At 37.8% G+C, this 101,839-nt stretch carries 86 protein-coding genes and 2 riboswitches (1 of these 88 only partly in view); of the genes, 70 read left to right on the forward strand and 16 right to left on the reverse strand.

Translation table 11 applies throughout. From position 1 onward, the window contains the following. The 16 genes from JN080_RS10085 to JN080_RS10160 all read left to right on the forward strand — a co-directional run. A protein-coding gene (locus tag JN080_RS10085) for a (Fe-S)-binding protein (RefSeq protein ID WP_256235851.1) crosses the window boundary here: on the forward strand, nucleotides 1-1,331 show its 3' portion. 751 nt of this gene lie to the left of the window's left edge; the window shows 1,331 of its 2,082 coding nt (coding positions 752-2,082); its start codon lies off the left edge, out of view; it ends in the stop codon at nucleotides 1,329-1,331. A 150-nt stretch (nucleotides 1,332-1,481) separates the two neighbouring features. Next, the gene (locus JN080_RS10090) at nucleotides 1,482-2,321 is read left to right on the forward strand and encodes an FAD synthetase family protein (protein ID WP_256235852.1); all 840 of its coding nucleotides are present in this window, start codon (nucleotides 1,482-1,484) and stop codon (nucleotides 2,319-2,321) included. Between the two features lie 381 nt (nucleotides 2,322-2,702). Then, nucleotides 2,703-3,932, forward strand: coding sequence for an acyl-CoA dehydrogenase family protein (locus JN080_RS10095; protein WP_256235853.1), 1,230 nt, complete (start codon nucleotides 2,703-2,705; stop codon nucleotides 3,930-3,932). Nucleotides 3,933-4,047: 115 nt separating this feature from the next. Then, a complete protein-coding gene (locus tag JN080_RS10100; protein ID WP_256235854.1) occupies nucleotides 4,048-6,201 on the forward strand; it encodes an acetate--CoA ligase family protein in 2,154 nt (717 codons plus the stop codon). Nucleotides 6,202-6,242: 41 nt separating this feature from the next. Further along, a complete protein-coding gene (locus tag JN080_RS10105; protein ID WP_256235855.1) occupies nucleotides 6,243-7,010 on the forward strand; it encodes an electron transfer flavoprotein subunit beta/FixA family protein in 768 nt (255 codons plus the stop codon). Between the two features lie 20 nt (nucleotides 7,011-7,030). Next, nucleotides 7,031-8,017, forward strand: a complete 987-nt coding sequence (locus tag JN080_RS10110) for an electron transfer flavoprotein subunit alpha/FixB family protein (RefSeq protein ID WP_256235856.1) — start codon at nucleotides 7,031-7,033, stop codon at nucleotides 8,015-8,017. Between the two features lie 623 nt (nucleotides 8,018-8,640). Next, nucleotides 8,641-8,832 carry a hypothetical protein gene (locus JN080_RS10115; protein ID WP_256235857.1) on the forward strand — a complete coding sequence of 64 codons (192 nt, stop codon included), beginning with the start codon at nucleotides 8,641-8,643 and terminating at the stop codon, nucleotides 8,830-8,832. A gap of 302 nt (nucleotides 8,833-9,134) precedes the next feature. Then, nucleotides 9,135-10,349, forward strand: coding sequence for a CaiB/BaiF CoA transferase family protein (locus JN080_RS10120; RefSeq protein WP_256235858.1), 1,215 nt, complete (start codon nucleotides 9,135-9,137; stop codon nucleotides 10,347-10,349). Between the two features lie 234 nt (nucleotides 10,350-10,583). Next, nucleotides 10,584-10,847, forward strand: coding sequence for an MmgE/PrpD family protein (locus JN080_RS10125; RefSeq protein ID WP_256235859.1), 264 nt, complete (start codon nucleotides 10,584-10,586; stop codon nucleotides 10,845-10,847). 171 nt (nucleotides 10,848-11,018) lie between these two features. Continuing rightward, nucleotides 11,019-11,663, forward strand: coding sequence for an NUDIX hydrolase (locus JN080_RS10130; protein WP_256235860.1), 645 nt, complete (start codon nucleotides 11,019-11,021; stop codon nucleotides 11,661-11,663). 340 nt (nucleotides 11,664-12,003) lie between these two features. Further along, nucleotides 12,004-12,876 (forward strand): R2-like ligand-binding oxidase, encoded by an 873-nt coding sequence (locus tag JN080_RS10135; RefSeq protein WP_256235861.1) that lies wholly within the window; start codon nucleotides 12,004-12,006, stop codon nucleotides 12,874-12,876. Nucleotides 12,877-13,192: 316 nt separating this feature from the next. After that, nucleotides 13,193-14,698, forward strand: a complete 1,506-nt coding sequence (locus JN080_RS10140; RefSeq protein ID WP_256235863.1) for an aldehyde dehydrogenase family protein — start codon at nucleotides 13,193-13,195, stop codon at nucleotides 14,696-14,698. 35 nt (nucleotides 14,699-14,733) lie between these two features. Continuing rightward, a complete protein-coding gene (locus tag JN080_RS10145; protein WP_256235864.1) occupies nucleotides 14,734-15,927 on the forward strand; it encodes an iron-containing alcohol dehydrogenase in 1,194 nt (397 codons plus the stop codon). Between the two features lie 878 nt (nucleotides 15,928-16,805). Then, a complete protein-coding gene (locus JN080_RS10150) occupies nucleotides 16,806-17,669 on the forward strand; it encodes a R2-like ligand-binding oxidase (RefSeq protein WP_256235865.1) in 864 nt (287 codons plus the stop codon). A gap of 295 nt (nucleotides 17,670-17,964) precedes the next feature. Then, nucleotides 17,965-18,831: a R2-like ligand-binding oxidase gene (locus tag JN080_RS10155; RefSeq protein WP_256235866.1), complete on the forward strand. Its 867-nt coding sequence runs from the start codon at nucleotides 17,965-17,967 to the stop codon at nucleotides 18,829-18,831. A gap of 185 nt (nucleotides 18,832-19,016) precedes the next feature. Continuing rightward, nucleotides 19,017-19,166 (forward strand): hypothetical protein, encoded by a 150-nt coding sequence (locus tag JN080_RS10160; RefSeq protein ID WP_256235867.1) that lies wholly within the window; start codon nucleotides 19,017-19,019, stop codon nucleotides 19,164-19,166. A 376-nt stretch (nucleotides 19,167-19,542) separates the two neighbouring features. Here the strand turns inward: JN080_RS10160 and JN080_RS10165 are convergent, their stop codons facing one another. Further along, nucleotides 19,543-20,307 (reverse strand): SPFH domain-containing protein, encoded by a 765-nt coding sequence (locus JN080_RS10165; RefSeq protein ID WP_256235868.1) that lies wholly within the window; start codon nucleotides 20,305-20,307, stop codon nucleotides 19,543-19,545. A 370-nt stretch (nucleotides 20,308-20,677) separates the two neighbouring features. Between JN080_RS10165 and JN080_RS10170 the strand changes: the two genes are divergently transcribed. From JN080_RS10170 to JN080_RS10220, 11 genes are all read left to right on the forward strand, one after another. Continuing rightward, the gene (locus JN080_RS10170) at nucleotides 20,678-21,901 is read left to right on the forward strand and encodes a Zn-dependent hydrolase (RefSeq protein ID WP_256235869.1); all 1,224 of its coding nucleotides are present in this window, start codon (nucleotides 20,678-20,680) and stop codon (nucleotides 21,899-21,901) included. A gap of 69 nt (nucleotides 21,902-21,970) precedes the next feature. Next, nucleotides 21,971-23,344 (forward strand): NAD(P)-dependent oxidoreductase, encoded by a 1,374-nt coding sequence (locus JN080_RS10175; protein WP_256235870.1) that lies wholly within the window; start codon nucleotides 21,971-21,973, stop codon nucleotides 23,342-23,344. Nucleotides 23,345-23,389: 45 nt separating this feature from the next. After that, nucleotides 23,390-24,676 (forward strand): NAD-dependent dihydropyrimidine dehydrogenase subunit PreA, encoded by a 1,287-nt coding sequence (preA, locus tag JN080_RS10180; RefSeq protein ID WP_256235871.1) that lies wholly within the window; start codon nucleotides 23,390-23,392, stop codon nucleotides 24,674-24,676. A 38-nt stretch (nucleotides 24,677-24,714) separates the two neighbouring features. Continuing rightward, nucleotides 24,715-26,133: a dihydropyrimidinase gene (gene hydA / locus JN080_RS10185; protein WP_256235872.1), complete on the forward strand. Its 1,419-nt coding sequence runs from the start codon at nucleotides 24,715-24,717 to the stop codon at nucleotides 26,131-26,133. Nucleotides 26,134-26,302: 169 nt separating this feature from the next. Further along, on the forward strand, nucleotides 26,303-26,512 hold the full coding sequence (locus JN080_RS10190; protein ID WP_256235873.1) for a hypothetical protein: 210 nt from the start codon (nucleotides 26,303-26,305) through the stop codon (nucleotides 26,510-26,512). 77 nt (nucleotides 26,513-26,589) lie between these two features. Next, nucleotides 26,590-26,808, forward strand: a complete 219-nt coding sequence (locus JN080_RS10195) for a hypothetical protein (RefSeq protein ID WP_256235874.1) — start codon at nucleotides 26,590-26,592, stop codon at nucleotides 26,806-26,808. Nucleotides 26,809-26,839: 31 nt separating this feature from the next. Next, nucleotides 26,840-28,306 (forward strand): CoA-acylating methylmalonate-semialdehyde dehydrogenase, encoded by a 1,467-nt coding sequence (locus JN080_RS10200; protein WP_256235875.1) that lies wholly within the window; start codon nucleotides 26,840-26,842, stop codon nucleotides 28,304-28,306. A gap of 144 nt (nucleotides 28,307-28,450) precedes the next feature. Beyond that, nucleotides 28,451-29,803 carry an aspartate aminotransferase family protein gene (locus JN080_RS10205; protein WP_256235941.1) on the forward strand — a complete coding sequence of 451 codons (1,353 nt, stop codon included), beginning with the start codon at nucleotides 28,451-28,453 and terminating at the stop codon, nucleotides 29,801-29,803. 650 nt (nucleotides 29,804-30,453) lie between these two features. Continuing rightward, the gene (cidR, locus tag JN080_RS10210; protein ID WP_256235876.1) at nucleotides 30,454-31,335 is read left to right on the forward strand and encodes a cidABC operon transcriptional activator CidR; all 882 of its coding nucleotides are present in this window, start codon (nucleotides 30,454-30,456) and stop codon (nucleotides 31,333-31,335) included. A 219-nt stretch (nucleotides 31,336-31,554) separates the two neighbouring features. Further along, nucleotides 31,555-32,073, forward strand: a complete 519-nt coding sequence (locus tag JN080_RS10215; protein ID WP_256235877.1) for an acyl-CoA thioesterase — start codon at nucleotides 31,555-31,557, stop codon at nucleotides 32,071-32,073. Between the two features lie 17 nt (nucleotides 32,074-32,090). After that, nucleotides 32,091-32,465 carry a hypothetical protein gene (locus JN080_RS10220; RefSeq protein ID WP_256235878.1) on the forward strand — a complete coding sequence of 125 codons (375 nt, stop codon included), beginning with the start codon at nucleotides 32,091-32,093 and terminating at the stop codon, nucleotides 32,463-32,465. A gap of 336 nt (nucleotides 32,466-32,801) precedes the next feature. On the opposite strand, the gene JN080_RS10225 is transcribed toward JN080_RS10220, so the two are convergent. Next, on the reverse strand, nucleotides 32,802-34,142 hold the full coding sequence (locus tag JN080_RS10225) for an Nramp family divalent metal transporter (protein WP_256235942.1): 1,341 nt from the start codon (nucleotides 34,140-34,142) through the stop codon (nucleotides 32,802-32,804). A 567-nt stretch (nucleotides 34,143-34,709) separates the two neighbouring features. Here JN080_RS10225 and JN080_RS10230 point away from each other — a divergent pair. The 5 genes from JN080_RS10230 (at nucleotide 34,710) to JN080_RS10250 (ending at nucleotide 39,692) form a co-directional block, all read left to right on the forward strand. After that, on the forward strand, nucleotides 34,710-35,036 hold the full coding sequence (locus tag JN080_RS10230; protein ID WP_256235879.1) for a hypothetical protein: 327 nt from the start codon (nucleotides 34,710-34,712) through the stop codon (nucleotides 35,034-35,036). A gap of 18 nt (nucleotides 35,037-35,054) precedes the next feature. Further along, nucleotides 35,055-35,432 (forward strand): PLP-dependent aminotransferase family protein, encoded by a 378-nt coding sequence (locus JN080_RS10235; protein WP_256235880.1) that lies wholly within the window; start codon nucleotides 35,055-35,057, stop codon nucleotides 35,430-35,432. 459 nt (nucleotides 35,433-35,891) lie between these two features. Beyond that, a riboswitch (glycine riboswitch) is annotated at nucleotides 35,892-35,971 on the forward strand. A gap of 221 nt (nucleotides 35,972-36,192) precedes the next feature. Next, on the forward strand, nucleotides 36,193-37,578 hold the full coding sequence (locus tag JN080_RS10240; RefSeq protein ID WP_256235882.1) for an amino acid permease: 1,386 nt from the start codon (nucleotides 36,193-36,195) through the stop codon (nucleotides 37,576-37,578). Nucleotides 37,579-37,629: 51 nt separating this feature from the next. Then, nucleotides 37,630-38,403 (forward strand): HAD family hydrolase, encoded by a 774-nt coding sequence (locus JN080_RS10245; RefSeq protein WP_256235883.1) that lies wholly within the window; start codon nucleotides 37,630-37,632, stop codon nucleotides 38,401-38,403. A 278-nt stretch (nucleotides 38,404-38,681) separates the two neighbouring features. Further along, nucleotides 38,682-39,692 (forward strand): DUF3231 family protein, encoded by a 1,011-nt coding sequence (locus tag JN080_RS10250; RefSeq protein WP_256235884.1) that lies wholly within the window; start codon nucleotides 38,682-38,684, stop codon nucleotides 39,690-39,692. Between the two features lie 101 nt (nucleotides 39,693-39,793). Here JN080_RS10250 and yppF read toward each other — a convergent pair whose 3' ends face one another. The 4 genes from yppF to JN080_RS10270 form a co-directional block, all read right to left on the reverse strand. Then, complete coding sequence (gene yppF / locus JN080_RS10255; RefSeq protein WP_256235885.1) at nucleotides 39,794-40,021, reverse strand: YppF family protein; 228 nt, start codon at nucleotides 40,019-40,021, stop codon at nucleotides 39,794-39,796. A 289-nt stretch (nucleotides 40,022-40,310) separates the two neighbouring features. Beyond that, nucleotides 40,311-40,616 carry a hypothetical protein gene (locus tag JN080_RS10260; protein ID WP_256235886.1) on the reverse strand — a complete coding sequence of 102 codons (306 nt, stop codon included), beginning with the start codon at nucleotides 40,614-40,616 and terminating at the stop codon, nucleotides 40,311-40,313. A 268-nt stretch (nucleotides 40,617-40,884) separates the two neighbouring features. After that, nucleotides 40,885-41,682, reverse strand: coding sequence for an HAD family hydrolase (locus JN080_RS10265; protein ID WP_256235887.1), 798 nt, complete (start codon nucleotides 41,680-41,682; stop codon nucleotides 40,885-40,887). 200 nt (nucleotides 41,683-41,882) lie between these two features. Further along, nucleotides 41,883-43,259, reverse strand: coding sequence for an MFS transporter (locus tag JN080_RS10270; protein ID WP_256235888.1), 1,377 nt, complete (start codon nucleotides 43,257-43,259; stop codon nucleotides 41,883-41,885). Nucleotides 43,260-43,877: 618 nt separating this feature from the next. Here JN080_RS10270 and JN080_RS10275 point away from each other — a divergent pair. The 13 genes from JN080_RS10275 to JN080_RS10335 all read left to right on the forward strand — a co-directional run bounded on the left by JN080_RS10275 (nucleotide 43,878) and on the right by JN080_RS10335 (nucleotide 59,470). Then, nucleotides 43,878-44,324, forward strand: a complete 447-nt coding sequence (locus JN080_RS10275) for a flavodoxin (protein WP_256235889.1) — start codon at nucleotides 43,878-43,880, stop codon at nucleotides 44,322-44,324. 234 nt (nucleotides 44,325-44,558) lie between these two features. Beyond that, nucleotides 44,559-46,148: a bifunctional metallophosphatase/5'-nucleotidase gene (locus tag JN080_RS10280; RefSeq protein ID WP_256235890.1), complete on the forward strand. Its 1,590-nt coding sequence runs from the start codon at nucleotides 44,559-44,561 to the stop codon at nucleotides 46,146-46,148. Nucleotides 46,149-46,367: 219 nt separating this feature from the next. Beyond that, nucleotides 46,368-46,871, forward strand: coding sequence for a GNAT family N-acetyltransferase (locus JN080_RS10285; RefSeq protein ID WP_256235891.1), 504 nt, complete (start codon nucleotides 46,368-46,370; stop codon nucleotides 46,869-46,871). Between the two features lie 106 nt (nucleotides 46,872-46,977). Further along, nucleotides 46,978-48,144 carry a M20 peptidase aminoacylase family protein gene (locus tag JN080_RS10290; protein WP_375141631.1) on the forward strand — a complete coding sequence of 389 codons (1,167 nt, stop codon included), beginning with the start codon at nucleotides 46,978-46,980 and terminating at the stop codon, nucleotides 48,142-48,144. Nucleotides 48,145-48,206: 62 nt separating this feature from the next. Then, nucleotides 48,207-49,856: a sigma-54 interaction domain-containing protein gene (locus JN080_RS10295; protein WP_256235893.1), complete on the forward strand. Its 1,650-nt coding sequence runs from the start codon at nucleotides 48,207-48,209 to the stop codon at nucleotides 49,854-49,856. Between the two features lie 529 nt (nucleotides 49,857-50,385). After that, on the forward strand, nucleotides 50,386-51,525 hold the full coding sequence (locus JN080_RS10300) for an acyl-CoA dehydrogenase (protein ID WP_256235894.1): 1,140 nt from the start codon (nucleotides 50,386-50,388) through the stop codon (nucleotides 51,523-51,525). 170 nt (nucleotides 51,526-51,695) lie between these two features. Continuing rightward, entirely contained in the window at nucleotides 51,696-52,466 is a 771-nt protein-coding gene (locus tag JN080_RS10305; RefSeq protein ID WP_256235895.1) for an electron transfer flavoprotein subunit beta/FixA family protein, read from the forward strand. A gap of 15 nt (nucleotides 52,467-52,481) precedes the next feature. Continuing rightward, entirely contained in the window at nucleotides 52,482-53,456 is a 975-nt protein-coding gene (locus JN080_RS10310) for an electron transfer flavoprotein subunit alpha/FixB family protein (RefSeq protein WP_256235896.1), read from the forward strand. Between the two features lie 74 nt (nucleotides 53,457-53,530). Continuing rightward, nucleotides 53,531-55,612, forward strand: coding sequence for a (Fe-S)-binding protein (locus tag JN080_RS10315; RefSeq protein ID WP_256235898.1), 2,082 nt, complete (start codon nucleotides 53,531-53,533; stop codon nucleotides 55,610-55,612). A gap of 169 nt (nucleotides 55,613-55,781) precedes the next feature. Further along, entirely contained in the window at nucleotides 55,782-56,633 is an 852-nt protein-coding gene (locus JN080_RS10320) for a 3-hydroxybutyryl-CoA dehydrogenase (RefSeq protein WP_256235900.1), read from the forward strand. 12 nt (nucleotides 56,634-56,645) lie between these two features. Continuing rightward, entirely contained in the window at nucleotides 56,646-57,431 is a 786-nt protein-coding gene (locus JN080_RS10325) for an enoyl-CoA hydratase-related protein (protein ID WP_256235901.1), read from the forward strand. Between the two features lie 147 nt (nucleotides 57,432-57,578). Continuing rightward, complete coding sequence (locus tag JN080_RS10330) at nucleotides 57,579-58,892, forward strand: acetyl-CoA hydrolase/transferase family protein (RefSeq protein ID WP_256235902.1); 1,314 nt, start codon at nucleotides 57,579-57,581, stop codon at nucleotides 58,890-58,892. Nucleotides 58,893-59,092: 200 nt separating this feature from the next. Further along, a complete protein-coding gene (locus JN080_RS10335) occupies nucleotides 59,093-59,470 on the forward strand; it encodes a hypothetical protein (protein WP_256235903.1) in 378 nt (125 codons plus the stop codon). Between the two features lie 155 nt (nucleotides 59,471-59,625). Here JN080_RS10335 and JN080_RS10340 read toward each other — a convergent pair whose 3' ends face one another. Further along, nucleotides 59,626-60,906: an MFS transporter gene (locus tag JN080_RS10340; protein ID WP_256235904.1), complete on the reverse strand. Its 1,281-nt coding sequence runs from the start codon at nucleotides 60,904-60,906 to the stop codon at nucleotides 59,626-59,628. A 55-nt stretch (nucleotides 60,907-60,961) separates the two neighbouring features. Continuing rightward, the gene (locus JN080_RS10345; RefSeq protein ID WP_256235944.1) at nucleotides 60,962-61,102 is read right to left on the reverse strand and encodes a hypothetical protein; all 141 of its coding nucleotides are present in this window, start codon (nucleotides 61,100-61,102) and stop codon (nucleotides 60,962-60,964) included. A 289-nt stretch (nucleotides 61,103-61,391) separates the two neighbouring features. On the opposite strand from JN080_RS10345, the gene JN080_RS10350 reads away from it, so the two are divergent. From JN080_RS10350 to JN080_RS10385, 8 genes are all read left to right on the forward strand, one after another. Next, a complete protein-coding gene (locus JN080_RS10350; RefSeq protein WP_256235905.1) occupies nucleotides 61,392-62,240 on the forward strand; it encodes a DODA-type extradiol aromatic ring-opening family dioxygenase in 849 nt (282 codons plus the stop codon). A gap of 617 nt (nucleotides 62,241-62,857) precedes the next feature. Next, complete coding sequence (gene glgB / locus JN080_RS10355; RefSeq protein ID WP_256235906.1) at nucleotides 62,858-64,786, forward strand: 1,4-alpha-glucan branching enzyme; 1,929 nt, start codon at nucleotides 62,858-62,860, stop codon at nucleotides 64,784-64,786. Next, complete coding sequence (locus JN080_RS10360) at nucleotides 64,734-65,879, forward strand: glucose-1-phosphate adenylyltransferase (RefSeq protein ID WP_305473902.1); 1,146 nt, start codon at nucleotides 64,734-64,736, stop codon at nucleotides 65,877-65,879. The genes glgB and JN080_RS10360 overlap by 53 nt, the downstream gene beginning before the upstream one ends. A gap of 26 nt (nucleotides 65,880-65,905) precedes the next feature. Then, nucleotides 65,906-66,934: a GlgC family sugar phosphate nucleotidyltransferase gene (locus JN080_RS10365; RefSeq protein ID WP_256235908.1), complete on the forward strand. Its 1,029-nt coding sequence runs from the start codon at nucleotides 65,906-65,908 to the stop codon at nucleotides 66,932-66,934. Next, on the forward strand, nucleotides 66,931-68,397 hold the full coding sequence (glgA, locus tag JN080_RS10370) for a glycogen synthase GlgA (protein WP_256235909.1): 1,467 nt from the start codon (nucleotides 66,931-66,933) through the stop codon (nucleotides 68,395-68,397). The genes JN080_RS10365 and glgA overlap by 4 nt, the downstream gene beginning before the upstream one ends. Beyond that, nucleotides 68,372-70,801 (forward strand): glycogen/starch/alpha-glucan phosphorylase, encoded by a 2,430-nt coding sequence (locus tag JN080_RS10375; RefSeq protein ID WP_256235910.1) that lies wholly within the window; start codon nucleotides 68,372-68,374, stop codon nucleotides 70,799-70,801. The genes glgA and JN080_RS10375 overlap by 26 nt, the downstream gene beginning before the upstream one ends. 193 nt (nucleotides 70,802-70,994) lie before the next feature. Further along, complete coding sequence (locus JN080_RS10380; protein ID WP_256235911.1) at nucleotides 70,995-71,858, forward strand: nitroreductase family protein; 864 nt, start codon at nucleotides 70,995-70,997, stop codon at nucleotides 71,856-71,858. 313 nt (nucleotides 71,859-72,171) lie between these two features. Further along, entirely contained in the window at nucleotides 72,172-72,552 is a 381-nt protein-coding gene (locus JN080_RS10385) for a ribosomal maturation YjgA family protein (protein WP_256235943.1), read from the forward strand. 212 nt (nucleotides 72,553-72,764) lie between these two features. Here JN080_RS10385 and JN080_RS10390 read toward each other — a convergent pair whose 3' ends face one another. Next, nucleotides 72,765-73,127, reverse strand: a complete 363-nt coding sequence (locus JN080_RS10390) for a group I truncated hemoglobin (protein WP_256235912.1) — start codon at nucleotides 73,125-73,127, stop codon at nucleotides 72,765-72,767. Between the two features lie 326 nt (nucleotides 73,128-73,453). Here JN080_RS10390 and JN080_RS10395 point away from each other — a divergent pair, with 326 nt between their 5' ends. Beyond that, the gene (locus JN080_RS10395) at nucleotides 73,454-74,578 is read left to right on the forward strand and encodes a lipase/acyltransferase domain-containing protein (protein WP_256235913.1); all 1,125 of its coding nucleotides are present in this window, start codon (nucleotides 73,454-73,456) and stop codon (nucleotides 74,576-74,578) included. 241 nt (nucleotides 74,579-74,819) lie between these two features. On the opposite strand, the gene JN080_RS10400 is transcribed toward JN080_RS10395, so the two are convergent. Beyond that, complete coding sequence (locus tag JN080_RS10400; RefSeq protein ID WP_256235914.1) at nucleotides 74,820-75,200, reverse strand: VOC family protein; 381 nt, start codon at nucleotides 75,198-75,200, stop codon at nucleotides 74,820-74,822. A 409-nt stretch (nucleotides 75,201-75,609) separates the two neighbouring features. Here JN080_RS10400 and JN080_RS10405 point away from each other — a divergent pair, with 409 nt between their 5' ends. Beyond that, the gene (locus JN080_RS10405) at nucleotides 75,610-76,143 is read left to right on the forward strand and encodes a methylated-DNA--[protein]-cysteine S-methyltransferase (RefSeq protein WP_256235915.1); all 534 of its coding nucleotides are present in this window, start codon (nucleotides 75,610-75,612) and stop codon (nucleotides 76,141-76,143) included. 122 nt (nucleotides 76,144-76,265) lie between these two features. On the opposite strand, the gene JN080_RS10410 is transcribed toward JN080_RS10405, so the two are convergent. Then, entirely contained in the window at nucleotides 76,266-78,485 is a 2,220-nt protein-coding gene (locus tag JN080_RS10410; RefSeq protein WP_256235916.1) for an arylsulfatase, read from the reverse strand. 213 nt (nucleotides 78,486-78,698) lie between these two features. Between JN080_RS10410 and JN080_RS10415 the strand changes: the two genes are divergently transcribed. The 4 genes from JN080_RS10415 (at nucleotide 78,699) to JN080_RS10430 (ending at nucleotide 82,455) form a co-directional block, all read left to right on the forward strand. Beyond that, nucleotides 78,699-78,947, forward strand: coding sequence for a hypothetical protein (locus tag JN080_RS10415; RefSeq protein ID WP_256235918.1), 249 nt, complete (start codon nucleotides 78,699-78,701; stop codon nucleotides 78,945-78,947). A gap of 230 nt (nucleotides 78,948-79,177) precedes the next feature. Next, nucleotides 79,178-80,455: a hypothetical protein gene (locus JN080_RS10420; protein WP_256235920.1), complete on the forward strand. Its 1,278-nt coding sequence runs from the start codon at nucleotides 79,178-79,180 to the stop codon at nucleotides 80,453-80,455. A gap of 12 nt (nucleotides 80,456-80,467) precedes the next feature. Then, nucleotides 80,468-81,613 carry an acyl-CoA dehydrogenase family protein gene (locus JN080_RS10425; protein WP_256235922.1) on the forward strand — a complete coding sequence of 382 codons (1,146 nt, stop codon included), beginning with the start codon at nucleotides 80,468-80,470 and terminating at the stop codon, nucleotides 81,611-81,613. A gap of 11 nt (nucleotides 81,614-81,624) precedes the next feature. Then, a complete protein-coding gene (locus JN080_RS10430; RefSeq protein WP_256235923.1) occupies nucleotides 81,625-82,455 on the forward strand; it encodes a phosphate/phosphite/phosphonate ABC transporter substrate-binding protein in 831 nt (276 codons plus the stop codon). 165 nt (nucleotides 82,456-82,620) lie between these two features. Here JN080_RS10430 and JN080_RS10435 read toward each other — a convergent pair whose 3' ends face one another. Then, nucleotides 82,621-83,403: a Cof-type HAD-IIB family hydrolase gene (locus JN080_RS10435; protein ID WP_256235924.1), complete on the reverse strand. Its 783-nt coding sequence runs from the start codon at nucleotides 83,401-83,403 to the stop codon at nucleotides 82,621-82,623. A gap of 661 nt (nucleotides 83,404-84,064) precedes the next feature. Here JN080_RS10435 and JN080_RS10440 point away from each other — a divergent pair. After that, the gene (locus JN080_RS10440; RefSeq protein WP_256235925.1) at nucleotides 84,065-84,511 is read left to right on the forward strand and encodes a YfmQ family protein; all 447 of its coding nucleotides are present in this window, start codon (nucleotides 84,065-84,067) and stop codon (nucleotides 84,509-84,511) included. Between the two features lie 93 nt (nucleotides 84,512-84,604). Here JN080_RS10440 and pdxR read toward each other — a convergent pair whose 3' ends face one another. After that, nucleotides 84,605-86,044: a MocR-like pyridoxine biosynthesis transcription factor PdxR gene (gene pdxR / locus JN080_RS10445; protein ID WP_256235926.1), complete on the reverse strand. Its 1,440-nt coding sequence runs from the start codon at nucleotides 86,042-86,044 to the stop codon at nucleotides 84,605-84,607. Between the two features lie 92 nt (nucleotides 86,045-86,136). Between pdxR and JN080_RS30140 the strand changes: the two genes are divergently transcribed. The 8 genes from JN080_RS30140 to JN080_RS10480 all read left to right on the forward strand — a co-directional run bounded on the left by JN080_RS30140 (nucleotide 86,137) and on the right by JN080_RS10480 (nucleotide 96,005). Further along, a complete protein-coding gene (locus JN080_RS30140) occupies nucleotides 86,137-86,373 on the forward strand; it encodes a DUF6198 family protein (RefSeq protein WP_483861542.1) in 237 nt (78 codons plus the stop codon). Between the two features lie 570 nt (nucleotides 86,374-86,943). Next, nucleotides 86,944-88,134, forward strand: coding sequence for an exonuclease SbcCD subunit D (locus tag JN080_RS10450; RefSeq protein WP_256235927.1), 1,191 nt, complete (start codon nucleotides 86,944-86,946; stop codon nucleotides 88,132-88,134). A gap of 27 nt (nucleotides 88,135-88,161) precedes the next feature. Further along, nucleotides 88,162-91,254, forward strand: coding sequence for an AAA family ATPase (locus JN080_RS10455; RefSeq protein WP_256235928.1), 3,093 nt, complete (start codon nucleotides 88,162-88,164; stop codon nucleotides 91,252-91,254). 238 nt (nucleotides 91,255-91,492) lie between these two features. Next, complete coding sequence (locus tag JN080_RS10460) at nucleotides 91,493-92,035, forward strand: hypothetical protein (RefSeq protein WP_256235929.1); 543 nt, start codon at nucleotides 91,493-91,495, stop codon at nucleotides 92,033-92,035. Nucleotides 92,036-92,669: 634 nt separating this feature from the next. Beyond that, the gene (locus JN080_RS10465) at nucleotides 92,670-92,951 is read left to right on the forward strand and encodes a hypothetical protein (RefSeq protein WP_256235930.1); all 282 of its coding nucleotides are present in this window, start codon (nucleotides 92,670-92,672) and stop codon (nucleotides 92,949-92,951) included. A gap of 307 nt (nucleotides 92,952-93,258) precedes the next feature. Beyond that, nucleotides 93,259-93,657 (forward strand): DnaB-like helicase C-terminal domain-containing protein, encoded by a 399-nt coding sequence (locus tag JN080_RS10470; protein WP_256235931.1) that lies wholly within the window; start codon nucleotides 93,259-93,261, stop codon nucleotides 93,655-93,657. 460 nt (nucleotides 93,658-94,117) lie between these two features. Continuing rightward, the gene (locus JN080_RS10475; RefSeq protein WP_256235932.1) at nucleotides 94,118-95,383 is read left to right on the forward strand and encodes a WD40/YVTN/BNR-like repeat-containing protein; all 1,266 of its coding nucleotides are present in this window, start codon (nucleotides 94,118-94,120) and stop codon (nucleotides 95,381-95,383) included. 102 nt (nucleotides 95,384-95,485) lie between these two features. Beyond that, a riboswitch (SAM riboswitch) is annotated at nucleotides 95,486-95,589 on the forward strand. 92 nt (nucleotides 95,590-95,681) lie between these two features. Continuing rightward, a complete protein-coding gene (locus tag JN080_RS10480) occupies nucleotides 95,682-96,005 on the forward strand; it encodes a hypothetical protein (RefSeq protein WP_256235933.1) in 324 nt (107 codons plus the stop codon). 166 nt (nucleotides 96,006-96,171) lie between these two features. Here the strand turns inward: JN080_RS10480 and JN080_RS10485 are convergent, their stop codons facing one another. After that, nucleotides 96,172-96,720, reverse strand: a complete 549-nt coding sequence (locus JN080_RS10485; protein WP_256235934.1) for a hypothetical protein — start codon at nucleotides 96,718-96,720, stop codon at nucleotides 96,172-96,174. 587 nt (nucleotides 96,721-97,307) lie between these two features. Here JN080_RS10485 and JN080_RS10490 point away from each other — a divergent pair. Beyond that, on the forward strand, nucleotides 97,308-97,631 hold the full coding sequence (locus JN080_RS10490) for a hypothetical protein (RefSeq protein ID WP_256235935.1): 324 nt from the start codon (nucleotides 97,308-97,310) through the stop codon (nucleotides 97,629-97,631). Between the two features lie 281 nt (nucleotides 97,632-97,912). Continuing rightward, on the forward strand, nucleotides 97,913-98,680 hold the full coding sequence (locus tag JN080_RS10495) for a TSUP family transporter (RefSeq protein WP_256235936.1): 768 nt from the start codon (nucleotides 97,913-97,915) through the stop codon (nucleotides 98,678-98,680). A gap of 292 nt (nucleotides 98,681-98,972) precedes the next feature. Here the strand turns inward: JN080_RS10495 and sigH are convergent, their stop codons facing one another. Continuing rightward, on the reverse strand, nucleotides 98,973-99,656 hold the full coding sequence (gene sigH, locus JN080_RS10500; protein WP_256235937.1) for an RNA polymerase sporulation sigma factor SigH: 684 nt from the start codon (nucleotides 99,654-99,656) through the stop codon (nucleotides 98,973-98,975). 718 nt (nucleotides 99,657-100,374) lie between these two features. Continuing rightward, nucleotides 100,375-100,905 (reverse strand): hypothetical protein, encoded by a 531-nt coding sequence (locus JN080_RS10505; RefSeq protein ID WP_256235938.1) that lies wholly within the window; start codon nucleotides 100,903-100,905, stop codon nucleotides 100,375-100,377. Nucleotides 100,906-101,839 lie beyond the last annotated feature (934 nt).

Consider the following 101,839-nt stretch of genomic DNA (forward strand, 5'->3'; position numbering starts at 1 on the left):
TCGAGGATGAAGATGCCGAGGAATTCGGTGTCGGGAAAATAGAGAATTTTACTCAGCAGCAGTTGATCGATCTGTATGCATGCGCGGAATGCGGACGATGCACGAATATGTGCCCCGCTTCAGGAACAGGGAAGACGTTATCTCCAATGAATTTAATCGTTAAAATGAGGGATCATTTGACAGAAAAAGGAGCAGCCATTACATCCCGTAGTCCATGGATGCCTGGTTTTGCTTTTGGTTCTTCTGCATTATCCCCTTCATTATCGATTGGATTGGCTGCTCAGGAAAGTGCGTCAACTGTTGAAATGCCCAATCTAATTGGTGATGTGATTACCGAGGAGGAAATATGGGCATGTACAACATGCCGTAACTGCGAAGACCAATGTCCTGTTATGAATGAGCATGTGGATAAAATCATTGATTTACGCCGTTACCTCGTCCTAACTGAAGGAAAATTAAATCCAGATGCACAGCGTGCAATTTCCAATATCGAACGTCAAGGAAATCCATGGGGGATCAACCGTAAGGAACGGGCTAATTGGAGGGATTCTTTAGAAGATGTTACGGTCCCTACTGTAAAAGAATTGAAAAAAGCAGGAGAAGAGTTTGAATACCTTTTCTTTGTTGGATCTATGGGTTCATATGACAACCGAAGTCAAAAAATTGCTCAATCCTTTGCCCGGGTAATGAACCATGCTGGAGTGAAGATCGCTATACTTGGTAATGAAGAAAAGAACTCCGGTGATACACCGCGCCGAATCGGAAATGAGTTTTTATTCCAAGAATTAGCCAATGCAAATATTGAAACATTTAAAAAGTATGATGTTAAGAAAATTGTAACGATCGATCCGCATGCTTTTAACACACTAAAAAATGAGTATCCTGAGTTTGGTTTAGAGGCAGAAGTTTATCATCATACTGAATTGCTGGCAAAATTAATTAGAGAGGGAAAATTAACGCCAAAGAATCATGTGGATGAAACCATTACCTACCATGACTCTTGCTATTTAGGGCGTTACAACAATGTGTATGATGCTCCTCGTGAAATCTTAAAATCCATTCCTGGAGTCAAGGTTGCAGAGCCTGAACGGAAACGTGAGACATCCATGTGCTGTGGTGCCGGCGGAGGACGTATGTGGATGGAGGAAAATGCGGGAACCCGCATCAATGTTGCGAGAACAGAGCAGCTTCTGGAAACGAATCCAACTGTCATCAGTACAGGATGCCCATACTGCTTGACCATGATCGGCGATGGGACGAAGGCAAAGGAAGTTAACGATAAGGTACAAACCTTAGATGTAGTCGAAATTCTGGAAAAATCGTTACGATAATGGTGCAAGGAGGATGACCATTTGGTTATCCTCTCCTTTATTTAATCTTTTGAAAATAACCATTTTCGTCATTTTGGCAGTTAACTGGACTTCAATTGAAAACAATATAAGAGCAACCCGTCACCTTATAGGTGACTGAAAGGAGACTGTATGGAAACGGTCTATTTGAACCGTGATAACTTAGCGACCTGGCAGGAAAAAGCAAAACCGAATGTAATGGCACTTGGCTGTTTTGATGGTCTCCACAATGGGCATTGTAAAGTGATCAACACGGCTTACGAAGAAGCCGTAAAAAGAGATGTGAAACTGGCAGTGATGAGCTTTTTTCCACATCCCAAAACTGTGATCACAAACGGTAAAGAACATGTTCGTTATTTAATGCCGTTATCTGAAAAAATAGCAAGACTTGAAAGCATGGGTGTTGATACATTTTATATTGTTGAATTCAATCAAAAATTTGCTACTCATCCACCAGAAAAGTTTGTTGTTAACTATTTAATTCAACTCGGTGTTGTCCATGCAGTCGCTGGTTTTGATTTTTGTTATGGATGTCGGGGGGCAGGAAATATGGACCGGTTAATCAATGATTCAGGAGGACTTATTAATGTTACAAAAGTGGAAAAAGTGGAGTACAAGGGCAAGAAAATAAGTTCTTCTTGTATTCGGGAACGGTTGTTAACGGGAACGGTTGAGGATCTTCCCCCATTTCTTGGTAACTTTTATGAAGTCAAATGTAATTGGGATGGGGAGGATTTAATACCGCAACCGTACTATACACTCCCTGCGCCCGGGCGTTATGCTGTTACGCTGAAAAATCAAATGGGTTCCATGAAAGTAGAAGTGATGGTACTCGAAACTCAGGGTGATCCGTCACTAAAATGTCTAACAGATATTCCACCCTTCTTAAAGGGCAGATTATCCATTGTCTGGAAGCGCCACATCGTGATAGACAATGTCCAAACTTATGACAAGAAGATACTAATTTCATAATTTTAAGTGTTTCATTCTCCGCAGATTATATAATGCAATTTAATAGAGGATATCATTTGAGATATCCTCTATTTTTATTTTTTTATACCCATTTTCTATTTGTTGCCTTTCAAATTAATAAAAAGATTGACTAATAGTAGAGACATATACATGGCTGTTATTGGCAACAGTAAGGGAATCAGTATTCGCAATCTCAACCATATATTCTATTTGTTCTATTTTCATTTTTTACCTCTATCTTTCGGAAAAAATGAAATAATATTTAGAAAAAACTAATTTACTTAAAATATTCTGAATAATATAATAAGTCCATAGAGTTGTCGACGACCTTTTTAAAAAAACTTTTACCAGTCGACAATCAACAAAAAGGAGGAAAAATAAATGGATTTTAGTTTAACAGAAGAACAAAGAATGGTACAAAAAACGATAAGAGATTTCGTTAATAAGGAGTTAATTCCCTTAGAAAATGACGTCCTTAAAAATGAGCGTGAAGGGAGACCGGGAATTTCCAGAGAACAATTAAAGGAGCTTCAATTAAAAGCAAAAAAAGCTGGGTTCTGGGGAATCAATACACCTGAAGAATATGGAGGTGCTAACTTAGATCCAATTACCAGTGCCATCGTTACAATGGAGCAATACAGAACGTTTGTCCCGTTTGAATTTGGGGGTCATGCTCACAATATTCTTTATGCGTGTAACGAGGAACAAAAACAAAGATATCTTGTACCTGTAGTAAATGGGGAAAAGATCCCATGCTTTGCTTTAACTGAACCAAGCGGTGGATCTGATCCGCAAATGAATACAACAGCTGTTAGAGATGGTGACGAATATATCCTTAACGGTGAAAAAGTTTTCATCACTCGTGGTATGGAAGCTGATTTTGCAGTCGTTTTTGCTTCAACTGATAAATCGAAAGGAAGAAGCGGTGGTGTTACAGCATTCCTGGTAGATCGTGAAATGGGTTGGAGATCTGAACCAATTCAAACAATGGGTGGAACTTGGGAGCCTGCACAATTAATTTTTGATAATGTTCGCGTCCCTAAAGAAAATATCATCGGTGAAGAAGGAAAAGGATTTAAATATGCGATGATGTTCATCAATCATAACCGTGGGTGGGTTATTCCGGCACGAAGCATTGGTGCTGCTGAAAGACTATTAGAAATGTCTATTGATTACGCTAATACTCGTGTAACTTTCGGAAAACCAATTGGTACCAACCAAGCGATCCAATGGATGATTGCTGACTCCGCAACTGAAATTGAAGCAGCAAAATGGATTATGTTCCGGGCAGCATGGATGGCTGATCAAGAAGGTTCTTGGAACTCTGATAAAAATGACAGCATTAAATTTAGACATCAAGCTTCAATGTCAAAACTTTATGGCACTAACATGGTTAACCGTGTTGTTGACAGAGCTATCCAAATCCATGGCGGTATGGGCTTCACAAAAGAATTCCCTATTGAGCGCTGGTACCGTAACCTACGTGTTTGGAGAGTATATGAAGGTTCTGATGAAATGCTTCGCAGAACCATTTCAAAACATTTACTTGATGAACAAATTAAGCCTGGCGAGTTAATGCCTAGCATAAAAGATAGCTTAGTTTTAAAATAATCGTTAACAAAAATAAGGCTTTACAATATGTATGAAACAAATTGTAAAGCCTTACAATTTTCAAATAATTCTGGATAGGAATGAAATGGATTCTTTTAAAAAGGGTAGGTGAACCATGGAATTAGAAGTAGATACGCTAAAACCCTTACTAGATCCAAGAAACATTGCCATTATAGGAGCATCCTCTGATTTAACCAGAATCGGAGGACTTCCTATTAAGAGTTTAGTAGATTTTAACTTTCAGGGGAAGATTTTCCCTGTAAATCCTAAGTATGTTGAAATTGCCGGGTTAAAATGTTATTCAACTATCAGTCAAGTTCCTTGTGTTGTTGATTTAGCGATTATTGTACTGCCAAGTTACTTGGTTTTACATGCTGTTCGTGATTGTGGTGAACAGGGGGTAAAGTCGATTATCGTCATGAGTGCAGGTTTTTCTGAAATTGGGGAACAAGGGAAACGAAATCAAGATGAACTAACTAAAATAGCTAAAAACTATCAAATGAGAGTGTTAGGACCAAACACAGTTGGCATGTTTAACTTGCAAAAGGGGGCAATTGCAAATTTTGCATTAACACCATCATTAGGTAGCGTTCCTAAAGGGAGAATCGGGATTGTAAGTCAGAGTGGGGCATTTTGCGGATACATTTATACACTGGCAGCGCAAAAACAAATAGGACTCAATTATTTTATTGGCACCGGTAATGAAGCGGATATTGATGTAGCAGACTGTATTGCCTACTTAGCTCAAGATGAAAATACAGACGTCATCGCTGTCTATCTGGAAGGCTGTAAAGATGGGAAAAAGTTTATAGCATCATTAGAAATGGCAAAGAGAAATAAAAAGCCAGTCATTATCCTAAAGGTTGGCAAATCAGAGATTGGTAGTAAAGCCGCATTATCTCATACAGCTTCATTAGTTGGTGAGGATGCTTCTTATGATGCGGTCTTCAAACAAACTGGTGCGTATCGGGTTGAAAGTATTCAAGAATTGTTGGATGTATCCTATGCATGTTCTTTTGGACGTCTTCCACAAGGAAAAAACATCGCTATCTTTACAGTGTCGGGTGGAGCTGGTGTAATGATGGCTGATTATCTAGCATTTCAAGATCTAAATTTACCTCAACCTGATGAAAGCGTAAGAAAAAAACTACTACAGTTAGTTCCATTTGCTTCTGTACAAAACCCGATTGATTTTACAGGTCATCTAGTCAATAATCCAAAACTTTTGGGGGAATTTTTGAGAGAGGTACTAGATAATAGAACCTATGATATGATTGTTACTTTTACAGGCATTCAAGGATATAAAGAAGAAGCTTTTGCAGAACTTTTATCTGCCATGAATGACATCAGTAATGAATTCCCGCATATCCCACAGTTGCTGACCACTTTGTTTACACAAGAAACCAAAAAGAAGATTCATAAAATAGGAATTCCTGTTTTTGATGATCCAATCACAATGGTTAATGTAGCAAAAGCCTTGTGTTATTTGGGCAATCATTTCTATCAATCTACTAAAAGTGAGACGCATTGGGAAAAGAAGAAACTTGATTTATCTCTATTTACTTCCAGTGCTTTGACAGAAGGATACAGTAAACAATTACTGCAAAATTACGATATTCCAGTCACAAATGAAAAGGTTGTGAAAACGGAAGAAGAGGCCGTTCAAATAGCTAATGAAATTGGGTACCCTGTCGCATTAAAGGGAATGTCACCGCAGATCTTACACAAAACAGAAGCAAATCTTGTCCAACTAAATGTTAACAATGATATTGATGTATTTGGGTTATTTAGTTACATTCGTGAAACTATTTTGCAGATGAAGGATGCAGAATTTGAAGGAGTATTAGTTCAAGAGATGCTGGATCCTCCTGTTGCCGAAATCATTGTAGGGTCAAAAACCGATCAGCTATTTGGGCCAATGATTATGGTAGGGTTAGGGGGGATTTTTCTAGAAGCATTCAAAGATGTTTCTATCAGGAAAGCACCTGTGGATAAAAATGAAGCATTAAAAATGATTCAAGAGTTAAGAGGCTTTTCTATCTTAAATGGGCTAAGAGGTCAATCCCCGGGTGATATCGAAGCGCTTTGTGATTTAATCACTTCACTAAGTCATCTGGTCACAGATTATGCTGATGAAATTGAAGAAGTAGATATAAACCCAGTAATGGTTTATCCGTTAGAGAATGGGGTTATGGCAGCAGATGCTCTAATCAAACTTAAACAGCAACATTGGAAAAAATCAATTAAATTAGCTGAAAATCTGAATTAATAAAGTCGATATAAAAGATTTTTCTGAAAGGAGAAAACAAAATGAATATTTTAGTGCTACTTAAACAGACCTTTGATACAGAAGAAAAAATAGTCATCCAAGATGGGTTAATTAAAGAAGATGGGGTTGAATTCATCATTAACCCTTACGATGAATTTGCGATTGAAGAAGCAGTGAAGTTAAAAGAGACTCATGGTGGGGAAGTTACAGTGCTTACAGTAGGTCCGGATCGCGCAGAGGATGCATTAAGAAAAGCACTGGCAATGGGTGCCGACAAAGCCATTATTGTCGATGATGAAGATCTATTTGGAGACGAGAATAAAATTTCTAAAGTTATTGCTGCTGTAGTAAATAGAGATTCTTATGACATTATTATTTGTGGGTATATGGCCGTCGATGATGGTGCAGCCCAAGTAGGACCAAGACTAGCAGAGCTATTAGATATTCCGCATATCATTACGGTTACTGGCTTAGAAATTGCTGGAACAACTGTGAAGGTACAAAAAGATGTTGAAGGTGAAACAGAATTTATTGAAACTTCATTACCAGTTCTAATTACTGCTCAACAAGGATTAAATGAGCCACGTTATCCTTCTCTTCCAGGGATTATGAAAGCAAAGAAAAAACCACTTGAAAGACTTTCAGCTGATGATTTAGAAATTGAAGCTGATGAAATTCCTTCAAAAACCCTTATTACCGATCAATATCTGCCTCCTAAAAAAGAAGCCGGTATGGTATTAAGTGGTGAATTATCTGACCAAGTCAATGAATTGGTGCAATTACTATATAAAGAAGCAAAAGTAATTTAAGAAGAAAGGGATTGAACATAATGAGTAAAAATGTATTAGTTTTTGCCGAATCTCGAGAAGGAAATATTCGTAATGTTTCTATAGAAGCTCTTGCCGCTGCAAAACAAGTGTCAAACGGAGGGAAAGTGATTGCAATTGTATTTGGCAGTGACTCCCAAACCTATGTAAATCAGCTTGCCCATCAAGGAGCAAATGAAGTTTATGTCGTACAAAACAGTCAATTAGACTCTTATTCTACTGATGCCTATTCACAAGCATTCACTCAAATAATTAAGGAAATCCAGCCGGATGCTATCATCTTAGGTCACACAGCGATTGGAAAAGATTTAGCTCCAAGAATAGCTGCGCGATTAGATCTAGGTCTCATTTCAGATTGTACTGGTCTTGAGATCAATGATTCTGAAATTCAATTTATCCGCCCAATTTATGCAGGTAAAGCATTTCAAAAGAAAAAAGTGTCAGAAGGGACTATTTTTGCCACTATTCGTCCAAATAACATCGTACCAAATGAAGCAAATACAAGCCTTACAGCAAATGTTGTTCACTTTGATGTTGAAATCACAAATATCCGTACCGTTATTAAAGATGTACTTCGCAGAGCAACTAAAGGTGTAGATTTAACTGAAGCCAAGATTGTCGTATCTGGAGGCCGCGGTGTTAAAAACAAGGAAGGATTCGAACCATTATATGAATTAGCAAATGTGTTAGGTGCCGCTGTTGGGGCTTCCAGGGGGGCATGCGATGCAAAATATTGCGATTACTCTATGCAAGTTGGCCAAACAGGTAAAGTTGTAACACCTGACCTATATATTGCCTGCGGAATTTCAGGAGCGATTCAGCATGTTGCAGGTATGAGTAATTCAAAAATCATCGTCGCTATAAACAAGGATCCAGAAGCGCCGATTTTCCAGGTTGCAGATTACGGAATTGTTGGTGATTTGTTTGAAGTGGTTCCAATGCTAACAGAAGAGTTTAAAAATCTGCTTGCAGAAGTACAAGTAGGTTAATTGTTTTGAGAATATCGAACAACAGTGGATTGGCAATGATCATCTTTGATATTGCCAATTTTCTGATTGTATAAGCGATTTATCTAAGGAAGAAGGGGCAATTGGTTGTATAAAAAAATTAGTACGGTTTGCTTTCTTCTTACTTTCTTATTTTATTTGCTAAGCATTCCGTTTTGATCTAAATGGATTTCTGTTATTTTAACGATCCTTTCATTCCTATGTATAATATATACTCTCCAAACATTGAAAGGTGTTATGCTTTCCATTTCGCTTCTATTTATATTACTGGGAGCCATAACATTTATTGACAAAAAGAATATCATTCACCAATTGGTTTATTTTTCCAATACAGTTGATGTCATCACTCTAATTGGTTTAGTCCCGTTACTAACACTACCTGTGAAGGTATCAGGATATGCTAATTCCATTGAACAATTGTCGAGGAAAAAAATTAAAAAATCCAGTCAGTTTTTTTCTTTTACACAAGTTTTAACTTTTATTACAGGAACCGTTATGCACATGGCTTCGATGAACATCACACATACCTTAGTGAAAAATACATTATAGACGGACTCATTTGGTTATCTAATAATCTTCATCCTAGCTTACTGGTAAGTGTGTTTATGCTCATTGTTATCCTGTTTTCAATCATGGGAATGCATCCGCTAGTTGCTTATATCATTGTGCTACATATTGTGGATCCTTCAACCATTGGTATTCATCCAGTAATATGGGGTGGCTCTTTAATGGCATCAATGGTAATCGGGATTATGGTATGTCCTTTTAATGGTACAACATCTATTATATCAGTTTAGTAGGCTCTACTTCCCTTCAGGTTGCTAAATGGAATTCTGTTTTTGGCGTCTATTATTTTCTTTTGGTGAGTTTGATTGTTTTTGTTACAGTCAATTTATTTTAGGGTATCCAAATAATTGGCTTTTATAGATTTTAGGTAAAAGTTATATCAATTGGCTATCTTTTTAAAAATAAATATTCTGAGTCTTATGCGTATTCATTTACTTAAATGATTCAGAATTGTATAATAATTTAATAGTAGATTGTCGACAATCTACTATTACAAATAGAAATCAAGCAATATTTAAAGGGAGGAACAATAATGGGAGCACTTGACGGACTAAAAATAATTGACTTATCGCAAATTATGGCAGGCCCATACTGTACGATGGTATTAGCTGACCTTGGTGCAGAAATTATAAAAGTTGAAAAAGTAAACGGTGGGGATGATACACGTCTCACAGGGCCATTTGTTAATGGGGAATCCATCAGTTTCTTTCAAATAAATCGAAATAAAAAGAGTATCGCTTTAAATCTAAAAACAGAGGAAGGCAAGAAAATCTTTTATCTATTAGCCGAGGAGGCAGATGTCATTGTTGAAAATTTTCGTCCTGGTGTAACCGCTTCACTCGGAATTGATTATCAAGCGATTAAAAATATAAACGATGGAATTATTTATTGCTCCATTTCTGGTTTTGGTCAAACAGGGCCATATTCTCATAAAGGTGGGTTTGACTTAGTTGCCCAAGGGATGACAGGACTTATGAGCATGACAGGGGAAAAAGGAAAGAGACCGTTTAAATCAGGGGTTGCGGTTTATGATATTGGCGCTGGAATTACGGCTGTATATTCTATTTTAGCAGCGTATGTTCATAAAATGAAAACAGGGAAAGGGCAACAAATCGATCTTTCTTTAGCTGAAATTGGTCTCCCTTGGTTTGCATGGGAAGCAGCTGCTTATTTTACGAATGGAAAAGTGCCTGAAGCAACTGGCCATCGTCACCGATCCTTAGCACCTTATCAAGCATTTAAAACAAAGGACTCCTATCTCATGTTAGGTTGTGCAAACCAACGAAATTGGGAGAAATTCTGTATAGATGTCATCGAAAAACCGGAATGGATCAAAAATCCGCTATTCATTGACAATGCAAAGAGAATGGAAAATATCGAGGTTTTGGAAAGTGAGATTGAAAGTGTCTTAGTTCTTCAAGATAACAATTATTGGTTGACTCGCTGTGAAAAGGCTGGTGTACCTGCTGGACCTATCAATACTTTTGATGAAGCCATGAAGGATCCACATTATTTAGAAAGAGGCATGATCCAAGAAATAGAGCATCCGGTTATTGGAAAAATGAAAACAGTCGGCATTCCTACCTTCTTTTCAGAAACACCAGGAGAAATACGTACACCTGCACCTCTATTAGGACAGCATACCGATCAAATTCTGTCAGCCTTGAATTTTTCAGATGCGGAAATAGAGCAATTTGAGAAAAAAGGGGTTACAAAGTCTTCATCGCATAAGATTTCAGCAACGTAAAAATGGAGTAGCACTTCACGAGGCATCAGAAATCATTGTAGAGTTACCAGAATACATTATCCCTGCAGTCTCAAAAACAAGTCCACCAATTACTTCAAATGATGCTCGTTTTCACATCCAATACATTCTTTTGCTTGCTATTAATGGAGTGGATATCATTAAACCAGAGCACAGCCTTGACTTTGCTCACCATTGGATGGATTCAATATACAAAGAAATTAAAATAAAATCAAAGTGAAAATTGCTTCTGACTTAACACATTACCATCAGTGCAGGCTTAACTTTATAAATGAATATGGTGAAGTAAAATTACAACGAGAAGGAAGAGGACCAAAAGGTACACCGCAAAACCCAATGAGTATTGAAGAAGTTGGGGACAAATTTCGCAGTCTTGTTAAATTTAAATTAGATCAAGGTAAAATTCAGGAATATCTTTCAAGGATCGATAACCTCGAAGAGGAAAAGGATATTCGTTGGCTGGTAGATTCCTTTGATTAAGGTTAGTTAATGAATACTCAATAAATATTGAAAAAGCAATAACATTCATTAGAATGTTATTAATTAGAATTCATTTCAAATTAAGAATAAATAAAGAATATTATTTTGTTCTGGCTTAGAAACATGAAATGAATTCAATCTATTATTCTAATCTGAAAAGAGGAGGCTAAAATGAGTGTAATCCCAAGACCTGCTTCAACTGTCGTTTTAATGGATGAATTGTCAAGAGTCTACATGACACGTCGACCTAAAACGATGAAATTTTTGAGCGGATTTTATGTTTTCCCTGGCGGTTCCGTAGAAGAAGATGATTTTCTCTTAGCCGACAATTTATTGAGCCATTGGCAGCCTACTACTAACTTTTGCCCCTCCCATTATATAGCTGCTGCCAGAGAGCTTTATGAGGAGGTTGGTGTTTTATTAGGCCATCAACAAGGAAGAGAAACGATTCAACTGGAAAAGAAAAATAGTGAGGAATATCGGCGTTTACTCATTGCCGGAAAAATCTCTTTTTCACAACTATTAAAACAAGAAAGAATCGAACTTAACCTTGATAAATTAAGCTATTTTGGACACAGAATTACACCAAAAGATAGACCGCACCGCTTCGATGTTCGTTTTTTCATTGCTGAATTGCCTGCAGGGCAGATCCCAATTCCAGACGAAAATGAAATTGACGAGGCATTTTGGATTAACCCAGCTGAGGCCATACAATTATTTCAAAAAGGGGAATTATCCATGGTTCCACCAACGATTCTTTCACTCCAAACAATTATCAATTATCAGAATGGAGGGGAATTAAGAATGTTGAATTAAAAAATATGAATATATTATTTCCTTCTATTAAAAATTTACCTTAAATGATTGACAAATAAATATAAACTATTTAATATAGAATTACCGGAATATTAATTATTTTCAGTTAAATCTTCTAACTTTATAAAATATTCTCCTTCAAAAGTATAACAATATATGTTTATTATTATTTTTTACGAATAACTCTTTCAATAAATAAATTTGAAAGCGTTTTATTTTTTAAATAAGAGAGGGGATTATTTGTTCCTGAAATTGTCGACCATCGACAATTGGAAGAATGAAAAAATTTAATTTTGTATTTTGTTCTATTATTAAAAACCTAGAGGGGATTGATTGTATTATGAGAGAAAAGATTTATTCATTATCAAAAGGACTTGATGTAAAATCTTTTGCATACCAATTATTCCAGAAAGCAAAACAATTTGGAATTTGGAATCCAAGTGACATTGATTTTTCACAAGATAAAGAGGATTGGAAGAAACTCACTACTGAACAACAAGAAACAATTAGATTACGAGTTTCAAGATATTTAGTTGGGGAAGAATCAGTAACAATGGATATTTTACCAATGATTATGGCTGTTGCTAAAAAAGGTTGGCTCGAGGAAGAGATGTATTTAACGACATTTATCTTTGAAGAAGCCAAGCATGTTGAGATGTTTAGACTCTATATGAATGCAATTGGAGAACCAGGAGATCTCAATTATTCTAATGGATTACATCGAGAAACTTGGTTTGAAACGTTGCCAACGACCATGAACCGTTTAATCGATGAGCCATCACCAATTCAGATGGCCGAAGCTTCCGCATTATATAATATTTTCCAAGAAGGAATCCAAGCAGAAACAGGTTACTGGACTTTCTATGAGGGGTTAAAGAAAAACAATATTATGCCTGGTTTAATTGAAGGCATTCGTAATTTACAACATGATGAGTCACGACATATTTCATTTGGTCACCACATTCTAAACCGTTTAATTTCGGAAGAGGATCCAGAAATTTATCATTTTGTTGAAAACAAAGTACGAAATGAATGGTGGCCGATTGCGGAAGACGTCTGGAAATCCAATGCCCAGGGCGGGTCGGAAACGGATGGGTTTGGCATTAAAATAGAAGATATGTTGGCATTTGCCAGAAAACAATTAGAAGTACGCTTAAATGTTTTGAAAAAATCTTATGATGCTAGTCTTTTAAGAGAAAAAGCACCTCAATAATGGATTGATAATGTGGATTTCTTAAAATAATGTTTAAGAATATTTAATAAACAAGTTGTTTTAGAAGCGAATAAGAGGAATTGCTTAGTCATAACTGAATTATTACCCTCCAAATAAATTAGTTTAGATTAGATAATTCACTTTCTCTTATCCGCTACTATAAATGAAAAAGAATATATTAGATTTTTATTTACATAGGAAGGATCAAACACAAAACTGTAAGATAACTACTTGGTCAGCCATCTTTCAAAATATAAAGCTCTTCTTCCTAGGTATTGTTCGATAAATAAATAAATTCAAGAAAAGAGGAATGTTCATGCCAAATGAAACAAAGCAGTTACTAGACTTTTCACTTTTTATCAATGGAAAATGGCAGCCTGCTGAAAATAATAAAACATTTCATGTTTATAATCCAGCTGATGGAAAAATTATTGCCAGGGTGGCAAAAGCAAGTAAACGTGATACGGAACAGGCTATTGAATCAGCCCGAAAAACATTTGATTCTGGTATTTGGTCTAGAAAATCCTATCAAGAAAGAGCAGATATTCTCTCTAAATTTGCCAATATTATCAGAAAAAATATTAATGAGATTGCCCAATTAGATATTATTAGTTCAGGTGCCACAAGACGAAAAGCATATTCAGACCCAGCGAGAGCAGCCGATCTAATCGATCAAACCGTGAAAAAACTACACGAATTTTCTCATGTGGAGTTCCTTCCAGCGGCTGGGTCCAATCATAATGAGGTATGGAGAGAACCGATTGGTGTAGTTTCAGCTATTACACCATGGAATGTACCTTTAATGTTAGCGATGTTGAAGATTGTTCCAGCACTGGCAATGGGAAATTCAATTGTGGTGAAGCCAGCTTCCAATACACCTCTTTCTACATTAAAAATAGCTGAATTAGCCTCACAAGCTGGTGTTCCGGATGGTGTATTAAATGTTGTTCCAGGTCCAGGCTCAGAGGTGGGCGATGTTCTCTCAACGCATCCCAGCGTTAATAAGGTCGCTTTTACTGGATCAACAGAAATTGGAAAAAACATTATGCAACAAGCTTCTGATACGATAAAAAAAGTGACACTTGAATTGGGTGGAAAATCACCTGGAATTGTTCTTCCAGATGCTGATTTAGACATCGCGATACCAGGAATTATGAATGGTTTTTGTTTCCATTCCGGACAAATATGTATGTCAGGTACTCGGTTATTAGTTCATGATTCCATTTACGAGGAAGTACTAGAGCGTTTAGCAAAATGTGCAGAAACAATTAAAGTCGGGGACCCTCAAAGTCCTGACACCGGAATGGGACCTGTTATTTCAAAAGGCCAGCTTGAATCCATTTTATCTTATATAGAGATTGGCATTCAAGAGGGTGCTAGATTAGTATACGGCGGACAGCGTGTCATTGTGGAAGGATTAAAAGAGGGATATTACGTTCAGCCGACCATTTTTGCTGATGTTCAAAATGATATGCGTATTGCCCAAGAAGAAATTTTTGGACCCGTACTTGCAGTAATCCGGTACTCAACACTTGAAGAAGCGATTGAGATTGCTAATGATTCGATTTATGGTTTAGCTGCTGGTGTTTGGACAAAAGATGTCATTAAGGCCAAACAAATCGTTAAAGAATTAAGGGCAGGAACTGTTTGGATTAACGATTGGCATGCCATGAGATTTGATGCCCCGTTTGGTGGTTATAAGCAAAGCGGAATAGGTCGTGAACTTGGAGAGGACGTTTTATACGAATATACTCAAACAAAACATGTTCATACGTCTCTTGCACGTGAACTAGACCAAAGACCAGCCTATATCATTTTTTAATAGAATTTTATCTAAAAATAAAGGAAGGTGACCTTATGCTACTATCAAACTTTCAATATTCTGTAAGGACGGCTATTCATAGTGGTGCTGGAGTGCGAACAACTTTACCTAGTCTTGTTCATGGACTTAGAGGTAAAAGAATTATTCTATTTACCGATAAGGGTCTGAATCAAGCAGGAGTTACTAGTCAAATCACTGAGGTATTTCTTGGTCTGTCAGGTCAAATCCAGCTTGTAGGTACATTTGATGACATTGAACAAGATGCAAGAGCTCGAAACATTAATGCTGCTATTCAATTTGTAAGAGAACGAAATGGAGATACATTGATTGCACTTGGTGGTGGGAGTGTCCTTGATACCGTAAAAAGTGTGAGATGGGCTCTTCACAAAGGATATTCTGATATTCATGAGGGGCTAAACGTCATGGTCAGAGAACAGTGGCCTGAAGCGAAGCCGATTAACATTCCATTTATCGCTATACCGACTACTGCCGGAACAGGATCGGAGGTTTCTATCTCAGCTGTTATTTATAATGAAAAACTGAAGATAAAAGCGACTTTGTCTAATCCATATCTATCACCGGATATCGCTCTTCTTGACCCTGAGCTATCAACGGGTTTACCACCTAGAATTACGGCGTTTACAGGTATGGATGCCCTAACCCATGCAGTTGAAGGATATTTTTCATCAAGAGCGAACCCACTGACAGATGCTTATGCCTTGCAAGCCATGAAATTAATCTTAGAAAATTTACCGATAGCTGTTAAAGATGGAAGAAATGTTCAGGCTCGTGCCAATATGCTGTTAGCGAGTTCAATGGCTATCTTGGCTTTTACTCAGACTTCGAGTGGTATTCCTGTGCATAATATGGCCCATGTATTTGGTGCTAAATTTGGCGTGCCTCATGGCTTAGCCAATGCAGTACTTTTACCGGAGGTAATCGAATCTCTACCGAATTTATATCTGCCAAGGATTCACAACTTTGCTAGAGTAATAGGTATAGAGAATCCATCTGAAAATGATCAACAATGTTTAGCAGCGGTTGTAGATTTTATTCGTCAATTCCTTGTGGAAATTGAATTGCCTAATACATTTGCAGACTTCAACATTGATCGTTTAGATGGTTTTGTAGAAGCAGTTCATAGTGACCCTACTGCTCGTTATAAAATTCCAGCAGAAGTTGTATTAAAGGTTTCTCATAAAGTCTCTGGATTAACTGTTAACGCTTAATAAATTTCTATTTATTCCACTCTTTGATTAATGATGAGAGTGGAACTTTCTTTAAGTTATTCTGAATATTCAAATATTTAATTTTTGCTTTCCAGTAGTAATGCACAATAGAGAACAAATAATTTCTATAAAAGATCGGGAGATAAATATGAATATTATTAATTTTAGGACTATATTATTTTCTCAAACAATTTAGGCCCCTTCAAGAGCATGGCAATATGTGACTATTATTATTTTTTCTCAGTGTTAAATACGCTTTCAAAAAAATAATTTTGAAGGCGTTTAAAAAATTAATCATTTTACAAAATGTCAATAAGAGAGGAGGAGAATAAAAAGGCTTTTTAAAGTCAGCATGCTATATACAAAAATAGATTTTTAGTGTTGAAAAAAGGGGGGAATTAATGGCTAAGAAGTTATACTGTTCATTTTGGTATTAGGATCATTTATTGCTGCATGTGGTAATCAAGATACAACATCAGTAGTAAAGAAAGCTCTACTGGTAGCGCCAAATCATCTGATGACCCTACCACAATCCAGTTAGCAGGCGAAAAAAGGTGTTGACAAAGAAGAAGTTACAAAAGTTTTTGAAGAGTTTAAAAGGATTACAGATGAAGTTGTTAATAATTAATTTATAGCGTGCTGACGTAGTCATTTTCACAATGTTTTGTGCATAGTACATTCAGTTTTAGCAATTGATCTACTAGCTACTAATTAGTGAAATTGGGAGGGGAGTTTTATCAGAAAGGAAATATCTAGGGGGAATAATGAAGAATCATTTTTGTACCAGCAGTAGCTGATATAAATAGTCTACAATCGGCATTTTGTGTTTTCCAAGATTAAAATGAAAAAATAATTTAGAACGAAAGGGAGTAAGTAAATTGAGATCAGAAATTATGTCTTTATCAAAGGGAATCGATACAAATTCATTTCCTTACCAATTATTCCAAAAAGCAAAGCAATTTGGAATTTGGAATCCAAGTGACATTGATTTTTCAAAGGATAGAGAAGATTGGAAAAACCTCACTCCTGAACAAAAACATAGTATAAAGCTTCGCGTTTCAAGATTTATTGTCGGGGAAGAATCAGTCACAATGGATATCCTCCCAATGATTATGACAGTGGCTAAAAAAGGATGGCTGGAAGAAGAGTTATTTTTAACCTCCTTTATTTTTGAAGAAGCCAAGCATGTTGAGTTTTTTAATATTTTCTTAAAGGAAATTGGTGAAACTGGTGATCTTTCGTTTTCAAATGGGGATCACAAGAATATTTGGTTTAACATTCTGCCAAGTACTATGAACCGTCTGTTAGTTGATCCATCACCACAAAATATTGCTGAGGCAGCAGCCATGTATAATCTTTTCCTTGAAGGGGTTCAAGCCGAAACCTCCTATTATATGATGTATGAGGGTGCCAGGAAAATGAATATTATGCCTGGATTAATGGAAGGGATTGATCATTTAAAGCATGATGAATCGCGCCACATCTCGTTTGGGATCTATATTTTACAACGACTGATTAAAGAGGATCCATCATTATTCGAATTTGTTGAAAATAAAGTTCGAAATGAATGGTGGCCATATGCAGAAGGAGCATGGAGCTCGAATGCACTCGATGGCAGTGCTACAGATGGTTTCGGGATGAAAATCTCCGATATTTTGGAATATGCAAGAAAACAAATGAATGTCCGATTAAATATATTGAAAAAAGCGACAGAAACAGAACTTTTAAATATGACAAAGTAATTTCCATCAAATAATTAGAACAGTGAACTTAATCTTATGAAAAGACTGATATTCTAATATAGTCTCCAGTAGTCGACTATTGACATTAATAATTGAGAGAAATTTATGTTAATAATGAGGAGTTTTTTAACGAAATTCAGAATTTTCTGTCAATTTGTCTTATTAGAAGCGAAAGAGAAATTGCTTGGACATAGTTAAATTATTACCCTCCAAATAAATAATTTTAGATGTGATATTGCTCTTTCTCTTATTCGTTACTATATAAAAAAACAATGGGAAAGAAGGAATGTAACTTATGAATACTGAAAAAATTGTGACTTTAACAAGAGGAATTAACGAAAATTCTTTTACGTATCAATTGTTCCAAAAGGCCAAAAAATTTGGGATCTGGAATCCTAGCGACATCGATTTTACTCAGGATAAAGAAGATTGGAAAAAACTTACTCCTGAGCAGCAAGAAACTTTAAGGATACGACTTTCAAAGTTTCTTGTTGGTGAAGAATCGGTAACACATGAAATTATTCCAATGATTGTAGCCGTCGGAAAAAAAGGTTGGATAGAAGATGAAATCTTTTTGACCTCTTTCTTATGGGAAGAAGCAAAACACGTAGAACTTTTTACTATCGTATTAAAAGAGCTTGGGGAGAAAGGGAATATCGCATATTCAAGTGAAGAACATTTAGACTTGTGGTTAAATGTGCTGCCAAATATTATGAATAAATTGTACGACAAACCAACCAATAAAGAAATAGCCGAAGCTTCAGCACTTTATAATATGTTTCAAGAAGGCGTCCAGGCCGAAACTGCCTACTTCTTAATGTACGAAGGCGTAAATCGTCTTGGGTTGATGCCTGGTTTAATGCAAGGTATTGAGAATCTTAAGAGAGATGAAGCAAGACATATTTCCTTCGGAACTTATCTTCTGCAGAAATTAATTCGTGAGGAACCGGAAATATACCAATTTGTGGAAGACAAAATGAATGAATGGTGGCCAATTGCCGAGAAGTTAATGTTTAATAATAACGTGAATAGTACCGCAGAGGATGCATTTGGAATTAAAATAAGTGAAGTTTACGAATTTGCGAGAAAACAATTTGATGTCAGAATTGAAATGTTAAGGAGAGCAGTAGATTCAGATAATGGTCAATTTGTTATAAAATAAACAGACTTGCTTTTCATAGGGGATGTTTCTAATACCAGTTTTGAGATAACCTATTAGTCATCCCCTTCCTAATAAACAATAATGTAGAATTTCTTCCAACAGTTGGTTCGAATCATAACGAGGTATGGAGAGAACCGATTGGTGTAGTTACAGCTATCACTCAGTAATTCCTTGTAGAACTTGGATTGCCTAATACATTTGCGGATTTCAACATTGATAGTTTAGAAGGTTTTGTTGAAGCAGTTCATAATGACCCAACCGCTCGTTATAAAATTCCAACAGAAGTAATAGTAAAGGTTGCCCATAAAGTTTCTGGATTAACGGTTAACGCTTAAATTAATCAATTTATATTTCCACCACTCTCTCCTATATCTATGGGGGTGGTTTCCATCTATTATTTTAAATTTTCAATCGTTCCGAAAACTATCCGATCTCCCTCCGAAGAATTTTGAAGCTATTCTGCATCACCTTGTTGAACAAATCCATATGGTTCAAACCATTCCTCGATAATATGTGTAAAAGTAAGGGGAAATACACAAATAAATCCTGGTTATTGATTTCTGCCCTGATTAAAAAGCCTATTACTTATGGCGGGTAGGGCTGATTAAGCAATTGGGTAGCAAGAATGGATCTTAAAGAGCTATAAAAAAGGAGAGATATGGATGAACATGATCATCTTTATCTCTCCTTATTATTTACTCTAAATTTCAATTACCCTTTATCTTTTGCAAATAAACTGGCTAGTCCAGAGGTGGCATCATAGGGAAACAAAATCGTACTGTTTTTTTCTGCAGCAATCTCTGTCATTGTTTGCAGCATGCGTAATTGCATTGCCGCCGGCTGTTTGCTAATCACTTCGGCCGCTTCGGCTAGCTTTTCAGCAGCTTCAAATTCCCCTTTTGAGGCAATAACCTTTGCAACCCTTTCACGTTCAGCTTCAGCCTCTTTAGCCATTGCACGGCGAAGACCTTCGGGGAGGTCCATTGAACGAATTTCGACCCCAGTAACTTTAATTCCCCATGGTTCTGTTGCTTGGTCAAGCTCTTTGCGCAACAAATCATCTAATTTTTTTTGCTCGGTGAGCATTTCCGACATGGTGTGAGCACCCAAGTTGGAACGAAGGATGGTTTGAGCTAAGGTCTGAGTGGCTTTACGATAATTCTCAACATCAAGAAGGGCTTTTTGGGCATTAACGACTTGATAATATACGACTGCATTTAAGGTTACAGGAACACTGTCTTTTGTAATAATATCTTGATTTTCAACATTTTCTACTCTAACACGCATATCAATTTTTTGGACACTTTCGACAATTGGGATAACAAAATGAATGCCAGGTTCAAGCGAACGAGTATAACGGCCTAAGCGAAGCACAACTGCCTGCTGATACTGCTGAACAATTCGAATCGTGCTGAAAAAAATAACAAGTAATAAAAAGATTAAAATAATAATTGGTACAAACGAAGGCACTGTCATAAAGAGCCATCTCCTTAGAAAATATAAGATTTCTTGATATGCTACTGTCTCTAGTTTAGCAGATTTAAAGCATAAAAAGTTAACTTTAGGTTATTCGACCACGAAAAAAGAAGAACATTTAGCAGCAGAATGTAGCATCTGGAAATGGCTAGGAGTGGTCCTTTAGTCGATTTTCATTTGAACTTGTTCAACTGACAGACTCTAAACCTATAATGAGGGAATCTCAAAACGGGATTGGAATCATGCCTGAAGGTGCAGCATACAATTCAAAATATGTCCTGAATTTTCAACCAAATAGGAGGAAAGTGTTTCCTACTAGGAAGCTGGAATAAAAATAAGGATTCAATCATATAAAAGGAGGACGCATTAAATGGAACAGCAAAAAATGATAATTGATGGTAATCGATTAAAGGAAACGCTTGAAAAATTTGCTGATTTTGGACGAACCGAGAACAATGGAGTGACTCGCTTGTCGTTATCGGAAGAGGATCGTTTAGCCAGAGATTATTTTTGTTCATGCTGTGAAGAATTAGGGATGTTTGTAGAGATTGATGATATGGGAACGATTTATGCTACTTTGGAAGGCCTTGAAACCAAGCAGCCCATTGTCATTGGTTCACATTTGGATACAGTCAAAAAAGGCGGACGGTTTGATGGGGTGTTAGGAGTCGTAGCGGGGTTAGAAGTGGCGCGTACTTTAGTAGAAAATAACATAAAACCACGCATCCCGCTCATGATTGTTAATTTTACAAATGAAGAGGGTGCTAGATTTGAACCTTCCATGATGGCATCAGGAGTTTTGTCAGGTAAGTTCAGTAAAGCGACAATGCTTAAGAAGACAGATGGTAATGGAATCACGTTTGAGGAGGCGCTACATTCGATTGGATATGCAGGTAAAGAAGAGTCAAGATTAAAAGAAGCTACAGCCCTCTTAGAATTACATATTGAACAAGGACCTATTCTTGAACGAGAATCTTTATCCATCGGCGTTGTGGAATGTGTCCTTGGAATGGTTTGTTATGAGATTGAAGTGATTGGAGAGTCTGACCATGCTGGAACAACTCCAATGGATATGAGAAAAGATGCTCTCTTTGCTGCAACTAACATCATCTCGGAAGCACGTACAAAACTAAGCGCTCTTGATTCGGAATTAGTTTTCACGATGGGAAGAATGAATGTGCTGCCTAATGTTCACACTGTTATTCCAAATAAAGTCGTCTTTTCATTGGAAGCAAGGCATAAGGACCCAGCTGTCATTAGGCAAGTGGAGGATATTATTCAAGGACTTACTGTAATCCCGTCAAATGAAGGCTGCACAATTAAAACAACGAAGTTATGGGATCGCTCCACAGTTTGGTTTAACCCACAAATATGCACCCTGCTAGAAAATTCTACAAAAACATTAGGCTATTCGTATAAAAGAATGGTCAGCGGGGCCGGTCATGACGCTCAATTCATAGCCAGTTATGTACCCACTGCAATGATTTTTGTTCCTAGTATAAAGGGAAAGAGCCATTGTGAAGAGGAGCTTACTACCTGGGAAGATTGTGAGAAGGGGGTAAATGTACTACTCGAAACAGTTTTAGTCATGTAACCGATTTGCAATAGAATTACCGTAAAATAACCAAAAAATTTTTTTCTCTTCCTGGAAGGGGGTATCGTGTTGAAGCCTACAAATCAGTCAAGAATTTCATATGAGGATTTGAGTCTGAATTTTCAGGAAAATAGTCTAGGATTAACAAAGGCAAAAGCACTGGAGGAGGCCAATCGTTGTTTATATTGTTACGATGCGCCCTGTATCAAAGCATGTCCAACGGGGATCGATATACCTGCTTTTATTAAGAAAATCGCCTCAGGTAATGTAAAAGGATCTGCCAAAACAATTTTGACAGCTAATCCAATTGGAGCAAGCTGTGCTCGTGTCTGTCCGACTGAGGAATTATGTGAAGGAGCGTGTGTGCTCAATCATTCGACAAAGCCGATTATGATTGGAAATCTTCAGCGATATGCAACCGACTGGGCGATCAAGAATGAGCAGGGCTTATTCGAACCTGGGAAGAAAAATGGGAAAGCTGTTGCGATTGTCGGCGGGGGCCCATCAGGGTTGTCTGCTGCTAGAGAACTGGCGCGATTGGGCTATAGTGCCACCATTTTTGAAGCAGAGGAAAAGGCTGGAGGGTTAAATACATTTGGAATTGTTCCATTCCGGCTTCCTCAAGAAATTTCAGACTGGGAAGTGAAGCAGATTGAAAAATTGGGTGTTGAAATTCGCACCCATTCGAGAGTGGGCAAGGATAAATCAGTAGATGAATTGCTGAAGGAATATGACTCTATTATTCTTGCTATCGGTATGTCGAAGGTAACCGATTTAGGGATAAACGGGGAGAATTTAGAGGGAGTATACGACGCGATTGAATTTGTGCGGGAAACGAAAACAAAACCGATATCGAATCATCTCCTTGGAAAAACAGTAGCCGTTATCGGGGCAGGGAATACAGCAATTGATGCGGCGACAAGTTCCGTACGCTTAGGTGCCCAAAATGTTAAAATTCTCTACCGACGAACTATCGAAGAAATGACAGCCTACGAGTTTGAATATGAATTCGCTAAGCAGGATGGGGTGGAGTTCAGATTTCTGACAGGTCCCATACGGATCATCGGAGATGAACAAGGCAGTGTAAAGGGACTTGAATGCACCAAAATGAAATTAGGTGACCCAGGAGAAGATGGCCGCCGCCGTCCTGTTCCAATGGAAGCGTCCGAATTTACACTTGAAGTGGATGCAGTCATAAAAGCAAATGGCCAATCAAGATACATCGACCTCATCGAACAATTTAAGCTAGAACACGATGGCGGGACCGCAAAAATTGATCCAAACACGTATCAAACATCAAATAAAAAAGTGTTTGCCTGCGGAGATGTCATTTTTGGAAAAGGGCAAGGAGAAGCAATGGTTGTATCCGCTGTACAGCAAGGGAAAGAGACAGCATACGCCATCCACCGACTATTGTCTCCATCTGTTGTTGAGTCGGTATAGGCAGGAATGAAAGAATCAGTGAAATGGAAAAAGGGAGGCAGGACCATGGCAGATCTACGGATTAATTTAGCAGGAATTCAATCACCAAACCCTTTTTGGTTATCCTCTGCTCCTCCAACAAATTCAGGGTATCAAGTCCAGCGTGCTTTCGAAGCAGGGTGGGGAGGAGCTGTTTGGAAAACGTTAGGTGACCCAATCGTAAATACCTCATCCCGATTTGCAGCAGTTAGCTTTAACGGCCAAAGAGTAGCGGGATTTAACAATATCGAATTAATAACGGATCGTCCCCTGGATGTGAATTTGAAGGAGATTTATGAAACAAAAAAACGGTTCCCCCATCATGCGATCATTGCTTCATTGATGGTTGAGCCAAAACAGGCAAAATGGCACGAGATTGTCAAAAAGGTAGAAGACGTAGGTGTAGACGGCCTTGAACTTAACTTTGGCTGTCCACATGGAATGGCAGAAAGAGGTATGGGATCTGCCTCAGGTCAAGTTCCAGTACTTGTAGAAAAACAAACGTATTGGGTAAAGGAGGTAGCGAAAACACCGGTCATTGTAAAGCTAACTCCTAATATAACAGATATTACCTCTACGGCAGAGGCAGCTGAAAAGGGCGGGGCTGATGCCATCAGTTTGATTAATACAATTAATAGTCTAGCAGGGGTAGACCTTGATACGTGGAATACGATTCCACATGTAGCAGGGAAAGGTGCTCACGGAGGTTACTGTGGTCCAGCTGTAAAACCAATTGCTTTACATATGGTGGGAGAGTGTGCGAGAAATCCTAAAATTACGATCCCGATCTCAGGAATTGGCGGAATCTCATACTGGCAAGATGCAGTGGAGTTCCTGTTGATGGGTGCAACGGGTGTTCAGGTCTGCACAGCAGTTATGCACCATGGTTTTAGAATTGTCGAAGATTTGATCGAGGGTATAACGAACTATTTAGATGAAAAAGGGCTAACTTCAGTAATGGAACTAGTTGGAAAGATTGTTCCAAAGTATTCCGATTGGGGCAATCTTGATCTAAACTACAACATCGTGGCGAGAATTAACAATGATATTTGTATTCATTGCAACAAATGCCATATTGCTTGTGAAGACACAGCACATCAGTGCATCGACCGATTAAAAGATGAAAGTGGAAAAAGTATCCTCAAGGTTAGAGAAGAGGATTGTGTTGGCTGTAATTTATGCTCCATTGTCTGCCCAGTTGACGGAGCGATTGACATGGTCGAAGTACCAAGTGAACTTCCGCCGATGACATGGAATGAACGCCAGGCAGCACTTGAAGCCTTAGCTGGTGCGGCTGAAACGTCGAATAAATAAAAATTTAACTATATATCCAAAACAGGAGGAGGAACTAGATGAAAAAAATTATTAAAAATGGAACGATTGTGACCGCAGCTGATACTTTTAAAGCGGATTTGTTAATTGAAAATGAGGTTATCAGCCAAATTGGACAAAGCCTTTCGGCAGTGGATGCAGAAGTGATCGACGCGAATGGGTGTTATGTGTTTCCAGGTGGGATTGATCCACACACACATTTGGATATGCCATTTGGCGGGACCGTAACAAAGGATGATTACGAAACAGGTACCATTGCGGCAGCCTTTGGAGGCACGACGACCATCATTGATTTTTGTTTAACAAACAAAGGCAAATCATTGCAAAGTGCAATCGATACATGGCATGCGAAATCAAAGGACAAAGCTGTGATTGATTACGGATTCCACCTTCAGATTGTGGAAATGAATGAAAAAGTATTAAGTGAACTTCCAAAAGTAATAGAGAAAGAGGGAATAACTTCTTTTAAAGTATTTATGGCCTATAAAAATCAGTTCCAGGCCGATGACGAAACACTTTTTCGGACACTTATTGCCGCTAAAGAGCTTGGAGCACTCGTTATGGTTCACGCGGAAAATGGCGATGTCATTGATTATCTAGTGAAAAGAGCATTAAAAGAAGGAAAGACTGATCCGATCTACCATGCTATAACACGGCCGCCTGAAGCAGAAGGAGAAGCGACCGGAAGAGCGATTACCCTAACAGGGCTGGCAAATTCACAGCTTTATGTTGTCCATGTATCCTGTGCAGAGTCAGCTAGAAAAATTGCGGAAGCACGGGATAAGGGCATTGATATTTGGGGAGAGACATGTCCGCAGTATTTAGTACTAGATCAATCCTATTTAGAAAAACCAAATTTTGAAGGAGCCAAATATGTATGGTCACCACCATTGCGTGAGAAATGGAATCAGGATGTACTTTGGAATGCACTAAAAACCAGCCAGCTGCAAACATTAGGCTCAGACCAATGCTCGTTTGATTTTATTGGTCAAAAAGAACTAGGTAAAGGTGATTTTTCAAAAATTCCGAACGGTGGTCCGATCATAGAGGATCGAGTTAGTATCCTGTTCTCGGAAGGGGTAAAGAAGGGTAGAATCACACTCAATCAGTTTGTTGACCTTACATCAACAAGAGCAGCTAAATTGTTTGGGCTCTATCCAAAGAAAGGAACCATTGCCGTTGGTGTAGATGCCGATCTTGTGATTTTTGATCCTGCAGTGGAACGAGTGATTTCAGCGGAAACTCACCATATGGCAGTAGATTACAATGCGTTTGAAGGGTTGAAGGTCACAGGAGAGCCAGTTTCCGTATTATCCCGCGGGGAATACGTCATTCGCGATAAAAAGTTTGTAGGCAAATTAGGTGCTGGACACTATTTAAAACGTGCTAAGTATGGAGAAAACCAACAAAGTGTAGGAATAGAGACTGTTTCGAAGTAAGTGGTTAGCGTTCTACAAATAGCTATTTGATATTCCGTACTCCATTTGGTATGTAACTTTTTCCATAAAAGTTAATTTAATCCAAATGAAGAACAAAAGCTGGCTATAAGAGAAAAAAATGTCCTTCATTAAAGCCATGAAGGACAAAAACAGCTAGAAAATGAGAAAAATGTCCTTCATCAAGGCGGTGAAGGACAAAAAGCAGCTAGGAAATGAGAAAAATGTCCTTCATCAAGGCGGTGAAGGACAAAAAGCAGTTAAGAAATGTGAAATTGTCCTTCATCAAGGCGATGAAAGACTAAAAGCAGCTAAGAAATGTGAAATTGTCCTTCATCAAATTGAAGGACAAAAAGTAACCGAAAATAAAGGGAGTAAGTAATGAAAAAGCCTTAATTGTCCTTTGGACGTGGCGGACCAGATTCTATGAAGAAGCAAGTGTAAAAAGGGAGCTAAAAAATGTCTGAATACCAACAGTTTTTGCAGGAGCGAGATCGGATTGATTTTTTACTTCAAAAAGGATATAGGATTAAAAAAGTGACTGAACATTTGAACGGTGACACTGTCGAATTTGAAAAGTGTGAGAGTAATATGGAAGAAACTGAAGTGGAAACCTTACACATTTCAACCCCAAATGGCCGCAAGTATTTTTCTGTGAAACTAATTCAGCAACAATAAACCATTCAAGCCTTAGGAAAGGAGACTTTAGATGACAGCTTCCACACAAAAAATAAAAAGGTTAAAAAATTATATTGGAGGTGAATGGGTGGATTCCACTTCAACAAAAACGGAAATTGTCTTGAATCCTGCAACAGGGCAAGCCATTGCCGAAATCCCTCTTTCTACAAAGGAAGATGTGGATCGTGCCGTCCAAGCAGCGAATGAAACATTTAAAACGTGGTCACAGACAGCTGTTCCGAAACGGGCTCGGATTTTATTTAAGTTTCAGCAGCTACTTGTTGATAAACGGGAATATCTAGCAAAATTGATTACAATTGAAAATGGGAAAAGCCTTTCTGAAGCGAGGGGAGAGGTACAGCGCGGGATTGAATGTGTAGAATTCGCAGCCGGAGCACCTTCTTTCATGATGGGCAAGCAGCTGCCAGATATTGCTACCAACCTTGAATCTGGTATGTATCGATATCCGCTTGGTGTAGTCGGAGGCATAACGCCTTTTAACTTCCCAATGATGGTTCCATGCTGGATGCTCCCCATTGCCATCGCCTGCGGAAATACATTTGTATTAAAGCCGTCCGAACGTACTCCGCTCCTTGCCGTACTCCTTGTTGAATTAATAGAAGCAGCAGGTCTTCCAAAAGGGGTTGTAAATATCGTTAACGGTGCACATGATGTCGTGAACGGACTGCTCGAGCATAAAGATGTTAAAGCGATCTCATTTGTCGGTTCGCAGCCAGTTGCAGAATATGTATACAAAAAAGGAACGATGAACCTAAAGCGTGTCCAAGCCCTTTCCGGTGCAAAAAATCATTCCATCGTCTTAAAGGATGCAAACCTTGACCTAGCAGCAAGAGAAATTACGAATGCAGCTTTTGGTTCAGCGGGCGAACGCTGTATGGCAGCCGCTGTTGTTGCTGTCGAAGAAAACATTGCAGATGAATTGATCACAAGATTAGTAGAACTAGCTGGTGAGATGAAAATTGGCAATGGTCTTGATGACGGGGTTTTCCTGGGACCTGTTATTCGTGAGGAACATAAAAAACGGACAATCGATTATATTGAGTCGGGCGTTGCTCAAGGTGCAAAACTTGTTCGTGATGGACGTAAGGATGATGCCGTTGCGGGAAACGGCTATTTTGTCGGACCGACTATTTTTGACCAGGTAACACAGAAAATGAAAATCTGGCAGGATGAGATCTTTGCTCCTGTTCTCTCGATCATAAGAGTAAAGGATTTAACAGAAGCGATTGACACGGCAAATGCTTCAAAATTAGCAAATGGTGCCTGCTTATATACCGACAGTGCCGCCGCAATCAGACAGTTCCGTGAAACAATTGATGCCGGAATGCTGGGTGTAAATGTTGGCGTACCAGCTCCAATGGCTTTCTTTCCATTCTCCGGTTACAAAGATTCATTTTATGGTGATTTACATGTTAACGGGACAGATGGATTTGAATTTTATACGAGAAAAAAAGTGCTGACAGCACGCTACTCATAGGCGATTAAACCATACATATCTGGTGTTCTCCACGATTTCGATCTAATAAATCGGAAACGGACGAATGGACACCAGATTTCATTTTGCTGAAGATTTTTACCTTGAACGAGAGACACATTAATAAAGGAGGACATGGCCATGTCCATGAATAGGAATAAAACTGAAGTTACAATTGTGAAAGATCGCCAATATTTATGGCACCATATGACTCCATATAAAGACCAGATGGTACCAACCGTTGCTGTTGAAGGAAAAGGATCTTGGATTACCGATATAAATGGTCAAAAGTACTTAGATGCCATGTCTGGCTTATGGTGTGTGAATGTTGGTTATGGACGAGAGGAACTGGCCCAGGCGGCATATGATCAATTAAAAACAATGCCGTATTTCCCTCTGTCACAAAGTCATCTTCCAGCGATTCAATTAGCTGAAAAATTAAATGAATGGTTAGAAGGAGATTATGTCATTTTCTTTTCGAATAGTGGCTCAGAGGCGAATGAAACAGCTTTTAAAATCGTCCGTCAGTATCATCAGCAAAATGGTGAGCCAAGCCGCTATAAATTCATTTCCCGATACCGGGCCTATCATGGTAATTCAATGGGGGCTTTAGCTGCAACCGGACAGGCCGTTCGAAAGTTTAAATATGAGCCACTTGCTCCAGGATTCATTCATGTGAGTCCTCCTGATTCTTACCGCCGCCCAGCAGGGCAATCTGTTGAAGAATTTAATCTGCAATGTGCAGTAGAGATTGAAAAGACCATCATCTGGGAAGGAGTGGAAACGATTGCGGCCATCATTATGGAACCAGCCATTACCGGAGGAGGAGTTCTTGTTCCTCATCCCATCTATATGGAAAAAGTGCAAGAAATTTGTCGAAAACATGGTATCCTCCTCATTATCGACGAAGTGATTTGTGGATTTGGCCGGGCCGGAAAAAAATTTGGGCATATGCACTTCCCTATCAAACCAGATATTGTCACAATGGCAAAAGGATTAACAAGCGGTTATCTGCCACTTTCGGCTACTGCGGTGAGACGGGATATCTATGAAACATTTAAAAGCTCTGAGGAGTACAGTTATTTCCGTCACGTCAATACATTTGGCGGGAACCCGGCTGCTTGTGCACTAGCTCTGAAAAATCTAGAAATCTACGAGAAAGAAGACCTTGTTGAACGTGCTCGGATTCTAGGTGAACGATTAAGGGAAGAAATGAGGGAAATGGAAGACCATCCATTTGTTGGTGATATCCGCAGTTTTGGTTTTCTCCTCGGAATTGAACTAGTAGAAGATAAAGCAACGAAAGTGCCTTTAGACGTAAGGAAAATAGATCAAATGATTGCCGAATGCAAATCAAATGGTTTGATCATTGGCAAAAATGGTGCAACTGTAGCTGGCTATAATAATATTCTTACCTTATCTCCGCCATTATCCTCTACAGATGAGGATTTAGAATTCATAGTAAAAATATTGAAAGCAGCAATCCACAGAGCAGTTTAAAATTAGGATTGAAAGCTGATTTCTTCGAAACGTGGAGAAATCAGCTTTTCTATTTACAATAACTTAACAGTAGATTACTTGAATTTAACTGTGCATGGGTCTATTATATAAGCAAATGGTTATATATTGATGTAATTCGTCTATACTCTGTTGCTGGTTCTGCGGACCACAATTTGCATTATCTTTAGACGCGCCAAAGGAAGCTGATAAAATTGAAACCATCAACGGTATTAAAGTAGCATTTGATTCACAAATTACAGAAACAGGAGAATTAACTTTAGACGAAGAGGAAAACCAAGAGGTTCCGGGATTAGTTTTATTGGGTGCTAGCAGCTGTTGTTAAATAAAGGTCTAGTGCAGAGACAAACGATAAAAAGTAGATCTATCCATATTCTTGGATAGGTCTATTTCTTTTGCTTGATATTAAGATTACTTTTTTCATTAAACTACTAAAAAGATTAAAAGTTAAAGAGAGTAACAGACCAGAACCAACCATTTTCAACCATTAGCTGGTGCCGCGGCATGGATGTTTACCATGAAAATAAACTTTTGCAACTCAGAAAAAAAGGCAATACTAAAGAAGACTCAGCTCATTCATTTTTTTAAAGGTGGCAGCGCCTAATTCTATTATTCAAAGTCAGGTGAAGATATTGGATATCAAACATTTACAATATTTTATTGAAGTGGCCAATGCTAATAGTTTTTCACGCGCGGCTGAAAACTTGTTTATCACACAGCCAACGATAAGTAAAATGATAAAAAATCTTGAAGAAGAGTTAGGAGTTTCACTTTTTGACCGGTCGAAGAAGCAATTAATCCTAACTGACGCAGGAAGATTGATTCTGGAGCAATCAAAGCTCATTGACCAAGCATTTCATAACTTAGAAGCAGAATTGGATAATCTCTTAGGATTAAAAAAAGGACATATCCGTATTGGACTGCCACCCATTTTTGATGCCCATATGTTCCTCAAAATCTTAAGCAACTTTCACGAAAAATATCCTGGAATTACTTTTCAACTAGTGGAGGATGGTTCCAGAAAAATAGAAGACGATGTGGAAAATAATCTTCTTGATGTAGGGATTATCGTTCTGCCGACGAAAAACGAACTCTTTGAACATTTCTTTTTTATGGAAGAAGATCTTAGACTCATTCTTCACGCCGCGCATCCATTGGCAGAACGACAGGAGGTAGACTTAGCAGAATTGAAGAATGAATCTTTTATCTTATTTAATAAAGACTTTGTGTTAAACGATCGAATTATTAATTCGTGTAAAAGTGTGGGATTTCATCCAAATATTATATCAGAAGGTTCACAACGGTCTTTTATAGAAGATATGGTTGCCTGGAAACTTGGAGTTGCACTGATCCCAGAAAGCATCTGCAAAAATTTAAATAAAAATATCAAGTTTGTAAAAGTCGTAAATCCTTCTATCATATGGAAACTCGGCATTATCTGGAGCAAGAATCAGTACCTTTCCTTTGCTGCAAAAGAATGGCTGCATTTTACAAAAGAAAGGCTTACGAAATAAATAATAAAAAGACGGTTTTTAATTAGAAACTTTTTTTAATTATTAGACTATTATGCGTTTTTGGAAACATTAACATAGATAAAAGCTATAGTTAAGATGAAATTTAACCATTTTACTTAGGAAACTATGAGTCGTACAATTCACATGTGCTAAAAAATCTATTATTAACGTGGAAATGAGGTTTATCATCTGGGATGCAAACATGAAAGGATGTAGCAAATGGAAACAAAAAAATCAAATGAAAGCCGCATTGTTAATACAGCTCAAGTTTTATCTTGCGACTTAAATAACTATAATACACTTTTTGGCGGAGTTCTAATGAAAAAACTGGACGATGCTGCAACTTTATCTGCACGCAGACATTCAAGAGTAAAAGAGTGCGTAACGGCCTCGACCGATTCGATCGACTTCCTACAGCCCATTCATCAGACCGATTCTGTCTGCGTCGAATCGTTTGTAACATACACTGGGAGAACATCCATGGAGATATTTTGTAAAGTTATCGCAGAAGATATAATAACAGGCGAACGAAGAATGGCTGCTACAGCATTTTTGACTTTTGTTGCTCTCGATGAAAACAAACAGCCGGTCCATGTTCCAGGAGTCATTCCTGAAACCGAAGAAGAAAAATTTCTCTATCAAACCGGTAAAGAAAGAGCAGAGATGCGAAAGTTAAGAAGACAAAAAAGTAAAGCACTAGCCGAGTATATTTCACTTAAAAAACCTTGGGACAAATAAGAGGAGGATAAAAACGAATGCTTACTTTATCAAATATTCATGAGTTATACACAGCAAAAATAGCGATGGAAAATATGAGGAGGGAATATCCTGCCCTCTTTGAAAAACTATTGGATTTAATTAATCTGACACGTGCCTTGCAATTTAAATATTATTACATGGGATGTTTAATCATGGAAAAAGATCCTGGCGAATATAAACCAAATTTTGTGTACGGCTCTGTTCATCGATTATATAAAAAAGAATTACAAAAATTGAAAGAAGACCAAGATTTCCAAGTACTGAAACAAATTTTTTCAGATTTGAGCAGCAGTGCCGATTACTCAAAAATATGCCTTTTAGTGCGTGGTATGGCGCCGGAGTCCTTAATAGGTTTATCATCTATTAGATAGAGTTTTATAAAATTTTTAACATCATTGATCATAAAGCTGTAATAAGCTGCAGCCTTCCACGTAACTTAAAACCCCCCTTTTCTTTATAAAGAAAAGAAGCAGAGACCAAATATAGGGTTTCTGCTTCTTTATTTTAGAGGGTGAATACGATGGCACTATATATCGATTCAATGTTAAACAAAAGAATTTTGTTAGAGGCTGTATTAAATGGGAAATATAAACAAAATAAAAGCAGCGACAAATTTTGCTATCGCATATTTTAGTCGCTGCCTTGTTTCATTTCATACCTCGATAAAATTTACAAAACATTAGGAGTACCTAACTGGTGCCTGCCTTTTAGAAAAATGTGCCCCAGAGTAAATACACATTTAATACAACAATAATGGATGTGACAAACCAGGCTAACCATTTCACCCATTTCTTATTTACAAATTCACCCATTTTATTTTTGTCACTTGTAAACATCACCAGTGGGATAACAGCAAAGGATAATTGAAGTGATAAGATGACCTGACTTAGTATAAGTAATTCTCCGGTTCCTTTTTCACCATATAGTAAGGTCACAATTACGGCCGGAATAATGGCAATCATCCTTGTGATCAGTCTGCGAAGCCAAGGTCTTAAACGAATATTCAAGAATCCTTCCATAACGATTTGACCGGCTAGCGTACCAGTTAAAGTAGAGTTTTGACCAGAAGCAAGTAAGGCAACACCAAATAATATGGCCGCAATACCCGAACCAAGTAATGGATCTAACAAATGGTAGGCATCCTGAATTTCTGCTACATTTTTATGCCCTGTAGAATGAAAAGCGGCGGAAGAGAGAATAAGAATCGAAGCATTCACAAATAAGGCAAGCATTAAGGCTACTGTTGAATCGATGGTTGCAAACTTAATTGCTGAGCGTTTTCCCGCTTGTGTATGATCATAATTCCTTGTTTGAACGATTGATGAATGAAGATAGAGATTATGAGGCATGACTGTCGCTCCCAGAATCCCTAAAGCAATATAGAGCATAGTTGGATCTGAAACAATGTGACTACTTGGTATAAAGCCAGCTGCAATCCCTCCAATTTCAGGTTGTGACAAAAACAACTCCACCCCAAAACAAACAGCGATGGTCACGATTAATGCAATAACAAAGGATTCTATATAGCGAAAGCCCTTATTTTGCAGAAGCAAAACAACTAAAACATCCAAAGCGGTAATACATATTCCATACAAAAGCGGGATATTAAATAATAAATTTAACGCGATAGCCGAACCAATTAATTCGGCCAAATCACAAGCGGCTATGGCTAATTCACATAAAACCCACAGCATATAGGCGACTGGTTTACTAAAATGATCCCTGCAGGCCTGAGCTAAATCCCTACCTGAAACAATCCCCAATTTAGCCGATAAAGCTTGCAATAAAATCGCCATAAGGTTTGAAATTAAAATAACAGATAGAAGGGTGTACCCATAGGCTGATCCTCCTGCAATCGACGTGGCCCAGTTTCCAGGGTCCATATACCCCACTGCTACCAAATATCCTGGACCGATGAACCCTAATAATCTTCGGAAAAAACTGCCTGTTTTCTGAATCGGAATGGACTTATGAACTTCTTGTAAACTTGGATTTATATTTTCCCTTTTCCAGGTTCCTTTTTTATTCTCCAAATTTTCTGCCGCCATTTCTTTTGTACCCAATGATCCCATCCTCCTTTTCTGATAACCTAGTAATTGTTAGTTTATTGATTAAATCATGCATACTGACATAAATTTTGCATGAAGGAAACTCTTGGATAAAAAAAATACCTGAAATAAACATATCCGTAAGCTGACTGGTTCATCTTTACTATTGATGCTCATTAGATTGAATATTGTTTAAAATGTTTTTATATTCTTGGTCACTAATAATTCCTAACAGCTTGCACATGTATGAATTTATCAATACCTTCTTCTTGACTCGTTTTGATGCAATCATTAAATTCACACTCACTTTATTATTATTATAATGATTATTATATTACATTCAACTAAAAAGTTTCCTTAATCCAAAAAAAATTCCTTAATGTAAAAATATTGAGCTTGTCTAAATGTTAAACCCCTTCATTTACGTATGGTTATTATTGTCAGGGGAAATTTCCAAAGGATAGGAGATTAAAAAAGGTAAAAATAAATAAAATGCCAGGCTTTATCTATATTTAGATGAAGCCTGGCATTCTGAAAAAAACAGTTAATCTATAAAAAGTAGAAAGGATGGTTAATTTTAAATTATGTGCAGGGATCGTAAGCATAGCACTATCTGATGTTATCTATTTCTCGGCAAGAAAACTCGGCTTTGCACGCGGCGGCGGGATCTGTACAAATAATGAAGAAGTTTATCTGAAAATGCGTCAGTATGTTACTCTTTATGAGGGATTCCTTACCTATGGAGGGATGTCTGTCCGCGAGATGGAGGCCATTGTCGTTGGTCTGGATGAAACAATGGACGAAGATATGATCAGCCAAGGGCCGAAATTTATTTCGTATATGACGGATGAACTGTTGAAAAAAGGTGTACCTGTTGTTACACAGGAGGATTAGGCTGTCATAATTAACGCGATGGAATTTGTCGACCATCTTCCTCAAGAAGAGTATTCTGCAGGTGTACTTGCTGCAGCACTTTATATTGTGAGTGGCGTTCGTGGGATGGAAAGAGGAACACTTTCGGAACAAAGAGATGAAGATGGTAATGAAGTATTATCAAATATGGAACTTGTTCGACTTGCCTTACCACGGCGTGTCTTTACTTTATCGCAAGTTAAGTATGCTGCTGATCGAATTATTTGGCTTTATGAGAACCGCCATTTAATTGGGGGGCTAAAGTTTGTTGAAGAGCCGGAAATGTTACGATTCTTCTTTGGAAAACTAACTACAACTTCAGAGTGGCCAGCAGAATTAGTTGCGAAATTTAAAGCTGATTTCGGAGATAGTTTGTAATTCTATAGCTATAAAGGTAATACTAAGAAAAGGTCAGTCTCTATTATGTAGAGGATTGACCTTTTTTGTATCAATTCACAACAATCCCAATTCAATCGTGGTGGACAAGGTACACTACCTGTTATCGCTACCTATTTCGGAATAATGATCCCCACTTATTATTTGGAAAAACGAATACTTAGGATAAAACCTAAATTAGCAGATATTCATTACCAGAATCTCTGTTAAGCCACATTAAAGACATTTCCTCCATTAAATGGACCCATATATAGGCCAAAGAGCCTTGACAAAAAGAATTAATACTGATAATTTATAATTATTATACAATAATTTAATTAGGGATATTGTGAGAATGGATGCTTAAGTTGACTGCCCTTTTTTTAGGGCTATTCTAAGTGTTCACTCCTACAAACAAATAAATCATAAACAGCGATGAATGCTATGGATCACACTATTGCAGAAGCAGTTTCTGGAGAGACCGCAAAAATTTGCGGCGCCGAAGGGTTCACAATCTCAGGCAAACGGACAGAAGAGTAACGGATCATTTTTAAGTTATTATTCTAACGTCTATTGAGATTGGAGAACTCCAATCTCTTTTTTTATTGGTATGAATAATTAAATTCTCGTAATTTTAATCATTATTTTATAGAGTTTACGTTTATTGTCTAAAAATAATGATCAGTAACGCAGTTTTTGTTATCAATTGTTATAAAAATTAATATTTTTATAACTTTTATAATAAACAAGGGGGGAATGTAACGTGGCACAGTTGAATAGTAAAAGGGTTCCGAATAATCAAACCGTACCGCAGCAAGAATTAAAAAGGGATCTGAAAAATCGACATGTCCAACTGATCGCGATAGGGGGTACGATTGGAACAGGGCTATTTTTAGGTTCAGGAAAAGCAATCCAATTAGCCGGTCCATCTATAATTTTTGCCTATTTAATTATCGGGATTGCCGTGTTTTTCGTGATGAGGGCACTAGGTGAACTGCTTTTGTCAAATGCAGGCTATCAATCATTTACAGACTTTGCTGTAGATTATGTTGGACCATGGGCAGGGTATGTAACTGGGTGGACATATTGGTTTTGTTGGATTATGACAGCAATGGCTGATATTATTGCTGTTGGTGTATATGTACGCTATTGGTTCGATATTCCACAGTGGATACCTGCATTAGTTGGTTTAGTTCTTCTATTGGGGCTTAATTTACTGACAGTCAAGTTATTTGGAGAATTAGAGTTTTGGTTTGCCTTAATAAAAATCATAACGATTCTTGCTTTAATCGCTTTAGGGGTTATTTTGCTAATCATGGGATTCAAAACAGATGCAGGTGCTGTTTCTGTGAAAAATCTCTGGACACATGGCGGTCTGTTTCCAAATGGGATCTCTGGGTTCTTACTTTCCTTTCAAATGGTCGTATTCGCATTTGTTGGAGTTGAATTAGTTGGTGTATCGGCAGCGGAAACATCTGATCCAAAAAAGAACATACCGTCTGCGATTAATAAAATTCCTTTGAGAGTTCTGTTTTTCTATGTAGGAGCACTTTTTATCCTTTTATGCATTAATCCCTGGAATCAATTGAATGCATCTACCAGTCCCTTTGTAAGGACATTTAGCTTAGTTGGTATTCCAATTGCAGCAGGAATTATTAATTTTGTTGTCTTAACATCTGCAGCTTCGGCATGTAATAGTGGTTTGTTTTCAACAAGTAGAATATTATATAATTTAGGCAGTCATAATGAAGGACCGGCTAAATTTGCTAAATTAAATAAAAATAATGTCCCTGGCAACGCTTTGGTTACATCAGCAATTGTCCTTTCTATGGGAGCACTTTTGAGTAAACTCATTCCGGAACAAGCTTTTGGAATTGTAACAACCATTAGTGCAATTTGTTTTATTTGGGTTTGGAGTATTATCTTAATCTCTCATATTCGCTACACGAAATCACGTCCAGACTTACGGAAGACGTCAACTTTTAAAGCACCACTCACACCATTTATTAACTATGCTATTCTGGCATTCTTTGTATTTATTTTAATCGTTATGGGAGTCGCTGAGGCAACCCGTACAGCTTTGTTAATGACGCCACTATGGTTTGTACTATTATTCATATTGTATGCATTTAGAAGCAGAAAAATATAAAATAGATTTGAATACTACTATTTTATGAATGAAAAAGGATGAATAATAGAAATGAAAAAGAATATTCAACTTATATGGGACTTTGATGACACGATTGTCCAAACATATGTAGAATTTGAAAAAACGAACCAGCAAGCGGCGGAAATCATCGCTAGAGATGTATATGGTGAAATTAGAAATGTACAAGAGATAAAATCGTATCAACGTAAAATAGATGTTGAAATGATCTCTTCATATGGATTTGTTCCAGAACGGTTTTTAATAGGATGGTTAGATACGTATGATCATTTTTTGGAAGAAAACAGAAAAGTAGAAAATCTATCTACGAAAGATGAGATACAAAAGACTGTGAAGGATGTATATCTTCGTAAATATCATAATGTACCAGGAGCCATTTCTGTTTTAAAACAGCTAAAATTAGAAGGGTATTCGAGCATGATTCTAACTGCAGGGGTAGATCGGATTCAAAAACGAAAGATCGTTGAATCAGGTGCTAATCATTATGTTGATCACGTTTACGTATATCCACAGAAAACGCCTGATACATTAAAAGAAATCATCAGACGCCACCCTGCATCGGACTATGTGATGATTGGAAATAGTTTGAAATCAGACATTTATCCGGCTTTAGCAAATGATGTGTGGGGATTTCACTATGAACAAGAAACATGGGAAGCAGATCATTATGAAATAGATACAAAAAATAAAAAATATGTATCTGTGAGTTCTATCTCACAAATTCCAAATGAATTACAAATACATGTAAAAATTGGTCAGTCTGAAATTAGTCAACCTTTTAAAGTGGGCTCAGCAGGTCTGTTGTAAAACTTTTTCATTAAAATTAGGTGTTAAGTATAGGTACAATTTAATCCACAAAAATTGGATAGCAATAAAAGGACTTCTTTTAACGTTTGTTGTTACTAGAAGTCTTTTTATTTTGTTCGAATTTTAGAAAGATATCCGCTGCCTTCAGCATATGCTGTACTTGATGTAACTTTCTTCGTAACAATTGGATATGTTCAAATGAATCATGAAATCCAATGAATACTTTGTGTGTACCAAACAAAAACTAAAGCAAAAATCGAATCGAGGAGATTTTTTTAATGGAAACGAGTCAACCATATACTGAAAAATTAACATCTGCTGAAATGGGCAAACTTTGGGCAACTTATGTAGGAAATACGCTGGCCATATGTGTACTTCGTTATTATCTTCAGCATATTAATGACGAGGATATCAAAAAAGTTGTCGGAAAAGCCTTAAATTTATCTGAGTCGCTTGTGGAAAAAATTAAAGAAATATTTAGTAAAGAAAACTTTCCGATACCAATGGGGTTTACGGATGACGATGTGAACTTAGACGCTCCAAGGTTATTTTCTGATGAATTTTATCTTCATTACTTGAATTATACGAGTAAAGCAGGGATGAGTATTTATTCCATTGCCATACCGATCATGACAAGAGGAGACATAAGAGATTTTTATATCAATTCTCTTACCTCCACAGTTAGGTTAATAACTGAGGTAAATGAATTATTGATGGCAAAAGGCTTTTATGTTAAACCCCCACAAATCCCAACACCAGATAAGGTTGATTTTATAAAAAAACAAAACTATCTAAATGGTTTCTTGGGAGATATTAGACCCCTGCATGCATTAGAGATTGCCCATCTTCATGATAATATCGAAAATAATGTAACAAGCAAAGCATTACTAATTGGTTTTAGCCAAGTGGCGAAAAATGAAACTATTCGGGAATTTTTTATACGAGGAAAAGAGATGACAAACAAACATATAGAAAGTAGTGCTCAACAGCTCCACAAGGAAAATTTGCCATCTCCTCCACTGTTGGATCATTTAGTAAGTGACTCCACCTTTTCACCTTTTTCAGATAAATTAATGTTAGCCCATAAAATCGAGATGTTTTCAATGAAAATAAGAACCGCGGGAAACGGAGCATCTCTTAGCGGAAGAAGAGATTTAAGTGGAATGTATGCGAAATTTATAGCGGATATCGGGTTATATGTTCAGGATGGGGCCAAAATTATGATTGATCAAGGTTGGATGGAACAACCACCAAAAGCCATTGACCGAGATGACTTAGCTTCAAAATAAACTGAAAAAGAAAAAACCTAATCACTTAGAATTAGAGTGAGTATAAGGAGAAAGTTATGACTTATACATAAAAAAGGAGTATCATTTCTGATACTCTTCCTTTAACATGGCAAGTCAAATTCAAAATTAAACAGTTTTGTTTTGATGAAAAATTCACTTGGTTTTTCTGCTTTTAGGTTATTCAATTCGAAAAAAAGTTCTTTATATTCAGTAATAGATACTTCCCCATTAATATAACATTTTTGAAGATAATCAAGTAATTCATTTACATGTGATGGTGTATAATTTTTTACATTTGTAAAATGATGTATTAATTCTTCTACTAACATCGTATTCACCCCTTCACTGATACTTTTTGAATCGTATGCGCTTTCATATAGTGTAGCACATAAATGGTTTTTTCCATATTGTTCGAAAATTCAAACTAACGACAATTTTCGGCGAAATTTATAAGTTCAGTACTTTATTTCTACAATATTATCGTAATAGGTAAACGAAATTGAATTAGTCTTCTATCTGGGGTCGTTATTTGTTTGGATTTTGTATGTCTAATGAGCGTTTGAGCTGCAATAAAGAGGGCAAGCCCTGAGTAGAGCTTGCCTTGGTTGCTTTTTATCATTATTGGTTCTGATTAGGTACATTATGTTGCATATTGCCATTATTATGGCCACCATGTTGAATTTGATGATTAAATCGATTCCCGTGGTGTCCACCTCCATGAAATACACTGAAATGGCTTGCAGACAATCCGATTAAGAGTCCAACAATGAAAGTTATGATCGGATAAAGAAACCTTCTATATGACTTCCTGAGAGGTGAAGAATTCAATTCTTGAGCTAATTCAGCTTTTATTTCAGCTTTCATTTCTTTTTTGAATTCATTTTTGATTTCATCGTTTTGTTCGTTATTTGTTTGTTCTGACACTTCGTATCAATCCTTTCAGTAGAACCTGTTTACTGAATATATATGGACGATCCTCGAATAATAAACATTAATTTTTTATGAACAATTAAAGAAAATTCTGAGTGAGTGCTTAACAAACTGCAACGGAGAAAAACTCCTTTTACTTTATGAAGAAGAAGCAAAAGGAGTTTGTTAGAGGAATTCTATACGTTGCGCAAGGGAATCTACGCAATTGCCAAGGGATGTACATGCTCCTAAGAAGATTCTACATGCTCGTCCATCATTTTTGTTAGATGTTTAATAAATGTCTGACAGCGTAGGCAAACCCATCTTTATCATTCGTCTTGGTGATAGTATCTGCTTCCTGCTGAATAGAGAAAGGGGCGTTGCCCATTGCAACGGAGGTGGTCGCCACTTTGAACTGAGCGAGGTCATTCCCTCCGTCTCCAAATGCAAAGATTTCATCAAAATCAAGATTTACCAGTTGCTGGTAACATAGCAAAGCCGTTCCTTTATTCGCTTCAATAGATGTAAACTCAACATTGTTAGGATGCGAAGAAGCCATTGATATTTCAAATTTTCCCTCGATTGCCCGTTTGGCTAGATCAATTTTTTCAAGTTGATCCTTGCGTGAGACAGCCATGACCTTGTAAATTTTGAGATTATCGTTTTCAAACATTTGATTGTAATCATAATTATGAAAAACACGTTCAATCTCTTCATCACTTTTATCTTGAATCATTGGATTTCTGCATGGAAAGCCGCCTTGATTAGTATATACCATAATCCATAATCCGATTTCCTTTAAAATAGGAAACAACTCTTTGTAGATTGAAGTAGATAAAGAGGCTTCATAAAGGACATCCCTTGTGTTCGAGTATAAAACGGTCCCATTTATACAAATAATGGGCGTTTCTATTTTTTTTAGTGCTTCAAATTTGATTACATCTTCAAAGGCCCTACCCGTGTTAATAATAATGCTGTGACCTTGTTCTTGCAGATACTGAAGAACCTTGAAATTTTCTTGAGATATTTCATGCTGTGTGTTTAATAGCGTTCCGTCTAAATCAATTGAAAAGCATTTCATACTTATTCCCTTCTTTTTATCCATAATGCCTACTATATCAAATAGTAAGATAAGAAAAAAACTATATTAATTAAATTACAAATTGTAGGTGAGAGAACTAGTCCTTCTTGGACAAAAAAGCACCAGGTCTCATCTAATTACTAGATGGGACTTGGTGCTTTGGTGCTTTGCATAAAGAGAGGGTCAAGAACCCTGCACTGCTATTCGATGGCTGCTGCTACTTCACTTGTGACGAGTGAATCTTCAGTTGAATTGTGTTTATTAGCTTCTACGGCAACAGCTGAATGTTTATCTGCAATCAATGATAGCGCAATCGCTGCTACAATACCAGTTATGGCAAATACCATGAAATTCATGAAGTTCTGTAAACCAAGTGTTAATAAAAATCCTCCCAAAATTGGACCAATCATACCGCCCAATCTTCCGATACCCGATGCAACACCTAAACCTGTTGATCTCATTTGGGCAGGATAGTAGGCTGTAACATAAGCCTGAATAAGCACCTGAGACCCAGTTGTAGCAGCCCCTGCAATCGCTACTAATACGAAAATCACGATTGTATTTCCGCCAAATCCCAGCAACGATAAAGCAATTGCACCTGCAATATATGATGGGATCAGCACCCTTTTAGAACCATATTTCTCACAGAGTTGGCTGAGAGAAAGAATACCGATAACGGCTCCACCTTGAAGCGCAATAAGGAAAGTTAAACTTGAATTCAGTCCATATCCAGCGTTGATCATTAACTTTGGAAGCCATGTGTTTAAACCATACACCATCAATAAGGCACAGAAAAAGGCAACCCAAAACATTACGGTACTTAAAGCACGATTCTCTTTGAACAAACCAACAATTGGTGCTTTCGTTTCCGATAGTTTTACTTCTTCAATCTCATCATCTTGATTAAAAGTTAATCCAGGATTAATTTTTGAAAGTGTCGCGAATAGTTTTTCCTTTTTGCCAGTTCTAATGAGGTAGCTAGATGATTCCGGCAGTTGCTTTAACAAGAAAGGTAGTGCTAAAAGTGGACTTCCTGCAACAAAGAAAACAGATGCCCAGCCGAAATGCGAGATTAACAGAACACCAAATGTTGGTGCAAGTGCTCCCCCGACAGCAAAACTAACTAGCGTAATAGACACTAATCTAATTCTCATCGATTTAGGAGCATAATCCATTACTAAAGCGGCAATGTTTGGCATAATACCTCCAAGTCCTAATCCCGCTAGAAAGCGGAAGGCAGAGAAGGCAGTTACTGATTCAGCAAAGCCACATAAGAACGTAAATAAGCTGAATAATAATATGTTTATCATAATAACTTTCTTTCTTCCAATACGGTCAGCTAGTATACCAAATATGATTGCACCAAACATCATTCCAAAAAGTCCATAGCTACCCATTGTTCCTGCTGCAACAGGATTGAGATGCCATTGCTCCATCAGGATCGGTACAACTGTCCCGTAGACGGACAAGTCGTATCCATCAAACAAAATAATCATGAAGCTCCAAATGAACAGAGCTAAATGAAAACGATTAAACTTACTTTCACTAATAATACTAGCTGGATTTACTTTTGCCATAAATGTAATTTCTCCCCTTTTATTTAACCTTTTCCTTACAATTCCATCGTTTTAAAATTTTTTTCCATACATAAAGTCTCTTCACAAAGCGATAATTTATATGTTTTATTCTGAAATGATCGATCACCATCCTATATCTATTTTTATTTTTATAATTTTCTGTACTTTTTACGGAAAATTATTTAAATACATTTTTAAGCTACTGAATTTTCTGACTTGTTCGAATATGCCATAGTCATAAAATTAACTTATGAATAGTGAAAAAGCAAATAGCAGTTTTTTAGGAATGTGCAAACGTTTCCAAAAAGATTTTTGGGCTATTTATTTTACGAAAACTAAAATGGAGAACTTGGTATATCGCGTAGTTTGTCAAGATTTGCAGTTTTTTAGGATGGAAAAATGAAGGTTACGATTTAACTAGTAACAAAAGGCTATTCTGAAGAGTCTACAAATGAAGGAGAGTATAAAAACCAAAATTCAGTGTTACGACAAAGTTTTTGTGAAACAAACAAATACTGGTAAGGATAGTATACTGTCATAATGATTGTGATTTCTTGATGGAGGTCAAGGCGGAATGAGTATAAGGGCGATTAAAATAAGGGTAAGGGGGGATTAATAATGAAAGGAACCTGTTTAATTGTCTATGCCAGCATGACAGGAAATACAGAAGAAATCGCCAACCTAATCGGAGAAGGGATCCTTCAGGCCGGTGCTGCTGTTGATCAAAAAGATATTCTTGAGGTAGATGTTAAAGAACTTAGCAACTATGAAGGAATTCTTTTGGGAGCCTATACTTGGGGAGATGGGGATCTTCCGGATGAGTTTCTCGATTTTTATGAAGAAATGGATTCGTTAGATTTAACAGGGATAAGATCTGCGGCCTTTGGTTCTTGTGATTCTTCTTATGAACATCGAGGAAGAGCAGTTGATCTATTACTAACGAAATTATCAGAATTAGGAGCAGATATCGTTCTAGATGGGTTAAAAATTGATATGGCTCCGACGTCCGCAGAAAAGGACCAATGTATCCAGTTCGGTCGATCCTTTGTTGAAAGTTCTTATTGATGTTTTCAAGTGCCCTTCCTTTGTTATGTTAGAATATTATCTATGATCTTATTTATGGGAAGGCATCGGCAAGTAGACAAAGTGTTATTTTAGACAAGTCTACTTGTTTTTTATTACATGGAAATAATAATAAAATATTACATAACTTGTAATAAAAACTTTACGAACCCTTTATATGGATATAAACTTCCAGCGTTATCCTAGAGGTACATCTTAGAGGGAGGGATCGAGAAGTTGTCTAAATTTCAGGTCATATCTTCTTTGTCTATCTTGGCGTTTATCATTTCAGGAACCTATGGATTAACCGCATTATCATCCAATCAACCCACCAGCAATCAACCCACATCCAAAAACTACATTCAAGTTCAATTGTTAGGCGTTAACGATTTCCACGGCCAGTTAAACAAATATCAAACTGTATCCGGAACAAAAGCGGGAGGTGCTGAGTACCTAGCTGCCTATTTAAAAAAATACAAACAAGAAAATCAAAATACCCTCCTTGTTCATGCTGGTGATATGGTGGGAGGAAGTCCGCCAATTTCATCTCTGTTTCAAGACGAACCTACGATTGAATTTCTAAATCTTCTCCATTTTGATGTCGGGACACCTGGGAATCATGAATTAGACCAAGGTGTAGATGAAATGAAACGCCTTATTTATGGAGGATTCCATGGAAAAACAGGGTATTTTCAGGGTGCCAATTTCTCTTATATTTCGGCAAACATTATCGATAAAAAAACGGGTGCCCCTTTGTTACCTCCTTATGTGATTAAACAAATTGATGGCATCAATATTGGATTTATCGGGGTAGTCACAACTGAGACCAACTTGTATGTCCTCCCTGAAAATCGAAAAGAAGTAGAAATTACGGATGAAGTTTCAGCGATTAACCGAACCGTTAAGCTATTAAAGGAAAAAGGGATTAAAGCAATTGTTGTACTGGCACATGTTTCAGCTAAATCGGATCAGACAGGAGCATTTCCGCAAGAATATCTAGTCCAGATGGCACCAAAAATTGATAAAGAGGTAGATGTCATTTTTGCCGGTCATAGCCATGATTATGCCAATACCGTTGTTGACGGTAAGCTGATTGTTCAAGCTTATTCTTATGGAAAAGCTTTTTCTCAAGTAAATCTTAAAATTGACCGTCAAACTAAAGACGTTATTTCGAAAGAAGCAAAGATTATTGTCACTTCTCATGATCAAATTGAACCAGATCAAGAAACGGTCAGCCTTCTAAATAAATATCGAGAAAAAATGGGGGGCTCTTTTCAAACAATCGTCGGAGAAATTCCTGAAGAAATCTCACGGATAGAAGATGCAAAAGGTGAATCACCGTTAGCGAAAATGGTTGGAGAATCTGAGCGGAAAGCCATGGGCGTTGAGATGGCGTTTGTCCATCAGGGCGAAATGCGGCAAAGTTTAAAGAAAGGGAAGATCACGATAGAAGACCTTTATACAGACTTGCCTTTTGGCCATAGTATCAGAAAGGTGATTTTAACAGGAGACCAAATAAAACTTGCATTGGAACAGCAGTGGAGAAAAGATCAGGAAAATGATTTGTTGCAAACTGTTGGTTTAACATATAGTTGGGATCCGAATGCCCCAATTGGCAGACGTATCATTGCGGTGAAAGACATGAATGGCCAAGACCTACAGCCTACAAAGGAATATGAAGTTGCGGTAAGTAATTATTTAGCTTCAGGAGGCGATGACTTTACTGCATTTAAACAAGGTAGAATCGTAGAATTCGGTCCACTAGTGGTTACTTCACTTAAAGACTATATACAACAAAAGTACCCGCGCAAAATTGTTCTCCATTAAGGTAAAGCACTTTAATGGATGGGCGCAAACAAAAAGGAGTTCGAATTTTGAAGTCCTTTTTGTTTGTTTTTTTTACAAAATTTGAACTCAAAAGGAGATACGGAATAAAAAGGATCAATACTAGGATACTGATTAATACGTATCATAGGTAGCTTTTTCAAAGCCCTTTGATGATGACTCTGTTAGAATGAAAAATAAATACATGGAGATGATGGAGCAGTGATTATACGGGATGCTGTGGAGGATGAACGATCTTATATCAGAGAACAAAGAATAAACGCATACATGGAGCATGCCTCGAAAATTCCAGAGGAACATTGGAATGTTTTAAGAGAGGCCATCGCGTCTGATGCGGATACACAGCCTGGTGTTGAACAAATAGTAGCAGTGATAGAAGGCGAAATAGTGGGAAGTGTTGTTTTGTTTCCACCTAAAACGGATGCATACAAAGGATTAATTGCCGATGTACTTGAGGATCCAGAAATACGAATGCTGGCAGTATCACCAGAAGACCGAGGAAAAGGGGTCGCAACAGCACTGATTACTGAATGTATTCAGCGAGCGAAAATGAAAGGCTCCCCAGCCATCGGACTACATACGTCAGATTTTATGGAAAGTGCTATAAAGTTATATGAGAATCTTGGTTTTAAACGATTACCTCAGTACGACTTTGAACCGACTGATGATGGTATTATAGTGAAGGCATTTCGAATTTCTTTTTAAACCAAAATCTTCGAATACATTTACTCAAACAAGAAAGGTGTCAGCAAATCACTTTCTTAATAATTCTCTTCTTAATTTAGACATAGAAAGAAGGAGTGGAAATATGATGATTCCAGGTGAGCAAACACGACTATTAAAGAAACTCGTGGCATACCGAAGAGAGTTGCATGAACATCCAGAACTATCCATGAAGGAGTTTGAAACGTCTAAGAGAATCCGCCAATGGCTTCATGAAGCAGACATTCCAGTTTTGGATTTTCCATTGGAGGTAGGTGTGATTGCAGAGATAGTTGGCAACCAACCAGGGCCAACGATTGCATTGCGAGCGGATATTGATGCATTGCCGATAAAAGAGCAAACCGGCTTGCCGTTTGCATCGAAGAACGACGGGGTCATGCATGCGTGTGGTCATGATTTCCATACCGCATCGATGATTGGCGCAGCCATTTTATTGCTGGAACGCCGCAGTGAATTAAAAGGAACCGTAAGAATGATTTTTCAACCAGCTGAGGAAATTGCACAAGGAGCTGTTCTTATTGAAGAGGCTGGTGCATTAAAAGGTGTTGAAGCTATTTTCGGCATGCATAATAAGCCGGATTTGCCAGTTGGAACGATTGGAGTCCGTGAAGGTGCCTTAATGGCAAGTGTTGATCGATTTGAAATTGATGTTGTTGGGGTCGGTGGCCATGCGGGGATTCCGAATAACAGCATTGATCCAATTGTTGCTGCTAGCCAGATCATAACTGCTTTACAAACCATTGTCAGCCGTAATCTAAGCTCATTTCAAAATGCTGTGATCAGTGTAACACAGCTGCATGCGGGAAATACGTGGAATGTTATACCAGAAAAAGCAATGATGGAAGGAACCGTTCGTACTTTCCAAAATGAAGCTCGAGAAGTCATTCCTGAACTAATGAAACGTACGGTCAAAGGTGTTGCTTGTGGACTTGGAGCAAAGGCTGATTTCCGTTGGTATTCCTATACCCCGGTTGTGAATAATTCCCCTTCTTTTACAAAAGTTGCTAGAGAAGCAGCACTGGAGATTGGATACGATGTAGTGGGAGCGGTACAGAGTGCAGCCGGGGAGGATTTTGCCTACTATCAAACCAAACTGCCAGGATTTTTTGTCTGGATGGGGACTGATGGTCAAAAAGAATGGCACCATCCAGCTTTTACATTAAATGAAGATGCTCTCTTTGTGGCAGCAAATTACTTTTCAAATCTTTCTATAAAAGTATTAGATCAATGGGAAACAAAAGAAATTATTTACTAACAAAAACACAAAAGTAGAATTAAGAGGGACTAGTTTTAAAGGGGATGGTGAAATGACCTATCATGACTAAAGTTGGTTTAACTGACATTTTGAGTGAGCTTTTAGATAAGCTGCCTTTGGGAATTTTAATAACGAGAAATGACAAAAGCATCGTGCTAACTAACCGTTTTTTATCAGAAGCTTTTACTGAGGAACAATTCAAACTTCAAATTTTGGCATTGATTAATAAAAACCTTGTTCCAGAAGTGAATACTCCCTTTCATTTGAATGGCAGAAAGGGAATTGTTAAAAAAGAAGTGGTAAAGATTTTTGAAGAGGAATATCAGTATTATTTCTTCATTTTTTCAAAGAATAATGATTTTGATTCATCTGAGGAAATTCTTTTAAAAGACTTAAGCGAAATTGCCGATGACAGCATGGTTGTCGTTGATCCAGAAGGATACATTCAAATTTTGACCCGATCTTTTGCTGAATTTCTCGGTGTTGACCAAGTTCTTTCGATCGGAAAGCATGTGACAGAAGTGATCGAAAATACCCGTATGCATATTGTAGCAAGAACTGGTAATTTAGAGGTAGCGGACCCGCAAAAAATTAGAAAAGACTTTATAATTGCGACAAGGGCGCCATTATTAAAGCAAGGAAAAACAGTTGGTGCAGTCGGGAAAGTCTTGTTCAATAATTTGGATCAGGTAACTGCCTTAACAAAAAAGCTAAAGTCCCTGACCAATGAATTAAATAAAAGCAAAGGAATCATTAACGCAAGAAACAAAGCTTACTATACGTTAGATCATTTAATCGGGGATAGTCCTGCCTTTATAGAGGTCAAAAATCAAGCTGGAAAAGTAGCAAAAAGTGATTCAAATGTGTTGATAGTAGGAGAAAGTGGTACAGGTAAAGAATTGTTTGCCCATTCGATTCATAATCATAGCCGCCGTTCAATGGGAGCATTTGTAAAGGTTAACTGCGCCGCTATACCGGCAGAACTCATCGAATCAGAGCTTTTCGGCTATGAAGAAGGTTCATTTACTGGTGCAAAAAAAGGCGGAAAAATAGGGAAATTTGAAGTTGCCGATGGTGGAACCATTTTTCTTGATGAAATAGGCGAGCTTCCACTGCATATGCAGGTGAAATTATTACGGGTTTTACAAGAAAAAGAAATTGAAAGAGTCGGTGCCACTAGTACCATTCCCGTTGATGTTAGGATTATTGCGGCAACAAACCGAAATCTAACTGAAATGGTGGCCAAAAGGGAATTTAGGTTAGATTTATATTACCGATTAAAAGTCATCCAACTTACAATCCCTTCATTAAAAGAGCGAACGGAAGATATTAAAATTCTAGCAAGCTATTTTTTAGAAAAATACCAAAACCTGATGAAGAAAGGTGCAAAGGGAATAAACGAGCAGGCCGGTTATTTACTTTGCCGCTATGCCTGGCCGGGAAATATTCGCGAACTTGAAAATACGATTGAGCGGGCATTAAATATGGTTGATGAAGGGGAATTCATTGCAGCTAAGCATTTGCCTGAAGAAATTACCGGATATAAACAACAGTATTCGGTTCGCCCTTTGGCTAAAGTGGTCGAAGAGACAGAACGCAGTACGATCTTTGAGTGTTTAAATATGATGGGTGGAAATAAATCCGAAACAGCAAAACATCTTGGGATCAGCCGAACTTCTCTCTATGAAAAAATGAATAAATACGATTTATGAATTAAAAAAGAGGATGTCGTATAAGGGGTTGCCCCCTATGCGACATCCTCTTTGCTTTGAATAATTTCCCGTACGCAAAGAGTGGGGACTTATCAGTAAATCGAAATGTTTGTTCATAATAAATACACAAAATTTCTATATTACGAGATAGTGTAAGGAAATGCTTACAGTTTTTAGGTATTTCTGAATAAAATGCAAGGTAAACCAAACAGTTAGTGATTATTCGTATTCATTTTAAAGTAGTACTTTTACATTTACTATTTTTTTAGAACCCATGCTCGTTAATAGCTAATACAATACGACTATTTTAGACAAGAATCAACATTTTAAGCCTTTATTTGAGCAAGGATTGATCATACCTATTTATATTTTTCCCTCTTTTTTAGCCTTGGCACGGAACTTGCATTAATACTATTGTAACCTGAAAAAAAGGATTGCGGGTATTCTTGAAAGGCTGGCTTGAAAGCTATTTAAGAGTTTTTTCCAACAGAGCTCTTAGAGTACAAATTTTATAAAATGGGGGATAAAAATGAATTTTAAATTGACAGAAGAACATGAAATGATTCGAAAAATGGTTCGTGACTTTGCTAAAAATGAAGTCGAACCTACAGCTGCACAAAGGGATGAGGAACAGCACTTTGACCGCTCCATTTTTGACAAGATGGCTGAGCTTGGATTAGCAGGTATACCATGGCCGGAAGAGTACGGTGGCATTGGCAGCGATTTTTTAGCTTACTGTATTGCCGTTGAAGAATTATCACGTGTGGATGCATCTGTTGGAGTTATGCTATCTGCACATACCTCACTAGGGGGATGGCCTGTTTATAAGTTTGGGAATGAAGAACAAAAGCAAAAGTATTTGCGTCCAATGGCCCAAGGGGAAAAAATTGGTGCATACGGATTAACAGAGGCTGGAAGTGGTTCTGACGCAAGTGGAATGAAAACCACAGCCCGCCTTGAAGGAGATCATTATTTACTCAATGGATCCAAAATTTTCATTACAAACGGCGGTGTCGCTGATATTTATATCGTGTTTGCTAGTACAGATCCCGCACAAAAAACAAAAGGAATTACTGCATTTATTGTTGAAAGTGATTTCCTAGGATTCTCAATTGGAAAGAAAGAAAACAAGCTCGGCATTCGTTCATCACCTACAACGGAAATCATTTTTGAAGATTGTAAAGTTCCTGTTGAAAATGTATTAGGAGATGTGGGGGAAGGTTTCAAAATTGCGATGATGACACTGGATGGAGGACGCAATGGGATCGCTGCCCAAGCGGTCGGGATTGCACAAGGAGCACTAGATGCTGCCACTAATTATGCAAAAGAGCGCGTGCAATTCGGGAAGCCGATTGGTGTGCAACAGGGAGTGGCATTTAAGCTGGCTGATATGGCTACAAATGTAGAAGCTGCAAGGCTGTTAACTTATCAAGCTGCATGGCTTGAATCAGAAGGTCTTCCATACGGTAAAGAATCAGCGATGTCCAAGCTTTTTGCCGGTGACACAGCGATGAAAGTAACGACGGAAGCGGTTCAGGTATTCGGAGGCTATGGATATACAAAGGATTATCCAGTTGAAAGATACATGCGTGATGCGAAGATTACACAAATATACGAGGGTACTCAAGAAATTCAACGCTTAGTTATTTCCCGGATGCTCACTAAATAGGAAAAGCCTGTAGCGTTTGAATAAGACCAGTTCAAGGGGATTACCCTCAAGAACTGGTCAGGTATTATTAGCCGGAAGGAGCCATTCGGGTAACTAAGAACCGGTATTGGTGACCGTAATTAGAAGTTTTTTTTGCAAGAGGACGCCAAACCAAATGAGGAGGAATAGATATGAATATTTTTGTGATCATGAAACGCACCTTTGATACAGAAGAAAAAGTCATCATCAAAGCTGGTCAAGTTAGTGAAGACGGTGCCACCTTTATTATTAATCCTTATGATGAATATGCGATTGAAGAAGCCCTAAAATTAAAAGAAACCCATGGCGGAGAAGTAACGGTCGTAACAGTTGGGGAAGAAGAAGTTGAAAAGGAACTTCGAACGGCACTTGCCATGGGGGCTGACAAAGCCGTTCTTATCAATGATGAAGACGTTGCAAAAGGTGACCAATTCTCCACTGCGACTATCTTAGCTGCTTATTTAAAAGATAAAGAGCCTGATATAATCTTGGCCGGGAATGTAACCGTAGATGGCGGAACCGGACAGGTAGGACCTCGCCTTGCTGAAGAGCTTGGAATTTCAGCGGTAACAATGATTACGAAGCTTACGGTAGACGGGAATAAAGCAACAATTGAACGCGATCTTGAAGGTGATCTTGAAATAGCAGAAGTAGCTCTTCCCGTACTTGTTACTTGCCAGCAGGGCTTAAATGAACCTCGTTATCCTTCTTTACCGGGAATCATGAAGGCGAAGAAAAAGCCGCTGGAAACATTGGAATTGGATGATTTAGATTTAGATGAGGATGACGTTCAAGCAAAAATAAGCTCGGTAGACATCTTTTCACCACCTGCAAAAGCAGCGGGGAAAGTACTTAAAGGGGAAATCAATCAACAAGTGAATGAACTTATTCGGTTGCTTAGAACAGAAGCGAAAATCATTTAAACGGAGGAGATTATATTGGAAAAGAAAGTATTGGTTTTCGGAGAAATTCGCGATGGTGAATTGCGCAATGTTTCTTTTGAAGCAATCGCTGCAGCTAAGCAGGTTGCGGACGGAGGGGAAATAGTAGGGGTACTTCTTGGGGGTAATGTTAAAAATTTAGCAAATGATCTCATTCATTATGGTGCCGATCGTGTCATAACCGTTGAAAACGATCAGTTACAATCGTATACACCGGATGCCTATTCCCAAGCAATAATGCAAGTTATCACTGCAGAAAAGCCGGAAGCATTCATTTTAGGACATACGGCAGTCGGAAAAGATCTATCACCCCGTATCGCGGCAAAACTTAAATCAGGATTAATCTCAGATGCAGTAAGGCTTGAAACAGATGATAAAGAGGTTACATTCATTCGCCCGATTTTTTCTGGTAAGGCCTTCGAAAAGCTCGTCGTTCGAGAAGGGCTTATTCTGGCAACGATTCGTCCTAATAATATTGATCCACTAGCGAAAGACGGATCCCGTACAGGGGATGTGGTATCAATGGATGTGGAAATCAAAGATTTACGAACCATTATTCAAGAGGTTGTTCGTAAAACAGCAGGTGGTATTGATCTTTCGGAAGCAAAAATAATTGTTTCTGGAGGGCGGGGTGTAAAAGGCAAAGATGGATTTAAGCCGCTTCAAGAATTAGCCGATTTATTAGGAGGCACAGTGGGTGCTTCCCGTGGAGCATGTGATGCCGAGTACTGCGATTATTCCCTCCAGATTGGTCAAACAGGTAAAGTGGTTACACCGGATCTTTATATTGCCTGTGGGATTTCGGGAGCTATCCAACACGTTGCAGGAATGTCAAACTCTAAAATCATTGTGGCCATTAACAAGGATCCGGAAGCTAACATCTTTAGTATTGCTGACTACGGGATTGTTGGCGACTTGTTTGAAGTATTGCCATTAATGATTGAAGAGTTAAAGAGTATAACTGTTAGCTAACCTAATAGATAGTTTGATCCCAAGAAAGATGTGATGGGGGTTAAGCTACTACTACTTACTTAAAGGGGATTTAAATGAAAGCGTTACTTTTAGTAAATATAATTCTATTCATGATCGTAACTGGCTACGCGATTTACCTATTTGCTACACTTGTAAAAACCCGTATTCAGTATATAAAGCTAGGAAAAAAAGCGGAGTTTAACCGGACGGTGAAAGAACGAATCAATGCCCTGTTTGTCAATGTGTTCGGACAAAAAAAGCTCCTCAAAGACAAAAAGAGCGGTGCGATCCATGTCATGTTTTTCTATGGCTTCCTGCTTGTCCAGTTTGGAGCGATTGATCTTATTTGGAAGGGTCTTGCTCCTGGATCTCATCTTCCATTAGGCCCACTTTACCCGGTCTTTACTTTTTTTCAGGAAATCATTGTCTTAGTCATTCTAGTTGGTGTTTATTGGGGTTTTTACCGCCGTTATATTGAAAAACTTGTTCGTCTAAAACGAGGGTTTTTGGCTGGGCTTGTCTATCTATTATTAGCTGGCTTAATGATTTGTACATTATTCGCAAATGGAATGGAATTGGTCTGGCATGGACATGAGGCAACATGGTCAGAACCAATTGCTGCAGCCATTTCTATGGCTTTCAGCTGGCTGCCGCAAATGGTTGCTGGAGCTCTGTTCTTTGTATTTTGGTGGGGACATCTCTTATTCTTACTGGCGTTTTTAGTGTATATTCCACAGGGTAAGCATGCCCACTTAATTGCTGGGATTGCCAATGTTTGGTTAGGTCGTACACATAAGGTCGGTCAATTATCAACGATTGATTTTGAAGACGAAACCCAAGAAGCTTTCGGAGTCAGTAAAATAGAAGAATTTAATCAGAAACAGCTGGTCGACCTTTATGCCTGTGTTGAGTGTGGACGATGTACAAGCATGTGTCCGGCAACTGGAACAGGAAAAATGTTATCACCACGGGAATTAATTTTAAAGCTGCGCAATCATTTGACAGAAAAAGGAGCAGCCGTTACCTCAAAACAGCCATGGCTACCGGCGTCCTTGTTTCAACAAACACGTGGTAATCAATTAGCATTACAAGGATTAGGAGCAAGTGAAGCAGCCGCCGCCCTGGAAACGGATATCAGTTTAATTGGCGATGTCATTACAGAGGAAGAAATTTGGGCCTGTACAACTTGCCGCAACTGTGAGGATCAATGTCCCGTTATGAATGAGCATGTTGATAAAATTATAGATTTGCGCCGCTACCTTGTTTTGACAGAAGGGAAAATGGATCCTGATGCCCAGCGTGCGATGACAAACATTGAACGGCAAGGGAATCCATGGGGGATAAACCGAAAGGAACGGCAAAATTGGCGTGATGGTCAGGAACATATCAATGTCCCAACAGTAAAAGAGCTGAAAAAACAAGGAGAAGAATTTGAATACCTGTTCTTTGTGGGCTCAATGGGTTCCTATGACAACCGAAGTCAAAAAATTGCCCAAGGCTTCGCACATGTGCTGAACCTGGCAGGTGTGAAGTTTGCTATCTTGGGTAATGAAGAAAAGAACTCCGGGGATACACCACGCCGAATCGGTAATGAGTTTTTATTCCAGGAGTTAGCCAAAGCCAATATCGAAACCTTTAAAAAATACGACGTTAAAAAGATTGTGACCATCGATCCTCATGCCTATAATACGTTGAAAAATGAATATCCTGAATTTGGCTTAGAAGCCGAAGTTTATCACCATACTGAGTTGCTTTCCCAATTGATAAGAGAGGGAAAATTAACGCCAAAAAATCAAGTGAACGAAGCGATTTCTTTCCATGATTCTTGTTATTTGGGGCGCTACAACGAAGTGTATGATGCACCTCGTGAAATTTTAAAAGCAATTCCAGGAGTTAAGCTTGTTGAAGCGGAACGGAATCGTGAAACAGCAATGTGCTGTGGTGCTGGAGGGGGACGCATGTGGATGGAGGAAAAGGCAGGCACCCGTATTAATATAGCTAGAACCGAACAGCTACTTGAAGCAAACCCAACGATGATTGCCAGCGGATGTCCATATTGTTTAACGATGATCAGTGATGGAACAAAGGCAAAAGAAGTTGACGATAAGGTTCAAACTTTAGATGTTGTGGAAATTTTAGAAAGATCACTCGTTTAAATGGTGTTATCAGGTTGTTTATGACCAGTGATAACAAAATGATAATCATCCAAATGAGAACGCTCATATAAACCATCATGAATAGAGAGGAGAGTTTGCTTTTTGATTTTTGAATATTCGAAAGATTGTTAGTGCATATCACGAATAAAGAAAATGGGGGAATTCATTGATGAAAATTCAAAAGGTCATGGTAGTGGGTTCGGGTCAAATGGGCAGCGGAATCGCACAAGTACTTGCACAAACAGGCTACCAGGTGGTAATGAATGATATGAAAGAAGAATTTGTTCAAAGAGGATTGGCGAAAATCACAAAGCAGTTGGATCGTGATATCCAAAAAGGACGGAAAACGGATGAAGAGAAAGCAGCGCTTCTTTCCAGAATAGAGGTTTCATCGAATCTAGAGGATGCAAAAGACGTCCAATTGGTGATTGAAGCTGCGACAGAAAATAAGGAGATTAAGCTTGAGATCTTCCGCAAGCTGGATGAAATAGCACCCGAAAATACTATTCTCGCTACGAATACCTCTTCCCTGCCAATAACAGAAATTGCTGCAGTAACAAGAAGGGCTGAGAAGGTGATTGGGATGCATTTCTTTAACCCTGTTCCAGTTATGAAACTAGTGGAAGTCAATAGCGGACTGGCGACATCAGAAGAAACATTTTCGATTGTTGAAGATCTGGCTAAGGAAATGAAAAAAGTGCCCGTGGCTATTAAGGACTTTCCAGGCTTTGCTGTTAACCGAATTCTGATCCCAATGATTAACGAGGCAATCTACACCGTATATGAAGGGATATCCACTCCGGAAGGAATTGACGAAGTGATGAAACTCGGTGCCAATCATCCAATGGGACCGATAACACTTGCAGATTATATTGGGTTAGACACGTGCCTGGCGATCATGGAAGTATTGTATGAGGGGTTTGGAGATCCCAAATATCGCCCATGTCCGCTGCTAAGAAAATATGTTGAGGCGGGCTGGCTTGGCGTCAAATCAGGACGTGGATTTTATGTCTATAACTAAAGGAGAGAAATAATGAGAGAATTTAACACGATTGAATGTACTGTCGCTGAAAATGTTGCTGTTATTACGATTAATAGGTCCAAGTTTTTAAATGCTCTAAATACAGAGGTCTTGACGGAACTGTCAGAAGCAATCGACTTGATTGACAAGGATTCCACTGTCCGTGCTGTGATCGTGACCGGAGCCGGAGAAAAAGCATTTGTTGCGGGGGCAGACATATCGGAAATGCAAAATAAAGATGTATTGGAAGCCCGCGAATTTTCTTCCTTAGGGAATAAAATCTTTTCAAAACTTGAGAACTTAAAAAAGCCGGTCATTGCTGCAGTAAACGGTTTCGCTCTTGGTGGCGGCTGTGAATTGGCAATGGCGTGTGACATTCGGATTGCCGGTAATAGGGCAAAATTTGGTCAGCCTGAAGTAGGACTTGGGATTATGGCAGGTTTCGGCGGCTCCCAGCGTCTTGCCCGACTTGTAGGTGCAGGCATTGCTAAAGAAATCTTGTTTACTGGTGAAATAATCAATGCCGAAAGGGCCTATGAAATTGGACTTGTCAATCGGATTGTCGATACCTCTGAAGTGCTCGAGGAAGCAAACAAATTGGCGAAAACGATTGCTTCCAAGTCTCCACTAGGAGTCTGCTTCAGCAAGAAAGCAGTAAATGAGGGCATAAATCTTGACCTTGAAAGAGCATTGTCCTTAGAAGCGGAATTATTTGGTACACTTTTCTCTACTAAGGATCAGTCAGAAGGAATGTCAGCATTTTTGGAAAAACGCGAGCCAAGTTTTAAAGGGGAATAATAGAATTTTAAAGTAAAAAAGAATGGAACAAAGAAAAAGAGAAGATTGTCTAAATCGTAAAAATAGGAAAATAGACTTTCAATAACAAAAAAATGTAAAAAATTCCTATTTATCTCTTTTTGAATGTAAATCAAGGGAGAGAAAGTGATGAGTTTTCAAGAGATGTATAAAGCAAAAGTTTGCACTGCAGAAGAAGCTATTCGTTTTGTTGAGCCTGGGGAGGGAATTATTTTTCCGATTAATCCTGGAGAGCCACCTGCATTGCTTGAGGCTCTTTCCACTAATAAGCGTCTCCATGGGAATACTCTTTACCGGATGCTTCCTGGGTATCCGATCCTTAATGTAGATCCGGAAACGATCAAGCAAGTATCCATATTCCTTAGTGCCTACGACCGTAAAGCATTCGGGGAAGGAATAACCGATATGCTTCCTAACCATTTTTCCGACATACCTTCATTATTGAAGCTAGCAACATCAACAACCAAACGTGTAATTATGGCAGCCGTTTCTCCAATGGATGAGGATGGGTATTTTTCACTCGGGACAAGTGTCAGCTATGTTGGACCATTGTTGGGTGACTCCAAATCCATCATCCTTGAAGTTAATAATAATATGCCACGGACATTTGGCGATCAGAACCGGATCCATATTAGCGAGGTAACAGCATTTATTGAACATGATTTTGATTTACCCTCGATTCCGGATCCTATTCTTAATGAAAAAGACATGAAGATTGGTCAAACGATTGCAGACTTAATTCATAATGGCGACACGGTTCAAATTGGTTTTGGGTCAATGCCCAACGCCGTAATCGAGTATTTGAAAGGACACCGTGAACTTGGAATCCATACAGAAATGCTTCCTGACAAGGTTGTCGATTTATATGAAAACGGTGTTATTACGAATATGAATAAAAAAATCTTTAAAGGAAAAACAACAGCAACTTTTGCTCTTGGTTCCAGAAAATTGTACGATTTTATGGATAATAATAAGGATATTCTCATGTTGCCTTGCAATGTTTCCAACGATCTCAGAAACCTATCTCAACTAGACAATCTTGTTTCGGTAAATTCTACCGTCGAGGTTGATTTCCTTGGGCAGTGCAATTCAGAAACGATTAACGGAAAATACTATTCATCTACTGGTGGACAGGCCGATTTTGCAAAAGGAGTACGAATGACAGAACATGGACGGGGAATCATTTGTCTCTATTCAACAGCCAAAAATGATACCATTTCAAAAATTGTTCCAATGCTGCCTCAGGGGGCGGTTGTGAGTACATCCAAAAATGATGTTGATACCATTGTTACTGAATATGGAAAAGCTGAACTAAAAGGAAAAACTGTTCAAGGCCGCACAGAGGCACTAATAAAAATTGCTCATCCGAATTTTAGGGAGCAACTTACCTTTGACGCCATAAAGCGCGGTTTTCTTCCTCAAAAAAACTTTTTTATGATTTAGCTCCCAAAGAAACGATTACATTAAATGGTGTAATCGTTTTTTATTTACGACAAACTTCTTAAGGCCGGTTAAACCGTCTCCTAAATTTTTTTGTTAGAATATGACGAATTGCACCCGAAACATATACTAAATCTAATAATTGAAACTTTAACTAGAATGAGCCGTATAAATATAAACTAGATTAAAAGGAGAGGGAAGCAATGTTCCTAGCAGAACTTCAGCCTGAGGAGAAAGTAGCGTTTCTTGAATTAGCCTCGCTGATTGCATCAATTGACGGAAAGCTATCAATATATGAAAGTTTTATTATTGAAAAATATCAAAAGGAAATGCGACTTGAAAATTATGCAATAAAGGGTCTCGATCTTGAAGATATTCTTAAGAGATTCAAAAGTGAACGAACGAAAAATATCGTCCTAACTGAAATCCTTCAGCTTATTTTTTCTGACGGTGTTTTTCAGGAACAAGAAAGAGAATCCGTCCGGCTAATAAAGACATATTTCGGATTCGATCCAAAAGAATATGGAAGTTTCAAGGAATGGATAATGAAAATAAAAGAACTAGAGAAATTGGTAGAATAATAAGATCGATTAGCTTTTTCTACATAGTTTTTTCTACTGGAGCCTTTCAAGGAATTTTCAATAGAAAGATATTTGTCAATATGCTAAAAAGAGACCAATTATCCCACTTTAAAAGCCAGTCACAGGACTGGCTTTGTTTCATCGAAGAAAAAGTTTTACTGATTTAATTCAATGGAATTAGGTGGTGAGACATTGCTTGCTTCAGGTACCCGAAGGAGAATGGCTCCACCAATAATAAACAAAATAATGAGACTGAACACCCCGCTGTTTGTACTGCCTGTTAGTTGCGCGGTGACACCAACTAAGAATGGTCCCAAAATCGCGGCAAATTTATAAAAGATATTGTAAAAGCCAAAGAACTCATTCGCATTTTCTTTTGGGACCAATTTTGCAAAATAGGCACGGCTAAGAGCTTGGATTCCACCTTGTGAGGAAGCAACCAGCATAGCCAAGATCCAAAAATCCAGGGTGGTTTTTAAGAAGTAGGCATACGTACAAATAACAATATAAACAAATATACCAACGAGCAGCATCGTTTTTCCTTTGAATTTTTCTGCTAGCTTGCCGTATAGAATCGCAAAGGGTGCAGCAACAACCTGTGTTGCAAACAGAATGATAAGGAGATTTTGTGAACTGATTCCTAAATCTGAACCATAGGTGGTTGACATGGTAATAACGGTATCGACTCCGTCAATGTAGAAGAAATAAGCTAATAGAAACAGAAATAAAGGGCGGTATGTTTTAATATCTTTAAGCGTTTGCAGCATTCGTTTGAAGGAGCTCGAAATGGGATTCGCTACCCGCTCAATATAATAGTTTTGTTCGACATTTTTGAGCATCGGGATCGTAAATAAGCCCCACCAGAGTGCTGTAATCGCAAATGCAGCCTGACTAGCAGTCGTAACTGATAACGGGATAATGTTTTGTTGAGACAAAATAATAAAGGCAATGCTGATGATAAAAGGAATGGTGCTACCAATGTAGCCCATCGCAAATCCTCTTGATGAAATCCGGTTCATTCGCTCCTCTGTTGTTACATCAACTAGAAAAGCATCATAGAAAATATTTGCCCCTGCAAAACCAATAACGGTGATCATATAACAGATTAATAAAATCAGCCATTGATTATTCGGCACAATCACAAGCAGCAGGGTAAACACAATTCCCAGACCAAAGAAAAAGGTGAAAAATCGTTTTTTAAATCCTTTATAATCCCCAATCGTCCCTAAAATCGGTGCACAAATCGAGATTAGCAGTGTGGCAAGAGAGTTAGCATAGCCCCAATAGGCGGTAGAAGTAGACGCAGCAAGACCAGCCTCTTTAGCAGACGCCTTGAAGTACAATGGAAAGATAGCGGTTGTGATCAGAAGAGAATACGCGGAATTTGCCCAATCGTAAAAAACCCAACTCTTTTCTTGCTTTGACAGCTTGCTCATTCGGTTTCCCCCTTTATCAATTAGTTGCTGCAAATTTAGAAAACAAATCTAGAAGCTAAATCGTTAATAACTCCTCTATGATTCTTCCATCTGTGTCGCCCAAGCTTACTCCTAACAACCTTGCCAACGTTGGTCCTTCATCAATGAGGCGGATGGAAGGAAGGGTGATCGGCTGAATACCAGTAAGACGGTTCATGGGAACCTCCGTAATTTTCTGACAATTTGATTGTACTATAATAATAGGGAGTTTGAATTTATTTTTCTTGTTAAGAGGAGATTTTCTTAAGTCTGTTCATTCATATTTTTGTTAGTGGGAGCCAATTTGCTGAACTGTATAATGGAAAATTAGTTTTTGTTCCAAATAGAGGAATAAAAATCTTGTTAAAGGAAAAAGGAAACGCTATCATCATCATTAGAAAAGATTGAAAATTTTGACTTTATTTCAAAATCTTTTTTAGCAAAAAACAAACGAGGAGGAATATATTATGACGGTTGAGTTAAGTATGCTTGTACCACATGCTCCAAGTCTTTGCCACGAGGATCAAGTACCAGATTTTCAGCAAAACATAGTTGGAGGTTTTAAAGAAGTGGCGAAGGAAATTGCCCAAATAAAGCCGGATGTAATTGTTTTAGTTACTTGTCACTGGCCGTCTACTTTTGCCCATTATGTCGACTGTAATCCAGCTCATAAAGGGCTCCTGACTGCAACAGAAGCCCCAGATATGATTAAAGATATTCCCTATCATTATCCGGGGGATGAAGCATTAGCAATGAAATTAGTTCAAGCAGGAAAAAAGGCCAATCTGGCGGTAGAAGGGGTATATGACCCACATTTCGTCTGGGATTATGGTACAGTTGTGCCTTTACGATATCTCGTTCCAAATGAAGATATTCCTGTGATCAACCTGTCTGTTACGTTAGCTGCTAATCTTGAAGAAACATATCAGTGGGGTCAAGAAATCGCTAAGGTTTTAAATGAATCGGAAAGGAAGATTGTTTTTGTCGCAAGTGGTGCCTTATCCCATAACCTAGTACGTGGAAGACACAATAAGCCAACTCTTTCTGAACATGCCCTTGATAAAGCGTTTGTCGAGTTACTGATGAACAAAGATTATAAAGCTGCCTATCAAATGCTGCCGCAATATGCAAGTATGGCAAAAGTTGAATCAGGCGGCCGCCATTTAGCAATGCTTTTAGGGATCGTTGATGAAGAGTGTGCACCAGTTTATTTTGCAGACGGACAATCATCCGGCAGCTGGAATCCTCTAATAACATTTGGTAAAACAAAGGTTTCTAGTATGAAAGAAAATGTGGAACAAGAATATGTAAAGTAATAACAATTTATGTTTCTTTATTAAAAAACAGCTGTTTAAGAGAACGAATCCTCTTCAAACAGCTGTTTTTCATCTTCTAGGTAATTTTAAAATAATAGCCTGTGAATAACCTTGAATGAAGTTTATCAACGTCAGGCGCCAGCGCCCAGAGACTAGTGTACATCGCTAAGCTGGCGCTTTCGCTTATGTTTTTTCGTTTTCTTATCGACAATATTCCCTTTTTCCATTTTTAAACTTTTTAATCATTTACGAAGTTTGCTCAGTACCAAACAACGAGAAACTCTTCACTTCTTTCTATGTATTATTAAGGTAAATAAATTTCTTTTAGCTTGTTTAGTCGAGGACTAACATTATCGATCATCTAAATTACTCATATTTTTTTTAAAAGTTTCTATTTTTGACAAAACTTTAAAAACTAATAGTGAAAGTAATGAAAACGCTATTTCGGAAAATGTGTCGATTGCTGTCGAGAAAATTCAAAAAGTTGGCAAGGTTTTGATGCTAGTATAATTGTAAAAGGTAGTTAGAAATAATACCGAATTAGTAAGGGAACGGTTCTTGCTTCCCACGGAAAAAATACAAGAGAACCGTCCCCTAGAAAAGGCAGGTGAAGAGAAATGGTATCACATCCAACAGATTATCAGCTGCACCTATTCCATGAAGGTTCTTTATTCCAAAGTCACGAATTATTTGGTGCTCATATTGAAAAAAGTAATTCAGGGGCAAATACACGCTTTTGTGTTTGGGCACCAGAGGCAAGGAATGTAAGAATAGTAGGAGATTTTAATAGCTGGAATGGAGACGGGTATGACTGTAAGAAGATCAATGATGAGGGTGTCTGGTCATTGATTGTTGAAGGGGATTTAACAGCTGCTCTATACAAGTATGAGCTTTTTACACCGGCTGGTGAAAAAATTTTAAAGGCTGATCCCTTTGCATTTTATTCTGAAGTACGTCCGAATACCGCCTCGATTGTTTATCCATTGGAAGGGTATAAATGGAATGATAACCAATGGCTCCGAAAAAGGGAAAAGAATCAAACAAAATCACAACCAACTGCCATTTATGAAATCCATCTGGGCTCATGGAAACTGGCTCCGGATGGGGAACTGCTTACTTATCGGCAATTGGCTGATGAACTAATTCCTTATATCCTCTTACATGGATATACTCATATTGAACTATTACCCTTAACAGAGCACCCACTCGACATATCCTGGGGTTACCAGGGAACAGGCTATTTCTCAGTAACAAGCCGTTTTGGAAAACCACATGACTTTATGTACTTTGTTGATCAATGCCATCAGAACGGAATAGGCGTCATCCTTGATTGGGTGCCAGGACACTTTTGTAAGGATGCACATGGTCTGTATTGTTTTGATGGAAGTTATGTCTTTGACTATCAAAATCCAAAGGATCGAGAAAATTTGGTCTGGGGTACGGCAAATTTTGACCTTGGAAAAACAGAGGTTCAAAGTTTTCTTATTTCTAATGCATTGTTTTGGCTTGAACAATACCATATTGATGGATTTAGAGTGGATGCAGTGGCAAATATCATCTATTGGCCAAATTCACATCTACAGGTAAATCCATATGGTGTAGAGTTTTTAAAGAAATTAAACACAGCTGTTGCTGAGAGTTTTGCTGGTGTATGGATGATTGCTGAAGATTCTACCGACTGGCCAAAGGTAACGTCGCCACCTGAGGACGGTGGTTTAGGATTTACATACAAATGGAATATGGGCTGGATGAATGACATGTTAAAGTACATGGAAACCGATCCATCTGAACGAAAATATCATCATAATAAAGTGACCTTTTCGTTGCTGTATGCATTTACTGAATCGTTTATCCTGCCTTTTTCTCATGACGAAGTAGTACATGGGAAAAAATCACTTCTTAACAAAATGCCGGGCGATTATTGGCAAAAATTTGCTCAATTAAGATTGCTCCTAGGGTATATGACGTCGCACCCAGGCAAGAAATTAACCTTTATGGGAACAGAACTTGGTCAGTTTTCCGAATGGAAGGATAAAGAACAGCTTGATTGGAATCTGCTCGATTACGATATGCATGAAAAGCTTAATTTGTTTGTCAAAGAACTTTTAAAAGTCTATAAACGGTCGAAGCCTCTCTATGAACTTGATCATGTATACGAAGGATTCGAGTGGATTGACGCAAACAATGCCGAGCAATCTGTTTTCTCCTTTATAAGGAGGGGGATCAAAGCAGACGATTATTTACTCATTGTTTGCAATTTTACACCACAAACCTATTCAGGTTATCGAATTGGGGTACCTGGACCGGCATCGTACCGGGAGATTTTAAATAGTGATGCACAGGAGTTTGGCGGTTCAGGTGTGGAAAATAAAAAAGTAATGAATACTGAAGAAATTAGCTTACATGGAAGATCTTATTCAATTGAAATGAACATTTCTCCATTTGGAATAGCCATTTTACGTCCAGTTCATAAAAGAAAGGGGAAAGTAATTGATGCAAAAGAAGAAAGTGGTAGCAATGCTGCTCGCAGGGGGACAAGGAAGTAGACTAAATACATTGACAAAGGATCTCGCTAAGCCTGCGGTACCGTTCGGAGGAAAATATCGGATTATCGATTTTCCATTGAGTAATTGTACAAACTCTGGAATTTATACAGTGGGTGTGTTAACACAATACCAGCCCCTTATACTTAATTCATATATAGGCATTGGTAGTGCTTGGGACCTGGACAGGAAGGATGATGGGGTAACGGTCCTTCCACCATATACAGCTTCAAAAGAAGTTAGATGGTATACAGGCACAGCTAGTGCAATTTTTCAGAACATAAACTACCTTCATCAATATAACCCGGATTATGTACTGATTTTATCTGGTGATCACATCTACAAAATGAACTACGAATTGATGCTTGATCATCATATTGAAAAAGGTGCAGATATGACTATTTCTGTGATTGAAGTGCCTTGGCACGAAGCAGATCGGTTTGGAATCTTGAATACGGATGAAGATTTGCGAGTAGTTGAATTTGATGAAAAACCAAAAGTGCCAAAAAGCAATCTGGCATCGATGGGCATATATATATTCAATTGGAAGGAACTTGAAAAGTATTTATTGTTGGATAACGAAAGTGCAGACTCGAGCCATGATTTTGGGAAGGATATTCTTCCTTTAATGCTAAAGGATGGGAAAAAGTTATTTGCATATCCTTTTAAGGGGTATTGGAAGGATGTTGGAACGGTTAAAAGCCTTTGGGAGGCCAACATGGATTTGTTAGATGAAAACTGTGAGCTAAATTTGTTTGATCAAAGTTGGCGGATTTATTCTGTTAACCCAAATCAGCCGCCACAGTTCCTAAGTCAAGATGCGAGTCTGATAGATTCGCTTGTTAACGAGGGGTGTATAATCGAAGGAAATCTTACAAGATCGGTAGTTTTTCAGGGAGTAACAGTTAAAAAGGGCACTGTGCTAAACGAAGCAGTTATTATGCCAGATGCGGTAATCGGCCGAAATTGTATCATTGAAAAAGCGATTGTATCATCGGGACTTGTTGTACCGGATGGGGCGGTCATCCGTCCAAGAAACGAAGGAGAGATTCTGCTTGTTTCTGAAGAAACACTTGCGGAAATCGTATCTAAATAAACGACAGACATCAGGGGGTTATGGCTTTGAACACACGGTTACTTGGTATTATTGATGCAACAACCTTTTTTGAAGACCTTATTGAGTTAACACGCCATCGTTCAGTTGCTGCTATTCCGTTTGGCGGCAGATATCGGCTAATTGACTTTGTGCTTTCGAACATGGTCAATTCAGGGATTCAGAGCGTGGCTATTTTTCCAAAATATGAGTACAGATCATTAATGGATCACCTTGGCTCCGGCAAGAACTGGGACCTCAATCGAAAACGTGATGGGTTATTTTTCTTTCCATCGTCAATATTTGATAAACCTAGCAGAGATATAGGGTCATTTGACAATTATGCGGCCAATATTGATTTTTTGAAAAGAAGTACACAGGAATATGCGTTGATTTCAAAAGCTAACCTGATTTTTAATATCGATTTTGAGAAGCTGCTGGAATGGCATATTGAAAATGGCTGTGATATATCCGAAGTACGAAAAGATGGCCAATCTCTTGAGATATTTGTTATAAAGACAGAGCTCTTGCTTGAATTGATTGTATCCCGGTATAAAACCGGTTATTTGGGAATGAGGGATGTCGTAACAGATATCGATAGTCCTTACAGAGTTTGTTATTTTAATTTTGATGAATATGCAGTTACGGTCAATTCAGTTAAAAGCTACTTTTCCGCAAGCATGGATTTGCTCAACTTAGAAATCTGGAAAAAGCTGTTTCTTAAGGATCGCCCCATTTTGACAAAGGTAAAGGACGAACCACCAACTCGCTATGCAAAAACTGCGGTTGTTCACAATTCAATGGTGGCCAATGGAGCAGAGATACAAGGAAAGGTGGAAAACAGCATAATTGCCAGAGGGGTTAAAATTGCAAAAGGTGCAGTTGTTAAAAACTGTATCATTATGCAAAAATCACAAATTGGCGAAAATTGTGTGTTAGATCATGCTATTCTCGACAAGGATGTACGGGTTGAATCCGGGGTTGCGATCACCGGAACGCAGGAGGCTCCGTATATCTTGAAAAAAGGTTTGGTACAGGGAGTGAGGATGAACTCATGAAAATATTATTTGCAGTGTCAGAATGTGTACCGTTTATCAAATCGGGTGGACTTGCTGATGTGGCAGGGTCACTTCCGAAAGAGCTAAAAAAACTAGGGATGGATGTAAGGGTAATCCTTCCCAAATACCAATTAATATCTGATGAATACAAACAACAGATGGAAAAACTAACCGATTTCATTGTTCCTGTCGGCTGGAGGCAGCAATACTGTGGAATTGAACAGCTTGAACTTGATGGTGTGGTTTACTACTTTGTTGATAATGAATACTACTTTAAACGCAGTCAAATGTATGGGGACTTTGATGAAGGAGAAAAATTTTCCTATTTTAATCTAGCTGTTCTCGAAAGTATTAAGGAAATCGGCTTTTATCCTGACATTATTCATTGTCATGACTGGCATACAGGGATGATTCCATTTTTATTAAAAGAAAAGTATCGTAATCGAAAAGGCTATGAAGAGATCCGCACCGTCTTTACGATTCATAATCTTCAATTTCAAGGTATTTTTCCAAAAGAAATCCTTGGGGATTTGCTTGGATTAGAAGACGATTATTTTCATTCAGGGCAGTTAGAATTTTACGGGAATGTATCTTTTATGAAAGCAGCATTAATTTCGGCAGATAAAATTACGACTGTGAGTCCAACCTATATGGAGGAAATCCAGACAGCCTATCTTGGTGAAAGACTTGATGGCGTATTGCGAAGCCGGGGATTTGATCTAGTCGGCATTTTGAATGGTATTGATAATCGTTTATACGATCCGGAAACAGACCCAGCTTTACTTGCTGAGTATGGTCCAAAAAATCATGAGAAGAGGCTACTAAATAAGTTATCTATTCAAAGACATTTTGGTCTACAACAGGATGAAAACATCCCACTGATCGGCATGGTAACAAGATTAACTAAACAAAAAGGGATTGAGCTGGTTAAGGGAGTATTCGATGAGATCATGGCAACAGGGGTACAATTGATTGTCTTAGGGACAGGTGATCGGGAATTTGAACACTTCTTTAGTAATATGTCTGCTAAATACTATGACCAGTGCCGTGTCTTTATCGGATTTAATGAAGATCTTGCGCATCAAATCTATGCGGGAGCAGACCTTTTTTTAATGCCTTCAAAGTTTGAGCCCTGTGGACTTAGTCAATTGATTGCACTTCGTTACGGAGCGATTCCGATTGTTCGCGAGACTGGTGGATTAAATGATACCGTCAAGTCTTATAATGGAAATAACGGCGCCGGAAACGGGTTTACTTTCACCAATTTCAATGCCCATGACATGCTATTTACAATTGAACGAGCTTTAAATTTTTACCATCACAAACAGGACTGGAATCTGCTTGTTGAAAGTGTCATGCAGATGGATTATAGCTGGACACGGTCTGCAACTATTTATTATCAGCTTTATAAAGACCTAGTCTCAAGGAGTGATGTGGATGTTCTCGAGCATACAAGAGTTTAAATCCGTCTATCAAACAAAGCTCGAAATGTCCTATAATACGAGCTTGGATGAGAGTACAAAGAGTGAACAGTTCCAAACGCTTGCCCGTATGAGTATGGAGTATGTGCGTACTAACTGGATAAAAACAAATGAGCAAAATCAGAAATCCGGGCAAAAACAGGTCTATTACTTATCGATTGAGTTCTTATTGGGAAGACTGCTTCGTAATAATTTACTGAACCTTGGGATTGAAGAGGTGGTTGATCAAGGCCTGAAAGAATTAGGGATTGATTTTGGAGAACTGGAGGAGATGGAAGCTGATGCTGGACTGGGAAATGGAGGGCTGGGACGACTGGCTGCTTGTTTTCTCGATTCGCTTTCGACGCTAAATCTTCCGGGGCATGGTTGTGGGATTCGCTATAAGAATGGGTTGTTTGAGCAAAAAATTGTCAATGGGTATCAGGTTGAGCTCCCAGAACAATGGCTTCGGAGTGGCGCTGTGTGGGAGGTAAGAAAAGCTGAGGATTCTGTGCTTATTCCTTTCTGGGGGGAAATAGAGTGTGCTCAGGAAAATGGAAGGCTAGTTTTCCGACATGTGAACGCCGAAATTGTCAAGGCCGTTCCGTATGATCTTCCGGTTATTGGATTCCAAACAAACAATGTAAATACGTTAAGGCTTTGGAGTGCAGAACCATCTCATTTTGCTGCTAATAAAAAAGAAGCAGAAACCATTTCCCATTTGTTATATCCTGATGATACCCATGATGAAGGGAAAATTCTTCGCCTAAAGCAGCAATATTTACTTGTAGCTGCCAGTCTTAGTTCGATTGTTCACACATACAAACAACAGCAGCGGAGCCTGCTTGATTTTCATCAATATGTTAGTATTCATATTAATGATACCCATCCCGCCCTTGCCGTTCCAGAGTTGATGAGAATACTACTAGATGAAGAGGGATTAGGCTGGGATGAAGCCTGGCATATTACGGTAAACACTCTTTCTTATACCAATCATACTACTTTATCCGAAGCATTGGAGCGGTGGCCAATTCGGATTTTTCAACCGCTTTTGCCAAGAATGTTTATGATTATCGAAGAGATTAATGAGCGTTTCTGTAAGCAGTTGTGGGATAAGCACCCTGGGGATTGGGATAAGATCGGAAGCATGGCCATCATTGCAGATGGTGTTGTAAAAATGGCGCCACTTGCGATTGTAGGCAGCCATAGTAGTAACGGGGTGGCCAAGCTGCACACGGAGATATTAAAAGAAAGAGAAATGAGCACTTATTATAAAGAGTTTCCTGAGCGATTTAATAATAAAACAAATGGGATCACCCATCGGCGCTGGTTGTTAAAGGCCAATCCAAAGCTCTCAAGCCTTATAAATGAATCCATTGGTACCGAATGGATTGCAAAGCCAGAAAAAATGGAAGAGCTGCTGAAATTTAAGCATGATTCTGTCTTTCTAAAACAATTAGCTGCGATCAAGTTAGCCAACAAAGAAAGGCTAGCAAAGATCATCTATGAAAAATCTGGTGTCATAGTAGACACAGCTTCTATTTTTGATGTTCAGGTAAAACGATTGCATGCGTATAAACGTCAGCTCCTGAATGTACTTCATATTATGTATTTGTATAACCGCCTTAAAGAAGATCCACATTATCCTATGTTCCCGAGAACATTTATTTTTGGTGCAAAGGCCTCTCCAGGCTATTATTTTGCCAAAAAGGTTATAAAGTTGATCAATACAGTTGCCGAAAAGATCAATCATGATCCGGAGATAAACACTAAATTAAAAGTAATCTTTCTTGAAAATTATCGTGTCTCCCTTGCGGAGGATATTTTTCCTGCAGCAGATTTAAGTGAACAGATATCAACCGCTAGTAAAGAGGCTTCCGGAACAGGAAATATGAAGTTTATGATGAACGGTGCTTTGACGGTGGGAACGCTCGATGGTGCAAATGTTGAGATAACAGAGCTGGTTGGAAACAAGAATATTTTCCTGTTCGGATTAAGTGCCAGTGAAGTTCTTAACTATGAAAGAAATGGCGGCTATTATTCGGGTGAATACTATCATAATAATCATCGGATCCATCAAGTAGTCGAGCAATTGGTTAATGGATTTTTCCCGGGGTCAGAAGGGGAGTTTACGGCCATTTTTGAGGCTTTGCTTGATCAGAATGACCAATATTTTGTCCTCCGGGATTTTGCAGCCTACGCCACTATTCATGAGAAAATCAGCGAGGAATATCGAAACAGACAAGGCTGGCTTAAAAAGAGTCTAATCAACATTGCCAAATCAGGATTCTTTTCAAGTGACCGGACAATCCGTGAATATGCAAAAGACATTTGGAACATCAAGGGGACTGGAAATGATCATGGGGACGGTTCTTTTGTCTCGATAGAGGTTACCGGGACAAAATGATAATAGACTTTATCGGTTATTCTTTATTAAATTGTTGGAGTAATTGTATGGATGAAAAAGGGGTTGCGCCAATAAAATTTGGAGCGGCCCCATTGTTTAAAATGATAAGATTAACCTCAAAAAATGTTTCCAGGGATTTGAAATTTTAGCTATTCTTTGTGAAATTCTCATGAAAGGAACAGGAGGGAAATAGGTGGAATCTCAAAAATCTGTTATAGAAACGATGCAGCAGCGCCATTCGATCAGAACGTATGATACGCAAAGGATTACCGATCGTGATTTAAACAAACTATCCGAATACATAGCGGACGAACATAATTTGATCGGACTTTTTGAAAATAAGAGCAGAATTGAGCTTGTTCTGGTAACCAATAATGTGTCTGACAAAGGAATAAAGTTAGGAACATATGGATTCATCAAAAATCCAAGCGGTTATTTGGTCGGGGTTGCGCAAAATAATCGATATGCACTTTTGGATTTAGCCTACTGCTTTCATAAACTAGTATTATTTTTAAATGAATTAGATATGGGTACCTGCTGGATGGGTGGAACCTTCAATCGAAATTCATTCGAAAAGGAAATCCAATTTAGTGAAGGGGAGTTCATTCCGTGTATCACACCTGTTGGTTATCCAAAAAACAAACAAAGGGTTTTGGACAAAGCGCTTCGCTTCGTAGTCAAAGCAGATAACAAAAAGCCATGGGATCAGCTTTTTTATGATGCTAACTTCGAAGTCAGCTTAACAAAAGAACATGCTGACTGGCTTGAAATACCGATTGAAATGGTGAGGCTCGGACCTTCAGCATCCAATAAACAACCGTGGAGACTAGTTTTAACTGCAGATCGCAGGGTTTGTCATTTTTACATCGAGCACACGCCAAACTATAGCGCAAAATTAGGATATGATATGCAAATCTTGGATATGGGAATCGCGATCTGCCAGTTTGATTTAGCATGTCGGGAGTTAACGCTCAAAGGAGAATGGCTAGTAGAAGATCCGAAATTAGATCTTCCAAATCAACAGACTGAATATATCATTAGCTGGAAATCCCACTAATATAGGTTGCGTTACCTAAAGAAATAGCGTTCCTGCAAAATTGCTGAAAGTCGCCGATAATAATATTTGAAATAGTTAGTCCATTTTCTTTTATAATTTTTTAAAAGCACGAACCAATGCACCCACAAATAAAGAAGGAATGGTTTTGGAAAAAATAAACACCAATCTATAAGCTGCTATCATGTAATAACTGTATATTCGAGTTTATATAATAAATGAAATTTAACGAATACCAATACTATGTCAAAGAGTGATCCGCTTGCTTTCTTCCAAACTATCAACAAACAAATCTATCAGCCCGCGTTATCGTAACATGAGAATAGCTTATATGATAACCATTGCTATTACTATTTTATTGGGATTAGCCTCCAGAAAATTCAGCCATCTACTTCTGTTATTTGTAGCGCAGAATGCTGGGGATGCGCTGTGGGCTATGATGGTCTATTTTGGATTTAGGTTCTTATTAGTTCGGAATAGACTGCTCACAGCCATTTTCCTTAGCCTTTTGTTCAGCTTCGGAATTGAACTCAGTCAGCTATATCAGGCAGACTGGATTAATCACATACGAGGTACAGTGCTCGGAGGATTGATCCTGGGCAAGGGTTTTCTTACCGTGGATCTGATTCGGTATGCAACTGGGATTTTGATAGGCACTGTCTTGGATAAGGTGACGCTTATGTTCACTCAGAGATAGTTCACTTGCTTCAGGGTAACCATTTTCGAAAATTCTAATTGTGTGTTATTACAAACTAAGATCCTTTCAGCAGAGAGGATCTTAGTTTTATTTATGGATCCAAATAGAATTAATGGGCCCTATTTAAATTAAGTTACCTGTTAGTCAAAATGAAAAGTGCCCGTTTATGGCAACTTAGTCTCCCACGTGGGGATTGTTAGCCTGAATAAGAGTTATTTATATAATATATCGTCTTTTAGTGATGCCACTTTAGTTAAAGCTGTATCTATATCAGCTTCATTTACTCCAAAGTGAGCTAAAGCATCGTGAAGGTGTTTTACAATAGCATTAAAATGTTCTGGTTGAAGATTCATGTCTTGGTGAGCTTTTGCCATAGATTGTCCAGAATATTGATTTGGACCGCCTAATGCAAAACTTATAAATTTTGTCTGATGACTGCGTTGTTTTTCCATATCCGTTTCCTTAAAAAAATGATTTACTGTATTATCCTTAAGTACTAACTCGGAGTAAAAATAGTCCACAACTTTGGCTATCGCTTCCTCTCCGCCAACTTTTTCGTAAAGTGATTGTTCCATATCGATTCTCTCCTATTCATAAATTAATAGAAGTATTATTTGCTGAAAACTTATTTTTATCCGTTAATTGTTAGTAAATCTTTCATTTTGCAATATATTCAGAAGGATTGTAACGCCTGTCCTTGTACTTGAATATTATATACAAGGCGTAAGGAAGCACCTTGCGTCAGCTTTGGCTGGCTATTTTAGTCAGTCTTTTTTATAAGAACAATAAAATTGAGTTACGCCGACCTTGTTAAAATAATAGGAATTGCTTTATGAAACAAAAGAACCGTCCCTTAATCTATAGAATAAAATGCAGTCAATGCATGAAGGAGGAAAAAGGTTTGTCTGTCCCAACTATTTTAATCCCAGGATTACAAGGAACGAAACTTGTCAATGTGAACACACTTGATTTTGATACGATATGGTCAACGATTCAAAGCAAATATGAAACGATCTATGAACTGTCTTTAAAACAGGATAGTCGTTATGAAGTCAATTCAAAATCGATTATTGAGCGGGGTGATGTAGAGGATCTGCCTTATCGGGAAGCAGTATACATCCTCGAGAATAAGACTAAAATGCCAGTTTATATTTTTGGTTATGATTGGAGGAAATCTTCGGCAGAAACGGCCAAGCGTTTAGCTAATTATGTTACTTATCTAAAGGAGAAACTTTCGGTAAAAACGTTCAACTTTATTGCTCATAGCATGGGTGCAATGGTATTCAGCTGCTATTTGCAAAATTTGCAAGGGAATTATGATGTCATTGAGCATGCTGTTTTGGCAGCATGTCCTTTTAAAGGTTCCGTAAGGGCTCTGATTTCTCTAACTGCCGGAGAGAGCGGTTTTAAATTTCCGCTGCTCAATTCAAATGATGAATTCAGGAAGATAGCCCGTACGTTTCCTTCGGTTTATGAGATGTGTCCGACATATAAGGATGCGGTTGTTTTTGAAAACGGGCAAGATTTTGATTTATTCAATCCTAACCATTGGCAATCCAACATTGGTGATGATGACAAAGGAATGTTTCTTAATAGGCTCAAACAGATAAAAACATTCTGGGATAGGCAAAATCCAGCGATGCTGAATTTAAGCGAGCTTCCGGAAGTGGTCAGAAAAAAATTTCTAATTCTTACTGGAGAGGGTGAAAAAACGAAAACAAAAGTCATTGTCCAGCTTCAGAGCCCAGATAGTCGGGCAAAAAATTTCTTTAATTTTGATTCTCCCGATGCGGATGGTGATGGAGATGGGACGGTTTCACTAGAAAGTTCAGCCATCTATAAGGATACCGTTTTAACACTGGCCCTGAAGAAGAAGTGGAGTGACATAGCCATGCATGGTCTTTTCTTGAACGATGGAAGAGTCCAAACCATGATTTCAAGGTTTCTTTTAAATAAAACTTCAGAGAATTCCGCAGGTCCTCCCTGGTGGTCCGTACTTGATGGTTCAGTCAGACAAGTCAAATAAAGTTATTGAATTATTAAGTACTACCTCCTACTTTGAATATCTGGCTGTTCAAACCCTTTTGTAGTAGGAATGTATAATATAGCAAAATAATTTCGTGCTATCGCACAATTAAAATTCGCCCCGTCCCAATTGTTGGGTAACGTCTTCCACTCAGTTTAATCATAAACAATTTCGCTTGATTAGTATGGAAGGGGCATCCGCATAGATTAGGGGATTGCCCCAACTACTACCGTCTACTAATTTACTTTTTTTCCATTACTGCAAAGTAATTGCCTTCGTTATCAGCAAAGTTAAATACTTTACCAGTAGGCATTGTCACCATTTCTCCAACTGTGATATTTTTATCGGAAAAATCCTTATACAATTGATCAATATTTTCTGAGAAAAACATTAATGATGGTGTGTTAAGATTTAATTCCGGCTGCATTTTCGCAATAAATTCCTTATTATGGAGAATAATACTTGTTTCCGATTCTTTAGTGGGGGCTATTTCAATAAATCTTAGTCCTTGACCATTATTTACTTCAGAAATAACGCTAAACCCTGCTTTTTCTTTCCAAAATGCTACTGTTTCATCCTGGTTATTTACATAGAGCATGATTTGACCGACTTTATTGATCATTCGCTTCTCCCCATTTCACTTAGGTTTCTGGTACCATTTTACCCTATTTGTGACACTTTGTATCCTCCGGCGAACTAAATTTTTGCTGACCTTTAAAAGAGAATAGACAGAGGGGCGAAGGTCAGCTTCTGTTAAAAAAGAAATTCAATTTAATGATTGAATAAAAGACACGGCAGTGATAAAAAGTAGTGTAGGATTCTCAGTTCTTCCATGGTTACAATTGACTAGTTTTGTTTTCTTGCTATTCCGTTCTCAAAAGCCTTCTATTTTTAAATGATAAAATTGGTATAAGAAATATTAACCTATGTAGGCATGCCTAACACGCCCTTTTTGTTTAAAAAGAAACTGGGCATACCAGTACAGTATCGTCAGGTACATAGCCAAAGCAATAAAACGGAGGAAATTTACCATGGAAAAAAAGAATAAACCCACCATTTTTTGGTCTTTGCTGAGGGAACAGGATTGGAGCTTTTATCTTGCATCAAACTCGAAAGGACTGTGCTATGTTGGTTCACAGAACAAACCATTCGATGAATTGTCTGGATGGGCGAAGAAACGCTTTCCAGGGAGTCTGCTTGTTGAGGACGGCGAAAAGCTTGAACCTTATAAGGTTGAAATCATTGAATATCTAGAAGGAAAACGGAAAACATTTACTGTTCCATTTGATTTCAAAGGAACAGCATTCCAGCTTGCAGTCTGGAATGCACTTTGTGAGATTCCGTACGGGCAGACTAAGTCATACTCTGACATAGCAAACGATATAAATAAACCAGCCGCTGTTCGTGCCGTAGGGGCAGCTATTGGAGCTAATCCAGTTCTAATCACTGTGCCATGCCACCGTGTTGTAGGAAAGAATGGATCGTTAACCGGCTACCGTGGTGGATTAGAAATGAAGACTCTGCTTTTGGATCTGGAAAGACAAGGGTCATCCAGCAAAGAGTGATAAACGGAGTTAAAAGCTATGGGTTTCTAGTTGTTGGGCTCTACGAATTTTTGTGATGAAAAACATTGAATCAGCCAAAGAATGGCCAGTTTTAGGGTTCCAGTGGAAATGAATAAATCCATTTAAAGCAAAATAATGGTTCCATTCACATTAATATAAATCGGTTCTTTGTCTTCATCATAAACTGGATGGGTTTTATTATGTTCATCCAGAAGTACAAAATCTACCTGTTTAATTTGTCCTGTAAAAGGGAATTCCGGTATCGGGTAGTTAGAACTGACCGGTGTTAATCGATCGCGTCCTATGTCTAACCCTTCAAAAGAAATAATAAATGGTAAAGTCCGTGCTATATCGACTGTCCCTACTAATTGGTTATTAATATAAATCCGCCCTGATCCCTGAGTGAATCTGTTCTTAAACTCAAAGTGGATGGTTGAAAAACCAACGGGCACTTCTACAGAAGATTTAACCCTATAGACTGTACCAACGTAATTATATTCATAAATCAAGTAATTATCTTTTATATAAAGAGAATACCCACTTGAATGGCTCCCATGAGCAATTAAAACACCTTCCTCTTTATGGTTTACGCGAAATATAGGAACAGTAATGGAATAAGAAGTCATCGTTATTCTTGGAGCAGCACTGGTTGGCAAATGAGCCATTCCGGGATAGTAGGTAAAGATTGTTCGTCCCTCCTGCAAGCCTTGATATCCCTTACGAAATGGGATGTCATCTAAAGGGAGAACGTTGTACTTTTTTGCCTCCTGCATCCAGAGTTCATCAAGGTATTTTACTTTTTCTGGATATTTTTCTGCTAGATTATACTTTTGTGAAAAGTCTTTATTTAGATAATATAGCTCCCATTTATCTTCACTAAAAGGGATCCCTCTTTCATGGTAGGTAACAGCCATCCATCCGTCATGCCAAATAGCCCGATTACCAAGCATTTCAAAATACTGCGTTTTTCGTTTGGTGGACACTTCGGGGATTGTAAATGTATCCATCATACTTACCCCATGCATAGGCATTTGTTCAACACCTTTATATTTTTGTGGAGGCTTAATCGATAATAACTCCAGGATTGTAGGCGTGATATCAATCGCATGGTAGAATTGTGTACGAATCGCTCCTGGGTCTTGGATCACTTGGGGGTATTGAATGATAAGGGGAACGCGAATGCCCCCCAAAAAAGTATCTTGCTTATAATATTTAAAAGGCGTATTAGCAGCTTGTGCCCAACCCTTAGGATAATTAGGACTGACTGAAGGACCACCAATTTCAGTTTTCTTTTTATACATCTCTTCCACACTTTCCTCAATTCCATTGAAGTAGGCAGAATCGTAAATCGAACCATTCCAGCCGCCTTCCTGACTGCCTCCATTATCCGATAGTAAAACAATAATTGTTTCTTTAAGTTTATTTTTTAAATTTAAAAAGTTCAGTAGCCTTCCAATTTGTTGATCTGTATGTGTTAAAAAACCAGCAAACGTCTGCTGAAATTGAATAAACAGTGTCTTTTCTTTATGTGTCAGCTCTGCCCATGGCTTGATGCCGGGATTGCGTTCAACAAGTTCGGTCTCTTGAGGAATAACGCCTAATTCTTTTTGATGCTTAAACCTCTCTTTTCGGATGTGATCCCAGCCTTTATCATAAACTCCTTCATATTTATCGATAAACGGTTTTGGTACTTGATGTGGTTCGTGTTGAGCACCAAATGCTAAATAGAGAAAGAATGAGCGTTCCGGAGTAACGGATAGGTGATCGGTTAGAAATTCCAGTGCTTTATCAACCAGGTCTTCGGATAGATGGTAGTTTTGTTTTTTCGTCTTCTGTACACGATGATTATCATAGATTAAATCTGGTGCATACTGATCCGTCATACCTAATAAAAATCCATAAAACCGTTCAAAGCCTTTAGAAAGAGGCCAATTATCAAACGGTCCACTAGACGCTGCTTCATGTCCAGGAACGAGATGCCATTTTCCTGCCATATAAGTGGCGATCCCGTTCATTTTTAAGATTTCAGCGACTGAAACAGCTCGTTCTGTAATTCTTCCCCTTTTATTAGGAAATTGAGGTCCCCAATCAAATTCAGTAACAGTACCTACTCCAACAGAATGGCAATTACGGCCTGTAAGAAGACAAGCACGAGTCGGTGAACACAATGGGGTAACATGAAAATGATTGTATCTCAATCCGTTCTTAGCTATTGAATCTATATTAGGGGTCTCAATCTCCGAACCATAGCATCCTAAAGCAGAAAATCCAACATCATCGAGCACGATATAAATGACATTCGTCCTTTTTTTATTCGTGTCTGGCTCCTTTTTAGTATCCATAATCATTTTCCTTTCAAGTAAGATAATCATACATAATCCATAGGCAATTGATGGTAGTGCATATTTAGAATATATATTTTAGGGCTCAATTAGATATGTTGGAAACTATGTTAAGAAATTTTTCATGATAGGATTTGTTTGGGTTATTTGCTTGTACACAACTAGGACATCCTACATATTTTATAATATGCCATTTGTAAAGGAGGAGATATCATGCAATTAGATTATGAGAAAGCACTGCGTTTAAAGGGCCAGATGATTCGGTTTAAAAATAGTGACGGGGAATGGACAACTGGTAGAGTAGTAAGGGTAAAAAAAGAAGGACTTGAGATTGAGGAATTAGGTGCTTCCAGACCAAATGATGGGTATGGGTTTGGTTTTTTTGGACCAGGACCGTTTTTTGGACCTCCCGTTTTCGTTCCATTTGTGGGAGTTGGGTTCGCTCCATTATTCTTTTGGTAAGGGAAGTACATTTTTGCAACAAAGTGATTTATCCTGTGAAGGAATAAAAAAGGGCTGTTCCAAGATTGATGCTCAATCAACTTTTGGACAGCCGCTTTTCTATATTAAAAGATGTGCAGTTTATGAAAATACAAGAGTACCTCGATTGTCATTCTAATTAAAGTCATATTAAAGCTGTCCTCAAATATAATAATTTGTAACGAATTATTATATAAGAGGTGGTTTTACTTTTGGAAGAAGGTTTTCAAGTTATTGGATATACTCCAAAATACATTTGTAATGTTGGGAATTTATTACCCGGAGAAGAATATTTTCTTATAATCCACAATGCCTTAACACATGTGTCCGATGAAGAAATTGTTGAAATACACAGCACCCAACCGGACGGTAAAGAAGATCTGAAGTCATGGTGTAAATTGAATAGTCATATCTTTCTTGAATCGATTGATGCTGGAGAATATACAAAATTTATAGTCCAAAAAGGACAGCACCAAGCTAACTTTACCAGTATGCCTGATTGGGGTGTTAAACTGCCACGAGGCAAAAATGGCACAATTCGATTGAAGGATTGGCTAACAGGGAGAATGGCAAAAATAATGGATCAACCACATGCCTACCTTGGCTTTGTCCCCAGGGGGGCAGTTGCTGAAGCCGGAAATCCCGAATTTACTTTTGCATTACATAATGCAGATGAAGTATGGACGGATAATGCTGCTGACTTATATGAGCAAGCCAAAACGTCACAATGGAATCCAACGACAGATATTCCTTGGAATGAGTTAGCGGAATTACCAGAAGATGTAGAATGGGCTGTATGTCAGATTATGACTTTTTTAGCAGAGAATGAATTTTCAGCTTTTTATGTTCCTGCAAAGTTTCTTCATCGCATCCACCCCCATTTTATTGAACCTATACTATTTCTTGCCACTCTTGTTCTAGATGAAGCACGCCATATCGAAGTATTTACAAAACGAGCAATGGCAAATGGCGGCGGTTTACAATTTTCGTCGGTCATGACGGAACGTTCGCTGCATAGTTTGTACATTGAAGAGGATTATTTTAAATCCTCTTTTATGATGCACGTCTTAGGGGAAGGAACCTTTCTGGACTTGCTGCAATTTATCGAACGTCATGCTCCAGATGAAGTGACGCGGAAAATTGTTCAATTGGCAAGACAAGATGAAGCAAGACACGTTGCTTATGGAATTGCTCACGTCCGTCAGCAGCTAATAAATCAGCCTAATTTGATTCATTCTTTATTTGAAACAGTTGAACAGCGCCAGCAGTTTGTTGCAGCAGCTGCTGGAGGGAATTCACACACTATGGAAGCATTGGCAATTTTAGCAGGAGGTGGCAGACAGCCTGAGCATATCCAAAAAGGTTTTCATGCGGTCAAAGAGTTACAAGCGAAAATGCATGAAAACCGGATTAAACGTCTCGTTACGATTGGTTTAACCGAAGATCAAGCAATGAAAATATCAACGCTCCACACACCGAATTTCATGTAAGGGGGAATAAGTATGTCAGTTTTACAAACAGGTAGTTTAATTGCAATTGCCAAAGAAGTTGCCCAAAATGTGTTAGCGGTTAATGCAGCAGCAATTGATCGGGAACGCCGTTTTCCAATTGAAAATTTTGAAGCACTCAAAAAAGCAGGTTTAATGGGGCTGCTAGTTCCAAAAGAATTTGGTGGACATGATGCTAACTTTGAAACGCTTGCGTCTGTTATGGAAGTATTAGGTGAAGCCTGTGCTTCAACAGCGATGTGTTTCCTTATGCATAATTGTGGAACAGCTGTCCTGGCACGTTATTCGGAAGGAGAACAAAGAGGGCGAGTGCTCAGACCTATTGCCAAAGGGGAAAAAATCGCAACACTTGCTTTTAGTGAAACAGCGAATGGAGCTCATTTCTATCAACCATCGATACAGGCGGTCCGTAAGGGAGATTCGTTTATTTTAAATGGAAAAAAAAGCTTCGTAACAAACGGAAATCAAGCCGACTATTATCTAGTTGTTGCGAAAGCACCAGAAGGACAAGTAGGGTTAAATATTTTTATCGTCGAAGAAGATACAGAAAACCTCTCGTTTTCAGGTGAGTGGGATGGAATTGGTATGGCTGGTAATTCAAGTATTGTGATGGAATTAAATGATTCTCCAGTTCCCGCTAGAAATTTGGTTGGAAAAGAAGGTATTGGTCTGGGTGTCATTTTTGATCTTGTTGCACCTGTCTTTATTGCCGGCATATCTGCCGTTAACGTAGGCATTGCCAGAGCAGCGCTTACTAGTGCAATCGAACATACAAAAAAACGAACACACCAAAATGCTGATTCTTCGATTGCAAACTATCAAGCTATTCAAATGTATTTAGCAGATATGTATGTAGCTGTTGATGGTGCCAATGCACATGTAAAAAAGACAGCCTCAATGCTGGACAACGCAGATCCAGAAGCACTTTTATCCGTATTAGCAACAAAAACACTTGCTTGTGAAACAGCTGTCAATGTAACTGGGACAGCGATGCAGGTTTGCGGCGGCATCGGCTTTACGAAGCGCTTACCTGTTGAACGCTACTATCGTGATAGTCGTGCTGGAAGCGTAATGGCACCAACAACGGAAATATTAAAAACATGGATTGGTAAAAGCTTAGTCGGCTTACCATTAATGTGAGGAGAATAAAAATGACCAAAACAGTTATGCTTGGTGCCGTAGCCTATGATCCGAAAGTTGTCACGATTTGGGATACGATTCGTGCCTTATTTCAAAAGGAAAATTTTTCATTAGACTATGTATTATTTTCAAACTATGAAGCCCAAGTGGAAGCATTAATGGACGGTTTTATTGATATTGCTTGGAATACAAATGTTGCTTACGTAAAGGTACAAGAACGGCTTCAAGGGAAGGCCCAGATTTTAGGAATGCGTGATACAGACCTAGATTTTACAACAAAATTAGTCGTTAAAGCAGATTCCGATATTAGAAGTAGTAAAGATTTAAAGGGAAAAAGGGTTGCGTTGGGAAGTCGTGATTCTGGGCAGGCGGCCATTTTACCTGCGTACTACTTAGCTGAAGAGGGCTATAATCTAAATAAAGACTTATCGATCATTCGCTTTGACTTAGATGTGGGTAAACATGGTGATACGGGAACAAGTGAACTTGAGGTACTTGATGCACTGGAAAAGGGGGAGGCAGATGCAGGGGCAATCGGTCACTCAACGTGGATACGCCTTTTAGAAACAGGGCAAATAGGAAATCGTAAATTAAAGTCAATTTGGACATCACCCGGCTATTCTCATTGTAATTTTACTAGTTTACCTGCTTTTGATGCTCAGCTTGCTGAACGGTTTACAAAAATTTTGCTAGACATGGACCCGAATCAACCCGATGTAAAACAGATGATGGAGTTAGAAGGCTTGAACCGATGGGTACTTTCAGGAAATGAAGGCTACCATGACCTAGCAAACGCCATGAAGTTTTTGAAGATCATTGAAAAAGATCCACAGCTCGTTTAAGGGGACGGTTCTCTTGTTCTTTTTCAGTGCGATTTAGAATCTGTAAAAAAGTATATTACTATGAAAAAGCTTGTAGAAAAAAGTCTTTGGGACTGATCTAAAAGCTTTTATTCATTTTAAAAAAATCAGCATTTCCAAGTTTGTAAGCAGGAAAGAGGAATCTGTTTAGATTAAACCTAGTCGCTCTAAACCGTAGCGTACACCGTCTTCTTCGGCGGAGAATGTTACGCGATTAGCAGCTTGTTTCACTTCATCGCGAGCAGACCCCATGGCTACGCCCATTCCAACCATAGACAGCATTTCAATATCATTTAATCCATCCCCAAAGGCAACTGCTTCGTCGGGTGCAATACCAAACTTGTCTAACAATTTTGTTAGACCAACCGCTTTGTTTGAATTGGACAAATTCACATCACATGTTTTTGATCCCTTTGTAGTCCACCTTCGGAAATCTAATTCTGGAACCATTGTTTGATAGGTTGACTCTTCCTCCTTATCACAGTGAAGGAACATTTGATAAATATCCTGATCCATCCAAAATTTAGGCGGTGCAAGTTCAGGTTTCCACGACTGATTCCTGAAGGCCTGCACGACGTATGGATGGATTAAATCGGTAGCCTTGAAGCTCGTACTACTTAAAAAAGTAAGTGGATGCTGGTAATCATCTGACAAGTGATGTACTTTTTTTAATATATTTTTATCAATAGCATTCTGGTAAATTTCTTTTCCTTCAAAATAGACATAGGCACCATTGAAAAAGACCATGGAATCCACACCTGTTTCCTGAATAATAGCCTCGGAAAAATAGGGAGCCCTCCCAGTAGCAATAACCACTTTCATATTTTTGTCTCTAAGCCGCTGAATCGCATCCTTTGTGGCAGGACTAATCGTTTTTCCATGTGGAAGGATGGTACCATCTATATCTAAAATAACTACTTTATAATTCATAAAAAGTTCTCCTAACGATGCAAATCTTCCTTATAATATATGATGTATCCTTAGCATAGTATAACATTTTTGACGAAAAAGCTAATGAAAGCCGTCTTTCAGACTGTTTATACGTGTAACACCTAATCAAGTTAAAAACCGTTCCTAAACTGCCAAATTATATCTTTAAATCTGCTAAATTTATCAAGAGTCAGGTTGAATAGACAACTGACTGTATCGTCTGCAAATCGGTTTCCTCTCAACTAAGGGTGCAATAGTTAAAGATGTTCTCAAAATGGATGGTCTATTTTTAGGTGAATTGGATGGTTAATAAATGAGCCAGATGAGTTATCATTTAATAAGCACTTATAAAAAATTAAAGCTTTAAAGAGAGAAATTATAACATTTATAAGAGGTGCAGAATGTTTATAATGTTCGGTTTAGTTATTTTGATCTTAATTATTTCTGTGATTGCTACTCTATTTTTCGCTGTGAAGCCTGACGAAAATTACAGTACCTCCACAAAAAGAAATACAACAAACTTGACCTTACTATATGTGGTGATTATTTTTATAGCGTTCATTTCACTAGGGATATACATATGGTTGAGATTGTGAATAAACAGAACTTTTTTAACCCTTTGTCCGCTTTGTAACCACCATAATAACGGAGATGATGAAATATGACATGGATCATTCTTTTAAGTATTGTCATAACTATTGGTTTTATCGTGATGACTAGTATCCCAACAAGTGCTGTAGAATTGCTTATCAGCAAATTTGAAATTCATTCAAAACTTAGTAACACGAATACCACCGTGACCATCGACGGAAAACGCTTAGAAGGTGAAGATAAAATTCAAGTTATTTATGATTTTAACGAAGCAATATTTTTAAAGAGGCATAATATCTATCAAGGAACAGAGGAATTGTTTTTACATCCAGAAAATGGTGGAACTCCTATAGTCATTGATACGAAAAGAGGGAAAAAAGATGTTCGGTTTTTTGTGTACCGTTACAATGACCACGTTGATGTAGTCAAACAGTACAAGAGGAAAGTAATTGCATATAGCCTGCGTTCCGATAGCCTCCAAAAATGTTCTATGTCAGTTACAAGGAATTTAGTTTAAAAGAGTAAAAAAATAGATTGTCTTTAAAAGACAGTCTATTTTTTTTTATAAGACAGTTTGCATCATTCATACCCGTTAGAGTAAGACAGACCATTATTTTGAAACTGCTTGAAGGGCTTCAGCAAACCTTCTTATTCCTTCATTTATATTTTCTTCTTTTTCTCTTGCGAAGGTAAAACGGACAAATCCATTCTCAGACCCCATTGTTGATCCAGGAACATAAATGACTCCTCTTTTAATTGATTCCTCTAGCAATTGAATTTCATTAAAATTTTTTTTTATCCTGCACCATATATGAATTCCACCCTCTTGAATAGAAAAATCGACCTGTTCTTTTAAAATGGACTGAAGACTAACGACAATTTGATCTCTTCTACTTTCTAACTGCTTAACTAAATTCTTAATGTGAGATTCAAAATCCTTGGAATCTAAAAAATCATTGGCAATCCATTGAGTATAGCTGGCATGTCCAAAATCGATTTGCTGCTTGGCATCTGATAACCTTTCGATAACCGATTTTGGTCCTATAATCCATCCTATCCTTAAACCTGAAGCAACGATTTTTGTCAGTGAGCTAATATATAAAACATTCCCATAACGATCTAATGATTTTAGCGTTTGAATCCTTTCACCTGTAAAAGATGTTAAACTGTAAGGATCATCTTCCACAACCGGAATTCCATATTCAGAAGAGATTTCCAGAACCTTTTTCCGCTTATCTTCATCCATTAAATTACCAGTGGGATTCTGAAAAATGGGATTCAAAAAAATCATCCTAATTCTATGTTTTTTATATAAAGCAGTTATATCGTTTGGGTCTATTCCGTCTTTATCCACTTTTAAAAAATATGTTTTAATTCCAGCTGATTTGAATACAGGCAGATTGTAATGATAGGAAGGATCTTCGATCGCTACTGCGTCTCCAGGTTTTAACAAACATTGAACAACAAGATGCAAAGCTTGCTGTGCCCCTGATGTAATTAAAATAGATGATGGGTTCGTTTCTATTCTACGAAACTGTTTAACATGGTTCGTAAGAGTTTCCCGGAGAATCGCATTACCTTGGGGATGGTCATAGCCTAATGTTCCCACAAAGGATCTGTTGGAAGTAATCTTTCTTAGTGAGTTCATCGGAAAAAGATCCTGAGACAATTCCCCACTGGCTAAATTTATTAGTTTATGCTCCGTCATTTCTTTTTGAATTCTTTGCGTTACAGGCAAATTGGGCAGAAACGAACCTGCCTCGATGTACCTGTTCCAACTGGGAATACGTTTCTGGGCAATTCCCCAAATATCCTTGCTGACTGTTGTTCCACTGCCTCTACTTCGATTAATAAGCCCATTTGATTCCAATGCGTCATATGCAGCAGTTACAGTGCTTCTGTTTAGTCCAAGCTCTTTAGCCAAACCTCTTTCAGAAGGCAAAGGTTTATCATGGGGGAAAGTACCATCAGCAATCCCGTTCTCAATATAATCAGAAAGTTGTTTATAAATAGGTATTTTAGATTCTCGATCCGGTTTCCAATAATCCATTTGTTACATCCTTTGATTTTATTTATGTCTCATAGTAAATAGTGTATATTTTTTTATTTTATCATTCATTTCAGAAACCTAAAAAATAACCTATAGTAAATAATTCCTGCTATTTTTTACGCTTTGGCAATGTCAAGCTCTTTTTTGACGTTTGTCTTGTGATCATTGCGGTTGCTATCTCTTTTTCTGGATTGGGAGAAATCCGCGGTATCCGGGAAGGAACAATCGTTTCGGCTCTCATCGTCGGACCTATGATTAAATTATTCCGCAAAGTTCTTACTAATAGTTCTGCTTTTACTTCGCAAGGGAAAGATTTTCTGAAAGGGTAAAAAAGTTATTCAGAAGAGCGCGGCGGAATTGGTTATGAAGATCTGTTTGATGGCATCAGAGGGAAAAGGATGGACCGGATAACAACTTATTAACTATTAATTCATTAATCCAAAGATGAAAATATAGAAAGAAGTTGGAATGCTAATGATCAAAGTTTTCCGTGTTATGAAACCATTACGGTAGTTGAAGCTGCCAAGATACAAACGGCAAAAGTTCCTTTCGGTTGTAATGGTGGAATTTGTAAAACTTACCCTTTTAGTGACCTGCAACTCGAATTGATCAAGAAGTAACTTAACTAGTTTGAACCGTCCTGATTGTTTCATTTACTCGTGAATTGTGCCACATGCTCTTTTCAGCCAATTTTTACATATATCGTTTAAATCCTAAAGTGTGCCGATTTTGGTGCACTTTTTTTAGTATAATGTAGGAATGGTATAATTTTTATCGCCTAACTACTTTTAGATAGAATTTGGACAGGTTTTTAGTATTAACTTTTATTAAACTCTTAAAGATGCAATCAAACGATATAACCATACAAGTAGGAAATGAAAAAGAAGGGGAGAGGTTCTATGAAATTTTTTCATACAGCTGATTGGCATTTAGGCAAACTCGTTCAGGGTGTCTATATGACGGATGATCAGCACCATGTACTGCAAGAGTTTATTAAAGCAATTGAGGATGAAAAGCCAGACGCAGTTATCATTGCTGGAGATTTGTACGACCGTGCAGTCCCGCCTACGGAGGCAGTAAAACTATTAGATGAGGTCCTGGAAACCATTGTCCTCAAACTTGAGACTCCAGTTTTAGCCCTTGCGGGTAACCATGATAGTCCGAGCCGTTTGAATTTTGCTAGTAATATTATGAAAGCAAATGGTTGTCATATAGTGGGTCAAATTTCAAAGAATATCGATTCGATTATACTTGAAGATGAGTATGGGGAGGTTCATTTTCATCTTGTTCCATATGCTGATCCAAGTGTTGTAAGGCATATTTTTGCGGATGAGGAAATACGCACTCATAATGATGCGATGAAAAAGATTACCGAAGAAATTACCGCGAACATGGACCCCATTGCACGTCATGTTTTGGTTGGACATGCCTTTGTTACCCCACACGGTGAGCATGAGGATAATACTAGTGATTCGGAACGCCCACTTGCAATTGGTGGAACAGAACAGGTGGATGCCAATCATTTCTCAAAATTTCAATACACGGCACTAGGTCACTTGCACCAAGCCCATTTCGTCTTAAATGAAACGATCCAATACTCAGGATCGCCATTAAAATATTCGATCTCAGAGGAGCGGCATAAAAAAGGTTTTTATATCGTGGAAATGGATGCGGAAGGAAAAGTAACCGTTGAGAAAAGATTGTTGACGCCATTACATGATATGCGAACAGTAGAGGCGACGATGGAAGATTTACTGAAGCATGAAAAGAACGATGACTATGTGTTTGTCCGTCTATTAGATGAAACACCCGTTCTTTCTCCGATGGAAAAGGTTCGGTCCGTTTATCCAAATGCGATGCATGTAGAACGAAATGTTCAGTTTCAATCAACGGGTAGTGGTCAAGATGGTGTTAAAGGTGCGAGACAGAAAATGGATGATCTATCACTTTTTAGAGCTTTCTATCAAGAAGTGAAAGGCGTAGCTGCTTCGGAGGAAACAGAGGCAATCTTTACCGAAGTTCTACAAGAGCAATTACATGGGGAAGAAGAATTCAAGGCGGCAGCTAAACAAATTGCAGCAACAAAATAAGTTTGCAAAGAAAGGAGTGTAAAAGGAATGAAACCAATAAAAATTACGATGACGGCATTTGGACCCTATAAGGACAAGGAAGTTATTGATTTCACTGAACTAAAAGAAAACCGTTTATTTGTTATTTCAGGAAATACGGGTGCTGGAAAGACAACCATTTTTGATGCGATCTCTTTTGCTCTATACGGGGCAGCAAGTGGAGAAGACCGCAGTGACACAAAGTTTATGAGAAGTGATTTTGCTGAGGATGATGTTCATACATCTGTCGAGCTCGAGTTTGAGTTGCATCATCACCTCTATCGGATTAAAAGGCAGCTGCCACATGTAAAAAAAGGGAACAAAAGTGCAACGGGCGAGCAATATGAATTTTTTGAGAAGAAAAATGGTAAGGAAGTTCCGTGTGTTGACAGGCAAATGGTTTCAGAGATTAATAAAAAGATTGAATCATTAATGGGGCTAACAAAGGATCAGTTCAGCCAGATTGTCATGCTGCCACAAGGAGAATTCCGCAAGCTATTAACCTCGGAAACGACGAATAAGGAAGAAATTCTACGGAAAATATTTAAAACAGAGCCGTATCTGTGGATCAATGAACGCCTGAAAGAAAAGAAAAAGTTAGCCGAGGATGATTTTAAAAGGGAAGCCCATACAAGAGACGGCTTTATCCGTGATATCCAATCAACCATTCCGGAACGGGAAGGGTCCGTGCTCTTTGAAACGCTGTTACAAAAAAGCTATAACACAAATCAGGTACTTGCCGGCCTGGACGAAGAGACTGCTTATTATCAAGATGAAATGGAGAAAAATCAAAAACAGGCCAAAGAAGCAGAAGGTGTTTATAACCAAAAGCTCGAGGCTTTTCACAAAGCGGAACAATTAAATGAACAATTTAAGAAACTGGAAGATAAAGAGGAAACACTGAATGAATTAACCGGACAAGTCCCTATTTTTGCGGAAAAAGAAAAACAGCTTGAACGAGCTGAACGGGCAAGTAAGATTGAGTCTTATGAAAAACAAGTAATTGAATGGCGTCAGGATGAAAAGGAAAAGAAACAGAAGCTCGTTATGGCTGAAGGAGAGCAAGAAAGGGCTGGTAAACAGTTAGCGAAAGCACAAGGAGATTACAAAACAGAGGAAAATAAGAAAGCAGACCGGGAAGAACTGGTAAGGAAGCTAGACCGGTACCAAAGCTTTTTACCAACAGTTAAAGAGATTGATAGTAAAAAGTTAGAGCTCATGAGCTTACAAAAAGAGGTCCGAAGATTGGAAGATGATCTGGATCTTCTGCAGAAGAAAATAAAAGATGAAAAGGCAGTAAAGGATCAGCTTCGTACTACGATTAAGGGGATGGAAAAGGAAGTTGATCAACTATCAGAAAAGCAGAAAAAAGTAGTGGAAATGCGTGACAGGGTTCGTATTTTGCATGAATATCTAAAACTGAATGAAAACCATATAGAGTTTGAGCAGCTATTCAAGACTAAAAAACAAGACTATCTGGAAATTAAAGACCAATATGACAAACTTGAGGAAGCATGGGTGAATGGTCAGGCAACGATTCTGGCAGCACATTTACATGACGGAAAGCCTTGCCCGGTATGTGGAAGCATTGAGCACCCAAATAAGGCACAAGGCCAGGATACTGTTCCGACAAAGGACGAGCTCGAGCAAGTTAAAAATAAATTAAATAGCAAGGATAGCGATTATCGGGATGCCGCAGCGAAGTTGAAAGCCAATAAGTATCAGTTTGATATAAAGTCAGCGGAGGTAGCCGAAATTGGAGTGCCGATTCAGGATGTACAACATGAATATAACCAATTGGCCTCAGAGGGAAAAAGGCTGAGTAGCGAGGTTAAATTGTTAGAAAAAGAGAAAGAGAACCTTGATAAGGTAAAGAAAAACCTTGAAAAGAAGGAAAAAGAGTTAGAGCAGCTGGAAGCGGAACAAACGGATAAGGCAAAGGCATATCAAGAGCAGCACACGAGCTTTGAAACCAAAAAAGCGGTTTATAAGGAACAGGTAAATCAAATTCCTGAGGACATTCGGATTTTAACTTTATTAGAGCAAAAAATCGCTGAGACACAAGCTCAAAAAACGAGAATGGAACGGGCTTGGGAGACTGCTCAAAAACTGCTCCAGTCAGCAAAAGTAGCAGAGACAAAAGCAGCGGCAGATCTTTTAAATGCAAGAAAACAATTAGAAGAAAGTAATAACAAAAAGGAAAAGTCAGAAACGGAATTTGCCCAATTACTTGTAAATGCTCATTTCTCTTCTGAAGAAGCCTACCACGGGGCTAAACTGCCTGAACAAGAACGCGCGCATTTAAAGGATGAAATCAATACTTTTAAAAATAATCTTGCATCCCTTCAGCAGCTAGTAAAAGAACTACAAGATTCCTTGAAGAATAAAACTAAGGCTGACCTGGCAGTACTCGCAACTGAGGTTGACAACTTGAAAAAAATATTTGAGGATGCCGATGTAGTGTTAAGACAATCAACGCACTATCATCAGAAAGCTGCAGAGTTGAGAACGAAAATTTTTGAAGCTGAAAAAAGTGTAGCTGAGTTGGAGAGACAATTTACAATCGTGACGGACTTATATGATGTTGTAAGGGGACAGAACAACAGTAAAATTTCATTTGAGCGTTATATACAAATAGAATTCCTTGAACAAATAATCATTGCGGCAAACGAACGATTGAAGCACTTGTCCAATGGCCAATTTTTATTAATGCGCAGTGAACGGCAAGAAAGCCGAGGTAAGCAAAGTGGTCTTGGCTTGGATGTCTATGATGCTTATACAGGGCAAACTCGTGATGTAAAAACTTTATCCGGGGGAGAAAAGTTTAATGCATCCTTATGCCTTGCACTTGGAATGGCCGATGTGATCCAAAGCTTTCAAGGCGGCGTTTCAATTGATACGATGTTTATCGATGAAGGCTTTGGCTCCTTAGATGAAGAATCACTGAACAAAGCGATCGATACCTTAATCGATTTACAGCAATCCGGCCGAATGATCGGAGTCATCTCCCACGTCCAAGAGCTGAAGGATGCTATACCTGCTATATTAGAAGTGAAAAAGACAAAAGAAGGTCACAGTCAAACAAAGTTTGTTCTGAAATAGAGATACACTGTGTAAAGAAGGACAATTTTCCTTTTTATATAGCTTCACACTTCATTGTGTGAGGCTTTCTCTGTTTTTGACAGACTCTGGATATCTCTGACTACTCTCAAACTTTTAATTGGAAATGCTAATGGACATAAGCTAAAATTATTATTTTATTGATTTTGTTAAGGTTAAATTAAGCTTTTTGCCTGATAATAGGTTCCAAGAAAATACCAAAAATCAAAGGGGGTAGAAAATGAAGATGAATCGTGTATTCACAACTTTCGTTTCAATCTTGATGATTTTCGTTATTGTTGGTTGTTCGAATTCTGGAAATCCAGGTAAAACTGCTGCAGGGTCAAGGGGGTATCCAAAACCAGATGTATTCGGTGAGGTATCTGCTATTGGTGGAAATAAGGTGACCTTGAAGCTTTTGAAAGTCCCGCAAATGTCCGGTCGGAATGGACAAGTTAGAGGAACTGGTGATGGAAACATGGGAGTAAATGCCGCAGGCAATAATGGAAGGTTTGCTAGTGGTTCTGGAGGTCCTGGTAAAGGCGGAATGAGACCCAGAAACTACACAGGAGAAACGAAAACCATTGTAATTCCAAAAGGTGTTTCAATTACGACAATGACCAGGGGAACAAATGGAATGAATCAAACGAATATCAGCTTAAATGACTTAACAACTGGAAGTACGTTATCAATCTATTATGATACCGATGGAAAAACAATCAAAAGTATTAGGGTGCAAAAACCAAGAACAGTTAATGGGCAAGCCGGAAACTCCGGGAGCTAAAATAGTTGGTAAATAAGTGCCAGAAACAATCCGAATCTGGAGAGTACTGGCATTTTTTGTTTGGAGCCACCGGACAAAATTCAAACTTCGAAGAATTAAGTTGAAAATAATTGACTATGAATAAATTACCTAACATTAAAGACAATATTAGTAAGAAAGAAGTGTAATAATGGTTCCTTCATTAATTCGTTTAGGGTTGGTTTTACTATCATGGACTTCAATTATTTTTTTCATATCCAATTAATTGGATATGAAAAAGTTAAAGGTATATGAGTTAAAAAATTTTAAAAGCAAGCATGCATTCCTAACATCCATGGGTTTCTCTTTCATAATTTACTGTTACCAATTACCTCTTAACCGCTGCTTACCATATTATAAACGATAAGCCCCAATTCCATTTTAGAAAAAAAGGCTTCCCTCTGTTAGGATCAAGTTTTGTTATAAACGTTTTATAGCGTGAAAGACAGGAGCTTTTTTTAAATCTTAACTTGGGAATTTTTTTTGTTTAGTTATACATTCCAAACTTTGAGTTAAATGGTAATTTAAAAAGTTTCATAGACGATAGGAATGAATGTTTGGTATAATAAGTCTTGAACCTTACTTTTTATTATAAAAATGATATGGAGTGGACTAAATGAAACTAATCAACGCTGAAGTTAAAGACGTTAACCCTAAAAACTCAACTTTTAATATTCTTTTAACCTTCTCAAATGATGTACAGGCTCTGTTAAATTGCCGAGCAGAGGGCGAAGTTAAAGCATATAACCTCTCAATAATGGGTGGCACTTGCCCTTGTTGCTATAAACCTAATTGTGCAAGCTTTTTTGCGAAACGACATGAATACCTTATTGAAGCACAGAAATTCACAGATTTCCCAAGTGAATTAGTAGCACCAAGAGAATTAGTTAATCGTTAATACGATCAAGTAAATAGACCGGAATTAGTGGGTTATTGGATACGGATCCGGAAAAATCCTATACAATAGAAAAGCCGTTTTCTAAATATGGAAAACGGCTTTTTGTTTAGAAATTGGTCAGGAAATGCTGCTAGCTGCTGTTATGATTGTGTTCATTTCGGCCTCCTTGGGATTATGATGTTTAAATTCACTGAGGAGATTTTATTCGGACAGTCCAGCCCCGGTTCGAAATCGCATGGAATGATAAATTTTGCTATACTATAATTATATTTAGAATTCTTTTAATACTTTATTGGTGGAGGAAGTTATGACAATTTACGGTTATGGGAAAAGTTATGAAACTTTATATCTGAAAGCATACGAGTTAGCAAAAGCAGGCAAACCTACCTTGCTTTTTAGTTGTGAAACTGATATCTTCAAGCTACATAAAATATTGATCTCACACATAGAGAAAATCGAGATGAAAAAGATAAATAATCCGACTGAAGAAGAACTAAAAGTACTTGAAAATGCAAAAAACCATTTTGTTGGAGTTCCATTTTTTATTATTGCTGGGGAAAAGAATATACCGCTTGAAGAAATCGAAGATGTGATCACTAATTTCAAAAGTACGGAAAAAATTACGGATGTCGTATTTGATTATGTTGAAAATGAAGGTCAAATCAAACAAATTGCTTCACAATTAAATGTAAATATTCATTACTAATCTAGTCTAGTCAGTTAGAGTCATAGTCATAACTGCAGTAAAGGAAAAATGCAGGCTTACACAAACCTGCATTTCTTTTTCCGGTTGGTATCCATGTGCTTGGTCACTTGGTCTGTTTTCCTATACCTTTGCTGCCTTATTATTATCTGCATTTTCAACATATGCACCATCAAATTTCACCAACTTCTTTGTCAATTTTGATATAATTATATTTAAAATATTCCAAATATTATGTCTAAAGATCCGTTAAAAGAAATTGGTTGAATTCCGCCAACTTTGAATAAAATCTGGCTATATTGACTCAGGAAGGAGGCTTTTGTAGGCAAAATGAAATCTAACATTACGGATATTTTTATCTCTCTTCACATCACTGCAAAAATTTAGGAATAAACAGGGAACTCTTTATGATAAAAATAACTATAATGATTTGTTAACAAAAGAAAATAATAGGGGGATAAATATGCTAAAAAATAAAATCATGATGATGGTTTTAGGTGTTTCTCTAATTCTTGCGGGATGTGGTTCCACGGATAATCACAAAGGAAGCCAAAAAAGTGATGGAGCTACAACAACAGGCAACAAACCATCCAGTCAGCAAACATCAAATTCCAACGCAGCATCCACCAATACAAATGGCGAGTCCAGTCAATCGTCTGGAAAATCGTCAAATTCGAATAATACGAATGCAAATTCACCGACTCCTCCTACAGAGAATACTCCATCACAAAGTACTAACGTTAATATGAGCATGGTCACCGCGGTTCGATTAGCTGATTTCAATACGGGCTGGTCTGGTGGAAGTGGCTGGATAGCAAAAACAGCTTCAGGTGGAAAAAAGTGGACGATCGTTTACCAAGGAAGTGGAACAGTGCAGCAAATATTTGCGTTAAACCACTCGGACGTGTGGGCAACTTTAAACCAAGGTGGGAACAAGTCGAAGCTCCTGCACTCGAATGATGGTGGCAAGCATTGGGGCTTTGTTGGGACAACACCAAATCAAGCTTTTCTTCATTTCACTTCAAAAACGACTGCCTTAAGCGGGAATTATCTTACACAAGATGGAGGGAAGACATGGAATTTACTGCCAATGCCAAAGGATACGGTGGGTGACGTGTATTATCATGATGCAAAAAACGGATGGGCAGTAACCCAAAGTACTAATGTTTTAGATGTAAAAAGAACAAATGATGGCGGACATTCATGGGAAAGCGTCATGTCTAAAAGTCTATTTTCTCCGCTGTCTGGTTCCACCATTCGGTCGGCAGGAACGAGTGATGCTTGGATTGAACTCATTGGAGGTACTGGAATGAACCAAACATCCTATTCTGTTTTTCATACAACAGATGGTGGAAAGTCCTGGACGACAGTCATAGCTAATTCCACGGCAGGGGGCGGACCAGCTCCAGGATTTAGCCAAGACTATCATAATGGACCTATCAATAAAGGGTCGAAACCTGGGCCTCTTTATGTGGTTAATTCTCAAATTGCTTTCATGGGTGGGGCATGCCCTGCATGTGAACACCCAAATTCGATTGGTTTTACGAAGGATGCAGGAAATACATGGGTGAACAGCAAAATGACATTAGACGGAAACGGAGATGCTTATTTAGCAATTTCAGATGCGAATCATGGGTGGTGGATCACATCTGAAAATGAAAAGCAAAGTGTGATGTATACAACAACTGATGGGGGGCTTCACTGGAATCAAGTTCATGTATTTCACTAACTGTATGTAATATTATTTTTTTACAAGATCACATTCGGGAAAACGCTTGTTACAGAATGTTGTAGGATGAATGCTTCTGGGAGTATAATAAAAGTAATTAAATAGTTATCGAGAGTGGCTAAGAGAACTGGCTCAATGATGTCACAGCAACCTGCATGAAGGCAAGGTGCTCCAACCAGCAAAGCAAAAGCTTTGGATGATAAAAGTCGGTTGAAACCCCTTTTGTATCCAATACAGAAGGGGTTTTACTTTTTCCAAAAAAGAAGGATTTAACAAACCTTTGAGGAGAGATGTGATCATGAACATTAACAAACTTGCAAGAGGTTATCTGTCTACAAATCTGAGTGGTGAGGAATTCTTAGAGTATGTTGCAAGTGCAATTGAGCAACAGCTTAAAGAATGGGACAAAAGTTATGAAGTGTTTGTTATGCAGCTTACGAACTATGAGGTAATGATAAAAAATGGAGACCAATATTACCATGTTCAGCTAACTGTAAATGAACTCGATTCACTGCAAAAGAGCAGCCCCTTTCAACTTGATCGGAAAGTATGGAGTGAATTAGAAAAACAAGAACTCCCGATTATAAGGGGGACTGGAAACTATATCGAAACGGTTTTATAATGGGCATTATTTTTATTTGAAGCATTTAATAACTACCGCAAAAATAAAAGAGGATGCCTCAAAAGGGTTTGACCCTTGCTTTTGAGACATTCTCTTTTTGCATATATAAAGGTGTTATTTCTTTATTCCCACAGCCTCATCTCAATGATGGTATCACTGCAGTGATTTATTTTACAAGTAAAGCGTTGTTAAGCTCTAGAGTATTTAATACGCCATTTTGGGTTTGCTTTAGTTGATCAACGTATTCGCCGATTGCATCCACAACCTCATCACGATTATTTTGTTGTTGCTTAATTGCTTCTTTTAAGGCTGATTCTAATTCGGCTTGTGATTTTGAAAGAGCTTCGAAAGTTTTTTTGCTTGGGCTGAATGCTAATGCTTCTACTTTTTGTTCAACTTCTTCAAACTTATCTGTCCATTCTGCAAAATTTTGTACACCAAAGTCAGGTAGAGCATTTTCTAAGACATCTTGTATATTTGAATTCCATTCAGCTATTAATTTTTTCGCTTCCTCTTCTAATCTAGTAAATTGTTCACTAGTAGCTTGGATCAATTCCTTTTGACGTTCTAATGCTTGTAAAGATTTTTCCTCTATTCCTTTTTGAAAAGATTGGAATGTTTTGAAGCTGTTAAACCAGCCATCCCAAAATACATCGATTACATTAATTACCTTTTCATCATTCAGAATCTTTTCAACTTTTTTTACTGCTGCCATTTAAAAAACCTCCATCAAATTTTTTATAGTATGAAAGGTCAAATTTGACCTTTTACAAAGAACATAACCTTCTTATGAAAAGAAAATATATGTTCTATTGAAAATTTTTCGATGTTTTACTAAGCTGTGTTTCCAACTAGGTTTTACCTTTGACCCTCTTCATCAGCATGAAATCGGGGAGTACCATCATTTCACTGCACATTTCGCAAGAATTTTCTTCTGTTTTTTGTTCCTTTATAGCTTGTTGAAATTGCAATTACTTATATGTGTAATTTACACCTATGTGTTAATAATGTCAACTGTTGAAATATTTTCTTTTTGAAACAAAATAAGGAAATGAGAGATAAATGGGGACAATTCCTGTTTGTTCATTTTTTTCGCAATATTATTAGATGTTACGGGTTAAAAATCCTTTGCATTGCAGTAATAGTAAATTGTTATAAAATTCATTATTTTTACAGTATAATAAAAGTAATAAAATAGTTATCAAGGGTAACTGTGAGAACTTGCTCTGGAAATGGGGGATAAAGCAGAATATTTTACACGTTTATAAAAGAGGAATGGACGAACAAAGGGGGGATATGGTTATGAATGTAAATGGTTACGCAAGGGCTTACGTAACACGAAATCAGGATGGAGAGCAATTCTTAAAGTATGTTTCAAAAGTAATCGAACAGCAGTTGAAAGAATGGGATGGAAATTATGAAGTGATCGTAATGAAGCTAAAGGACCACGAGTTTATAGTGAAAAAAGCGGGAGATTATTACCATATACATCTTTCCGAGAAGGAACTTGAATTACTGCTAAAAAGCGGCTCCTACCAGCTTGATCGGAAATTGTGGATGGAGTTAGAAAACCAAGGACTTACAATCATAAAGGGGACTGGAGATTATCTCGAAATGGTTTTATAATGTTGTGTTCGTTTCGTCAAAACAAAAGAAGATCAACTTTCGTATGAATAGTATCAATGTAAATAATCAGGGGCGATTTTTGAAAATTAGCGGGTGAAGGTCAGTTCCAGCACTAGTGGGACTGACCTTTACTATTTCCAGTGTGTGATGCTTCCTTAGTTTTCTAGTAAAGCAGAACCAGATATAATTTTTAATGCAGGTACCTTTTCTTAGTATTTACAATAATCACAACTTCATTTACTATTTCAGTATAGTTAGATATTTTGAGAAAGGTTGATTTGATGCTTTTTCATTTAGATCCATCGTTATTAGTTTTATTAATTATCTTTGGCTTTTTAGCAGCCTTTATCGATTCAGTTGTCGGTGGTGGCGGGCTCATTGCATTGCCAGCATTGTTATTTACAGGTCTTCCTCCCGCGTCCGCTGTTGCAACAAATAAATTAGCAGGGACAATTGGCTCGTTAACGAGTACGGTTATGTTTTATCGCTCAGGGGAGCTCGATTTAAAATCCGTTTATAAGTTATTTCCACTCACATTTATTGGATCGATGATTGGTGCCTGGACCGTCCATTTGATGAATCCTGAAGTGCTAAAACCACTGATGCTCGTCATGCTCGCAGTTGTTGCAATTTATACCATTTTAAAGAAAGATTGGGGGGGTAGATCAACTTATAAAAAATTATCAATCCGCCATTATACCATTTTTATCATTTTAATCTTTGCTATTGGTTTCTATGATGGATTTATAGGTCCCGGAACAGGATCCTTTTTAATTTTTGCCTTTTTAATGATTGGGTTTGATTTTTTAAAGGCGGCAGGAAATGCGAAGTTTTTAAACTTTGGCAGTAATATATCCGCACTGTTAATGTTTATGTACTTAGGACAAGTCAATTATACCTACGGGTTAGCTATGGGAATTGCACAATTTGTTGGGGCCATTTGCGGATCAAAATTTGCGATTAAACGAGGAAGTGGCTACGTTCGTGCCCTGTTCATAACAGTAACTTTTTTATTGATAGCTAAAAATGCGTATGATTATCTCCAATAACAAATACGAATTAATCTATGTTTTTAAAACTGTTTGTGTGAGTAGGGTGATGGATCACCAGGGAAAATAAAAATTGAGTGAAAAATTATACAAAGAGTACTTTAGTAGATGGTACTGGTTAGCCATAAAGGGCTAGCCAGTATTTTTATTTACTGTTGATTCAAGCCAAAAGGTATGAGAATGCCAAATATTCTTTTTCAAAAAATCATTTTAAATATAGATCTGTCTGGTTAACTTGCCTGTCTTTTTAAAAAGATTACGTTTACGAATGGACAGAAAAAATTCTTAAGAATTATGTAAACTTTCTAAAATAAATTGTTTTTTTCTCTTTATCCACATCTAATTTTGGGGTATCTACCGAAAGTTTTCTTTTTGCTCGCTGTAATGCATTATCAATTGTTTTTGGAGATGTGTTTAGTTCTTCCGAAATTTCAATATATGATTGACCATCTATATATAAAGCCAATACCCTTTGTTCTAAGCCACTAAGCAATTTAGCTATTTTTCGTTCAATGTCTACGACGGATTCCTGGTTAATGAGGATGGCCTCGGGATTTGTTATTTTTTCCTCCGGCATTACATCAATTAGCGTTGCGTTAGATTCGTCATTAAAAATAGGTTTATCCAGAGAGATATACGAATTCAAAGGGGAATGCTTTTTACGACTTGATTTTTTTATAGCAGTTACAATCTGTCTATAAATACAATGTTCAGCAAAAGCCTTAAAAGCAGTCATTTTTTCCTTTTTAAAATCACGAATCGCTTTATATAGACCAATCATTCCTTCTTGGATGATATCTTCACGATCTGCGCCAACTAAAAAATATCTTCTTGCTTTTCCACGAACAAGATTTTGATACTTCTGAAATAAGAAATTCAACGACTCCACATCTCCATTGTGAACGAGATCTACTAAAATTTCATCGTCTAAGTTACCATAATTTTCGGTCATTTTCACTTTGGTGTTTACACTCATTCAGATCCCTCCATCGAACGTAATTGAGTTATGCTGTTTCCATTACTAATCAGTTGTTCTTTGCAAAATGTAATTTAAGTATATTTACAATTTGCCTATCCATTAATTTGTTATACTGTCATGGAAGATCAATCACTTTTTTATCTGAAGTAACTAGTCTATTAAGGCTATATCAATATAGTAAAATACCTTCTTTATAATAACTTAAATTATCAGTTAAATAAATCGGTAATCATTCGACAAATTTTGTAATTAGCGTAAAGAGGAGGAGAATATGAAACTGGCTTATTAGGGATTACATGGCTTAAAAAAGAGAGTAAAGAGGGATTCTTAAAATACAGGTAGAGACTCAGTCCTCCATAAAGAATGTATATAATTGAGGGGGAATGGTTGAATTCAGATGTAAATCAATATATAACTTATTTACTATAAACAAATCTTTCCAAAAATATTTCTGAACCATTCTCTTAGTTAGGTTGTTTTATGGTGTAACTCTTTTATTTATTTATGGGTGTTAGTCGATACTGTTTGTAAAAATGAGAACCGCGCGAAGGCAACAGTGCAAATGCTTTTTTCGGAGTACTACTCGAATAAATAAAAAAGAAGATGTTCTTAAAAGGGTTTGGCCCCTTTTTGAAACATCCTCTTTTTGCATATTGCAAGGTAAAATTCTTCATAGCCCGCAGAATCACCTTAAAGATGGATCCCACGCATTGGTTTATTTTGCAAGTAAAGCGTTGTTAAGTTCAAAAGGTTTTAATACACTATTTTGAGTTTCTTTTAGTTGATCAACATATCCGCCGATTGCATTTACAACTTCAGCACGATTATTTTGTTGCTGCTCAATGGCTTCCCTTAAAGCTGTCTCTAACTGTGCTTGTGATTTAGAAAGCGCATCGATTGTTTTTTGGCTTGGGCTGAATGCTAATGCTTCAACTTTTTGTTCGACTTCTTCAAACTTTTTTGTCCATTCTGCAAGATTCTGCACAGCAAAATCAGGAAGAGATTTTTTCAAAACTTCTTGTAAATTTGCATTCCACTCAGCTGTTAACTTTTTGGATTCCTCTTCAAATTTTGCGAGTTGTTCACGAGTTGCTTGGAATAATTCTTTTTGACTTTCAAGAGCTTGTAAAGATTTTTCTTCAATTCCTTTTTGAAAAGATTGAAATGTTTTGAAACTGTTAAACCAACCATCCCAGAAAACATCAATTACATTAATCACTTTTTCTTCTGTGTTTGCTACTGCCATTTTTAAAAACCTCCAAAAATTTTTATTGTATTTAAAATTGAATCTGACTTTTAAAACAGAACTTATTCTTCTTACTGCTTGAACATATAAGTTCTATTGATTTCGATGTTTTTCTAAGATGATCTAACAATTTTGTTTTACTTAATCGTACATTTTGAAAAATGTATTTATTTATCTACTTGTGTTTCAGTAAGTTTAACAACTTTTCAATATTGTTATTACCTTTATGTGTAATTTACACTTATGTGTTAATATTGTCAACTCTAGAAATATATTCTTTTCAAAACAAAATAAGGGAAATGAATACAAATGGGTCTGATTCGAGATGATGCAGCTATTCATAGTTGGGCATCCAAATGAACTAAGTGAGTACGTATGCATAAACGTTGAAGCCTTGTATCAAACAATGCAGAGGGAAAGGAGAAAACATTTTCTAATAATGTTGTATACATCTTTAATTATGGTAATGAAGGGACCAATAATATTTAAAGAAGAGCGATAAGAGCTGAATAAAGAGTAGTCTGCGGCAAACTTTATTTCTTGGGAAAGTTTAATAGTAGACATTTTCCGCAGTACTTGACATATGAATACGTATTTTTTCTGGGATTATTTAAAGCAAGCTTCCATTTTCCAAAAGTTTCTCGTTGAAGTCTATTAATCACGATGATAATATTATAATCCCGACAGAGGGATTAATACTTAAGTTGTTCACTTGTTGTAGAAACTTTTCCTTATAGAAAGGAATAAGGGGAATGGTAAAAAAAAACTGTTGTAATGAAACACCTTTGTTGTTATGATAGTAAAGTTCCCTTTCAAACAGGGCTCATCAATTTAATAGCTTATCTCCTAATTGGAAAAACTTTTTAATTGATAGAATGAAAGAAATATGATAGAATTGAATTTGTCGCTTCTTTCATAAGTGCATTGTTCTTTG

The organism is Bacillus sp. EB600 (assembly GCF_024494385.1).
Lineage (GTDB): Bacteria > Bacillota > Bacilli > Bacillales > Cytobacillaceae > JAEVLT01.

What these genes read in the sequence shown, in the direction of transcription:
- JN080_RS10335 (WP_256235903.1), top strand. Translation starts at nt 59,093, where the DNA reads ATGTTCCTAGCAGAACTTCAGCCTGAGGAGAAAGTAGCGTTTCTTGAA.
- JN080_RS10195 (WP_256235874.1), top strand. Translation starts at nt 26,590, where the DNA reads ATGTCTGAATACCAACAGTTTTTGCAGGAGCGAGATCGGATTGATTTT.
- JN080_RS10330 (WP_256235902.1), top strand. Translation starts at nt 57,579, where the DNA reads ATGAGTTTTCAAGAGATGTATAAAGCAAAAGTTTGCACTGCAGAAGAA.
- JN080_RS10215 (WP_256235877.1), top strand. Translation starts at nt 31,555, where the DNA reads ATGGAAACAAAAAAATCAAATGAAAGCCGCATTGTTAATACAGCTCAA.
- JN080_RS10430 (WP_256235923.1), top strand. Translation starts at nt 81,625, where the DNA reads ATGACCAAAACAGTTATGCTTGGTGCCGTAGCCTATGATCCGAAAGTT.
- JN080_RS10340 (WP_256235904.1), bottom strand. Translation starts at nt 60,906, where the DNA reads ATGAGCAAGCTGTCAAAGCAAGAAAAGAGTTGGGTTTTTTACGATTGG.
- JN080_RS10130 (WP_256235860.1), top strand. Translation starts at nt 11,019, where the DNA reads ATGAGTGTAATCCCAAGACCTGCTTCAACTGTCGTTTTAATGGATGAA.
- JN080_RS10145 (WP_256235864.1), top strand. Translation starts at nt 14,734, where the DNA reads ATGCTACTATCAAACTTTCAATATTCTGTAAGGACGGCTATTCATAGT.
- JN080_RS10415 (WP_256235918.1), top strand. Translation starts at nt 78,699, where the DNA reads ATGCAATTAGATTATGAGAAAGCACTGCGTTTAAAGGGCCAGATGATT.
- JN080_RS10300 (WP_256235894.1), top strand. Translation starts at nt 50,386, where the DNA reads ATGAATTTTAAATTGACAGAAGAACATGAAATGATTCGAAAAATGGTT.
- JN080_RS10505 (WP_256235938.1), bottom strand. Translation starts at nt 100,905, where the DNA reads ATGGCAGTAGCAAACACAGAAGAAAAAGTGATTAATGTAATTGATGTT.
- JN080_RS10480 (WP_256235933.1), top strand. Translation starts at nt 95,682, where the DNA reads ATGAACATTAACAAACTTGCAAGAGGTTATCTGTCTACAAATCTGAGT.
- JN080_RS10140 (WP_256235863.1), top strand. Translation starts at nt 13,193, where the DNA reads ATGCCAAATGAAACAAAGCAGTTACTAGACTTTTCACTTTTTATCAAT.
- JN080_RS10135 (WP_256235861.1), top strand. Translation starts at nt 12,004, where the DNA reads ATGAGAGAAAAGATTTATTCATTATCAAAAGGACTTGATGTAAAATCT.
- JN080_RS10470 (WP_256235931.1), top strand. Translation starts at nt 93,259, where the DNA reads ATGACAATTTACGGTTATGGGAAAAGTTATGAAACTTTATATCTGAAA.
- JN080_RS10410 (WP_256235916.1), bottom strand. Translation starts at nt 78,485, where the DNA reads ATGGATACTAAAAAGGAGCCAGACACGAATAAAAAAAGGACGAATGTC.
- JN080_RS10295 (WP_256235893.1), top strand. Translation starts at nt 48,207, where the DNA reads ATGACTAAAGTTGGTTTAACTGACATTTTGAGTGAGCTTTTAGATAAG.
- JN080_RS10170 (WP_256235869.1), top strand. Translation starts at nt 20,678, where the DNA reads ATGGAACAGCAAAAAATGATAATTGATGGTAATCGATTAAAGGAAACG.
- JN080_RS10110 (WP_256235856.1), top strand. Translation starts at nt 7,031, where the DNA reads ATGAGTAAAAATGTATTAGTTTTTGCCGAATCTCGAGAAGGAAATATT.
- JN080_RS10090 (WP_256235852.1), top strand. Translation starts at nt 1,482, where the DNA reads ATGGAAACGGTCTATTTGAACCGTGATAACTTAGCGACCTGGCAGGAA.
- JN080_RS10455 (WP_256235928.1), top strand. Translation starts at nt 88,162, where the DNA reads ATGAAACCAATAAAAATTACGATGACGGCATTTGGACCCTATAAGGAC.
- JN080_RS10350 (WP_256235905.1), top strand. Translation starts at nt 61,392, where the DNA reads ATGACGGTTGAGTTAAGTATGCTTGTACCACATGCTCCAAGTCTTTGC.
- JN080_RS10275 (WP_256235889.1), top strand. Translation starts at nt 43,878, where the DNA reads ATGAAAGGAACCTGTTTAATTGTCTATGCCAGCATGACAGGAAATACA.
- JN080_RS10485 (WP_256235934.1), bottom strand. Translation starts at nt 96,720, where the DNA reads ATGGCAGCAGTAAAAAAAGTTGAAAAGATTCTGAATGATGAAAAGGTA.
- hydA (WP_256235872.1), top strand. Translation starts at nt 24,715, where the DNA reads ATGAAAAAAATTATTAAAAATGGAACGATTGTGACCGCAGCTGATACT.
- JN080_RS10250 (WP_256235884.1), top strand. Translation starts at nt 38,682, where the DNA reads ATGGAAACGAGTCAACCATATACTGAAAAATTAACATCTGCTGAAATG.
- JN080_RS10205 (WP_256235941.1), top strand. Translation starts at nt 28,451, where the DNA reads ATGAATAGGAATAAAACTGAAGTTACAATTGTGAAAGATCGCCAATAT.
- JN080_RS10235 (WP_256235880.1), top strand. Translation starts at nt 35,055, where the DNA reads ATGGAATTTGTCGACCATCTTCCTCAAGAAGAGTATTCTGCAGGTGTA.
- JN080_RS10320 (WP_256235900.1), top strand. Translation starts at nt 55,782, where the DNA reads ATGAAAATTCAAAAGGTCATGGTAGTGGGTTCGGGTCAAATGGGCAGC.
- JN080_RS10095 (WP_256235853.1), top strand. Translation starts at nt 2,703, where the DNA reads ATGGATTTTAGTTTAACAGAAGAACAAAGAATGGTACAAAAAACGATA.
- JN080_RS10305 (WP_256235895.1), top strand. Translation starts at nt 51,696, where the DNA reads ATGAATATTTTTGTGATCATGAAACGCACCTTTGATACAGAAGAAAAA.
- JN080_RS10450 (WP_256235927.1), top strand. Translation starts at nt 86,944, where the DNA reads ATGAAATTTTTTCATACAGCTGATTGGCATTTAGGCAAACTCGTTCAG.
- JN080_RS10220 (WP_256235878.1), top strand. Translation starts at nt 32,091, where the DNA reads ATGCTTACTTTATCAAATATTCATGAGTTATACACAGCAAAAATAGCG.
- JN080_RS10155 (WP_256235866.1), top strand. Translation starts at nt 17,965, where the DNA reads ATGAATACTGAAAAAATTGTGACTTTAACAAGAGGAATTAACGAAAAT.
- JN080_RS10265 (WP_256235887.1), bottom strand. Translation starts at nt 41,682, where the DNA reads ATGAAATGCTTTTCAATTGATTTAGACGGAACGCTATTAAACACACAG.
- JN080_RS10115 (WP_256235857.1), top strand. Translation starts at nt 8,641, where the DNA reads ATGCTCATTGTTATCCTGTTTTCAATCATGGGAATGCATCCGCTAGTT.
- JN080_RS10495 (WP_256235936.1), top strand. Translation starts at nt 97,913, where the DNA reads ATGCTTTTTCATTTAGATCCATCGTTATTAGTTTTATTAATTATCTTT.
- JN080_RS10465 (WP_256235930.1), top strand. Translation starts at nt 92,670, where the DNA reads ATGAAACTAATCAACGCTGAAGTTAAAGACGTTAACCCTAAAAACTCA.
- JN080_RS10400 (WP_256235914.1), bottom strand. Translation starts at nt 75,200, where the DNA reads ATGATCAATAAAGTCGGTCAAATCATGCTCTATGTAAATAACCAGGAT.
- JN080_RS10190 (WP_256235873.1), top strand. Translation starts at nt 26,303, where the DNA reads ATGTCCTTCATCAAGGCGGTGAAGGACAAAAAGCAGCTAGGAAATGAG.
- JN080_RS10315 (WP_256235898.1), top strand. Translation starts at nt 53,531, where the DNA reads ATGAAAGCGTTACTTTTAGTAAATATAATTCTATTCATGATCGTAACT.
- JN080_RS10165 (WP_256235868.1), bottom strand. Translation starts at nt 20,307, where the DNA reads ATGACAGTGCCTTCGTTTGTACCAATTATTATTTTAATCTTTTTATTA.
- yppF (WP_256235885.1), bottom strand. Translation starts at nt 40,021, where the DNA reads ATGTTAGTAGAAGAATTAATACATCATTTTACAAATGTAAAAAATTAT.
- JN080_RS10405 (WP_256235915.1), top strand. Translation starts at nt 75,610, where the DNA reads ATGGAAAAAAAGAATAAACCCACCATTTTTTGGTCTTTGCTGAGGGAA.
- JN080_RS10245 (WP_256235883.1), top strand. Translation starts at nt 37,630, where the DNA reads ATGAAAAAGAATATTCAACTTATATGGGACTTTGATGACACGATTGTC.
- JN080_RS10440 (WP_256235925.1), top strand. Translation starts at nt 84,065, where the DNA reads ATGACATGGATCATTCTTTTAAGTATTGTCATAACTATTGGTTTTATC.
- JN080_RS10120 (WP_256235858.1), top strand. Translation starts at nt 9,135, where the DNA reads ATGGGAGCACTTGACGGACTAAAAATAATTGACTTATCGCAAATTATG.
- glgB (WP_256235906.1), top strand. Translation starts at nt 62,858, where the DNA reads ATGGTATCACATCCAACAGATTATCAGCTGCACCTATTCCATGAAGGT.
- JN080_RS10290 (WP_375141631.1), top strand. Translation starts at nt 46,978, where the DNA reads ATGATTCCAGGTGAGCAAACACGACTATTAAAGAAACTCGTGGCATAC.
- JN080_RS10230 (WP_256235879.1), top strand. Translation starts at nt 34,710, where the DNA reads ATGGTTAATTTTAAATTATGTGCAGGGATCGTAAGCATAGCACTATCT.
- JN080_RS10200 (WP_256235875.1), top strand. Translation starts at nt 26,840, where the DNA reads ATGACAGCTTCCACACAAAAAATAAAAAGGTTAAAAAATTATATTGGA.
- JN080_RS10460 (WP_256235929.1), top strand. Translation starts at nt 91,493, where the DNA reads ATGAAGATGAATCGTGTATTCACAACTTTCGTTTCAATCTTGATGATT.
- JN080_RS10390 (WP_256235912.1), bottom strand. Translation starts at nt 73,127, where the DNA reads ATGGAACAATCACTTTACGAAAAAGTTGGCGGAGAGGAAGCGATAGCC.
- JN080_RS10100 (WP_256235854.1), top strand. Translation starts at nt 4,048, where the DNA reads ATGGAATTAGAAGTAGATACGCTAAAACCCTTACTAGATCCAAGAAAC.
- JN080_RS10425 (WP_256235922.1), top strand. Translation starts at nt 80,468, where the DNA reads ATGTCAGTTTTACAAACAGGTAGTTTAATTGCAATTGCCAAAGAAGTT.
- JN080_RS10105 (WP_256235855.1), top strand. Translation starts at nt 6,243, where the DNA reads ATGAATATTTTAGTGCTACTTAAACAGACCTTTGATACAGAAGAAAAA.
- JN080_RS10325 (WP_256235901.1), top strand. Translation starts at nt 56,646, where the DNA reads ATGAGAGAATTTAACACGATTGAATGTACTGTCGCTGAAAATGTTGCT.
- JN080_RS10490 (WP_256235935.1), top strand. Translation starts at nt 97,308, where the DNA reads ATGAATGTAAATGGTTACGCAAGGGCTTACGTAACACGAAATCAGGAT.
- JN080_RS10435 (WP_256235924.1), bottom strand. Translation starts at nt 83,403, where the DNA reads ATGAATTATAAAGTAGTTATTTTAGATATAGATGGTACCATCCTTCCA.
- JN080_RS10375 (WP_256235910.1), top strand. Translation starts at nt 68,372, where the DNA reads ATGTTCTCGAGCATACAAGAGTTTAAATCCGTCTATCAAACAAAGCTC.
- JN080_RS10345 (WP_256235944.1), bottom strand. Translation starts at nt 61,102, where the DNA reads ATGAACCGTCTTACTGGTATTCAGCCGATCACCCTTCCTTCCATCCGC.
- sigH (WP_256235937.1), bottom strand. Translation starts at nt 99,656, where the DNA reads ATGAGTGTAAACACCAAAGTGAAAATGACCGAAAATTATGGTAACTTA.
- glgA (WP_256235909.1), top strand. Translation starts at nt 66,931, where the DNA reads ATGAAAATATTATTTGCAGTGTCAGAATGTGTACCGTTTATCAAATCG.
- preA (WP_256235871.1), top strand. Translation starts at nt 23,390, where the DNA reads ATGGCAGATCTACGGATTAATTTAGCAGGAATTCAATCACCAAACCCT.
- JN080_RS10360 (WP_305473902.1), top strand. Translation starts at nt 64,734, where the DNA reads ATGCAAAAGAAGAAAGTGGTAGCAATGCTGCTCGCAGGGGGACAAGGA.
- JN080_RS10475 (WP_256235932.1), top strand. Translation starts at nt 94,118, where the DNA reads ATGCTAAAAAATAAAATCATGATGATGGTTTTAGGTGTTTCTCTAATT.
- JN080_RS10270 (WP_256235888.1), bottom strand. Translation starts at nt 43,259, where the DNA reads ATGGCAAAAGTAAATCCAGCTAGTATTATTAGTGAAAGTAAGTTTAAT.
- pdxR (WP_256235926.1), bottom strand. Translation starts at nt 86,044, where the DNA reads ATGGATTATTGGAAACCGGATCGAGAATCTAAAATACCTATTTATAAA.
- JN080_RS10385 (WP_256235943.1), top strand. Translation starts at nt 72,172, where the DNA reads ATGAGAATAGCTTATATGATAACCATTGCTATTACTATTTTATTGGGA.
- JN080_RS10225 (WP_256235942.1), bottom strand. Translation starts at nt 34,142, where the DNA reads ATGGCGGCAGAAAATTTGGAGAATAAAAAAGGAACCTGGAAAAGGGAA.